Genomic DNA, 115,343 nt, shown 5'->3' on the forward strand with positions numbered 1-115,343 from the left:
ATCCTATGTGCCTATATCGGAATAAGGAGATGATTTCCAATCTCCTACCGCGACGCGTCAATCTCACTCCCTTTCTTTTCTAAAATTAGAAAAGGTAAGAAGAGTATTGGATCACCACCTCAATAAATAATTTTTTTAAAAGAACTAGAAGGGATCTTAACCCCTGGTACATCAACTTTTCCCGAGGGAGTCTCGAACATTCCGGCTACATCCTCTTTTACATTCTTATTTGAGTGCTTTTAAACATGAAGCAGCTTACAGGTTTCTATATGCTGGTAGAGGCTGGGACAGAAGTGTTTTAATCAACGAGAATCCGAACAAATAACATGCTGTGCAAATAAATCGCTCCTGAAATATACTCCGCTTTCCGCGGAAAGCGGGTGAGCCTCCTCGTGCTGCGCACTGCGGGGTCTCACCTTTGCTTTTCATTCCGCAGGAGTCTACGTATATTTCATCCGCTATGTTCGCGTATTGTTCGGATTCTCAGCTAAACACTTTCTTTATGTCCCAGCCTCATTTTTATGGGGATAACGAAACGCGAAGAAACGAAATAAGTACTCCAACGCCCCTTCCCTTAATGTTCTCTTAACCGTATTGCCAAAGAGAACAAGTTCATTGTAAGGAAGAGGAACCTGGAGGCATTACCTTTTCTACTGCTCTGTGTAAGCAGCCGGGTTTCTGTGGGGAACGGTACGCTTCATGACTTATTTAGAAAGTTATCGAAAGAAGGTGTCCGTATATCACCTCATGGTCTAAATGAGCAGTTTAATAAGCAAGCAGTAAGCTTTTGGAGTGTATCTTAGAATTTTGGTAAGAAAACAAAGAAGCCGCCAAGCCTTCTAAACTTGACGGCTATGGGGTCTCCCCCCGAACTCGCTTTTCCCGCAGGAGCGTCGCTCATTCGCTCCAAAATCAACTCTTTTTTAAGACAACAATATCCTTTAATACAGCAACTTATAAAAGCCATTGTACAACTGACTTCAAAAGTACAGGGGAAACATAGGCTTCATAAACACTCATCAGAGTAACGACTGCCCCTGTGAACAATAAAAAAAGTGAATAAGCTGTAAAGTGCTGAAATATAGGTTCGTACCCTTTTCTTATAATCTGTCTGCAAATCTTCAGGCTGAATGAAATTGATACCGTCGCTGTGATAATAAAAACAGGCACGAGAATCAGGTTTTGAGGGAAGATAGCCGCAAATGCCAGAATAAATCCGTCAAAGCCCATCTGGCTTACAAGAAAACCAACTGTAAAACCGATAACAAGTCCCTTTAGAAAAAGGAGAATAAGAATAATCGGCAAACCGATAACAGACAGTCCTAAAAACCACATTAAGCCCAGGTATTTGCTGTAATGGGCAAACGTCTGGGTAAATGCTTCCTCAGATGATGCCAGCTCTCCCTTTTCAACCTGTCCGAAAAACTGGCTCAAATACGTAAACAGGTCATTTTTCTGTCCAGCCGTTAAATTGTTTACAATTACAGCTCCAAAAATCACACCCATCATAAGCAGTACGATGGAGAATACATAAATGGAACGATTCTCTTCGATATGGATCAGAATTGCTCTTCTAAAACCGCCTTTCATCCGGTTCATCTGATTCGCCCCTTCATAATGTGTCATCGGCTCAGTGACTCATTGTTACTCTATGAATCTACTTTGCACTCTATGACATGAAATAAGGGACACTTACATCAGGAATCAGGCTCGTTTTGAACATCGCAGGAGGATGTGTATGTTGATTTCCGCTCCAGCCCTTCAGGAGACTCTCTGGATCACGCTCTTGGAATACAGCAAACCTGCGTCAATCAACACAGGTGTTAACCCTGCTTTTTCAAAAGCCAGTGCTGAATGGCCAGAATTGTCTTCGCATCATGAACAGCCTCTGTTTTTATCATCTCAAGTGCCTCATCCAATGTAACTTCAATCTTTTCAACGAACTCATCCTCATCCGTTTTTACTTCTCCAGGCTCTAACTCTCCGGCTTCATATAAATAAACGATTTCATCAGCAAATCCAGGGGAAGTATAAAATGAAGCAATCTTTTCCATTGACGCCGCAGCATACCCCGTTTCTTCTTCAAGCTCCCGAAAAGCGCACTGCTTTGGATCTTCACCTGCTTCAAGCTTGCCCGCAGGGATCTCCGCAATTGTTTTTTCAAGGGCTTTGCGGAACTGGTTTACAAGAACAAGTTTATTCTCTTTTGTTACAGCAAGCACCGCAACAGCCCCCGGATGATTTATAATCTCGCGTTTACTCTCTTTCCCGTTTGGTAAAGCTACATCATGAACACTTAGTTCAATGATACGGCCTTCAAATATCTTTTCTTTGTTTAATGTCTTTTCCTGCAGATGATCTCCCACTATACCCACTCCCTCTTTTACAGTTCTCTTTTTTAAGAGCGATTCATAGTGTTAAGCATACCAAACTAAAGTGCCCATAAAAAGGAGAGATAAACGATGCATGTATACTTGAAAGAAAATGGTTTTGTCGTGGCCGGTAAAGTATGGCAGGTAAAAGCCTACCTGAAGAAGCTTTCTTCTCAGCATGATACAGTAGAACAATGGATTACAAAAGGAATTCCTGATCGTGATCGTTCTCAAGGATCCAATATAGTGCCGTTCCCACGCCGGTAAAAAACAACCTGTCTTCTTCATATGACCGGCCCATTGAACGAATCGGCGACACACCTGCCAGCGCTTTTTCCACCATTGCTTTCACTTTTCTCTCACAGATACTCTCAACTTCTATATGAGGCTCGCTGCTCAGCTCCCGGCAATCTTCCTTTATGTACCGGTCAGCCAATTCTCCGGCCGGTACCGGCAGCACGCTTGTTGCATAAGTGAATTCCAAAAGTGCCGTCTTTGTGTGATGTGACAGGCCAAGGTGTCTTTCTCTCCTGTCACTTTCTGAAAGCCTTGGTGTCCAGACAGGAACACCTTTACATTTCCCTATCAGATTGGCCCACTCAGCCATTCTGATTCCGCTGAATCCGTACCGGGTACCCGAGCCAACAACCCCTGGCCCTACTGTGACAACAATGAGCGCTTTTGGGTAATGATATATGGCAAACTGAAGTGCCGTTAATAGATTAATGGCCTCGAAATCCCCGCCAAATGCCTGGCCGATTGATATTGTCGTTACATTTTGATCCTCTTTTATCTTTTGCAGATGTCCGCTTACAGGTAAAGCAAGAGCTGCTGAATCGTCAATTACCGCTACCAGCTTCCCTTCCTGTTTTTCATGATGATACATTGCCTGCACAACCGGAAGCATACTGTGAAGTTCACAAAGTAAAATTGGCTTACAGTGCAGGTTCAGTCTCTCATAAAAGATAAACTGATCTTTCTGCTCAGGAGATTCCACAGTAAGCATACTGTGCTGAGAAGGCAGGTATCTCCCTTTAATAATGTGCCCCCTTGTATCACCTGCTGAAAAGGACACTTTTTCTTCAATACTTGCTACAATATCAAGACCACCTGTACCAAGCTTCAGGTCACTCGCTGTGACGTTTATTTTCACCTTGTCACCTTTTGATACATAAGGAAAGAATGATGCGTATAAAATGGCATAGCCGCACCCTCCGTCAACGGCCAGTTTCTGCGTATCTGCCGTCTCTTCAATCACATCAAGAACGGTAACTGTCTCAATCCGAAGCATCCTGTTTCCCCCTCCTTACACCAGCGTATTCATTCTGTTTTCTGTTCATACCAAGGTTAGTGCCTGATGTTTTAAAGGGGGTTTTGTGTGGTATTCTATACCAGAAAGATAGAGAACAGAAAGATCGCAGAAGGAGGATGAACTGTGAAAACGAACAGAATCGGCTCGTCTGATTTATATGTGACAGAAATCGGATTTGGGTGTATGTCCCTTTCAGGTAAAGATAAAGAAAACGAAAGAATCATCCACGAAGCGATTGATAAGGGTGTCAATTACTTTGACACAGCAGATCTCTATGAATTCGGAGCAAACGAGGAGTCAGTTGGGAAAGCACTAAGAGGTAAACGCGAGAACGTTATCCTCGCTTCCAAAGGCGGGAACGAATGGGGGGAAGGAATTGACGGCTGGAGATGGAATCCGTCCAAAGAACACTTGAAAAAAGCTGTCAAGAAAAGTCTCCAGCGGCTGGGAACGGATTATCTTGACCTGTATCAATTACACGGAGGAACGATTGAGGACCCTATTGATGAGACAATAGAAGCTTTTGAGGAATTAGTCCAAGAAGGAACCATCCGGTACTACGGAATTTCATCCATCAGGCCCAATGTCATTAAAGAATACCTCAGCCGCTCAAACATAGTTAGCGTAATGATGCAGTACAGTCTCCTCGACCGGCGTCCTGAAGAATGGTTTTCTCTTCTTAAGGAAAACGATGTTTCTGTTATTGCCAGGGGGCCTGTGGCCAAAGGACTCTTAACTTCACGATACAACGATAAGGTATCGGAAAAAGGCTATTTATCCTATGAAAGGGACGAGCTTATCAAAACCATAAGGAAGCTTGAACAAATCGCAGAGGAGAAAGATATGCCATTAAATGAGGTGGCCCTGCGCTACGTTCTTTCTGCGGAAACAGTAGCCTGTACCGTACCCGGTGCGTCTGACAGCAGCCAGCTGAAAAAGAATCTGCTCGCTTCAAAACAAGCTGATTTAACAGGACGAACAATTGAAGAACTTCAGGAAGTAACCAAATTGAGTTATTACGAAAACCACAGAAAATAAAAAGAGGGCGCTCATAAGGAGGAATTAATACCTTAAGAGCCGCCCTCAACTATTTTTGCATAGAAAGCAACACCTGTTTACTCTAGTCAGATGCTTCCCCGTTCTCTTCATATCTCTCTTTTGCTTCGTCCAGAAACTCTTCCAAAACCCCGTAATCAAGATAGCCTGTATGCCGAATAATAATTCTTCCATCCGGATCGAGAATATACGTAAGAGGCATGGCAATTACCTGATAATCGAGAGTCACTTCATTATTCCTCGCCATCAGGGTAGGAAATGAAATATTAAATTCATCAATAAACCTGCCTACCGTTTCTTCATTTGGTTCCTGAGTTGTATTGTTTATACCCACAACCTGAACCCCGGCATCTCCGTAATCTTCCTGAAATTGAATGAGTTCAGGCATTTCTTCACGACATGGGGGACACCACGTTGCCCAGATATTCAATACAACATAGTCTCCTCTGAAGTCTGAGATGCTCATTTCCTCTTCCTCATCCCAAACCGGCAGTGAGATATCTTTAAGAAGCATTCCCGGTCTTACACCTGTTTCATCAACTTCTTCATAATCAGGTACTTCACCTTCATCTGCAACGTCAATACCTTCATTCTCCAGATATACGTCTAAAGGATCATTGCCTTGTGTATCTGAACGGTGATCATATACCACATAGGCAGCAACGAGCAGCGCAGCTGTTAGAATCAGCACGCTTGAAAGATGCTTTCCTTTCATTGCTCAATCCCCCTTTTCTTTCCTTGTTTTAGTATAGCGTTTATTGTCAATTAACGAAATATCCCTGACTTTTTTCACACAAAATTCAATGATTTACCCCTTCCTCTGTACTACAAATAAAGCGCTTTGTAAAAAATGTTGCTAAAACCGGTGTTGGTTACCTTCAAGTGTCTGCTGCATGTTCGAAATTTTCATGTTGTTTTCCTAATATGCCTTTTCCTTGCCAGGTCGTTTCCGTTTTTGCTGTACGTCTCTTACATCATAGTAAGATGAAGGTATTAAATAATACTTCCACATGAAAAACTTACTCAACACCTCAGGTTTCTGCTAGAATAAATAACAGTGTTTCTATAATCATGGAGGGAAGTCTTGTATGTCTATTATTGAAGCTATTATTTTTGGTATTGTTCAAGGAATTACTGAATTCCTGCCGGTTTCCAGCACCGCACACATTGTCATTACCCAGCTTGTGTTCGGATACACATTCCCGGGGCTGGCATTTGAGATCTACCTGCACATTGCTTCTGTGCTGGCTGTTATTCTTTTTTTCAGAAAAGACCTTTGGCATGTGATTACAGGGTTTTTCGGCTATCTGAGTAACCGCTCTGAAGAGAACCGCGTTTCGTTTTTCTTCGGTCTTTATATTATCATTGCCACATTTATTACAGGGGGTCTTGGATATCTCCTTTCTGATTTTGTGGCCGATTCCATTAAAACACCTGCCTTTATTGCTGGCGCTTTGACTGTAACGGGCTTTGCACTGATCTTTATTGAACGGTTTCATAAATATGGAAACCGATCTGAGAAGGATATGACATTCTTCGATTCTGTCATTGTCGGTCTTGGACAAACCCTCGCCGTTATCCCGGGTATATCGAGATCAGGATCAACTTTAGTAGTCTCTTTGTTTCTTGGTTTAAAACGGGAAACAGCCGTCCGTTACTCCTTTTTATTGGCGATACCTGTCATTCTCGGTTCAAGTGTTCTCGCCCTTGATGAACTTTCATCGGGCTTCATTAATCAGATTGGGGTCATGCCCCTTATCATATCCTTTGTAATAACGTTCATTTTTTCCTGGATCGGTATTGTATGGCTCATCGAATTTATTAAACGAAGCAAGCTGGTTTACTTTGCCGTCTATTGTTTCGTAGTAGCAGCACTTGTCTTTTTCCTGTTGGATCCGGGAACGGTTATGGATGTAGAATAAAAATTATACGTATTCTGAGGGTGAATCCTGAGGTAGAATGTATACCTTATGAGTCATCCTCTCTTTGTTTCTTTTCTATTAAAATTAAATAGAGCCATTTACCTTCATGCAGGGCTTTGGTAGAATAATTCCCAGTGTTTGTTTTACTATTTTCATAATTTCTTTTACTAATCATATAATCGAACAGGAGAGTCGGATATGGAACCAAGACAGGTAAGGTCCTGGGGAAAAGATTTAATTGGAATGGGGCTTTTGCTTCTATTTTTATTCCTCTTTCTCTTTAGTGACCGCCTCAGTAATACACAGTATATGCAAGATCTGCCGGCTGCGTGGATCAATGTAAATACCATCTTTCTCAGTATTGTTTTAGAAGCTATCCCGTTTATCCTGCTCGGTGTATTCGTTTCAGCCCTTATACAGATTTATGTATCAGAAGAAACCATTAAACGCTACCTTCCTAAAAATGCTCTGGGAGCTTTATTTCCGGCAGCTGTTCTTGGCGCCATCTTCCCTCTATGTGAATGTGCAATCGTTCCGGTTGTGGCAAGACTGGTTAAAAAAGGAATGCCTCTTCACGTAGGCGTCGTTTTCCTTGTTGCTGCACCGATTTTGAATCCAATCGTTTTTGCTTCAACCTTTTTTGCATTCGGATCAGACTGGACACATCCGGTACTTCTTTCTAGAATGTCCCTGGCATTTGTTCTATCCATTATTATCGGTGCGATTCTTTACATGCTGTTTCGTAACAGTTACCAGCTTCGCGCAAAGAGACAGGAAGACCCCACTCCCCATGAGGTACATACGCACCATCCGGATAAACCGGGTTTCATCAACAGAGTGAAAGAAACCGTTTATCATGCGGTGGATGAATTTTTCCTGATGGGAAAATATTTAATTCTCGGAGCACTCATCGCAGCATTATTCCAGACCTTTCTTGACCGCCAGGTTCTGCAGACAATCGGTGCAGACGAGTATTCTTCAGTACTTGTTATGATGGGATTTGCCTATCTTTTATCCTTGTGTTCAGAAGCTGACGCATTTGTGGCTGCTTCATTCGGTCAGAGCTTTACGACAGCCTCTCTAATCGGATTCCTTGTTTACGGTCCGATGCTTGATTTAAAAAATACTTTTATGCTGTTTGCTTATTTCCGGGTGAAGTTCGTTATTGCCTTTATGATCATTGTGACGATCGTAGTATTTGCTGCCATTATTCTTCTAAATCAATTTATTCTGCCAAACTGGTATCAATGGTTTTAATATGTAAAGTGGAGGTTCAGATTTAATGAAACAATATGATGCTTCATTTCATGCTTTCATCCAGGGTATTATTTTAATCGGCTTTGCGCTGCTTATGCTCTGGCTTACAATAAGCGGCAACATCATTTATTATATTGCACCCAAGATGATGCCCTTTGTTTATTTTGCCCTTGTGACGTTCTTTCTCCTTGGTACAATACAAATTTTCCGAAGTACCCGTAAAGAGCACGATCACGAGCATGGGGCTTCCTGCAGTTGCGGGCACGACCATAAAATTCCAGGTCCGCCTTTTGTAAAACTGGCTATTTACAGTGTCTTTATCCTTCCTGTTCTCCTTGGTTTTGTTCTTCCGGACAGAAGCTTGGACAGCTCTGCTGCTCAAAACCGCGGTATGACTCTGGGAAGCGGGAATTCACCTGCCGTTTCAGCTGCTCCCCCCCCTTCTGATCAAGCAGAAGAATCAGGTGAGCCGAGCCGGGCCGAAGCTTATCTTGAAGATCCTGATGCCTATATGGAAGAGTTGGAGGAAGGCAGTCAGGATGATGGTGAAAACACCGATAAACTTGACGAACATTATACTATAGAAGATTTTTATGATCAGGAGGGCTTCGATCAGTATTATGTGGAGCTGGCAGAGCGTCTTGAACATGAAGATGTGATCACGGTGACAGAAGAGAACTACCTGGATATTATGACAGTTATGGACGTTCATTTAGAGAAATTCATCGGCAAGGAAATTGAAATGATCGGCTTTGCTTACCGTGAGCCTGACTTTGATGACAATCAGCTGGTGGCAGCCCGTTTTTCCATGACCTGCTGTACAGCCGACGCCGGAGTTTATGGAACACTCATTGACTCGGATGAAGCGAAAGACATCGAAGAAGACACCTGGATTCATGCATACGGGACAATTGAAGCTGGTGAGTACAACGGATACCGTCTTCCGGTCATTTCAAATGCCGAGCTGACTGAAGTTGATGAGCCGGATTCTCCTTATGTTTATCCGAGTTTCCGGTAGTTACTCCAATAAAATGCCGGGACAAAAACCAGTTAAAAAGAATGGCCCTCACCGTTGATGAGAGCCATTCAGGCTGTCGGGAAAGTCTCTTCTCGACAGTCTTTTTTGTATTGCCTGTGTTGAAATCAGGTGCTGATTTACGCTCATTGCGCTCCCTTTCCGCTGGCGCGCCGGTGAGCCTCCAAGGTGTTTATTCCTGCTTCTTCCTATGCCAGTAAAAGAGCGCAAATAACCTCACAGTCAGCTGAGAAGAAGCATTTTACTGCATTTCAGGATAGAATGTTCACCATCCGCTGTTATTTTTGCATGAAGAAACCCACGCATTAGAAAACGTGGGTCTCTCAACAACCTGACACCCTTATACAGAGTGTTTTTTATTTTGTCTACTTAACAGTAATGGTAAGGATCGATGTTTCACCTTTTGTTACATCAATGTTCTCTTCTTTTTGCAGGTCACTGACAGCATCGCCGTTTGTAATGATGATCGGTGTAATCGTGCTTTCGGCCTTTTCGTTTACAAGGTCCATATCAAACGTAATAAGCTTATCTCCGGCTGCTACTTTATCCCCTTCTTTTACGAAAGCTTCAAAACCTTCCCCCTGCATATTTACTGTTTCAATTCCGATGTGAATGAGAATTTCAACACCGTTTACTGTACGAAGTCCTACGGCATGCTTAGTAGGGAATAACTGAACAATTTCACCGTGAACCGGGGAAACTACCGTACCTTCACTTGGCTGGATGGCAATTCCGTCACCCATCATTTTTTCTGCAAATGTCGGGTCAGGTACTTCGGACAGAGATACGGCTTTTCCTGTAATCGGAGAGACTACAACATCCTTCCCGTCAGCTTCAGGCATTTGAACCTCAGGTTTTTTCTCCTCTTTCTTATCAAGACCAAATAATTTCTTCAGCATTTGAATCACCTTTCTTTCATGATTTTTCATTTGTATGTACATGTTCCACGCAATGATATAGTTTAAACGATAAGTACCCGTGTTGTAAAATATTTTTTCTCGGTTCCTATCGCATCCACCTCTTACCATCACAGCAAAACACGAACAAACAAAAGATAAGTGATAATTAAGTTCGGAAATAAAGGTTTTTTTCTCGAAAAAGCTGTGCTATAATCAGGTCATTCGTTAAAAAAATACTCGTATAACGGTGAGAATATGGCTCACAAGTCTCTACCAAACAACCGTAAATTGTTTGACTACGAGTGAAAAGGTCAGCTTGGATAATGGACTACCTTACTATACCCGGAATTCCGTGTAGCTATGTGTCTATTTTGAAGCAGCTAAAACGCCCCAGCCCGGTGCGCCTTTCACTTGTACAAACAAGTAAGGCATGCACCGGGCTTTTTTGTCTTTGCTGTGTTAAAGATCATTGTTGATTTAATAACAATGTTGATTGCAGCGAATGCGCGGCACCTCGTAGAAAGAGAGTGCAACGAGCTGAAATCAACACCTGAGTTTAACAAAGCCTTTGTCTTTATAACCCACTAATGAGGAGGAATCATAATGAAACTGTTAAAACAAGTCATCGAAGATCAAGGGGTCGTCCTGTCTGATGGAGTACTTAAGGTGGATGCGTTTTTAAACCACGGGATTGATCCGGAACTCATGAGTGAAATCGGCCGGGAGTTTGCTGCCCGCTTTGAAGAAGCAGGCATTACAAAAATACTTACTATAGAATCATCGGGCATCGCCCCTTCTCTGATGACAGCCCTTGAGTTAAAATGTCCTCTGGTTTTTGCACGAAAACAAAAATCACTCACCATGCAGGATAACCTTTATTCTGCTGATGTTTACTCCTTTACAAAAGAGAAATACCAGACAATCAGTGTCTCAAAAGACAAAATGACGAAAAACGATAACGTACTCATTATCGATGATTTCCTTGCAAACGGTCAGGCAGCCCTCGGCCTTGCCTCGATCGTTCAGGATGCAGGTGCCTCCATTGCCGGAGTCGGCATTGTAATTGAAAAATCTTTTCAGCCGGGAAGAACGCTCCTTACCGGTGCGGGACTGCGCGTCGAATCCCTCGCACGTATTGCTTCCTTATCAGAAAATAAAGTAACTTTTGTGAAAAATGAGGAGGCTGAGTCCCATGAAGCAGCAAACTGTTAATTATCCATGGTTCAAAAAAGAAGATACTGACGCTTTCTTTGCCTTATTTCAGAATAACCTGGCTAACTTCGTCATTATCTCTGTGACCATGCTCGGCATGGGTTTTCCTGCTTCACTCGTTTTTGGAAAAGTGATTCCCGGTGCTGCTGTAGCCGTAATCTTCGGTAATCTCTATTATGCTTATATGGCCAACCGCCTGGCACAGAAAGAAGGCAGGACGAATGTTACAGCCCTCTCATATGGAATCAGTACACCTGTCATGTTTGTGTTTTTGTTTGGCGTTTTACTTCCAGCCAACGCCTTTACCGGGGATCCGGAGCTGGCATGGAAAATTGCACTTGCTGCCTGTTTTATCAGCGGTCTGATTGAGGTTCTCGCCAGCTTTACCGGCAGATGGCTTCAGCGGACACTGCCAAGAGCCGCCATGCTCGGCGCCCTTGCCGGTGTGGCTCTTACGTTTATTGCCGGTGAAATGCTGTTTAACACGTTGGAAATGCCGGTAGTCGGACTGTTTGTTCTTGCGGTCATTCTGCTGGGAATTGTGGGTAAGGTAAGTCTGCCATTTAAGATTCCCGCCTCCCTTTTTGCTGTTGTCGTCGGTACCGGTCTGGCCTTTTCATTAGGCTACGCTGAATGGGGTGTTGTAGCTGAAGGGGCATCTCATCTCGGTTTTTATCCGATTCTTCCGTCTCTTGCTGTATTTGAAGGATTCACTTACTTATTTGGCGGCATGATTGCACTACTGGCTGTGTTACTTCCTATCACCATTTATAATGCCATTGAAACCATGAATAACGTAGAAGCGATGAAGGCTGAAGGAGATTCCTATAATGTAGCGGAGTGTCAGGCTGTTGATGGAGCAGGTACAATGCTTGGTGCTTTGTTTGGCGGCTTGTTTCCTACAACGGTCTATATTGCCACCGTAGGCGCCAAGTGGATGAACGCAGGAAGAGGATACAGTATTCTAAACGCAGCTGTGTTCTTTATCGCCGCTTCATTTGGTATCATTGCCGCTTTATCTGCTATCATTCCTGTCGCTGTAGTAGCACCAATTCTTGTATTCGTAGGTATTTCCATGGTGTCGACTGCATTTGGGAAAAACAAACAGAAGTATTATCCTGCCGTTGCGATTGCCATGCTACCCTACTTTGCCAATTACTTAATGACCCGTTTTAATAATGAAGCCGGAACTGTTTTAAATGAGTTGTCCCCAGGAATTGTTCCACTGGGTGAAGGAGCTATGTTTACCGGTATTTTACTCGGTTCCATAACCGTATGTATCATCGACCACCGATTCAAAGGGGCTGCTTTATTTTCCTTCGTTGCTGCAGTGCTCAGCTTCTTCGGTCTTATGCATGCCCCTGAGATCGGGATTGGGGCGGCTGTTGACTTTGCTCTCGGTTATGTCCTTGTCGGTGCTTTTCTCGGTTCCTATCACCTGAAAGACTTGCGGGTGGTAAAGAACGCAAAAAGCGTTTCCAAAGCAGAAGCTGCCTGACTCAAAACCCCCGGATGCTCATTTGAGCCTCCGGGGGTTTTATATAGAACGTTTATTTTCCGAGCACCCGGTAAATAGCCTCTGCCACACCGTTCTCTGTATTTTGTAACGTGACGAAATGGCTAATCTCCTTTACTTCCTCTTCTCCGTTTTCCATAGCCACAGCAGTACCTGCCATTTCGAGCATGGAGAGGTCGTTAAGGTTATCACCGATAGCCATCGTGTTCTCCATTGAAACCTCAAGCCGTTCGGCAAGGTTTTTAAGAGCAAACCCCTTGGTTGCATTTCTGTGGGTAATCTCAAGGTTTTCAGATGCAGAAGCACTGACAGTAATGTCCCCTAGATTCAAAAGCCGTTCCTTTGCTCTTAACCGGTTCTCATTGTTCTCTGAAAAAGCCAGAAGTTTATACAGTTTCACGTCATCAGTCAGAATTTCTTCGTAATTTCTGACGACATTGACTGCTCCTTCCTGAAAGCGCTCTTCGGCAACCCGCATCACTTCATCGTAGGATGAGAATTCTCCTGTACTCATCATGATATTCACAACAATGTCGAGTCCTTTTTGCGGATCTGCTGTAAATGACCCTTTAGTTGTATAAACCTCGTAATAGACATCCTCTTCCTTCAGTATAGGAGCCATCTTGTTATAAAGCTTATAGCCGAGAGGAACCTGTGATAAGATATCCCCGTTTGTGTTTCTCATTTCCGCACCATTTACGCAAATGAGGGGCAGGCGGAGCCCTGCTTCTTTTAATGGTTCCACCGCTTCTGTGAAGTCCCTTCCCGTAGCTACGGCTACTGTCACTCCTTGTGATTCGGCATAGCGGATGGCCTCAATGTTTGCCTGCGGAATTTTTCGTTCACTGTTTAATAATGTTCCGTCCATATCTGTAGCTATTAATCGAATTTTATTCATTATGATCTCCTTTATTTTCAATGTATACCTGTATCATCGTAACTGAAACCCTGTATATACATCAAGGCAGACGCTGATTGATACGTTTTTTGTATTTATTATTTCTTTGTGCATTTTCCTGCTTAAGATGTCTGCTTGCCTTCCTTTACTGACGCAGTGCCGCAAACCTCCTCGTGCCGGTACAACCTGAGCCCCGCTACTGCAAGTCTCGTCATTTTAAACAATGACAAGATTGTCGTTATACAAAAACTATCAAATTATTGTACACCTTTTTCCTTTTCCGATATACTTTTTCTTACAGGCTCTCTGTTAGCGTTTATGGGTTTCTCCTGAACGTATACAAGCCGAGCTTTTAAAAGGGGGGTGCACGATGCGCTTTGACACGTATTTATTCCGCTTTTTTATTATCTGGTACATTTGTGGCGTATTTTTACTGAGTTTTGACTTGGTCCCTCCATGGTTAGAATGGGCAAATGTCGTATTTTTAATTACGAGCGGCCTTTTGGCAGCGGTGTTTTTTTACCGTACATATAACAAGGTCCTGGGACTCATTTTTATCGGCGTCGTTTTCTCACTGTCCATGATTATGGAGTCGTTTGGAGTAGCGACAGGACTGTTCTTTGGTGACTACGTTTATAAAACAGACTTCGGTCCGAAATTAATCGGGGTTCCTGTTACGATCGGCTTTGCCTGGCTGATGGTCATAGGTACTTCCCACGTCCTTGCAAAGCCTCTGGGGGAAGTTGCAGGCAGATTCGCCTTTGCTGTCTATACTTTGTACGCATCCCTTATTGCAGTAGGTATAGATTTGATTATTGACCCTGTTGCTTACGATGTAAAAGAATACTGGGTATGGCTTGATGACGGTTTCTATTACGGGATTCCTTTTTCTAATTACCTGGGATGGTTTGTACTGTCTTTTGTTCTCCATACTGTTATTTTCCTTTTAGGACGCAAGAATGGAGTCTGGCGGACAACAGCCCGGTCCGACTGGTCCCGGAACATGCGCTGGCTGTATCTTCTCATGACGCTCATGTTCATAATCGTAGCTCTTGTGAACGGACTTTTCCTTGCTTCAGCCGTTTCATCGGTGTGTTTGCTCGTTATTTATTCAATCGATTTTTCCCTTCGCAAAAGCCGGAACGGAGGCATTCCACGTGAAGAAAAAACCATTATTTGAAGCGCTCTTTTCTTTATACAATAAAAGACTTCTGTCAAAGCACTTTCACACCATAAAAGTAAAAAATGACTGGGTGCCCTCCTCTCATAAAAGGGGGGTTCTCTTTTATATTAACCACAGCTCATGGTGGGACAGTCTTGTGTTATTCCAGCTGAACAGGTACCTGTTAAAACAGGACGGCTATGCTCTTATGAGTGAAGATGGGCTTAAGAAGTTTCCGTTCTTCATGAAACTGGGGGCTTTTCCTGTCAATTCATCATCTTATACTTCCGTACTCCGATCTCTTACACGTGCATCTTCACTTCTGGATGAAGGAAAAGCCCTGTTCGTTTTCCCTCAGGGGGAAGAACGCCACGTAGATGAACGTCCCTTTACCTTTCAGCACGGGACGAGTTACTTAATTCAGAAAGCACGAAACTGCGAAGTGGTTCCTATTACGTTTTACCACACCCTTTTCCACGAGCAGCATCCTGAGTTTTTTATCCATATCGGAAAGTCAGTATCAATCGGAGATGACAAAAACCGCCAGGCAGCCACACGTCAGCTCGAGAAAGCCATGACCATACAGCTCGACGCAGTAAAGAGACAGGTAGTGAACGGGAAAACGGAGCACTTCGACGTATTTGTGGATGGAAGCATCACCATCGGAGAGAAGTGGTACCGTTTCAAGAAAAAAGCTGTGCGTCTAACGGGAAGGGAAGAAAACTAATGCTTACGTTTGTCATAACGATACTGGTATTGAGTCTGGCTTTCACATTGCTTAATACCCTCTCTCTTCCAAAGATAAAAAGCATCCAACCCGGTTCGAAACAAAGTACTCCCTGGTCTTCAGTGAATATTTATGTTCCGCTCAGAAACGAAGAAAGAAACGTACCAGTCCTCATCAGCAACCTGAAGAAGCTATCGTACCCTGAATTAACGATTTACCTTCTTGATGATGGGTCTACTGATAAAACCGGCACTCTTATTGAAGAACTCACATCAGGAGACACCCGCTTTCATCTCCTTAATGGAGGGCATCTCCCTGAAGGGTGGGTAGGTAAGGTCCATGCCTGTTATCAGCTTTCGAGACACGGTAATTCTGAATATGCTTTATTTATGGACGCTGATGTAACGCTTGCTCCCATGACCATTGAATCTATGGTCATGTCTTTTGAACCAGGAACAGGGCTTATTACTGGATTTCCCCGCTGCCCGGTGAAAGGAATCCTCGGTCATTTACTCGTACCCATGCAGCATTTTGTTGTACACTTTCATCTGCCTGTTCTTCTTGCAAACCTCACTGTATACCCTCCTGCTACAGCTGCTCACGGGGCATTTATGATGTTCAGGCGAGAGTCTTATGACCACATCGGAGGCCACCGTTCCGTCAAGGATTCCCTTGTGGAGGACGTTCATATCTCCCGGGAGCTGAAGAAGTCGGGATACCGGGTGAAACTTGCAAATATTACTTCTCTCGTGACCTGCGACATGTATAATTCAGACCAAGAAGTATGGGAAGGCTTCTCTAAAAATATGTTTCCCGGTCTGGGACGTTCCCTCTTACTCGTGCTTTTACTGACAATTCTCTATACCGCTGTTTATATCGTTCCATTGTATTGGGCAGTCCTTGGGATTACAGGCACACTTCCTGCAGTATATTTTATTCCCTTCCTCCTTGGAGTTCTGCAAAAAGCCGTTGTGGATTTTGCAACCGGCCAAAAAAAATGGATTGCCCTTCTAATGCCCGCATCTGCTTTTGTGACCGTAATACTGCTCTGGTATTCTGCCTATCTTGGGCTGTTTAAAAAAGGGTTCAGCTGGAAAGGAAGGGTTTATAAATGAGTAAGAAGAAAACAATTGCCGTTATCGGGGGAGGCCTAGGAGGGCTTGCAGCATCAATCCGTCTGCAGAGCAGGGGGCACCAGGTACTGCTTTTTGAGAAAAACGACCACACAGGCGGGAAACTTCACGACGTGCGTCTCGGTACCTATACTTTTGACTTCGGTCCCAACACGATTACCATGCCTCATGTTTTTCAAAACGTGCTGCAAGAAGCAGGAGAAAGCCCTGACGATTACTTTACCTTTGAGCGCCTTACTACCCACACTAAAAATGCTTTTCCCGATGGATCATCATTCTGCTTTTCATCAGACCCTGAACGAATGGAAGAAGAACTCGCGGGTCTTGATCTAAAAAGCGCCAAAGGATATCGTTCCTATTTAAAAGAAGTGTCACACCTGTATGAACTGGCTGACACTCATTTTCTGAAAAGGACTTTTTCATCCTGGAAAGACTATATGTCCCTCCCTCTTGCAAAGGCCCTGATGAGCGTTAAGCCACTCAGAAGCCTTGATGCCTTTCATCGTCAGTTTTTTTCAGATGGCAGAATTGTTCAGGCCTTCAACCGGTATGCCACTTATATTGGTTCTTCTCCTTATCGTTCTCCTGCTACCTTTGCTCTGATCGGCCACCTTGAATTGAATGATGGGGTCTATTATACAAAAGGGGGCAATGTGGAGATCGCAAAAGGACTCACAAAAGCAGCCAGGAAGCTTGGGGTAACGATCCTGACAGGAACTGAAATTGAGAGAATTGAAACGAGCAGTCACCGTGTTACCGGTGTTGTGACGAAAGAAGATCACTTCTATAAAGCAGACGGGGCTGTTATGAACGGGGATTTACTTACCCAGGTTCCCTCTCTTCTGGATGAACGGGTAAGGCCGGGCCTTTCAAATAAAAAAATGGAACGATTCTCACCATCTGTTTCCGCCTTTGTCATGATGGTCGCAGTCAGAAAGCGATTCGACCTCCACCATCATCACGTTTTCTTCAATGATGATTACAAAGGCGAATTCGAATCCATCTTTACACACCAGTCATTTGCGAAGGATCCGACTATTTACATCTGCACCTCTTCAAAAACAGACCCCATGCGGTCTCCTGACGGGGACAACCTGTTCATTCTTGTAAATGCGCCACCTCTCACAAAAGAAGGACTCATGACTAGTGATACAAAAGAGTATGAGACATTGATTTTTGACCGTTTGAAGGGACGGGGAATTGACATCCAGCCTTTTTTAGAGTCGAAAAAAACAGTCACACCAAAAGACATTGCTAACCGTTTTTATGCATACCGGGGGTCACTTTACGGTATAGCGTCCAACCGCAGATCAGATACCTTCCTGCGTCCGTATAACCAGAGTGCCGATCTGTCCAACCTGTTCTTTGCAGGGGGAAGCACGCACCCCGGAGGCGGGTCTCCTATGGTTATACTGAGCGGAATGAACGCTGCTGACTCACTTATAAGAGAGCTGGGTAAATAATAAAGAAGGTGTCCCAAATGTGATTTTGGTGACACCCTTTTAATTATGATCATTTCCTTTTTGAAAATTTGATCTGTTAATGGTTTATGTTGATTTGTGCTCATTGCAGGTTCGAGAGCCTCCTCACTATGCTCCTTCTTCCTCTGCCAGTGCCGTGGCGGAAATCTACTTATTTGTTATCCCTTAACCATGGTGTCAAGAATCTTCTCTTTTTCTTCCTGGGAGACAAATGCTTTTTCGTGAAAAACTTCATATTTATTGTTGCGTACCGAAGTGAGAATCTCCCTGTAAAAAAGAGCCGCTGCCTTTACGGGCAGGCGCGCATCCAGGGGGTAGTCCTTTAACGATGCAAGTCCTTTTTTATAGAAGTGCTCAGCCTCAGAAGCCATAGATTCCCATGCATTAATAAATGCCTGGTTCACCTCACCCCGTTGGAGCATGTTCGTATCATAACCATTATCGGACATTACCTGTTCAGGCAGGTAGATTCGCCCTCTCTCAAGGTCCTCACCGATATCCCGGAGAATATTCGTAAGCTGCATCGCAATACCAAGTGATATCGCCCCTTCTCTTAAACGGTCTTTCTTCTCAGGTGCAAGGATCGGGAGAAGCATCAGTCCGACCGTACTCGCTACGTGATAAGAATAATGTTTGACCTCATCAAGGCTCTGATACGTCTTTTTCACAAGGTCCATATGCTGCCCTTCAATCATGTCGTAAAAGGGCTGAAGATCCATGTCAAAAGTGGTAAACGTATGACTAAGAGCGATCCACAAATAATTATCTTCCGGAAGTTTTCCCTCAGCAAACGAGTGCAGCTGATCTTTAAATACTGTTAGTTCCTGAGCCGGGCGTGTACCTTCATCAACAATATCATCTGCTGTTCTGCAAAAAGCATAAACAGCCCATACAGCATTCCTCTTTTTTAACGGCAGATGACCAAACGCCTTAGAGAAGGTTTTCGAATGATACTTAATCACAGTATGGCACTGTTCGTAAGCTTCATTTACTGAGAGCATAATCCTCCTCCATTCTTTGTCAGTTTCCTATTTTCATTTAATAGTAGCACGAAAAAAGTAAAGAATTTCTTCATACGCCTTTTATGCGAGTGTGCTTGCTCTGCTTTCTTTTTCGCGTATCGCTTCTGCAAGCAGCTTTGCTCCCTGCATGACAATCGGAACGCCTCCTCCCGGGTGAATAGAAGCTCCTACGGCATACACATTTTCATATGAAAACGGCTGAAGCTGGGGCCTGAATACACCCGATTGGAAAAGAGACGGGGCAAGACCGAAGGATCCTCCATCAAACAGCCCTTCCTGCATGGCATCGTTAGGCGTTCTTATTTCTTTCCAGACCACCTTCTCTTTTAATTCGGGATCCATGCGGCTTTCTATTAACCCCGTAATTTTATCAGCGTAAGCCTCGTAATCTTTTTGCGTAATATGATCTCCGCTTGGAACAGGCACAAGAACGTAAGCACTGCTGTGACCCTCAGGTGCAAGAGTCGGATCAATTTTTGAGGGAGAGAAAACGTAAAAAGAAGGGTCTTCCGGAAGAGTACGTCTCTCAAATATCTCTTTCATATTTTGATCAAGTTCTTTCCCCATAAAAAACTGGTGAACATGGTCGGTACGCAGCTCTCCTTTCAGTCCGAAATAAAGAAGCAGACATCCGGAAGAAGGAGCAAATGAACGGCGTTTCTTTTCTTTTACGAGAGTCCTTGCCACCGGAAAATCACCGTTGATAATAAAAGAATCAAACGCTTCACGTTTTCCGTTCACCTTCACGGCTGAAGCCTGTTTCTGAGTAGTTTCTATTTCTGACACAAGAGCATTTGTTTCGACCTTAACTCCCCGCTTTATAAGTTCTTTCGTAATTACATTAATAAGGGACGCATATCCTCCCTTTACATACCAGATACCGTGATAGTGTTCACTGAAAGGAACAAGAGAGTAAATGGCCGGTGTCTCCTCAGGGGACCCTCCGATATACAGTGTTTGAAGGGAAAAAGCTTCCTGCATTTTTTTATTGGAAAAGTACTGTTTTGACTGGGCCTTCACTGACTGATAGGCTTTCAGTTTAATCAGTGTTTTCATGTTTGTTCTGGAAAAAAAGGATTTCCGGTCTCTGAAGTCCCTGTCCATGAAAGCAGGTTTTCCTTTTTCAAAGCGCTCCTTCATATCTTTCATGTATTGCAAAAATCCTTCTTCCTCACCGGGGAATACCGACCTGATTTCTTTTAACTGCTCTGTTGTATCACTCCATTTTGTAAATGTCGTTCCATCAGAAAAATGAATCGGATACAAAGGATCGATGCGTTCCATCTGTACAATTTCGGGATTAACACCTGTCTCGGCCAAAATCGTCCGGATCATATCCGGCAGAAGTACAATAGTAGGCCCTTTATCCACTTTGAAGCCGTCTCTCTCAACAAAAGCAAGACGCCCGCCTGCTTGATGTTCTTTTTCATAGATGGTGACATCATGTCCATCTTTTGAAAGATACAAAGCCGTAACGAGTCCGCCAATTCCGCCGCCGATAATTGCTGTTTTCATACGTGCATCCCCGCCTTATGGTATTTCTTTGTTATTGCATTGGACGTAATTCTCGCTGATTCAAATATCGTTGGAAGTCCGCTTCCCGGATGGGTCCCCCCTCCTACAAGCCAAAGCCTGTCAACTTCTTCAAACTGATTATGCGGTCTGAAATACATCATCTGACCCAGGTTGTGAGCCAGGTTGAATGTTGCCCCTTTATAAACTTGCTTATCGTGTTCCCAGTCAAAGGGTGTAAGAATTTTTTCAACCTCAACAGAGTCTCTAAGCTTTTGTCCGGTCTTTTCTTCTACTAGATTCCAGATGAGGTCCCGGAATTTGTCCTTTTCTTTCTCCCAGTCAATGCCGCTGAAATTGTTCGGGACCGGCGCAAGAATATAAAGGGCTGATTTCCCCTCCGGTGCCAGAGTCGGATCTGTTTGTGATGCGTGCTGCACATAAATGGAAGGATCCTGTGAGAGCTTCTTTGTTTTTGTAATTTCTTCTACATTGTTTTTATAGTCATTTGAAAAAAGAATCGTGTGGTGACCGAGGTTCACTGTTTTTTTTACTCCTGCATAAATCATAAATGTAGAACACGAGTACTTTTTCTTTTCTATAACTTTTTTTGAGTATTTTTTTACCTGTCTTTCTTCAAACAGGGTGGTCATTCCTCTTGCAAAGTCCGCATTCATGACTACGTCATCCGCTTCAATAACCTCTCCGTTATCGAGCCTCAGCCCCGTTACCTGCTTCTTATCAACAATAAGCTTTTTTACACCCAGTCCTGTGTGAATTCTCCCCCCATTCTCCTTTACAACCTCTGCCATTGCCTGAGTAAGACGATTCAGTCCGCCGACAGGGTGAAAAACCCCCCACTCATGCTCCATATAGGAGAGAATACTGAAGGCGCCGGGACACTCCCATGGTGACATCCCCAGATATTTTGACTGAAACGTAAAAGAAAGCTTCAGCCTTTCATCGTCAAAATAACGGCCCAGTACGTCATAAAGAGAACGACCTGCCTCAAGCTCAGGGAGTGCCTTCAGGCTTCTAAGTCTCACATAATCCAGCAGGCTTCCATGCTGATTCTGCAGCATAGGCATAAGCTTGTTCATTTTCTTTTTCGTATCAATCATGAACTGCTCATAGCGTCCGCCGCACCCCGGAAACAAATCCTCAATATGTTTTTTCATTTTTTCCCGGTTTCTTGTGGCATGAATGGTCAGATCGTCAAACATCAGTTCATACATTGTTTCCAGCTCTTTAAGTTCAACGTAATCGTGTAAATTACGTCCTGAAGCTTCAAAAACTTCTTCAAGAATATGAGGCATACTGAAAAACGTGGGCCCTAGGTCAAAGTGGTAATCCCCCTCTGTAACCCTTGACGTTCTCCCGCCTATGTATGGTTGTTTTTCGTATACGTCTACAGAAAAACCTCTATAAGACAACATCATGGCAGCAGCCAGTCCACCTGGCCCTGCACCGATAATGGCCACCTTTTGTTTTTGCATGGTCTCCCCCCGCTCGATTATTACTGTAAACTTCTGTTCCCTTATTAAATAATGGTTAAACAAAACTTATACATTATGTATACCACCACAGAGGAAAAACAGCAAAGATAATGATTCTTGTAATAACTATATGGTTTTCCAATTACTTCTACGCCAATGAAAAAACGCCTGCAAAACAGGCGTTAAAGAATTTTGACCTTTGATGAGATCAGCCAGTGATGAAATTGCCATAAATGAGCAATCAGCTGCGGCCCGCTCATAAGCTGACCGAAATAAGGCGTCCTGAAGGAAGACCCTTTACTGTCCACCAGTTCCCGTATGGTCCTTTTCTCGAAGAGATCAAACAGTGGTGAGTCCCCCTGAGTTAATACTCCCTGCAGGGCACTGGTCACTTTTTCAGTGTAGACGGGATGATGGGTCTTAGGGTATGGACTTTTCTTACGGTAAAGGATGTCGTGAGGAAGGACGTCTTCCAATGCTTTTCGAAGGATTCCTTTTTCCCTTCCGCCGTACATCTTCATATCCCACGGAATGTTCCACACATACTCCACCAGCCGGTGATCGGCAAACGGGACCCGTACTTCCAGACTCGCAGCCATACTCATCCTGTCTTTCCGGTCCAAAAGCGTCGTCATAAACCAAGTCATGTTCAAATAAAACAATGCCCTCCGCTTCTGCTCCAGTTCTGTTTCCCCATCGAGCAGCGGTGTTTCTATTACAGTATCTGTGTAGCGTTTATCTGCATACTCGTTTAAATGGAGCTTATCCTTCCATGCAGGCCTTAAAAGCTGCTGTCTCTCCTGAACAGACCGCATCCAGGGAAAGCTCTCCCTTTTGATCGTCTCTTCATCATGAAACCATGGATAGCCCCCGAAAATTTCATCGGCGCACTCGCCGGACAGCCCGACCGTCACATCTTGTTTTATCTGCTCACTAAACCACAAAAGCGATGAATCAATGTCCGCCATTCCCGGGAAATCCCGGGCTTCTGCTGCAGGTGTGAGGTAATCAAACAAAACATCATTATTAATCACGCACCCGTGATGATTTGATCCAAGGAAATCAGACATCACTTTAATCCACGGCGCATCCGGATTGGGCTGAAATTTACTCGATTTAAAGTATTTATCATTTTCCTCATAGTCGATGGAGTAGGTACTTAACGTACCACGCCCTTTTTCTTTAAAGTAATTGGCAGCAAGGGCAGTAAGGGCGCTGGAGTCCACTCCTCCCGAGAGAAATGTACACACCGGCACGTCCGCCACAAGCTGACGCTCCACCGTATCCTTTAAGAGCCAGCGGATGTGGTCTGCTGTTTCATCTGCTGACTGAGTATGTTTTTCACTCTTAACCTGCCAGTACCTGTTTACTCTCCGGCCTTCGCGGTCGATTTTTAAAAAATGAGCAGGCCGCAACTCCTTCATCCCTTTATATACACCATGTCCCGGTGTTCTTGAAGGACACAGAGCCAGAAGTTCCTGCAAACCATCTTCATCAATTACAGCTTCGATTTCAGGATGGGCCAGAATGGCTTTTGGTTCGGAACCGAAAACAATGCCTGTTTGATGCTCCATATAAAAAAGGGGCTTTACACCAAGGCGGTCACGGCCAAGAAACAGACGTTCTTCTTTCTGGTTCCATATAGCAAATGCAAAGATTCCATTAAATTTTTCAACACACTTTTCTCCCCATGCAATAAAAGCAGTCAGTAGAACTTCCGTATCGGAGTGGGACAAAAAAGTATACCCTTCCTTAATTAATTCTTTACGGATATCTTCGGTGTTGTAAAGTTCACCGTTATAGCAGACGGTGTACGTATTATTGTTTTTCGTCCGGCTCATAGGCTGAAGACCGCCTGCAGGATCGACAACGATTAATCTTGTATGGCCGAAACCCGCATGACCTTCTGCCCAAACCTGTGAAGCATCGGGACCACGTCTGGACAGGGTGTCAGCCATTGTTTTCAGTGTTTCTTTTTCATTCTCAATCGGGCGCCTGAAATCCACCCAGCCTGTAATTCCACACATTTCGCTCCCTCTCTTTCGTTCAGCGGATTATGACAACGTCTAACACATCGTATTCATCACAAGGAAAGAGGGTGCCCATTTTCATCTCACTTCCGGTATGTGATTAGTGAGTTTACATGAATTGGTCTAGTCAGCTCAAAAAAGAAGAGAGTGACTCACAAGGTGGCATTATACCTTGTGAGTCACTCTCTGGAAAAATTATATGAGAGGCTTTCACTTTATGCTGGTTTATGGGACAGCCTATTTTTTCTGAAGGCCGAGGAGGTACCATCCGCCCTCTTTAATAATCGGCTTACTCATCTTCACTTTAAGACCGGCAGCTTTCCCATGGGATTCAATTTCCTTTTCAGTCGGAAGAGGAAAGAGATTTTCATGTGCTGACATAAAGGTATTAAAAGCGGCAGCAAATGTCTGACCATGTTTTGCATCTGTTAACGGAGAAATTACGGTAACGGTTCCTCCTTTGTTCAGTAAGGAGGAGACCTTTTTAAAAAGTTCTTCTCTCTCTTTGGGTTCATAATAGTATAAAAGATTATGGATCATAACCATGTCGACTTTTTCACCTTTGTTTATATAGTCTTCAAGATCTTCGTTGAGGATTGTAATATTATCGTTTCTCAAATTTTCTTCTGCTTCTTCAGCTACCTCAGAGCTGATTTCCACTCCGGTAAGGCTGACTTTCTCATCTGTTTCCCTGATTTTTTTCAAATACCCGCCATAACCGCACCCGAGGTCAACAATATGTCCTGGTTTATATTTACCTACCCATTTCATCATAGGCGGGACTGACGCTTTTTCCAGAAGCGCTGACGTTTCCGCTACGACATTGGCGAACTTGTCCTCAAGATATGAAATCTGTTCATTGTTTTGCATCAGGTCGGGATACTGCATAAGTGTTGGAATGTGAAGCTCCATCATTTCTCTTAGCAGGATGCCGACTGAATCCTTACTTTTGGCAGAAACGTATTTAAGCATTTTTTTCTTTGGTTTAATCTTTCCCGTTATCGTTTTTTTCAGATGGCCCACTTCAAGCCCTACCTCAACCCATCTGAGAAGCAGTTGGCCGTTGAGTTCTTCTCTTGCTGCTACTTCCTCAACTTTTTCTCCCTCTGCAAAGCTGTCGAATAAATCTAATTTATACCCCACATGAGCGTGCCATGTGGTAAGAAAGCTTTCATTACTTTTCATCCAGTTTCTTGCCTGCCAGAATTTTTGTATGTCCTTCATCATCGCTCACTCCATTTCTCTTCCAATACATGTAATCGTTTTTCCCTGTTTAAAACGGAGTTAAACAACGGGGCGGACGGGAGGCCCCCAAAAAAAGAACAGCTCATAAGGTGGCAATACACCTTATGAGCCGTCCTCTGAAGCACTGGATGATGCCTGACCCGGCATACCCCAGCAGACCTTTTTATCGCTCTAAGCCCTCTTTTTCGCAGATGTGAGACAAAAGACGTTCACATCCTTTTTCTACGAGTTCGTATACATAATCAAAGTTGCCTGTAAAATAAGGGTCTGGAACGTCATCTTCCCCGTCTTCTGTGAAGTCGAGGAGCCTTGCAATCTCACCACTGTCCTTAAAACCTTTCATCCTGGTGAGATTACCGATATTCTCTGCATCCATGCAGATGATGTAATCATATTCCGTTAAATCATTTTCCTTGACCTGCCGTGCCTTCAGGCCCTCACTGCCAATGTTGTTTTTCCTGAGAATGTCCTGTGTTCCCTCATGAGGAGGATTACCCACGTGCCACTCCCCTGTTCCTGCGGAATCCATTTTTATCCTGTCTTCCAGCCCCGCCTTTTTAACCTTTTCGCTGAAAACGGCTTCTGCCATAGGAGATCTGCAAATGTTTCCAAGACACACAAATAACACTTTTACCATCATTCAACTGCTCCTTTCTTTCATATCTGTTTTGTCCATTATAACGTGAAATCTGCCTTTTAATCCTGAGCTCTTCAACCAAAATGAAAAAACTGCAAATAATAAAAGCCCCCAGATTTGCCTGGAGGCATAAATGCATTCAGCTTATAAGAGCCGCTTTGGATGACTTAAGCAGTTCAGGGTGTTCCGAACGGATTTGAACAAGCACCGGCTCTATGGAGTCTGTTACAGAGTAAGAATAGAGGTGCTTAAGAGAACCCCCGTTCATCTCTTCCATAATTTCAACTCTCTCTTCCGGCTCACAATCTTTTTGTGTGAACAAACGGCCGTTGGATTCACATTCATTATTTTCATAACGCTCATAAATAACAAAGATACCGTCCTTTGTTTCCTCTTCCATTAATTCTGCTGACACCACCAGATCTCGTACGATCATTGAGACTGTCCCTTCTTTCTTTACGTGTATTTCCAACTTTTTATTTGTGAATGTAATCACAAATAAAAAGTTCTCAGCCCCTACTATACACCTTTTTGCCTCACTTTTCTTCCCTTTTAACAAAAAAATTTTACAAATTTTCTCCACTTGTTTTTCAGGTTCACCTTACCCAAAACAGGAACATACGTTCTAATAAAAAAGGGGGGATAGGTATGCTGCACGACCGGGGAGTATTAAAATGGACATCCATGATTCTTCCAGAGCACGTAAAGAAGTTAAAAGAATTAAAAGCCAGCTATGAAAAAGAGCAAAAACCCGAACCCGACCCCCAGCTGCTGGAGGAATGGAACGGTATTCTTTCAAAGGCTTCCTTTAAGGGAGTTTCTGTCATCATAACGACGGTCATACAAGGAAATGAAGCAATCTTAACGGGAACAGTCGAAAGATTGGATTCCGTAAATGGACATTTCTCCTCCGCAACGAAGAAAAACACAGCATTTCCATTTCTCTATGCGACATTGCCGGTATTACAGGTGAAACAGACTGGGAGTAAAACGAAAAGAGAGCGGCTCACAAGGTCTGATGCCACCTTGTGAGCCGCTCTTTTATGCTCTATGACCGCCTACCAGTGTGTTCCGGTGTCTTGCTGTTCCCCCTTCTGTATAGGAAACAGCCCTCAGCACAGCATTCGCTCCGTATTTACTGCGAATTTCATCCATAGCATAACCGAGAGCCCGCTTTTTCGGACGGTCCGCCTCAAACAGGCTGAGCTGAACGGAATCATCGGAGTAAACATTTGAGAGTGATACGGAAAGCTTCCGTACCGTACTGCCGTCATGAAAACGGTCCATAAGCTTTACACAGGCTTCATACACTTCCATCGTGATGTTGGTCGGCTCCGGAAGGGTCGTCTGCCGGTGAAAGCCTCCTCCGGCTTCATCCTTACTGTACCCCATTCCCAGACTGATCGTCTGCCCGACACGCTTTTCTCTTCTAGCCCTTGCCGCTACTTCTTCACACATTTCAAGAAGCACCCTCTTGATCTCTACTGGATCGTTATAATCCCTGAGCAGAATCTGCCCTTTTGCATAACTGATCTGACCGGTTAATATCGGGGCACCGAGTTCTGACAGATCAACACCGTTTGCATGGTAATAAAGCTGGTTCCCCATTACACCGAATGCCTTCTCGAGTTTGTCCAGGGAATAATTAGCAAGCTGTCCCACTGTAAAGATCCCCATGCGGTGGAGCCTTTTTTCCACTCTGCTTCCGATTCCCCACATCTTTGAGAGGGGAGATACGGGCCACAATTTTGTTTCAACATCCTGATAACTCCACTTGGCGACCCCTCGTTTTTTCGCTTCAAGATCAAGGCAGAGTTTTGATAGCAGCATATTGTCACCGATTCCGATGGCACAGGTCAGACCGAAGCGCCTGTACAAATCATTCCGGACCGCCTCTGCCAGCTCCCATTCACCCCCCCACAGCTTTGACGTCCCCCCTGCGTCGATGAAGCTTTCATCCACACTGTATGTGTGGATCGCCTCCACTGGTACATAACGGTGAAACAGATCGGTTACCTGAACGGAGATATGCAGGTAGGCAGCCATCGTTGCATTCACAATGTGAATCCTTGGATCGTCCGGGATTTCAAAAAGCCGGTTGCCGGTTTTAATGCCAAAATCTCTTTTTAACGGCGGGGTAGCAGCCAGCACGACACTCCCGCCCCGGTTTGTATCCCCGACAACCGCCAGATGGGCAGAAAGAGGATCAAGACCGAGAGCCACCGCTGCACAGCTTGCATAAAAACTTTTCATATCAATACAAAAGATCGTCCGCTTTGGTAATGAATCATATTCTATATCCATCTCGCGCCCCCTCAAGAACACACGTTCGTTATAATGTATGTTCATTATAGGGGAATATACGTTCTTGTTTCAACAGTAAAATTCACCCAGAAGTGTTTTACCTCCGGGTGAAAGACCATTACTTTTTACGGAACTGACTGGCTGCTGCCTTTTCCATAAGAGCCGGGAACACCTGGTATACCCTCGTTCCTACATCCATCCACCGGGGCAGATTGAGCTCCCTTTTCGGTTTATCTATCAGCTTTAACGTCTTCCCGGCCACTGTCTTTGCATCAAGCATGTACTTCTCTACATTTTTTTCATATTCTCCCGTTTCATCAGCCCGGGAAAAGAAATCCGTTTTTACCGGTCCGGGGTTAACAGTTCCGGATTCCTGTACCTTCAAGCTCCATCCTCAGGCTGTTGGCAAAAGCGAGGACGGCATGCTTTGTAGCAGCGTACCCACTCGATTTGGGTGTGGATATTTTTCCCGCCTGGGAAGCAATATGAATAATGTGACCTGACCGAGCCTCTTTCATATATGGTAATACGGCCTGTGTACAGGCAACAAGACCATACACATTTACTTCAAACATTTCTTTTATATCACTCATTCTGGCGTTTTCAAACAGATCAAACTTTCCGAAGCCTGCATTGTTAATCAAAACATCAACAGCCCCTACAGAAGCATAGATACTATGAAATGTCTCTTTGACTGCCGCTTCATTACTTACATCCAGTTCATAAACATAAGGGGCAATGCCCGATTGCTCTTTAATTTCCGATGCCGCACGCAGGAGCCTGCCGTAGGAGCGGGCAAGCATCACAGGCATCCCTCCATGTTCTGCGACCTGCCTGGCCATTTCAAGTCCGAGCCCTCCGGAAGCTCCGGTAATTACAACTACACGTTCATTCCACGGTTTCATAGCTTTCACCACTTTCTGTTTCATTCCCATCAATAGTATAGCGATCTTTTCTGTATCCGTCTAAAACAATTCATGATAAATCAGAGGAAAGCTTTCATCTTGGATGTTATTTTAGTAGAATAATAGAGGATTATTTCGTTAGCGATTTTTTTCGAGGAGAGAATTGAATGTCAAAACCAATGCCCCAGTGGAAACAAAAACTTGACACACTCGTGGAACATAAATATTTCACTGCCGTTGTCATTACGTTTATTTTATTTAATGCCGTTGTCGTGGGTCTTGAAACATACCCGCACCTTTATTCCGAATACCGCTCTGCCTTTCTGACGATTGACCGTATTCTTCTGTATATTTTTACAGTGGAAATCCTTCTGCGTCTCTTTGCCGCCAGAACGATGGGAACCTTCTTTAAAAGCGGGTGGAACTGGTTTGACTTCATTATTGTACTAAGCGGTTATTTACTTGCCGGTGCGTACTTTGTTACGGTTCTGCGAATCCTCAGGGTACTCCGGGTCTTTCGTGCCATCTCAGTCATTCCTTCCTTACGGAGACTCGTGGATGCACTGCTCCTGACCATTCCGGCTCTGGGTAACATTCTGCTTTTAATGAGTATTATCTTCTATATATTCGCAGTAACAGGAACAATGTTGTTTCAGAACGTATCACCGGAATATTTCGGCTCGTTACAGCTGTCCCTTTTAACATTGTTCCAAGTTGTAACTCTCGAATCATGGGCAAGCCAGGTAATGAGACCGATCTTTGAGGAACTTCCATGGTCATGGGTTTACTTCGTTTCCTTCGTTCTCGTAGGTACGTTTGTTGTCTTCAACCTCTTTATTGGTGTTATCGTCAACAACGTTGAAAAGGCTGAGGCTGCTGAAACAGAAGAAATCGACGAAACAAAAGAAGAAGTAAAGGAACTTCGAAAAGAAGTCAGAGAACTGAAAGACCTGTTAAAAGAAAATTTAAACCGCAGTGACAACAATAACAGCGGATGATACTGATGCAGGCAAGGGCAGCCGCCTTTGCCTTTTCTATTTCCCCTCCCCTGAAAGGTCTGAGCGCAGGTTTCTGACTTTCCATCCCGCTGTTTTCCCAAAAACTGCTGCATTTAGTCAACGAGGTAATAAAAGCGCAGCCCAGTGCCCGAGAGATTGATTTCTCCGGTGTGCGCAGGCAGGGAAAAGCGCCTTACCTGCTCATACACCGGCTCCGCTCAGCGCTTCGGGGAGTTCGTGAAAGGCAGGTTCGGCCTTTCCTTTTGTAAAGGCGCTGGCTCACTCCGGTGTGCGCAGGCAAGGAATTGCGCCTTACCTGCTCATACACCGGCTCCGCTCAGTGCTTCGGGGAGTTCGTGAAAGGCAGGTTCGGCCTTTCCTTTTGTAAAGGCGCTGGCTCACTCCGGTGTGCGCAGGCAAGGAAAAGCGCCTTACCTGCTCATACACCGGCTCCGCTCAGCGCTTCGGGGAGTTCGTGAAAGGCAGGTTCGGCCTTTCCTTTTGTAAAGGCGCTGGCTCACTCCGGTGTGCGCAGGCAGGGAATTGCGCCTTACCTGCTCATACACCGGCTCCGCTCAGCGCTTCGGGGAGTTCGTGAAAGGCAGGTTCGGCCTTTCTTTTTGTAAAGGCGCTGGCTCACTCCGGTGTGCGCAGGCAAGGAAAAGCGCCTTACCTGCTTCAGGACATACACCGGCTCCGCTCAGCGCTTCGGGGAGTTCGTGAAAGGCAGGTTCGGCCTTTCCTTTTGTAAAGGCGCTGGCTCACTCCGGTGTGCGCAGGCAAGGAAAAGCGCCTTACCTGCTTCAGGACATACACCGGCTCCGCTCAGCGCTTCGGGGAGTTCGTGAAAGGCAGGTTCGGCCTTTCACGAACTCCCCTGTCAGATAATCTTACATAACCCAGTCATTTTTGTTCTTTCCTGCTATAATAATCACATAGAAGCATGCCGGCAAAGGGAAGGGATACGATGAACTCTTATAAAGAAAAGAAAGTCATCAGCATCGGGGTTGTAAGTGAGCTCACGGGATTGTCTGAGAGACAGATCCGTTACTATGAACAGCGGAAGCTCATCAGTCCGGAACGCTCAAAGGGCGGAACGAGAAAATACTCGTTTATGGACGTAGAACGCCTTGTTGATATCGCAAACAAAATGGAAGACGGCATGCAGACGTTTGAAATACGCAAACAGGAAAAACAGGGGGAGAACAGAGAACAGCTCAGAAAAAAAATGCTGCGCGGTCAGTTAAATACAGCTTTTCCAAATCAAAAGTAAAACGCCGGTCCGGCGTTTTTTTCGTTTGGCAGATAAGTATATCTTCCTGTCTCGGCTATACTAGTGTACAAATACGTTTTACATTATGTCAGGCAAGGAGAGTACACAATGAACCGAACCCCTTTACAGCTCAAATACTTTCTTGTTATGATTTTTTCGCTCGCGGTCCTTTTTACTGCTCTGGCTCCTTCAGCTTCAGGCGGTAATTCCTCTGATCAGGAGGCAAAGGTGGCTATTATTATTGATGATTTCGGTGGCAATACAGGTGGTGTGTATCGGTTTTTGAAGGCTGATATCCCAATCACTGTTGCTGTGATGCCGTTCTTGGATGAATCGACTGAACAAGCTGTAAAAGCCCACGAGTCCGGTTTTGAGGTAATTGTTCATATGCCACTGGAACCTAAAAGAGGGAAAGCTTCATGGCTCGGTCCAATGCCGATCACGTCAAGTCTTTCCACCGAAGAAGTTAAAAAACGTGTGCAAATGGCTATTGATGACGTTCCTTACGCCAAGGGCCTGAACAATCATATGGGTTCAAATATCGTAGGTAATGAGCGGATTATGAAGGCTATACTTGAAGTTGCAAAGGAAAATGACCTTTACATTATTGACAGTGGCACAAGCAGTGAGTCCGTTATCCCTGAACTGGCAGAAGAAATGCAGCTGCGGTACGGTGTCAGAGATACGTTTCTGGACGACAGCCGGTCTTCCAGAAATCACGTGTACAATCAGATGGTCAAGCTCTGTGCTCAAGCACAGAAGCATGGGGAGGCCATCGGCATCGGCCATGTTGGAATCAAGGGTACAGATACATTCAACGGCATATCAGATGCTCTTAATTATCTGCAGGAGAAGAACGTTGTTATTGTACCTGTTTCTGAACTGATCCCCACCGAACTGGAACTGGACCCGGGTAAGTTTTGGCAGCATGGAGGAGATAAAAATGACACAAAACAACAATAGCCCGATTGAAGTAACCTTTAAGGCTAAAGACGGTTCAACTGTGACGCTCCGTCCCGCAAAAAAAGAAGATGCTTTTGACATCATCACAAACGTGGAAAAGATTATTCAGAAGGGACGTTACATACAAAAGGAACGCGTCCGTACTATAGAAGAAGAGCAAGCATTTATTCAGGAAATGGCTGTTAACAATAATATGTATACGGTTGTTGAAATTGATGGTCACGTGTACGGAATTGCCCGCCTCATTCGGGGAGAGCTGAAAATGAAACGCCACACGGCTGTTTTCCGTACGTGGCTAACAGAAGAAGCCCAGGGAAAAGGGCTCGGGAAAAAAATCATGGAATATACACTCCAGTGGGCTGAACAAAACGGATTGTATAAAGTGTGCCTGACTGTTTTTGCACAAAACACAGTAGCAAAAAAGCTGTACGAAAAATACGGATTTATTACAGAAGGTGTACAGAAATACCAGGTACTTATTGACGGTGAATATGATGATGAAGTATTTATGGCCTGCTTTATTGAAAAAAACATGTGAAGCATAAGGAGAATGCTGTCTTAAATGTTCACTAAGGACTCTGTATCAATCATGAAGGCAGATCCGCTTCTCCTTCACTTTTATTAAAAACAGCAGCACAGACCGCGGCAGTGGTCTATGCTGCTGTTTTTATTATGATTATAACTTTCAGTCCATTTGAGCAAACACTTCTTTAATTCCTTTTTCCATTACTTTCGGGAGATGATCAAAGGAATATGTCACCTGCAGTCGTTCTGTCCAGCTGTGGGCACCGCGTCCCAAAGGTCCGAAATTCATAACAGGAAGATTGAGCTTCTCCATTGCTTCAAGGGGAAGATCATAGGTTACTTCCCACAGGGGCATATTCTTAAGCATGCTTCCCAGAGAGTCCCGGCGGTCAGGAAGCTGCAGGTAGCTTAAGTCAGAAAGCCCTGGAAAGTATGGGAGATCGGTAACGGTAATATCCTGCACCTGTTCTGCCTCCTGTTTCACTTTTCGGGCTACCCGGTCCACAAGACTGTGCTCCACCGATTCAACAGCAGGATAAAAAGGCGGTGCATAAAACAGCACAATCATTGGAGCGAGGTCTTTACAGAAACCTGCAATGTGATGAACGGTATGAATGGTAACATCCCTGTCATCAAGCTGACTTTCATTCGCCTGAATAAAAGAGATTTGCCGCTTTACCTCTTCTTCCCCGACCTGATTTACCGCATGCTGCCACAACTCTTCGTACGTTAAAATACGGATCTGTTTTTTTTCAGGTTCATAGTCGTGGCTTTTTGCAAAAACCCGCTCTCTTTCATCATAAGCCTGAATAATTCGTTTCGATGCTTTCTCTGCCACTTCCAGAAGTTCCTCCGTTACATCCTTCATTTTCTTTTTCATAAATAATAAGTTAAACAAAACAACGGCAGTATGAGGAATCTGTGTAGAATAATCGCTCTTTAAGTCCTTTTGCAGAAGACTCGTAGGAGGAGGCGTCTTCTGACTTCCAGTTTGTTCTGTGAGTTCAGGATTCAGTTCAAAAGCATCACTTAAATAAGAAGTCATAAAATTCCCATTTATGCCGGAAAACGGTTCAGCTACGTGAGCTTCCTCACCGTAGCAGTAAAATCCCGGCAGTACTTTTCCAAGAGAGCCCCGGTAAACATAAAGGCTTTCGTCTCCCGGAAACCCTGAAAAAACAGGCTCTGTATTCCAGGCCATCTCGTACTTCAGATCATGTTCGTCACTGATTTCGAGTAACTTCCCAACTGCCGCTCTCATCCCGGTAGAGTTCACCTCTTCATCAGGAACGGCAAGCATCAGGAGGTTGCCTTCAAATGCTCCTTCCGCTGCCTTTTCAATCATGCTCATACAAAGTGCGATACCTGCCTTCATATCCATCACACCTCTGCCAAAAAGCCACTCCTCCCCTTTCTCCAAGTCGTTCTGCACATCAGCAGGAAGGTTGTCTTTTTGGGCAAGCATCTGTTCAGTGAGCTCTCTCGGCCTGAAAGCCAGATGCTTCCACTCTCCGTAGTCCTCTACATCAACGACATCCAGGTGACCCATAATAATAAGTGTCTTTTTTGTTTTCTTTCTGCTTTTTACAAGAGCAGAAACAAATTTTCTTCCGTCATCTGTATAATGTGTTTGCAGGTGACTCTCATGCTCTTTAAAGTACTCAAGCCTCTTTAACTGGTAATCCACAAACTCCATAATTCCGATTTCTTCTTCACTGCCCGATACGCTTGCATATTCGCAAAGAGAAATTGTTAGATCTTTTAACTGCTCTTTTGTCTGCCAGTTCCCCATATGTTTCCCTCCACTAAATATCTCTGTATGCCCTATTGATTTCGACCCTTTCTACCGCCTATCCTCTTTTTGCGACAAATTTGCCGCCGGGAAATAAAAGAGTTTTCCTTTTGGTTTTCTGACCTCGGTCGTGATCACTCTGTATCCTTCTTTTTTTCTCTTTTCAACCGTGGCTTTTGAAACAGGTCTGCGTCTCCCCCATTCGAGTGAATCGAGATTATCCCATGTATCATGTGTAATGATCTCTTCTTTATAGAAATATTCATTCCCTGATGGATATTTCTGACATAAATATCTGACAGTCTGTTTGCTGTGCATCATTTTCACCTCAGTAAGAATGTCCAGACCCTCTTTAGGGTGCCTGTTTCTAGTATGGAACTTCCATAAGGAGATTAAACCAGAGACAAGCACGGTTCCCGGATTTTCTCATAACCTAAAATGTAAACGCTTACATCACACATTGACTTTTCCTCCCTGTTTCACTAACATAGTAGAGGGAAGATTAATAAAGATGTTTACCGTTATCCTTTATCTGGGTATTTAATACATGGTAGAAATAAAATAAAGAAAGTGTGCTGCGAAAATGCAAAACCTGCAAGAATATCACATTCTTCAACAACCGATCGAATCCTTTATTATTTCGGCAGAAGAAGTGGCCCACGTTCAACCGGATAATTCACTGGAACATGCACTTCTAGTGCTCGTCAAATCAGGCTATACAGCTATTCCGGTACTCGATACCGCATTTAAATTGCGCGGATTAATCAGTAAAGCACAAATCCTCGACTCCATAATCGGTATTGAAAAGATTGAACCGGACCGCCTTCATAATACTACTGTCACTGAAGTCATGAGTACGACATTTGCCTGTGTGAAGAAGAATTCACCGTTTGAAAAAGCCCTGTCCTTTTCCATAAACAATCCCTTTATTTGTGTGGAAGATGAAAAAGGAGCCTTTTTAGGAATTATTACAAGAAGCAAGCTTCTCGCTTACCTGAACGGTTATCTCCACGATCAGAAAAAAAGAAGCTGACGGCCATGACAGTATTACCGTGTTAAAGGACAATATTGTTTAAAAAAGCGCATTGATTTTAGCCAATGCGCGACACTCCTGAGGAAAAAGTGAGTTCCGGGGAGACGCCATACGTAAAAGAAGCCGGTCCTTAAGAAATTCTCTTATGGACCGGCTTCTTTTGTGGGTCTACTATTTCACTCTCACCGCGCCGAAAATAAAAACAAGCCTTCTCAATTCCCCTCGTTCTGAAAGATATGATAAAGTATCTTTAGTAACACGAAACAATAACAGGAGGTCATTATGACAACAGCATTGTTTTCCCCTTTCACAATAAAAAATGTCACGTTAAAAAACCGGATTGTTATGTCACCTATGTGTATGTATTCATGCGATCAGGAAGATGGAATGGTTAACGACTGGCACATAGTCCACTACACCAGCCGTGCAATCGGCCAAGCTGGTCTTATAATGACGGAAGCCACTCCCGTCACACGCCAGGGGCAAATTTCCCCTCAGGATCTGGCCATCTGGAGTGACGATCACATTCCAGGGTTGAAAAGGCTAACCGATGCCATCAAAGTCCACGGTGCTAAAACAGCTGTTCAGCTTGGTCATGCCGGCAGAAAAGCAATCTATGACGATGAAACCATTGCTCCTTCAGCTGTAGGTTTTGATGAAAAGTCAAAGATTCCAAAAGAAATGACTGAAACAGAAATAAAAGAAACGATTTATGGTTTTAAGACAGCTGCAGAAAGAGCCAAAAAAGCAGGATTTGATATTATCGAGCTTCACGCAGCTCATGGGTACCTGATCAGCCAGTTTCTTTCTCCTCTTTCAAATAAACGTACAGATGAATACGGTGGAAACCGGGAAAACCGCTTCCGTTTTCTTAAAGAAACAATTGATCAAGTAAAAACAGTGTGGGAAGGACCATTGTTCGTGCGGATTTCAGCTGATGAGTATCACCAGGACGGCAACAGTATGGACGATATCACTGCTTTCTCAAAAAGGATGTCCGAACTCGGGGTTGATCTGATTGACTGCAGCACCGGAGGAATTGTCCGGACCCCGATTGAGGTCTATCCCGGCTACCAGATTCGTCATGCAGAGACTATAAAAAAAGAAGCCGGCATTGCTACCGGGGCTGTGGGTCTCATAACCACCGGGCTCCAGGCAGAGGAAATCCTTCAAAACAAGCGTGCAGATCTCATCTTTATCGGCCGCGCTTTCCTCAGAGATCCTTACTGGCCAAGAACAGCCGCAAATGAGCTCGGTGTGGAACTGGAGCCTCCCCGGCAATATATACGATCATGGTAGGGTAAAAGTAAAAAACACGAACCTCATAAAGGCTCGTGTTTTTTTATCTGTTTTTTCCGATCGAAGAACATTCCGTACAGCATCAGTTTTATAATAGGAGCCGGAATCCAGGAGCTGAATTCCACTTCATCAACCATTTTCGTTTTACTTCCTTCAGAAACAAAGCGGTGTGTATGAGTCCATATTCTGAAGGGAAAAGGGGCTTTTTCTGCAACATCAGTAAAAAAGGCTCCCTCTTTTACATCAATGATCCTAGCCTTCCATGTAAGGGTCAGTACAACAAAATTCAGTTCCAGGTTCACCCTGGCACCTTTAGACACTTCTTGATCCCCCGTTACCTTTACTTTTGGAAAGCCTGTAATCTCTGCCAGGTTTGTATTTTTTGAAAAAAAAGCCCAAACTTCATTCAAAGGCTGGTTTATGGTGGTTTCGAAGCAGAATTTCCCTTTAAACATGAGCTCACCCCATTTTTGTTTCTATTTATTTACTATACCCTGGAAATACAATTTGGGAGGTTTTCTGCCCCCATAATAATGTCAGCTTCGTTAAACGGAATACACTCCCTTTCGCGGACTCGCGGCAAGCCTCCGCAAGGAAGTGCCTCTTCCTCTCACAAGACTCCACAGAGCTGGTCTGACCCCTCTTGCCGGAGGAACCCCCGGCCTTTCTGCTTCAGCACTCTTAACTCAAAAGACCACCGTTCTTACGAAAACAGCCTTTAATATAAAATGAAGAGCAGCGGATGTGCAAAGAAAAGGAGTATCTATATAGTTTTACGTGCCTGCCTTATGCATAAATGCTCACAAGCAGTCCTTTAATTTCCCCTATGGCACTTAATACACTCAGACCTTTTTTCTGCTCATTCAATACGGTGTCGGTTAAATCGAGAAGCTGACTGTCCACTTCACGGACAATTTTATACACTTTCGTACGGCCCCTCCTGTTGAATCCTTTTCTTTCTTCAAGGCTGAGACCGAGTTTTACTGCATCGTCCATAAACGCCTTTACCAGCTGTTTGTATTTCCTGAGCTCATCAACTGTACGGGACTCGGCGAGGGTTTTTCCCTGGTCATCAATTTTTTCGAGGAGGTGATGGAGTTTTTCATACGCCTGATTATCACGGCCTTTTTGCATCATTTCCTGAAATGTGACCTTCGCTTCGGTACCTGTTTTTTTAATATCTGCTTTTCCGGTTATGTTTGTTCTGGCTACTCTTTGAATATCCACTGCCATTCCTCCAGGTTTCCTGTCTGTTTTGATTATAAAGAAAACCCGGCTTCCCGCCAATAGGCAGCCAGGTTCCACTAAGATTATTGCAGTAATTGAAGAACTCCCTGAGGGAGCTGATTTGCCTGTGCCAGCATGGCAGTTGCTGATTGATTCAAAATGTTATTCCGGGTAAACTCCGTCATTTCCAAAGCCATATCAGCATCACGAATCCTCGATTCGGAGGAAGTGAGATTTTCGTGTGTCACCTGGAGATTATTAATGGTATGTTCGAGCCGGTTTTGAACCGCACCAAGTTCAGAACGCAAATCTGAAATTTTGTTGATTGCTGCATCCAGAAGAGTAATTGCCTCCTCTGCCCCTTCTTCTACATCGATTTGATTTATACCCAGTTTTTCTGTGTTCATTTCATCAATATTTATCGTTACGGTCTGGTCCGCATTGGGTCCAATCTGAAAAACAAAGTTCTCTGTCGTTCCATCCAGCAGTGTCTGGGTATTAAATTCGGTTTTTTCAGAGATACTGTCTATCTCTTCTACCAATTGCGTAATTTCTTTTTGAATCTGTTCTCTGTCCTCAGGCGTATTTGTGTCGTTGGCCCCCTGTACCGCAAGTTCTCTCATTCGCTGCAGCATCGAATGTACTTCTGTAAGTGCACCTTCAGCAGTCTGGATCAATGAGATGCCGTCAAGAGCATTACGTTCTGCTTGTTTTAATCCTCGGATCTGGGATCGCATTTTTTCAGAGATGGCAAGTCCTGCTGCATCATCTGCAGCCCGGTTGATACGAAGACCTGATGAAAGTTTCTCAAGGTTCTTCGATGTCTTGGTCTGGTTTTCAAACAAGTTACGATAGGCATTCAATGCCTGAATGTTGTTATTGATTTTCATATTTTATCTTCTCCCTGAAATTGATAGATTGCTCATAGGCAAGTGACTGTTTTTTCATTGTTGCAGACCTGGTGTCCTTATTATTTTCGATCGCCTGACTCCATGCGTCAGTAACTGCTTCTATGATAGACAGTGCATGATCAATTTTCACGGTATCTTTCTTCAGATTCGCTTCAAGGACGAGAGTGGATATGTACTGGTATAAGGACTCAAGCTGGTCTGCAACAATGCCGGCTTCATAGTTCAGTCCGGCCCCGAGCCTTTGCAAGATGTCAACTGATTTTTGCAGATGAAGGTTGGCTTTCAAGTAGTCAGCACATTCGATATTTCCTTTTCCTTCTTCTAGGTTATTTATCAGCGCCTCGTACAACAGAGCTGTTATTTCCTGGGACGTTTTTTTATATAAGGCTTCATTACTAATCATGGAGGGTTCTCCCTTCAGAACGTTTCTCTTTCTTATATCGGTTACACCTCCGATGAGATTAATAGCTGTGATCGATTTCTTCGATCAGCAGAAGGATTTCAGCCATGACAGAATATAGTTGTGGAGGGACCTGATCCCCCAGGTCCAGATCCAGAAGATTCGCCAGGAGGCTGGCATCCTCCTCCAGAGGAATACCATGTTCCTTTGCGAGTGCAATAATCTGACCGGCTACTTCACCCTTCCCCTGAGCAACTACCAGAGGAGCGTCTCCGGCCGATTCATCGTACTGCACCACTGCGGCTGAAGGTCCATTCGTCCTCTTTCGTTTAATTTGATTAAAGTGCTGGCTGACGATCATATTTTATAATCAAACCCTTTCTGAGTAGCCTGAGGCGTAATTTTTTTAGATGGAACAGCAGGTGTATCTTTATCGTGAAGGGGTTTAAAGTGAATATCCCCGGCTGTATACCCTACTTGTTCAAGTCGTTTTAAGCAGGCTTTTGTAAATGGTTCAAGCTTGTGTTTGAAACCAGGCAGATCATTTTTAAGCGTAATGTTAAGCGTTCTGTTAGTCACCTGAAGGGATATCCCTATTTCCCCCAATTTCTTCGTTTCCATCAGGAAATAAAGGTTGCAGTTTTCCCAGTCCAGCTGATCATTGTATTTATTTCTGCCATTAATAAACACCTGCAGATTTTCAGTCTGACCCTCCAGCAGCACGGGTAACTGCAGAAGCAGGGACTGAAGGTTCGAGTGCTGTGAGTCACTTCTGGCAAGAAGCTGCTGGCCTGTTGAAGTCATCAATACCTGTTGCGCCTGATTACGCCCACTCTCTTCATCACTTTTAATCATCTGCAGAAGAAGCCCTCTTACGTTTTTCTGGTTTGCCTCTTCTATATTTCCTTTACCTGCTGCCAGAATTCTTGCAATTTCTGATTCACGGGAATACCCCAGCTGCCTTATTCCTTCAAACACCTGCCGGCCGGAATGATCATTTTGAACAAGAGATCTTGCCGCATCCTTTACATAGGAATTCAGCCTGTCTTGAACTGGACGTTTCTCATGCCACTCAGCCTGCTGTGAAGCAAAATGCTTCACTTTTGTATCCGCAGGTTTAAAGTTCAGAGTGTTAACTGTCTGTTGAACCTCTTTGATGAGCTGTCTGGCCGAATGATGTTCCCCTCTTGCAATAAGCTCCTTTGCCCGGGTAAGCTGACTGCTCGCTTCCAGCATCCGCCGTTCAGTCTTCATATCTGCGAAAAGAAGCCAGTCACTTTTCATTAATGCTTTATCAAGCTGATGGATAACGGTTTCCAGCATCGGTTTTGCCTGTGCAGCAGTGCGAACGTGCATCATAATATGTGCGATCCGGTCCAATTGTCTCGAAACATCTCTCTGCATCAGTTTGAAATCGTCGGTGGCAAGAGCCATCCGTTCTGATACAGTAGTAACGACATAGTCTTTTGAAGTTACCGGAAGGGTGGATAAAAAATCATTGTCAAGATAACGGCCAGGATCAGGACGCGTACTGCCGGCTCCGGAAGACTCTGCCGGGAGGGATGTGCTGCTGAGCGCCTCCAGGGCGCCTGCTACAACCTGTCTTGCCTTGAGTTCACGCCCTTTTGCCGTAAACGTTTCTGCCTGAATGATCTGACCTTCCAAAAAAGTCCTCTGTTCTGTTGTTAAAGAGCTATGTGCCAACTCCCGGATCTTTGATACTGCTTCTTTTAAGCTAGGTTCATTAACCAGTGCGTTCTGCATATGCCCGACTGCTGTAACTGGAAATACGTTGTTGCTCTTATTTAGAACGTTCGCCAGGTTATCCACAAGATTTAACGCATCAAGCCCCTTTCCGCTCTGAATCAGACTGGTTATTCGTTGAGTCAGCTCCGAAATACTGCGTTGGTGATTTCCATGCAGATTTTGTTCCAGGAGTGCTCTTTTTAAGTTCTGGATTGTACCTTCCACTGCCTGACTGTTCCGGATTTTGGAACGGAGATTTTCAATGATTTCGCCGAATGAGCCAATACGGGACGTGGTGCTTTTAGCATCCTTCATCTCCTGTATTTGTGTATTAAGAGCCTTTTCGTGGAGAGATTGATGTAAAGCCAGTAAATGTGACCGGACAGGCTCAAGCTGTCGCCTTGCAGCCTGATCGATCGTTTCCATCCGCTGATTTACCGTCCCCTGCCCACGCTCCACGTATTGCTGCAGCTCTCTAACATTCTCTTTTGTCAATTCCGCTCCGGCAGTTAAAAAACGCTCTGCAGCAGCTCTGAATTCCGGGCTCGGATCCTTTATGCCTAGTTTTGACAGTGTTTTTTCAACCGATGGTCCACCGGAATAAGAAGAGGAAGAAGCAGCCTCTGTAATTACTCTGACACGGATGCCTTCTTCTGTTTTCCCGGTTATTTCTATTGATGCACGGGAGGCCGCAGGTACACCGTTGTCAAAAGAAGCGGTCATCTTCTGCCCTCTGATTGATACAACTGCTTCCCTGTCAGATTTTCTATCCGTAATTTTTGCTTCAACTATATCTCCACGGCTGAGTTGTACATGCCTTTCATTTCTGCCGGACTGGCCGTTTACCGCCTGTGTATGTATATTCATACTATCGTTCACCTCTTTATTGTCAGCCATTATATCGGCAGTTCCGCTTTCGTTCTGAAGAAAACAAAATAAAAAAGAGGTTGACTCAAAAGGTTGGCTTATACCTTTTGAATCAACCTCAAAGCAATGAGCAACATCAGTTACGGGATTTTTTTACATCGCCCTAGTCATTATCAAACAAATTATCTCTTAAAAAGTCTTTTTCAAGGCTTGTTCCTCTCCTTTTCTGATCCCTTAATTGGTCACTTCTGTCTTTAGACAGCTGGGCACCTTTTAAAAGAATGCTTTCTCCAAACTTATCCCGAATCGAATCAACAGCACTTGAAAGCTGATGATCTTTAATATCTTTTTTGTACGAGAACAAATCAAGCTGTTTGTAGGCATAATCTTTCTCTACAAGATCCATAGCTGTGATACCGAGTAATCTTACAGGTTCATGGGTCCAGTATTTCTCGAAAAGAAGCCATGATGCATCAAACAGCTCCTGGTGTGACCGGACAGGATATTGCAGTTTCCTGCTTCGTGTAATCGTTTTTCGATCATGATAACGAATGGTTATCTGAACATTCCAGGCGTACACTTCTTTTTTTCTCATCCGTCTGGCTACTGAATCTGCAAGATTCATCAGAACTTTCCTCACCTTTGCAGAGTCCGTGATATCTTCCGGCATTGTCGTTGAATTGCCAATACTTTTAAATTCATTTACAGCATCAGGGTCAACGGGCCGAAGATCAATACCGTTTGCTTTTTCATGTAACCTGAGCCCGCCAATACCGAGCCTTTCTTTCAACTGATCAGGATCTGATTGTGCAAGGTCGCCAATTGTAAAAATACCGTACTTCTCTAATTTCTCTGCCGTCTTTTCCCCGATACCGTGCATATCTTTGGTTTTCATAGGCCAGAGGATATTTTTAATTTCACGTTTTCTTAAAACGGTTATTCCCATCGGCTTTTTCATATCACTGGCCATTTTTGCAAGGAATTTATTCGGTGCGATCCCGATACTCGAAGGGAGATTTAATTCTTTCACCAGTCTTTCCTGAATCAACTTTGCAAGGGAGAGTGCGTTATTTGTCGCTGCTTCGGTAACATCCATGTACCCCTCGTCTATGGAAACCGGTTCAACCAGAGGAGTGTATTCATACAATATCCGAAACATTTCCTGAGAAGCTTTCCTGTATTTTTCAAAATCCGGCTTACGGACAACAAGTTCAGGACACTGTTTTTTTGCTTCCCATAAAGGCATTGGAGGTTTTACTCCTTGTGCCCTTGCCTGATAGCTTGCCGTAACGACAATTCCTTTTCTTTCTTTTGCATTTCCGGCAATTGCAAGGGGTTTCCCTTTGAGCCCAGGGTCATATGCCGCTTCAACAGAGGCATAGAAGCTGTTCATATCAACATGAAAGATAATGCGGCCTTTCCTCCGGTTGTGGTTCATGGTGATTCCCTCCTCCCTCCATCATGCGTCTCCCTGCGGAAAAAATCAAATGATGGAAGTTCCCGGACATAAAAAAACACCCCTGCATTTAATGAAAGAATGTCTTGAATCCTATGAATAACAGCTTCGGGCTTTCATGAATGGTAAAGTATGTTATGATAGATAAAACCCACATGAAAGGTGGTCATCGAAAATGACGGAAATTGTCCGAAACCAGACCATCTATGATTCTGTTCTTTACCTTATTGTGGAAACTGTGACCCACTACGCGGAAAACGAATGGCCTTCACCCTCTATAGAGCAACTATCAGATAAGATAGGTTATTCTGAGGAGTTAATCCTTGAGTCTCTTGAATACGGAGAACTGATAGAGCCAGTCGGACTGCTTCAATAAGCAGCCGCCGGCTCTTTTTTTGTTTCATCCAGAATAAACGCCTAATGATAATATTTCTGTCACTGAGCACTCATATTGTACAAGTGAGCCTGGGACTTCCCTCTGGCAGCATCAATCAGAACTTGAACAGGTTCAGCACTAAGAGTCCGTTTTTCTGAATATAGGCATCTTCGATAATTAAAAAATCAGGCTTTTCCGGAGGCTGATGTTTTAATGTCATACTCCTTCGTTGTTGTTTCTACCCAGTCTACAAATTCATCACCATGAAAATGGCGGTTCGCTTCCCGGTGGAATGATACCAGCTGCTCCATAAATCCAGGGTTTTTCTTTTGGTATTCCTCTATGAAATCAAACAGCTCAAAGGATTCTTTTTGTGTCTGCTGACGTTTGACTTTGCCTTCCTCAGTCAGAATGACATAAGAGACCCGTAAATCTCTGTCGTCTTTTAACACCTTAACGTACCCTTTACCCACCAGCCGTTTAATAACCTGCATTACTGTGGAACGGTCCCACAGTCCTACCTTGGCTATTCTTGAAATTGATGCTTTTTCTTCTAAGTATACGATCCACATAATATGTTGTTCAGCTAATGTGAGACCTAGATCCCGCGCACTGGTCTGCCATTCTTCTTCCAGTGTTTTTGCCATGCCTCTGATATAATTCATTAAAAGATGATTATTCCGACTCACTGTCATGGGGTCACTTCTCCTTAGCCTAAAAGTTTATATAGAAAAGATTCTTAAATATAATACCATATTTCGCCAAATGGCGTGTCGAATACCACAAAATGTCACACTTTTTCACAAATGCACAACTCCACACGAGGTGTTCTCTACTGTTTACCCGATATAGTAAAAAGATAACAAAAAGAGGTTGACTCAAAAGGTAAATTTTACCTTTCGAGTCAACCTCGAAGCAATTAGTGGAGCCCCTGCTCTATTTAAAAAGCTGCTTTCGTATAGTTTGTTGCTATTGATCTAAACACATAAGGCCTACGTGTCCTCCGATTTCTGCGGTGGTGCTGGCAAGCCCCCTCATGCTTCGCGAGGCCACTGAAAAAGTACTTTTTTTTAAATAGACTCAGAAAAGTCAGGTGTTGATTTCCGCTCATTGCACTTTCCGCGGGCGGCTCGATCCTCAGCGCTGCGCGCTTGCGGGGTTTCCCCGGAACTGGCTTTTCCCGAAGTAGTGTTGCGCATTCGCTCCAATCAATACTTTTTTATAACGACAATGACTTTTAGCACATCAAAAAATCAAAACCCACTTTATGTTGCAATCAGAGCCCTAAAGTGGTGACCTTATTATCGGACTTTGACTTTTTCAGTGGCCTCCTAAAGCTTTGCGGGGCCTTTCCTGGCCCCTACTACCCCAGGAGTCTCGGGCACTGAGGCTTTATTATCCCGTTCACGAAAGGAGCATTTTTTCCAAAAACAGCCATTTAAAAAGCTCGGCAGGAATGGGTTTTCTCCTGCAGTGACCTTTTAAGACAACTTCTTTCTTCTTGCCTTTTAACTGAATCCACACTCTTAACCTTGTTTTATCTGGCTGCTTCTTCAATAAGAGCAACAACAAGTTCGGCCGTTTTAACTAATTCCTCAATCGGCATACGTTCATTGGTAGTATGAATTTCCTCATACCCTACGCCAAGGTTAATGGTTGGAACGCCGTGACCTGCAATAATGTTGGCATCACTGCCGCCGCCGCTTTGAAGCAATTTAGGTTCTCTCCCCACAGCTTTTGCAGCACGCTTCGCCGTTTCAACAATGGCGTCGCCGTCTTCGTGTTTAAAACCTGCATACATCACATCGATGTCTACTTCTGCCTTGCCGCCCATTTCATTTGCAGCTTCTTCAAAAGCCGCTTTCATTTTGGCTGCTTGTTCTTCCATTTTATGACCCACAAGAGAACGTGCTTCTGCAAGGATATCAACACGATCACAGACAATATTTGTCTGGCTTCCACCTTCAAAACGCCCAATGTTTGCTGTCGTTTCTTCGTCAATACGTCCAAGAGGCATCCGGGCAATCGCTTTGGATGCAATTGTGATGGCTGAAACCCCCTTTTCAGGAGCTACACCGGCGTGAGCTGTTTTTCCGTAAACGGTCGCTTTAACTTTTGCCTGTGTGGGCGCTGCAATAATAATGTTTCCGACTTCTCCGTCACTGTCGAGTGCAAACCCATATTTTGCAATGATATCCGTTGGATCAAGAGCTTTTGCCCCTACAAGACCGGATTCTTCTCCTACGGTAATAATAAATTGGATTGTCCCGTGCTCAATGTTATTTTCCTCAAGAACGCGGATTGCTTCAAACATCGCAGCCAGTCCCGCTTTGTCATCAGCACCAAGAATAGTAGTTCCGTCAGATTTTATGTAGCCATCTTCCTCAACGGGAGTCACACCTTTCCCCGGTACAACCGTATCCATATGTGAGGTAAAGTAAATCGGATCTGTATCACTTTTTCCTTCAAGTGTGCAGATGAGGTTTCCAGCTCCATGTCCTGTGACAGAAATAGTATCATCTTCTTTCACGTGTACATCGAGAGCCTCGAATTTTTCCTTAAGTACTTTTGCAATTGCTGTTTCATATTTTGTTTCGGAATCAATTTGAACCAGCTCTTTAAACTCATCAACTAAACGCTGTTTGTTAATCATGTAAAAGCCTCCAATATGCCTTATTTCATTTTTAGTATATCAAAGGAACCATCAAATGTCCTACAACGGGATATTCCCGTGCTTCTTTTTAGGACGGTCCTCTGATTTTCTTTCAAGCATTTCGAGACTCTGAATAAGTTTCTGCCTTGTTTCACGGGGATCGATGACATCGTCCACCATTCCATTAGCTGCTGCAACGTATGGGTTGGCAAATTTCTCCCTGTACTCCTCAATCTTATTTTGTCTTGTTTCCTCCGGTTGTTCACTTTCGTTAATCTCTTTTGCAAAGATAATATTTGCCGCACCGTGAGGCCCCATAACAGCAATTTCAGCATTCGGCCAGGCAAATACCAGATCTGCACCGATGGCTTTACTGTTCAAGGCAACATAAGCACCTCCGTACGCTTTTCTCGTTATGACCGTAATTTTTGGTACAGTTGCCTCCGAGTAAGCATAAAGAATTTTTGCACCGTGACGGATTATACCGCCATGCTCCTGTTTTACCCCTGGGAAAAATCCTGTAACATCTTCAAACGTGATCAGAGGAACGTTATAACAGTCGCACATCCTGATGAATCTGGAAATCTTGTCAGAAGAGTCAATGTCCAGTCCCCCGGCCATTACTTTTGGCTGGTTTGCAACGAGACCGACTGAGCGGCCGTCGATTCTTGCGAAACCAACCACTGCATTTTTGGCAAATGATTTTTGAACCTCCATAAAAGACCCTTCATCCACAACCATTTCAAGAACCTTCCTGACATCATAAGGCCTTGCAGGATCAAAAGGTACCACATCCGGCAGATCGTAGAGAAAATCGTCCTCATTACCATTATGCTCCTGCCGTGGAGGCTTCTCTTCATTATGCTGCGGCAAGTAACCGAGTAAGTCTCTCACCTGACTCAGGGCAGCTTGTTCCGACTCGCAGGAAAAATGAGCGTTTCCGCTGATCGAGCCGTGAACAGAGGCGCCGCCTAATTCCTCTGCACTGATCTGCTCTCCTGTTACTGTCTGGATGACTTTCGGTCCTGTAATAAACATCTGGCTTGTTTTTTCAACCATAAAGACAAAATCTGTTATGGCAGGAGAGTACACAGCTCCTCCTGCACAAGGCCCCAGGATGACACTGATCTGAGGGATTACACCTGAATAAATAGAGTTACGGTAAAAAACATGTCCGTAACCATCAAGGGAAAGTACCCCTTCTTGAATTCTGGCGCCTCCTGAATCATTCAGGCCGACAAAAGGTGCTTTGTTTTTTACTGCAAGGTCCATGGCACTGGCAATTTTTTTAGCATGCATTTCTCCAAGGGCTCCTCCATAGACAGTAAAGTCCTGGGCAAAAAGAAAAATAAGCCGGCCGTTAACTTTCCCGTATCCGGTAACAACACCTTCTCCGGGAGCCGATCCTTTCTCCATGCCAAAATCCAGGCACCGGTGCTCAATGTAGGGGTTTAATTCAACGAATGTGCCTTCGTCCAGAAGGAGATCGATTCTTTCTCTGGCAGTCAGCTTTCCTTTTTCATGCTGTTTCTCAATACGTTCATCCCCACCGCCGAGCTCAATTGCACGCCGTTTATCATAAAGTTCGTTAATCTTATCATACATGTCCATTACGACTTCACACCTTCTCCCTTTCTCGTCGGATCACAAAGTTCAACAAGTACACCGTTGGCCGCTTTAGGATGTAAAAAGGCAATAGGGTACCCGCCTGCTCCTGTTTTGGGTATTTCATTTAATACAGGAAGCCCCTCTTTTTTAAGCTGCACAAGGCGTTCCTCCAGAGACCCTGTAGAAAAGGCCACATGATGAATCCCTTCCCCTCGCTTTTTCAGGAAAGCTGCTACCGGACTTTTTTCATCCAAAGGTTCCAAAAGCTCCAGTTTCGTATTCCCAACCGGAATAAACGCGACTCTTACTCCTTCTGACGGAACTTCCACTACTGCCTCGGCTTTAAGATGAAGGTGATCAGCATAAAACGTCATCGCTTCATCAATATCTTTTACTGCAATACCGATGTGATCAACTCCTGACGGCGGTGCAAGAAGTTCTTTTGATAACCCCTGCTTTTCCCGGACCGCCTGTTCAATATAAGCGGCTACAGCTTTCGTTGACGTGCCAGGTGTAAAGATCTTTTTGATCCCGTTTTCTTCCAGTTTCTTTGCATCCTGATGAGGGATAACCCCTCCTCCGAACACAATAATATCCTCAGCCTGTTCTTCTTTTAAAAGTTTCAGCACCTCGGGGAATAACACGTTATGAGCTCCGGATAAACATGAAAGACCAATGGCATCCACATCTTCCTGCAAGGCTGCTCTGACAATCTGTTTTGGTGACTGGCGAAGCCCTGTATAGATAACCTCCATCCCTGCATCCCTTAATGCCTGTGCAATGACCAGCGCTCCTCTGTCATGACCGTCCAGTCCCGGTTTTGCAATTAATACTCTTATTTTTTTTCTCATATGAATTACCTCCTCTGCCCCTATCCTTGATACTCTCCAAATACCTCTCGCAACGTGTTGCAGATTTCACCGACCGTTGCGTACTCTCTAACGGCTTCTTTAATATAAGGCATAAGATTTGCGCTGCCTTCTGCATGAAATTTAAGCTCTTCCAGTGCCTTTTTCACTTTTGTATTATCACGGGTTTCCCTGAGCTCATTCAGCCGGTTATGCTGATCGCTTACAAAGCTCTCGTCCACTTCAAGTAATTCAGGCTCCGGTTCTTCATCGAGCTGGTATTTATTTACCCCGACCACTATTTCCTGTTCGTTCTCAATCTTTTTCTGGGTTTCATAAGCCGTTCTGCGGATTTCACGCTGCATATACTGCTGGTCAACAGCCGCAACGGCTCCTCCCCTGTTTTCAATTTCCTTAATATATTCCTGCGCTCTTTTTTCCATCTCATCGGTTAGGGATTCAACGTAATAAGAGCCTCCCAATGGGTCAATCGTATCGGCCACGCCGGTTTCGCTTGCAATAATCTGCTGTGTACGAAGGGCAATTCTGGCTGAGTCTTCAGTCGGCAGAGCGAGAGCTTCATCTTTGGCATTTGTGTGAAGGCTCTGAGTACCGCCCATTACAGCTGCAAGTGCCTGAAGAGCTACACGGACAATATTATTATCCGGCTGCTGGGCAGTGAGGGTTGATCCTGCCACTTGTGTATGAAATCTCAGCTGCCAGCTTTTTTCGTTCTTTGCTCCATACTCTTCTTTCATAATCTTCGCCCACATCCGTCTGGCAGCTCTGAATTTCGCCACTTCTTCAAAGAAATGGTTGTGCCCGTTAAAGAAAAAGGCAAGTCTCGGTGCAAATGTATCTACATCAAGCCCGGACTCCAATGCTGCATCAACATAGGCTTTCGCATTGGCAATAGTAAAGGCCAGTTCCTGTACGGCGTTCGATCCCGCTTCCCGGATGTGATAACCGCTGATTGAAATTGTGTTAAATTTAGGCGCATGTTCCGCACAGTATGAAAAGATATCAGTTATGAGTCTCATGGAAGGTTTCGGTGGGAAAATATACGTCCCCCGTGCGATATATTCTTTTAAAATGTCATTTTGTATGGTCCCTTGTATTTTTCCAGCCGGCACTCCCTGCTTTTCTGCTACAACCATGTACATAGCCAGAAGGACAGCTGCCGGGGCATTAATGGTCATCGACGTACTTACTTTATCGAGGGAAATCCCCTCAAGAAGCTGCTCCATATCCTCCAGTGAGTCAATGGCAACACCGACCTTCCCAACTTCTCCAAGGGCCATTGCATCGTCGGAATCGTACCCGATCTGAGTAGGAAGGTCAAAAGCAACACTCAGACCTGTCTGACCTTGTTCAAGAAGATACCTGAAGCGGCGGTTCGTTTCTTTTGCGGACCCGAACCCTGCATATTGTCGCATCGTCCAGTGACGCCCCCTGTACATCGTACGGCGGATTCCCCGCGTATATGGAAATTCACCGGGAAGGCCAAGTTCCGTTTCATAAGAACCGGTCAGTTCATCAGGTGTATACACCCGGTCTACCGGTATAGCGGATGATGTCTCAAAACGCTCAGAACGTTCCGGTCTTTTCGCTGTTTCATTTTCAGTCTTTTCCTGCCACTGCTTAAAATATGACGACTCTTTTGTTTTCATAAGTGGGTGACCTCCTTAGATCAATAACCGCATTAAAGAAAGCGCTAACATACTATACTTCGATTTCGACACCGTTAATTCCTTCTCGTCAAAAAATTCAATGTGTTCCTATCATAACCAGTACCTTTGGATGACCCCTTGTATAAACCGGAAATTTTTATTAAAATATGATATATGACTTCTTGTAAGGAGGTATTCACCTATGCCCCGAAAAGCACGCAAAGCCATTATTTATATGATGATTGCAATTATGTTCCTTGGTACAGTAATGATGGGAGCAACAATGTGGTAAAAATAATAAACCGGGAATAAAATGAGGCTGCATCCAAAGAGTTCTTCTTTGGATGCAGCCTCTCTTTCGTTCCTATTCAATTGCCCCGTAATCAATACCAATTTCCTCAAACGTCCTGGAATCGTTTATCACCAGAATTTTCATTCCCACAGGCACTTCCTGAAACAAGAACTCAACATCTTCGTTATTCATCCTGATGCATCCTGCAGTAACCGCGCGGCCGATGGACTCAGGGTTGTTCGTACCGTGAATACCATAAATCCTTCCGTCCGTATTCAACGCATCAAAACCGAGCCACCTTGTTCCCAGAGGATTGTTTTCACTTCCGCCCGGAATGTCTTTTTTCCGGTAGTATGGATTCTCTGCTTTTACAAGCAGGTTGAATTCACCCTCAGGAGTATCATCGCCTTCCTTTCCAATGGCAACAGGAAAAATATTTTTTATTTCCCCTTCGGATATATAAGCCAGTTCATGACGTTCTTTATTCACAACCACGTACGGATCACCCGGAAGCGGGTTTTCTCCCAGCGGCCAGACCGGCGAGACAATCAGAAGACACGCTAACACCACATTTATCACATTACCAGCCCCCGGTCCGATTTTTTATTACTATTCATCTAAAACCGGTTTCGTATTCACTTAAACATGGCGTAGGCTTTTTTGGGTTTGAACTGTCTTTTAATAATCAGGTATTGCTCAATTTCTTTAATCAGCTGATGAAGAGCCGACCTGGTCTCAAATTCATCTCTTGTCTCCGGGAGAGCCATGTCTTTAAAAGACTCCTGCAGCTCTTCAAGCCTCTCAATAAACAAGTGAGCTGTATTCTCAGGATGGACGCCTTTACTCAGTTCTTCAAGAAAATCCGCAATCATTTCCCCCTGTTTTACTTTAATGTCAATAGAAGTTAACAATGGCATCATCCGTTCAATGATATCAAGCTGCTTTTCCCTCATTTTAAAATAATGATAGTAAAGGTCTTCGTATCTCAAAACGTGATTTTCCAGGTTATCAAGGGATATGCTTTTCGCCCGGTGGACAATATCTGCCGCTTCAGTCAATTCTTTACCTGACCAAGCGTTATCGCCTTCTTTTACGTAAACCGAAAACTCATGAAGAATCCTTCTGATCTTATCCTCCAGTTCACTCTGGAGTCTGAGAAGTTCCGTTTCCACACTGGGCATGTATATATTCATAAGCAATGCACAGCCGATTCCGATCAAAATCAGAGCGAGTTCGTTTACTACTATCGGACCGCTGATTTCCTTAAGCGTATAGATATGTAAGATAATTACGGTACTTGTTACAATACCAGCCTGTACTTTTAACATGAGGGTGGTCGGAATAAAGAGTAAGAGCAACAGCCCCACACTGAGTGGATGATATCCCATTACTTCAAATACAACACCTGCATAGACGAGGCCGATCACGCACGCCAGCAGACGGGCCCAGGACATCTGAAAAGACTTTTTCTTAGTCTTTTGTATACAGAGGACGGTGATGATGCCTGCAGACGCATAGAAGTCTAATTGAAACCACTGGGCAGCCGCAATAGCCAGAGCAGCTCCAAGTGCGGTTTTCAGCGTTCTGTACCCGATTCGAAACACACAATCCCCTCTTTTCTGATTTATCGTTTAGTATAGGAATCTATACCCTTTTTAAACGATGCAAAAATTAAATTATTTGTCTGTTTACTATTTCACAATAATAATACAGAAAAACCTCCGTATATACGGAGGTTTATGTATTGTTCAGTTGGCGCGCCCACCAGGATTCGAACCCAGAACGCGAGAGCCGAAATCTCGTGTGATATCCATTTCACCATGGGCGCCTGCAAAAACGGAAGCACGTTCCGTTTGCACTATTGAAGTATAGCAATAAACTAGAAAGGAATCAAGATTTATTTTTACACTTCAAAGAAAAATTTTACACTTCTTCATCAAACATGTTTTCAAACCGTTCGTTCATCTGCTCATCGCTGTATCCCATTTGACGAAGTCTTCCGGCGAAGTTCTGAGCCCACAGCTTAAGACGCTGTGCCATCTTTTTATACTTTTTGGTGCGTGTCCCTTTTTCTTCTTTCGCACGTCCATCAGCATTTGACATAATGTTCTCGGAGATGAACAATCCTCTCCACACATCTTCTTCGTCAAATTTATCAGCATTTGCATTAAAGTTATCAATTACTCTTTTATAAAAGTCATCAAACTGATCAAATGGAATCTCTTCATCCATGTTTAAGTATGTATGAATTTCTTTGTAAAGCTCCTGCATGACTGACACTCCTTTTCTTTTTCGTTGGCTCTGTTAAACTGAGTTGTTCATTTACGCTCATTGCAGAGGAGACGCAGGTGAGCTCGTTGCAGAGGAGACGCAGGTGAGCTCGTTGCACGCATATGAATTACCCCTGCTTCTTTTTCTGCAAGTTATGCTTCGCAGCTTTCTGCGTCGACGCAATTCGCAGCTGATACTTGACGCTCATCGCTAACGTGAGAATTATAGCATAAATAAAAGGAGGCTTCCACCTCCTTTTACCTTCGTATTACCCTTTGAAGTAAGTATCAAAAGCCTGCTCAAGCTTCTGAACAACTTCAATCGGTTCATGTCCTTCAATCTCGTGACGCTCAAGCATCGTTTGTATCTTCCCATCCTTCATGAGTGCGAAAGAAGGTGAAGACGGCTCATATCCCTGAAAATAGTCACGTGCACGGGCTGTAGCTTCACGGTCCTGGCCCGCAAAAACAGTTACATAGTGATCTGCCTGAACTTCATAATTCTTCATATAATGAGCTGAAGGGCGGGCAATTCCACCTGCACATCCGCAAACTGAATTTATCAATACCAATGCTGTGCCACCCTTGCCGAATACCTCATCTACCTGCTCGGGGGTTGTAAGTTCTTCGTAGCCTGCCTCAACCATATCTTTACGTGCTGTCTGAACCACATCATTCATAAATAGCTGAAAGTCCATATGTGAACACTCCTTTATAATAGCCTGAATTTAATTTTACACTGTATAGGATGATTTACCAAGTGTCTGCGTTTATTTTCCTAAAAAAAGAAGACCCGCAACAAATGCGGGTCGTGTATTATTAGTCGTGAAGAGCTGTTTCCAGCACCTCGATGTTTCGTCTCATCAGACTGAAGTAATCTTCTTCATTTTCCACATCTTCTTCTGTCAGTGCTTCCAGGTTATGAAGCCAGAGATCTTCTGCTCCGATTTGTTCCCTGACCGTTTCAGCGATGTTTGTTGGAATGTTCTGTTCAAACATGATGTAATTAATGCCTCTGTCTTCAGCAAATGTAATTGTTTCCTGTACCTGCTGAATTGAAGGCTCATTGTTAGGGGACAATCCTGAGATCCCAACCTGGTGAATGCCGTACCGGTCATCCCAGTAGCCGTACCCGGCGTGAGACACAATAATTGTCTCCTTGGTTTTGTTGTCACTCATTTCCTGAAACTCTTCATCAAGCTCAAGGAGATCTCTTTCCAGTTCCTCAAAGTTTTCTGTGAAATACTCTTCAGACTCCGGACGAAGTTCAATGAGTGCCTCTTTAATATTCTCAGCAAGGTCTACCGCACGGACAGGGTCGAGCCAGATGTGAGGGTCCTGATCACCATGACCGTGATCATGCCCATCCTCGTGGCCATGCTCATCTTCCTCATGACCGTGATCGTCTTCTTCGTGACCGTGTCCATCTTCCTCATGGCCGTGATCGTGATCATCCTCGTGGCCGTGTTCATCTTCTTCATGGCCGTGATCGTGATCATCCTCGTGGCCGTGTTCATCTTCTTCATGGCCGTGATTGTGGTCATGGTCGTAATCAATAAGATCCACTCCGGCTGAGGCCTCAATGACTTTTACATTTTCACCATCAAGAACATCTTTAATTGAACTTGCAAAACCTTCGAATCCTGCACCGTTATAAACAAAAAGATCTCCATCTGCAACACTGATCATTTGTTGTGCTGTTGGTTCAAAGGTATGAGCATCGGCGCCGACAGGTACAATATTTTCAACCTCTACCTGCTCACCTCCAACTTTCTTTGCAAAGTCCTCCAAAGGATAAAGTGTTGTATAAATGAGCAGAGGATCTTCCGCTTCCTCTGCAGTGTCCTCTCCGTCCGTTTGTTGTTCCTCTGTAGCATCCTCCTCAGCGCCGCAAGCTGCTAAAAACGCTGATGCAGCGAGCATTGTTGATAATAATCCAGCCTTAACCCTTTTCAATTTAAGATTCCCCTTTCGTAACGATTCCGTTTTATTAACCAAGTGTATTGTATCGGATTTGTTACGATTTGTAAACAGTAATAATTATGATTTGTAATATTATCTCTGTTATCCTTGGGGGCTATGGAATTTATTTCATCTTTACCGGTGGTAAATGTAGGTTTATCGACTTTATTATTTTTTTATACGTTTTAACAGCTCCTTCACCTCCAGAGCGCTCTTCCACAATCACTCCAAGCAAAAAGAGGGAAGACTCCTCCTCCTCCCTCTTCATCCACTACTGTTCTGTTTTCACATGGTTCTTTAAATAGTCGTTCATTTCTTTTTGTAAGGCGAGGAGATCTGGAAGAACGTCTTTAATTGCTTCATCATTCCGTTCCTTTACCGCTTTTAGAAAGCTCTCCTGCACCATTTCGTGTTTCTCTTTCCACGCTTCACCCTTTTGTACGTGATCTTTCAGTTTTCCTTCTTTCTTCAGTTCTTTGTATTTTTTTATCAGAGACTCGCGCTCATTTACGATCAGACGCCATTCTTCTTTCAATTCAGGCTGATACCTGTCAATAAGCAGATCATAGTAGAAATTAAAGTGTGGTCTGAGAGCGTCGTGCCGAAGGTAATACTGATGGTAAACGTTATTTTCATGGTTGTCCCTCTTTACTGCAGGGGACGGCTCCTCTGCGCTTGTATTCATGGGACTGATAAGTGAAAATGCGATTACAATTATCATCATAAGAGAAACCACTCTGTTCATCGTTAACACCTTCCTTGCAAATTGGATATGGATAGTTTTCCAATCAAATTCAAGATTATGCTATTCCATACAGTGCAACATTGTTTGAAAACACAAAAAAGCTGCCAAGAGGTTTTCCTCTTAACAGCTTTTCTATTACTTAATATAAGCTGATATTCTCTTCGTTCATTGTTTCGAGCGTTTGTTTTACGTCTGCCATGAAATTTCCGCAGATAAGACCATCTAGTACACGATGGTCAAGGCTCATACAGAGATTCACCATATGTCTTACTGCGATCGCATCATTATCCAGTACAACCGGTTTTTTCACGATTGATTCCACACTCAGGATTGCTGCCTGAGGGTGGTTAATAATTGGCTGGCTCATTACCGAACCAAAAGAGCCTGTATTGTTAACGGTAAATGTACCGCCCTGCATGTCAGCCTGGCTCAGGCTGCCGGACCGTACTTTGCTTGCAAGAGTATCAATCTGTCTTGCCAGCCCTTTTATGGATTGTTCATCTGCATGCTTAATGACAGGAACAAACAATGAATCTTCCGTAGCTACTGCCAGAGAAATGTGTACATCTTTGTGGCGTAGAATTTTATCCCCCTGCCAGCTTGAATTTATCTGCGGGTATTTCTTAAGTCCATCTACAACCGCTTTTACGAAGAATGGCAAAAATGTAAGCTTCATGTCTTCCTGCTCTGCAAATTGGTTTTTCACTTTATTTCGGTACTTCACAAGGTTTGTGACATCCACTTCCACCATCATCCAAGCATGAGGTGCTTCGTGCTTGGATTTAACCATGTTTTGGGCAATCGCTTTACGAACACCCGAAACAGGAATTTCTTCAACACGGCCGCTTACGACCGGCTCAGGTGCTTTCGATGCCTTTGGCGCTTGCGGCGCATCTGAAACGGTTTCAGTTTGCTGCGTCTGATGCTTCGGTTCTGCTGACTTCGGTGCCGTATCTTTAGAAGGAACAGAGCCGCTGTCAATTAACGTCTGAAGGTCTTTTCGGGTAATTCTGCCCCCGCGGCCTCTTCCAGTAACCTGTTCAAGGTCAATGCCATGCTCCTGAGCAAGGCGTAATACAGCAGGAGAATAACGTTTTTTATTAGAAGTATCTCCTTCTTCTTCAGCCTCAGGCTCCCCGCCCGCTTCAGAAGCAGGTGCATCATTTGTTTCTTCCTCCGGTGCTTCCTCACCTTCGACACTGATGGTACAGATAACACCGCCAACCTCAATTGTTTCATCTTCGTCTGCGACAAGTTCTGCAATTGTACCTGTAAATGAAGACGGTACTTCTGCATTCACTTTATCTGTCATTACTTCCGCAATCGGATCGTATTTATTAACGTGATCGCCCGGCTGGACCAGCCATTTTGATATTGTTCCTTCTGTAACACTCTCCCCAAGCTGGGGCATTGTGATTTTCGTTGCCACGGTTTGGTACCTCCAGTTCAATTAAAATTCGGCTAAATCCCTCATTGCCGCTTCTACTTTATCAGGGTTGACCATAAATTCTTTTTCCATCGTCGGTGCATAAGGCATTGACGGTACATCAGGTCCGCAAAGACGGCGGACAGGTGCATCAAGATCAAAGAGACATTCTTCTGAAATAATGGCAGATACTTCACTCATGATGCTGCCTTCTTTGTTGTCTTCTGTAACAAGCAGGACTTTCCCTGTTTTCTTCGCAACTTCCACAATTGCTTCACGATCAAGCGGGTACACAGTCCGTAAATCAAGAATGTGTGCACTGTATCCGTCTTTTTCCAGTTTTTCAGCAGCCTGCATGGCAAAGTGAACACAAAGGCCATAAGTTATTACGGTAATGTCTTCCCCTTCGCGCTTCACCTCGGCTTTTCCAATCGGCAGTGTGTAGTCATCTTCAGGTACTTCCCCTTTAATAAGACGGTACGCACGCTTGTGCTCAAAAAACAGAACCGGGTCATCGTCACGAATCGCAGCTTTTAAAAGACCTTTTGCATCATAAGGAGTTGAAGGCATTACAATTTTCAATCCCGGAACATTTGCAAACAACGCTTCAACTGACTGTGAATGATAAAGAGCTCCGTGAACACCGCCGCCATATGGTGCGCGGATCGTAATCGGGCAGTGCCAGTCATTGTTTGATCGGTAGCGGATTTTGGCAGCCTCTGAAACAATCTGGTTTACAGCAGGCATGATGAAGTCAGCAAACTGCATTTCGGCAATGGGACGCATGCCGTACATAGCGGCTCCGATTCCTACTCCGGCAATGGCAGATTCAGCAAGCGGAGTATCAAGTACACGATACTCGCCAAATTGTTCATAAAGTCCGTTTGTAGCTCGGAAAACACCTCCGCGCCTTCCTACGTCTTCTCCCAGTACAAAGACGTTTTCATCTCTTTCCATTTCTTCTTTTATAGCCAATGTAATTGCTTCGATGTAAGATTTAACCGCCATCGTGTCACTCCCCTCCATAAACGTGATCGTATGCCGTCTTTGCATCAGCGTATGGCGCTTTTTCAGCATAGTCTGTTGCTTCGTCGATCACTTTTCTCAGTCTGTCTTTAAGTTCTTTCTCTTTCTCTTCAGTAAGGATACCGGCATCACGTAAGTAATCGCCAAATGTGAAGATGGCATCCAGTTTTTTTGCTTCTTCCACTTCAGACCGCTCACGGTACACACTGTCATCATCATCACTTGAGTGTGGTGTCAAACGGTAGGAAATAGTTTCAATTAAAGAAGGTCCGTCCCCGCGAACTGCTCTTTCACGGGCATTTTTCACTGCTTCATACACTGCAAGAGGATCATTACCGTCCACTGTTTCTCCGTGAATCCCGTATCCGATAGCACGGTCCGATACTTTTTCACATCTCAGCTGCTTGTCATAAGGAACAGAAATGGCATACTTATTGTTTTCACACATGAAAATACAAGGGAGATCGTGAACACTTGCAAAGTTAATTCCTTCGTGGAAGTCCCCCTGGTTGGAAGACCCTTCCCCAAAAGTGGTAAAACTTACGAAATCCTGGTTTTTCACTTTTGCAGCCAGGCCGAAACCTACTGCATGAGGAACCTGGGTTGTAACCGGAGAAGATCCTGTTACGATCCGGTTCTTCTTCTGCCCGAAGTGACCAGGCATCTGGCGTCCGCCGGAGTTTGGATCCTCTGCTTTCGCGAATCCGGAAAGCATGAGTTCTTTTGCCGTCATACCGAATGTAAGGACAACACCCATATCACGGTAATAAGGCAGCACGTAATCTTTCTCTCTGTTCAAAGCCATGGCAGCTCCAACCTGGGCCGCTTCCTGTCCTTGACAGGAAATAACAAACGGGATCTTACCTGCCCGGTTAAGTAACCACATTCGTTCGTCAATCATTCGTGCAAGGAGCATCTGCTCATACATTTCAAATACATCTTCGTTGGACAATCCTAATTGTTCATGGCGCTGTTCTGCCATTGTAGTCCCTCCTTCTATTCGTTCGTTCATTTGCTTATCCATGGATGGCCTTCCCATCAACTGCAAGAGCGGCTTCACCAATTGCTTCAGACAGGCTCGGGTGGGGGTGGATGGTTTCTGCCACTTCCCAGTGTGCTGCATCAAGTACTTTAGCAAGGGCTGCTTCAGATATCATGTCTGTTACATGAGGACCGATCATATGAACACCAAGTAAATCGTCTGTTTTTGCGTCGGACACAAATTTTACAAAACCTGTTGTGTCACCATACACAAGGGCTTTTCCGATAGCTTTAAAAGGAAATGTCCCTGTTTTTACTTCATATCCTTTTTCTTTTGCTGCTTTCTCCGTAAGGCCTACGTTCGCTACCTCTGGAGAAGAATAGGTGCATTTTGCAACCATGTCAGCATCGATAGGATGGGCATCCTGGCCATTCATATGCTCAACAGCTGCTATTCCTTCATGTGAAGCTACATGTGCGAGCTGCAGACCACCAATTACATCACCGATGGCATAAATGTGAGATTCTTTTGTCTGATAGTGTTCGTTAACAGCAATGTAACCGTTCTCAACCTGGATATCCGTATTTTGAAGACCGATATCATCAACGTTGGCAGCCCGACCGACAGATACAAGCACTTTCTCGCTCGTCACTGCCTTCGTCTCTCCTTTATGCTCATAAGGGACAGTCACTTGTCCATCCTGCTCTTCAACCTCACCGGAAAGAACCTTGGCATCCGTGATAACCGTAATTTTTTTCTTTTTTAAGGCTCGCTTCATTTCTTTTGAAATATCTTCATCTTCAAGAGGCAGAACGTGCGAAGCATACTCAAGAACCGTAACTTCTACTCCGAAATCAGACAGCATGGATGCCCACTCTATCCCGATTACTCCGCCTCCGATAATGGTGATTGACTGGGGAAGTGATTCCAGTTTTAATGCATCATCGGATGACATGATGGTTGTTCCGTTTAACTCAAGACCCGGAAGCGTTTTCGGGTGGCTTCCGGTAGCTATCAGAACATTCTTCGGAACAAGCATTTCATTGTCCGTTCCATCAAGGTTTTCTACACTAATCGTTCCGGGTGACGGAGAAAAGATCGAAGGACCAAGAATCCGGCCGTGACCTTTAAAAACATCGATTTTTCCTTTTTTCATTAAATGCTGAACACCTTTATAGAGCTGTTCAACAATTCCCTCTTTGCGCTTTTGAACCTGACTGAAATCAAGAACCGGCTCACCGGCGGTCACACCAAAATCTGCACTTTTTTTAACAGTCTGAAAAACCTCGGCACTGCGAAGTAATGCCTTACTTGGTATACACCCGTTATGTAAGCATGTCCCGCCCAGTTTCCCTTTTTCAACAATTGCCACTTTTATACCGAGCTGGGCTGCGCGGATGGCGGCTACATAGCCGCCGGTCCCGGCCCCTAAAATGACTAAATCATAATCTTTTGACATAATATACTTTTCCTCCTCTTCAGCTGAAATCTGCCGTGTTTTTCACTTTCGTTTCAGCATATACTTTTGCTGTTTCTTCTTCTCTGAGCACCCGGAGAGCTCCTTCTGCCAATGCTTCAAGCTCGTTCTCCCCAGGCTTTACAATAACATCCGAAATCCAGTGAATTCGTTCAATAATCCGGTGGATAAAATCTTTTCCATAAGCAAGACCGCCTGTAAGAATGATGGCATCTACTTCACCTTTTAAAACTGCTGCCGAACCTGCAATTTCCTTGGCAATCTGATAGGCCATTGCATGATACACAAGCTCCGCCTTGTCATCCCCGGAAGCAATCCGCTTCTCCACTTCAACGGCGTCATTTGTCCCGAGGTAACCGACCAGGCCGCCTTGTCCGACAATTTTTTTCATTACTTCATCGGAATAATATTCTCCGCTAAAGCACATAGCAACTAAATCGCCTGCCGGAACTGTCCCCGCTCTTTCAGGAGAAAACGGTCCTTCCCCGTGAAGCCCGTTGTTTACATCAATGACTCGTCCACCTTTATGGGCACCTACAGTGATGCCTCCGCCCATATGGACGACAATGAGATTCATCTCTTCATATTTACACCCTTTTTCTTTTGCTGCTTTTCTGGCCACGGCCTTTTGGTTGAGTGCATGAAAGATGCTTTTCCTTTCAAAGTCAGCAAATCCGGACACTTTTGCCAGTTCATCCATTTCGTCAACCACAACAGGGTCGACAATATAAGAAGGAATGTTCAGCTGTCTTGCAATTTCATTTGCCACAATTCCTCCGAGGTTGGATGCATGCTGTCCGGAGTATCCTTCACGCAAATCCTTCAGCATGAGGTCATTCACTTCGTAGGTTCCACCTTCTATAGGCCTGAGAAGCCCCCCTCTGCCTACGACGGCAGATAATTTGGATAAATTGATTCCCTGATTATCGAGAGTCTCCAAAATCATCTGTTTACGAAATGGATATTGATCGATGATGGAATCATAGTTTGCCAATGAATCACGATCATGACGAATCGTTTCCTCCATGATTGCTCTTTCATTGTCAAAGATGCCAATTTTCGTAGATGTTGAACCTGGATTGATCGCTAAAATTCGGTATTCTCTATTCTCCACTTCGCTTACCTCCATCAAGTTAAAACCAAGCTTTCCGCCAAAATGGCGGAACCTTTTCTTTATTCAGTGAGTCACGTCCCGGTAATTATTTTCTTCCCCGGCTGATGATGCTCATACTATTTTGCAGGAACTGCTTTCTTGACTTACGCATCGTTTCAATACGCTCTTCTGCCATTCTGTCAGCTGCAACATAAGTTGGAATGTTATCACGTTTTGCAATTTCAAAGATCTTGGAAATGTTATCGTAAATAGTCTCCACCTTCTTCATTGCCCGCTCACGGTTATAGCCATTCAGTTCATCCGCTACATTAATAACGCCACCGGAGTTAATGACATAATCGGGAGCATAAATCATCCCTTTTTCTTCAAGAGCATCACCATGCCGTGTCTCTTTTAGCTGGTTGTTTGCTGCACCGGCAATGACTTTTGCTTTAAGCTGTGAAAGGGTTCCATCATTAATTGTTGCTCCAAGGGCACAAGGTGCATAAATGTCACAGTCCACACTGTAAATATCGTTGATGCCTACACTCTCTGCTCCAAACTCCTCAACCACTCTTGCTACAGCCTCTTCATTAATATCTGTAACAATCAGTTGTGCTCCTTCTTTATGGAGGTGACGGCAAAGGTTATAGGCAACATTACCAACACCCTGGACTGCCACTCTTTTTCCTTCAAGGGAGTCTGTACCGAAGGCTTCTTTTGCGGCAGCTTTCATACCCACATATACACCATAAGCCGTTACCGGGGATGGATTGCCCGAAGAACCGAATGCCGGGGAGATACCTGTGACAAACGGTGTTTCCTGGTAGACTAAATCCATATCTTCTACGGTCGTACCAACGTCCTCTGCTGTAATATAGCGGCCGTTCAGCCCTTGAATATACCGTCCGAAAGCACGGAACATGGCTTCGTTTTTATCTTTACGAGGGTCGCCGATAATTACTGTCTTACCGCCTCCAAGATTTAAGCCCGCTGCTGCGTTTTTATACGTCATCCCTCTTGCAAGTCTGAGAGCATCTTCAAAAGCATGCTCTTCTGATTCATACGTCCACATCCGTGTTCCGCCAAGTGCAGGTCCGAGCGTTGTGTCGTGGATGGCAATAATCGCCTTCAGCCCTGACTGCTTATCCTGACAGACCACAACCTGCTCATAATCATACGTTTCCATATCTTTAAATAGTTCCATTTTTTCTTCCTCCTCATATTCCCGGTCACTTTCTCCCCGGATTCCAATATTTATTATTGATCATTCCATTAAAGGCTGGACATTTTAACCCCTTTAAGGCTCAACCTGCCGAGCCGACAGCAACAGCAATGGAAAGAAGCTTGCTTTCCGTTGAATCTGCCCTTGAAGTTAAGACAATGGGTGCCTTGGCACCGGTAATGATTCCTCCTACTTCTGCATTTCCAAAGATGGTTAGGGACTTATAGAGAGCATTACCTGTTTCTATAGCAGGCACCACCAGAATGTCAGCATACCCCGCTACGTCAGAGTGAACCTTTTTCTGGCGGGCTGCTTCTGGTGATACTGCGATATCAAAGGCAAGAGGTCCGTCAATCGTACAACCGGCAATCTGGCCTCTTTTATTCATCTGGGTAAGTACTGCAGCATCAAGTGTAGCCTGCATTGCAGGATTTACTGTTTCGACAGCCGCCAACGCAGCTACTTTCGGTGTTTTGATACCGATACTCTTTGCCACGTCCACCGCATTTTGTGTAATCGCAATTTTTTCTTTTAAATCAGGTGCAATATTCATAGCAGCATCTGTCACGAACAACAGTCCGGTCCGTGCCGGGAGATCAAACGCAGCTACATGAGATAGAACATTCCCTGTGCGCAGCCCATTCTCTTTATTCAAAACAGCTTTTAGGAGCGTAGAAGTTCCAACCATGCCTTTCATAAGTACATCAGCGTCACCTTTACCCACAAGTCCGGCTGCAATCATTGCCGATTCCTGCTCGGTTTCACTGTCAATAAACTCACATCGTTCAATTGCGGATAAACCTGTTTGTTCTGAGAGATCTTTCATAAGCTCTAATGGACCGACAAAAATAAACGAAGCAATCCCGTATTCCACAGCCTGTTTTGCAGCAAAAAACAACCCTTTATCTGTTGCGTGTGCTACTGCTACTTTTCTTTCACTTCTGACAGATGACTGTATTTCTTTAAGTAAGTCTTCAAAAGTCAACGTAAACCCGCCTTTCATATATGACGATGATCCACCTGAATTATAATGCAAAAACCATGCCAACTAACCAGAGACGGAAACCGCTTACAGTTCGCGGGGTTTATTCGACAAATCAATTGTGGGTATACGCAAATTTTTTCATACCACGCAAGTAATTGCACGCAATTTGGTGTGAAAATCATCTTTTGATGGATAGTTTGTCCATCTTATAATATAAATTACGGATGGATAACCCGAGGGCCTGAGCCGTTTTTGTTTTGTTGCCGTTGCATACAGACAAAGCTTCTGCAATAATCTGTTTTTCCTTCTCTTTCATTTGATCTGCCAGGCTTAGGATTTCTCCATTTTCAAAAATCGATTCCGTTTGATTTTCCTGGGGGATAAGGTCACTGAACCTGGGCAGGTGTTCTTTATCAATGTAATGGACTGAGAAGTGTGTATGAATCATTGCACGCCCCAGAACGTTTTCCAGTTCCCGGACATTCCCTGGCCATTGATACGTCTGAAGATGGGCAACCGCTTCTTCAGTAAGTCCTTCTACATTTCTTCCATAGTCCTGGTTTAATTTAGTTAAGAGATGCCTGCACAGCTTTTCTAGGTCTTCTTTTCTAGCCCTTAACGGAGGAATCTGAATTGGCATCCGGTTTAAACGGTAATAGAGGTCACTTCTGAATTCCTGGGTGTTCATCATTTTCTCAAGATTGACATTTGTAGCTGCCACTACCCTGACATCAATATCAAGGGTTTTCGTACTCCCTACTCTCACAACTTCCTTTTCCTGAAGGACCCGGAGCAGTTTTGCCTGAGTCTGGCTCTTTAATTCACCAATCTCATCAAGAAAAATTGTCCCGCCATGTGCTTCTTCAAACAACCCTTTTTTCCCGCCCCGTTTGGCTCCTGAAAAAGCCCCTTCCTCGTAGCCGAATAACTCGCTTTCAAGCAGGCTTTCAGAAATCGCAGCACAGTTTACTCTTACAAACTTGTTGTATTTCCTGTCACTTGCATTATGTATCGCATGAGCAAAAAGCTCTTTTCCCGTCCCCGATTCCCCTCTCAGGAGAATGGTAACAGGCGTTTTGGCAGCCATTTTTGCCTGTTCGATGGCAAAGGTAAATTCCTCAGACTGGCCAATAATATCTTCAAATGTATATTTAGCCTCAAGAGTACGGATAATCTGCTTTGCTCTCTCAAGCTCAGTGTTAAGGGTTTCCAGTTCAGATAAGTCATGGATAACACCTACACTGCCTTTTAATGTGCCATCTACAATTACAGGGGCTACGTTTACAAGGACATCCTTTTTCTTCGGACCCACTTTCATTCTCGCACCGCGGACCGGCTTTCTTGTTTTTAATACCTGAAGGTGCATACTCTCTCCTTCAGAAATGTCCGTAGTTGCGGGTTTATGAAGCACTTCCTCTTTTGTAAGACCTGTGAGGCGTGTATAGGCAGGGTTTATCATAAGTCCCTTTCCTTCTTCATTCACCACACTTATGGCATCATCTGAAGAGTGAATAATCGCTTCAAGCATTGTCTGGACACTTTTAAGATTTGTAACTTCTTCTGCCATTTCTTCTATTTCCGTAATATCTTTAAATACCCCCAGAGCACCAATAATCTTGTTTCCATCTTTTATCGGCATTCTCGTTGTAACAATCGATCTGTTTTTCTGAATGACCTGGCGGCGGTTTTGTTCGGTTTTCCCTGTATGGAGTACCCTCGGGAGTTCACTTGTGGGGAGAACTTTACTTATTTCCGTGCCCATAATATCTTCTTTGTTTAATCCTGACATCTCTTCTGCACGCTTATTAATCAAAGTGATCTTTTCATTCTGGTCGATAGCGATCATTCCATCGTGTGTAGAATCCAGGATTAGTTCGAGCTTTGAAAAGTGCTGTGTTTTTTCATATAATAACTCTTCTTTTTCTTCAATAAGGTAAAATAAGATCGAGGCTACTGAGCTCGGTATAATGGAGACCGGCCTGCCCGCAAGCTTCCTTTTTACCTGTTCGTAAAGAGCATAATCATCGGTTACTTCAATGACGGCATCTAAATGAGCAAGGTCCTGAAGTGCCTGTTCCCACTCTGTAAAAACCGGTATATTGCAGTTTCTTGCCTTTCTGCATCCGGGACTGTCTGGATTTATATCTACAACTCCTGCAACTTTTGTGTAAGCAGTATTGTAGAGTACATCAAATAATGAAGCACCTCCCCTTCCACCTCCGATAAGCAGAATTCGTTTCATACAGGCAACACCTCCATTTACAGTCTTCTACCCATTAGTTTACCCTTTATGCAATTTTTTTCATAGTAAAAGCAAGAAACAATACCGCAACCCGGGCTGGCGGATGAACCTTTTGTCAGGTTTGCGGACATGCCAATATTCGTTTAAAATAAGACTATAGTTAATGTTTTACCGAAAAACAGAAAGGAATTATCTTATGACTATACAGCGTTTTTTGGCCCTGATTGTACTCGTTATTCCCGGGTTAATCGCAGGTTACGGAATTAAATTAATGAGAGACACTGTTTTTACTATATTAAACCCTCCTTTTCCTTTTTTATTGTTGCAGTTTTTCGCAGGACTCCTTGCACTTATTCTGGGGGTATGGTTTATTGGAGGATTTATACTGCATCGGGACCGTAAGAACAACAAAGTAGCACCACGGTTTCAAAAACAGTCTTAACCTGATGCTCTTTTCGTAAATATTTTTCCTCTCAAATGGCTTCTTCAATGATTAAAGCCCTCTTAGCAGGGATCAAAGCCTTTTACTTTATTTTTTATGTTAAAAAGCAACAATTTATCCGAAACTTTGTTTTCGCATAAATTGTTGCTTTTTTCACGTCCTTAAAGGTGCAGCCTGCGTGCCTTTCGCTTTCCGTGGCGGTGCCGGAAAGCCTCCTCGTATTGCGTCCTGTGGGGTCTTGCCCGGCCCCCACAGCCACAGGAGTCTCAGGCACTGCGCCTTCATTATCTTTTACAGCAAAAACATGATATTAGGCTTGACTGATCGTAGGAAATGAGGCTGGGACATAACGAACGTGTTTAGCTGAGAACCCGAACAATGTACTAACTTAACGGATGAAATATACGTAGAGTCCTGCGGGATGAAAAGCAAAGGTGAGACCTCGGAGTGCGAAAGCACGAGGAGACTCACCAGCTTCCCGCGGAAAGCGAAGTATATTTCGGGAGCGGTTTATCAGCGCCGCTATGATTCGTTCGGATCATATAGAAACCTGTAAGCAGCTTCATGTTTAAAAGCACTCAAATAAGAATGTAAAAGAGGATGTAGCCGGAATGTTCGAGACTCCTGCGGGAGCAATGAGCGTTTACATCACGAATAAGCTGCGAGTTGCTTCGACGCAGAAAGCTGCGAAGCATAACTGGCAGAGGAAGAAGCAGTGGTGCTTCCTCACCGGCGTCCCCGCGGAAAGCGAAGGGCATTCGGGCTACATCCTGACTTCTTCTGCTTCAAATTTTTAAATCCCTTAACTTGATGGCTATGGGGGAGACCCCCGGAAGCGCAGCGCGCTGAGGATCGAGCCGCCCGTGGAAAGTGCAATGTGTGGAATTTAACACGTAACGTTTTTGAGTCTATTTTAAAAAAACGCAGGACTCACAAGGGATCAATGCCACTTCATGAGCCGCCGTCTTTATTACGAAGTGGATCTTTTTTGCCCGAAAAGATCGATAACACTTAACATTCTGGTATTCATGATCAGCTTGCTTATGGAGTACTTCTCAGCAATTAATGTAAGGAATCCGCACACCATCGTTGAGATAAAAACAAATCCGTCACTGCCTGTATGCATAATGGCAATAGTCAGGTAGGCACCGACGAGCATTGCACCGTTATCGCCGAGCATCGTCTTCTCTCCAGCTTCTTCCCTGGCCCATAACAGGAGGAGAATACCCAGTCCGCTTATTTGCGGAAACCCTGCCGAAACAACGATAACTGCCATTATCATCAGTGTGGCTGCTTTCATCACTCTTAAAGGACGGGTGTCAAGGAGGTTTACGACATGGGGAAGCAAGGTTACGAGTGGAAGATAAAAAAGGGCCTCGAGCTGGGTAATGCTCTCCCCTCTGTACAGCATTGATAAATAAAGGCCGGCAATTACAGCTCCTCCGCCTGCTTTTATAAGACCCGTCGTCACTGTACGATTCATGAAACAGTATTGAACATGCCCCTTAATTCCTTTTGGGTATGCCTTGCCGAAACGGTCATCGACCCAGCCGATCATCCAGGTGGCGAAGAGAAAACAGTAGTCAAGCATATTTATGGAAGTAAGCCCGGGCTGAACAATCTCCAATGTTACCCAGAGTAAAAATACCATGCCGAAATTGTAGGGCACATTCTTTTGACGGACATTTGGTACAGTCCATTTATTATTTATGAACATGCGCCTCGTTACACTGTAGAAGATAAGGATTAATATAGGTTTCCAGAGGTACGATGCCATAAAATACGCTCCATTTCATACCATTGTCTTGCCCTGTGAATCATTCCCCGCATGGTTTTACCGTAGGCATGATGTTCCATTTTTACAGGTACTTCTTTGATGACAGCTCCGTTTTTAAGAAGATCAAGATTGCATGCCATTTCAAAGCCGTATCTGCTGTGTCTCACATCTTCAGAAAGACTCTTCAGCCACCTTCTGTGAAAAGCCCTCTGTCCTGATAAAGGGCTTGTCATGTGTACTTGAAATCGCCGTTCAAGGACTCTTTGTGCCCGTCTCTTCATCAACCCGAAACCTTTGTTTGCTGAATCAGGAGGTAACATCGCCACCGTTACATCAGCCTCGTTCATTTTTAAGGGACGTAAAAGATTGAATGCATGTTTTGCAGTGCTTTTTAAATCAGCATCCAACAGCATTACATAATCACTCTTCGTTTGTTTTAACCCTGTTATTGCAGCCTGCGCTTTTCCTTGATTAATATGGAAACGGTACACATAATCCGTGTAGTCGAATGCAATTCTGGAAGTTTTATCAGTACTTCCATCATCAATGACCAGTATCCTGCTGACCCAATCCTCATTGCGAAGGGCACTGAGGGTTTCTCCGATATTTTTTTCTTCGTTATAAGCAGGAATTACTACATCAACTTTCATCTACGCCCTCCCCCCCCTCACCTTCCCACTCAAGCTCTTCTTCAAGAAGCCGGTGTATGCTTTTTCTTTTACCTCCCGAGTAGAAAGGACCTACAGAAGTAAGAAACTTATGAGATGCTTTAATATCACTTACTTTATCACCAAGAAAAGACCTTGTCAGAAGGGTGGAACCCATACCAGGCCGGTTTTTTTCAAGCATTTCCAGATAGCCCGTTCTACAGCCTATTGTATAGATATGCTCAGCACCTGATTTACCTGCAAGAACAATAGCCAGGTCTTCACTGACACCGGGAAACCTGCAGGTACTTGAAGTTTTACCAGCCTTTTTAAGACGGAGGTAGCCAGGACTTTCACCACTCATATAAGCATGAGCAATAAACGTGGATGAAAGAGTAAGAATGTCGTCAGGAACGGAATCCATATCCCCGATTACAAAATCCGGCACTGCTCCGGCACCCAAAACCCCTTCAGCCGCTCCATCCACTGCAAGAATGACTGTTTTCGGAGTTCTTATCATATCCTGCCAGTAAAGAAGGTCTTTCATATAACCCGGACCTCTTGCCACCACGATAACAAGCTTCCCCTCCAGCTCAGGAATTGCCTCAAGGGATTCCACACTTTTGATAAACAGTGGTAGTTCATTTTGGGCAAAGGTTAAACTGTTTTCCATAAATGCAGTAAAAGTGTGCATCTGTCTGTCATAACTTTCAGCTATACGCACCATAAGCTTTGTGGAATCCCACTTCGAGATTTCACCTGCCCTGGTCCACTGACCTTTTATTTTCCTGAAAATCTCTCTGTCTGTAATCATGATTTCAATCCCGGAATATTCGAGATCCCTCGAAGACGTTTTAAGGTCATAGACGGGAATGTGGTGTTCCAATAACAGCTTCACACCCTCATGATAAAAAGTGCCGGACATGGATTCTCCAGCATTGACAATTGCTTTAACTTCTTTTTTTATAAGAGATTCGGCTGCAACAAGGTCAATATCCTTATGATTGATAAGGGCAATGGAACGATCAGGCATATTCCTTACCAGATCTTTCGTTTTTTCACCGTAGTATCCGGCCCCAACGATGACAGGTCCATTCATGGCCATGTCCTCCTGTAAATGAGAATTACGGTTAGTATGTACGTAAGTACTTCTTTTCACTCAAACCTTGATTTTGGAAAATAAAAAAAGAACGATCCGGAGGTGTGGCCCCTTGATCGTTCTTTCAGCCATTTCTGCATGATGTCTATCAGCTGACTTTGTGTTCGATTCGGAGTTTATCAGCAACCATTGCGATAAATTCAGAATTTGTTGGTTTTGCCTTGCTTACGCTGACTGTGTAACCGAACATTTTGGAGATTGATTCAATATTACCCCGGCTCCATGCTACTTCAATTGCATGGCGGATGGCACGTTCTACACGGCTTGCTGTCGTATTGAATTTTTTTGCAATGTCGGGATAAAGTACTTTCGTAATGGAACCGAGAAGTTCGATGTCATTGTATACCATCGTAATTGCTTCCCTAAGATACATATACCCTTTAATATGGGCAGGAACACCGATTTCATGAATAATGCTGGTAATACTGGCATCCAGATTCATGGGCTTGTTTTCCTTCCTCATCCCTTGCATACTGCCTGAAGACTTCTTCACGTAGCTGGAAGCATTTCCACTCACATCACGGATTTTACCAATAAGTGTATCCATGTCAAACGGCTTAAGTATATAATATGATGCCCCTAATTCCACAGCTTTTTTAGTAACGTCTTCCTGTCCGAAAGCGGTAAGCATAATGATGTTCGGTCTTTTGGAAAGCTTTAGATTGTTCATCTTATCGAGAACTGCCAGTCCATCCAAATGAGGCATGATAATATCTAAAATAAGAACGTCCGGCTCAGCTTCCTCGACCAGATCCAAACATTCCTGTCCATTATAAGCCTTCCCGATTACTTCCATGTCTTCCTGAGAGTCAATATATTCTTCTAGTAACATGACCAGTTCACGATTGTCATCCGCTACACACACTTTTACATTTTGCACGATGTTTTTCCTCCCCATTACAATTTCGGTTCATTTGAATATAGATTCGACAAACAGAACCCAAATCCTTTTGATTTCTTATTTTTTCTAAAAAAACTTATCTTTTCTCTCGTTTTTAAGCTTATACTCTTGTTTTCGACTATATTCGATTAAAACACTGTTTATTCTTGAATGTTTGTCGAAAAATCTCTATTCATTGTAACATATTTCGCTTTAAGGTATTCCCACCGAAAAATTGTTAATTACTCTTTACATTAAGTTAAACATAGTATACACTGGAAACAATTAGAAAATGATGGAAGGGATGCCGGATGGAAGAAAAACTCTACAACCGTGTTAAAGAGCTTCGCGCAAGGAAAAGACTGACCCAGCAAGCTCTTGCTGACGATGCCGGAGTAACAAGGCAAACAATTGCAGCTATTGAAAAAGGAGATTACCTGCCTTCAGTACTCCTTGCACTAAAGATCAGTGATGTATTCTGCATGAACCTGGAGGAGGTATTTTCAATTAAGAAAGGATGGGATGAAGGATGAAAATTGCACGCGTATCCTACTTGTTTAATTTAGTCCTGTTAGCGCTGTTTGGCTGGGGAATGTTTGAGTTGTTAAATGCGAGTCAGCAGCTTGCGGGTATCGCCGAGAGTCCTGAGCCCCCCTGGGTTATGAAAATGAATCTAATGCCTATGATTGCTTTATTAGCCCTGGGTTTCATTGTTCCCTTCGTGTTTTCAAAACTTTTACCAAAAGGTAAACGGTCACTGAAACACTTACTTATTCCAGGAGAACTGTTTTCTGCTGATGAAAGAGAGGAACAGGTCATACGAATAGCATGTAAAAATGTATATATTGCTATGTGGCTGACCGTATCAATAGTTGCAGCAGTGATGACCGCCTATCCGCTTATGATATCGGTTTTTCCCCAGCTCCCGGTTCTTCTTGTGCTGTTGATCCCACTTGTTTTAATCACTACATTTCAGGTGACGGTTGAAAAGAAAATGAAGTAAAAAAAAGGCGGGCTGATTAATCAGCTCGCCTTAGCTTCGTTTTGATATATATCTACGCCGGCTTCCTGCAGCATCCACTCAATATGGCATGCATAACCGGAAGTCGGATCATTTACAAATACATGTGTGACAGCTCCGATTATTTTGTTGTCCTGTATGATCGGGCTTCCACTCATCCCTTGAACAATCCCACCAGTTGTTTCAAGGAGTTCTGGATCCGTTACTTTAATAACCATTCCTTTAGTTGCCGGAAATTTCTGCTCAGTACTGCTTACAACTTCAATTCCAAATTTCTTAACTTCTTCCCCGTTTACTACAGTCAGAATCTCCGCTGGTCCTTCTTTTACCTGATGTGATAACGCTATTTCCATTGGCTCATCCCAACCGCCATTCGCAATTGGCTCTTTAAGCGTTCCGAATATACCGAAAGCACTGTTTTTATTTATATCCCCCAGCACTTTACGTTCACTCGAAAAACGGGCTAACTTCTCACCAGGCTCGCCATTGAGCCCTTTTTCAATGGATGTTACCCTCGAGGATAGAATTTCCCCGTCATTCACATGAATAGGTTCTTTTGTATCCATGTCTGATATCACGTGACCAAGCGCTCCGTACTTTTTGGAATCCGGATCGTAAAAGGTCAGTGTACCTACACCTGCTGCTGAATCCCGGATATAAAGTCCGAGACGGTATGAATGCTCACCTTTCGCTTTTAAAGGCATGAGCTCCCGCTTAAGGGTTTCTTCTCCACGCTTCACCTCAAGCTGAATTGGTTTGTCTTCCTTACCGGACGCTTGAACAATTCCGGTAATTTCACTCATATCTTTAATTTCTTTACCGTTCATCCGGGTTATCATATCTCCAACTTCAACCCCGGCTTTTTCACCGGGTGATTTCGCTCCATTTTCCGTATCAATCAGATGATGTCCAACAACGAGAACGCCTTGCGTGTGAACACGGACCCCGATGGACTGGCCACCTGGGATAATTTTCTTCTCAGGCAAGACAGTTACATCCATCGCTTTTAAAGGAAAACCGGCCACCCCCAAATGAACTTTTCCGTTACCCGGTTTTACACCTGTTAATGTGGTTTGATCGTCTTCAGAAAATACGTCAATCGAGTCATCTGACGCAAGTACATCTAATGAAGTGTCTACGGCAAATTCCTGTGATTCAAATAATAAGACATTTGCCGGCGTGTCAACATATTGTTGAAGAGGAGGATAAAACGCAGCGCTGAACAGCAAAACAAGGAGAAATGCCCCAACGGCTTTTTTTATCATTCCATTTTTCAAATCGCTTTCACTCTCCTCGCTCCCGACCTGCACCTCCATCATGGCTGTATCTATAATGTAGCCTTGAAAAAGATCATTTATAACAGGAAGATATAGAAAATCACCTATGAACCCTGTATTTACGGGATTCCCGGAGTTATGGCCAAAAAATGTTAGTTTATCTTCTTCCACCACCGGTTTCGTTAATTAACTGAGATCATTTAAGCGCCTGGGCAAATGGAAACAACACTGAGTAAAAAACGGTGAAGTAAAAGGTATGTTCCTTTCACTTCACCGCTTATATGAGTATAATTGATAATTCCTTTAAGAAACCTGCTTCTTTTTTGTTTGTTCAGCCTGATCGAGCAGCTCTTCTGCATGCTGCCTGGTGAGCTCTGTAATTTCAACACCCGAAATCATCCGGCCGATTTCCTCTACTTTTTCATTTTCCGCAAGTGGTGTAACTTCTGTAGTTACCCGGCCTTCTTTTTCACCCTTAGCAATGAACAGATGAGTATCCGCCATGGCTGCCACTTGTGGAAGGTGAGTGATACAAAGCACCTGCGATCCGGTTGATATATGGTGAATCTTTTCTGCGATTGCCTGCGCAACTCTGCCGCTGACGCCTGTATCCACCTCGTCAAAAATCAATGCCGTCACACCCTCGTGACTGGCCAGAATCGTTTTCAAGGCAAGAATAATACGTGATATCTCACCACCAGAAGCTACTTTAACAAGAGGTTTAAGCGGCTCCCCCTGGTTAGTGGCAACCATAAACTCTACATAGTCGGCTCCGTCCTTCGTAAATGCCTTGTCTTTCTCTTCATGAAACATCACTTCGAACTTCGTTTTCTCCATATACAGAGCTTTCAGCTCTTTTTGAATATCCTTTGTTAATTTAACCGACTGCTGCTTTCTTATTTCCGTTAAATGCTTTGCTTCTACAGCAAGGTCTTTTTGCAGTGCTTCAAGTTCATTTGCCCATTTTTGAAGGTGTTCATCTTTATTTTCAAGGGTTTCAACTTCTTCCTCTATTTTTGATGCGTATTCAAGAATTGTATTGACACTCTCACCGTACTTACGCTTGAGTGTGTTAACCTCACTAAGTCTTGCTTCGATTTCATTTAAGCGTTCCGGATTAAATTCAATGTTTTCAACGTAATCACGGAGAGAAAAAGAAGACTCCTCCAAAAGATAATAGCAGCTTGCTATCGTCTCCTGAAGGTTTTTCAGTTCTGGATCAAGCTCTTTAGCATCATCCATCTGATTCAGAGCAACCATTACCCATTCCAAACCTTTATTTTCACCATAAAGGGCCTGGTGGCTGTCATGAACACGCTGGTACAGCTGCTCACTGTTTCCAAGCTTTTGTTTTTCTGCCTGCAGTTCATCATCTTCATTTGGTATGAGCCCTGCATTTTCAATTTCCTGCAACTGATATCTTATAAGATCAAGCCGCTGGGCCTGCTGCTGTTCATTAGCCGAAAGTTTGGTGTAATTTTTCTTTGTGTCAGTAAAGCGGTCATAAATGGTTTTATACTCTTCCTTCGCATCCTTGATCTTACTCTCAGCATAGCGGTCCAGTAAAAATAAATGCTTGTCCACCTGCAAAAGCTGCTGGTGTTCATGCTGACCGTGAATATCAACAAGCATCTGTCCAATCTGACGCAAACTCGCCAGTGTGACAAGCTTCCCATTAATACGGCAAATGCTCTTCCCCTGACTCGTAATTTCTCTTCTGAGAACAACCATATCGTCTTCAGAAACTTCAATTCCCAAATCCTGCATTAATGGATTAATGTCATGAGAGGAAGAAACAGAAAAGAGACCTTCAATCTCAGCACGTTTACTGCCGTGTCTTACAAACTCGACAGAACCTCTGCCTCCGATTAAAAGACCGATTGCATCTATAATGATGGATTTGCCTGCTCCTGTTTCACCAGTCAGCACCGTCAGCCCTTCTTCAAAAGGAACTGTAACATGATCAATAATAGCGAAATTTTTTATGGATAGTTCCACTAACAACGACAATCACGTCCTTTTAGGAAATTCTACAGCATGTCTAAAAATCTTTCGCTCACAGGCTCTGTATCTGTCTCCAGTCTGCAGATGATCAGAATTGTATCGTCACCGCATATCGTTCCTAGTACTTCGTTCCAATCAAGATTATCGATAAGTGCTCCTACCGCATTGGCATTACCGGGCATGGTTTTCATTACAATCAGATTGTTCGTGTGCTCAATCGAGACAAAGCTGTCCATAAGGGCACGCTTGAGTTTTTGAAGAGGGTTAAACCTCTGATCAGCAGGAAGACTGTACTTATAGCGCCCATCCATCATCGGTACTTTAACAAGATGAAGCTCTTTAATATCACGGCTTACTGTTGCCTGTGTTACATTAAATCCCGCATTACGCAGAAAAGCAACCAGGTCATCCTGTGTTTCCACTTCATTATTAGTAATAATCTCACGAATTTTAATATGTCGCTGTCCTTTATTCATACGTTCTCCTCCGTCACTTCGGTCCATCGTTTTTACTGTTGAATGAATATACTTAACGGCTAATAGTTATAACCTTCTATATGTATCTTATCTGAAATGAGCACTTTGCACAACTGGTGGCGGGTCCACACAGAAAAAGGAGACAACAGGGTCGATGTCTCCGGTGTTTATTAACGTTTTGCTTTTTCCTGGTGAGCTGTATCTACAATATTTTTTATGTCTCCATAAAAAGAGGAACGCTCATCCGTTTTCCTAAAATGCATGAGGAACTCAATGTTTCCTTCCCCTCCTCGGATAGGAGATGGAATGACATTCCGAACTTCCAAGCCGAGACTTTCAGTATATGTCACAATTTCCTGTATAACTTTCTCATGAACTTTTGAATCACGGATAATGCCGTTTTTCCCTACTTCTTCACGGCCTGCTTCAAACTGAGGCTTAATCAGGGCAGATCCTTCTCCTCCACTGGCAAGAATCTCTTTTAACGGTGGAAGAATCAGGCGCAGGGAGATAAAAGAGACATCAATGGTTGCAAATTGGGGCAGTCCTTCCTGGAAATCTTCAGGCTTTGCATAACGGAAATTGGTTCTTTCCATAACTATTACCCGTTCATCCTGTCTTAGTTTCCAGGCCAGTTGATTGTAGCCTACATCAACAGCATAAACCCTGACGGCACCATTTTGGAGAGCGCAATCAGTGAATCCTCCAGTAGAAGATCCAATATCAATGACTGTCTTTCCTTCAAGATCAAGGTCAAAAGCCTTAATGGCTCCTTCAAGTTTCAGCCCTCCCCGGCTGACGTAGGGAAGGGTCTGACCTTTCACTTCCAGTTTACAATCCGGTTTTATTTTTGTACCGGGCTTGTCAATCCGTTCATCATCCGCAAACACAAGCCCGGCCATAATTGTCCTCTTTGCTTTTTCACGTGTCTCGATCAGCCCTTTTTCAACCAGTAGGATATCGAGTCGTTGCTTTTTTTCCATAGTTGTTCATTCTCTCCGATACTATGCTCTTTGTCTTTTTCTGGGTACCAGGTTAATTACCCTCTCTGCTACATTTGCCGGCGTTAACCCGATTTCCTCCCAAAGTTGTGAGACGCTGCCGTGCTCGATATAGTGATCCGGAATACCAATACGGTCAACGGTTATGTTATGGAAGTGCTGGTCATGGAAATATTCAAGAACTGCACTGCCAAACCCGCCCATGAGAGCATGTTCTTCAAGTGTCACAACCGGCATGTTTTTCATAGCCAGTTCTCTTAGCATTTCCTCATCGAGTGGTTTGATCGAGCGGGCGTTTACAATTTCAGCCTGTATACCTTCTGCTTCAAGACGCTCTGCTGCATCCATTGCCACTGGAATCATAGTACCGAATGTAAGGATGGTCACATCTTTTCCTTCTTTCAGCACTTCCCATTTGCCAATCGGTATCTGTTTCAGGTCCTGATCCATTTTAACGCCATATCCATTTCCTCTTGGATAGCGGATAGCGATAGGACCATCATCATAAGTGACAGCTGTATAGATGAGGTGCTGTAATTCATTTTCATCCTTTGGCATCATAATGGTCATGTTAGGCAGGTGCCGAAGATAGGAAATGTCAAAAACTCCTTGGTGAGTTTCACCGTCTGCACCAACCAGACCGGAACGGTCAATCGCAAAGAATACATTTAAGTTTTGTCTGCATACGTCGTGGACAAGCTGGTCATAACCCCGTTGCAAAAACGTGGAATAAACTGCAAAAACCGGCTTCAGTCCCTGCGTGGCAAGTCCTGCACTCATTGTAGTAGCATGTTGCTCGGCAATCCCCACGTCAAACATCCTGTCGGGAAATTCCTTTGCAAAATCATCAAGTTTCGTTCCCCCCGGCATAGCGGCAGTAATTCCTACAACACGTTTATCCTGGCGGGCAACCTTTTTGAGTGTATTCGCAAATACAGCACTGTAACCGGGAGGTCCCGGTTTCTTAACAACTTCTCCTGATTCCATTTTATACGGTCCAAGACCATGCCAGGTTCCTTTTGCATCAAGTTCTGCCGGTTCGTAGCCTTTTCCTTTTTTCGTTATTACGTGGACCAGAACAGGCCCCTTCGTCTTTTTTGCATACTTCATATTTTCATGAAGGTCTTCAAGGTCGTGACCGTCCACCGGTCCTAAATAGGTAAAACCCATTTCTTCAAAAAACATTCCGGATACCAGCAGGTATTTCAGACTGTCTTTGACACGTTCAGCAGTTGCAGCAAGGCGGCCGCCAAATGCAGGGATCCGTTTGATAAGCATCTCAAGCTCTTCCTTCGCCTTTTGATACTTACCTGCTGTACGCATTCTCCCCAGCATATTATGAAGAGCTCCTACGTTGGGGGCAATGGACATTTCATTATCGTTGAGAACCACAATCAGGTCCGTTTGTTCATGACCGATATGATTGAGTGCTTCAAGAGCCATACCGCCTGTGAGGGCGCCGTCGCCGATAATGGCAACTACATTTTCATCAGTGCCTTTCAGATCTCTCGCCACTGCCATCCCCATTGCCCCGGACAAGGAGGTGGAACTGTGACCTGTTTCCCATACATCATGCATACTTTCAGAACGCTTTGGAAAACCGCACAGACCTTTATACTGCCGGAGCGTATCGAACTGATCAGCTCTGCCGGTCAGAATCTTATGGACATACGCCTGATGTCCCACATCCCAGAGGAACTTATCTTTCGGACTTTCAAAGAGCTGGTGCAACTTGAGGCTAAGTTCAACAACCCCAAGGTTCGGGCCGAGATGTCCGCCTGTAACAGACAATTTACTGATCAGGAATTCCCGGATATCTTTTGCAAGGTCCTCTAAATCTTCATTACTGTAATTTTTCAGGAATTCAGGGTCTTTAATTTTAGTTAGATCCAAGAAAAACCCTCACTTTCGTTTGTTTTTCTTCTTGCCCTTTTTCTTTCTTTTTTTCGGATTGAAAATAGTTATATTCAATTTTACCTCTAAAAAATAAAATAATCTACCCACTTGGTATATGATCGGAGTGGAGTATTCAATTGCCAGCGTTTTGCCTACTGATTTTCCGCCTACAGTCAATGCTGCAACAACACTTGTAAAAATAACATTCGTAATAAACTGGACGTTCGTTCCCTCTCCGTATCCTAATTGAAAAGATAGCTGAAGAACCACATAGGCAGAGGCTGTTCCACTGATTACTCCGGCGATATCCCCGATGACATCATTACAGAAGTTCGCAAACTTGTCTGCATTTCTCGTAATATGTACAGCCTGTTTTGCACCTGCCAGTCTCTCGGCAGCCATGGCATGAAACGGCTTTTCATTGGCAGCGGTTGCAGCTACACCTATCGTATCAAATATTACCCCAATCAGAACAATGATAAACACCATCATCATACCGACAGCCCAGACAACTCCACTGAGAACCAAGGTGGATATAATCGCAAAAATTGCCGCTAACACCAAAGTGATAACGGCAATCATCCAACTCCATTGTAAAGATTGTTTCACAGATTCCTTCATTGGTTTATCATCGGTCCTATCTTTAAGTATCTGAGTGATGCAGGTGTTTAAATCTGCATCATTTCCCCGTTCGCAGGATAAGCTGCGGCTCTTTAGTGAGCATACTTAGGAGATACTTTATTACTTTACCTGTTAAACATATAAATTATGTATCCGAGTGGTCACTTAAAGAGTAAAAACTGCGTCTTAGGTCCAGTAGGTTTTCCCAAACGGATACCGAAGCGTCGCCGCTAAGGCGGTTTCCCTTTAAATCCGTCTTGACGCTGTCACCAAACGTCAGACTGGATTACCACTTAGTACGCACTATAATCCCCTTTAAATGTCCAGTGGAACAGTCTAGGAGTTTTCCTCAGCAGTTCTTAGCCATCCTCTATCCTCTTTTGCAGACGCGATTTCATATGATAATACCAGTATACAATCTTAGTATTCATAATCCCCTCGCCGTCCACTCAAGGCAGGCTACGCTGCTCACAAGTTCCCGAAACTTGCCAAGCAGGTTCATACCTTCTGTCACCACTGTCCCCGGGCAGGGAAGCAATAACAAAAGGCCTCCGCGGCTGCAGGGTCCTCGCCCACATGCCATTGTGGATCGCCCTACAACCTTTACTCCCAGTATTGACCCAAAGCTGGGCGCCTCAAGCCAAAACTAGGAACTTCATCGATGTGCCCTTTAGCGGATTTTTAGGCCCGCTTTCGAAAATGGAGAACCGACTAGAATACTGCACCACCCGGTTATCTATAGTATACCATGATACGTTTTTCAGCTGCAATGAGCAACCCTTTCAAGAAAAAACAGGCATTTCCATAAGAGGAAAGAAGCTTTTATCCATTCCATGGAGTGTTTTAATGGGTCCTTTTCGCAATGTAATCCGTCAGTTCATGAAGCAGAGGATGTTTTTGTTCTATTTTAGATAAATATTCTTTAGACTGCTGAATATGCCAATCCAGTTTCTCCTTCGCACCGGCAAGGCCGAGAAGTTTAGGATACGTACTTTTCTGATTTGCTTCATCACTCCCAAGCGGTTTGCCCATCTTTTCACCGTCACCTTCAATATCAAGAATGTCATCCTTGATCTGAAAAGCAAGTCCCAGGTTTTTCGCAAACATTCTGAGGTGTATTTGATCTGTTTCAGGTGCGTTTGCCAGAATTGCGGCTGCTTCGATAGAAAAAGCAAGTAAGTCACCTGTTTTATGATGGTGAATATATTCAAGTTCTTCAACTGTGAGTCCGTGTTTATCTTCCGCATCTATATCAGCCACCTGACCGCCTACCATTCCGGCAGGCCCTGCGGAAGAAGAGAGAAGCTGAATAACCCTTACTTTTTCATGGTCCTCAAGATTTTCTGACTTACTGATCACTTCAAAGCTTAAGGTAAGAAGGGCATCACCGGCAAGGATAGCCATAGCTTCACCAAATACTTTATGGCTTGTCGGCTTCCCTCTTCTTGTATCGTCATCATCCATCGCAGGAAGGTCGTCATGAATGAGTGAGTATGTATGTATCATTTCTACAGCACAGGCAACGTCATAACCTTTTTCCAAAGTAACACCGTAGCCCTGAAGGGAAGCCAGTAGCAGTGCCGGCCGCAGGCGTTTCCCACCAGCTTCCAGGGAGTATGCCATAGCATCAAGAAGGACTTTCGGTGCTTCAATACCCGAAATGTATTGCGGGAGTCGTCGTTTAAGCTCTTGTCTTTGCTCTTTCAGAAAAAGATCTAAAGATAATACGCTCACTCGCTTTTCTCCCCCTCAATAGTCAGGACTTCAATTTCTCCGTCTTCATTCAGGATCTGATCCATTTGCGCTTCAACTTTCTGCAGACGTTCATGACAGTATTTTGACAGTTCCATGCCATCCTTAAACATCTCAATTGCTTCTTCCAAAGGTACATTTCCTTCTTCAAGCTTTTCTACAACATTCTGCAGCTCTTCCATTGCTCCTTCAAATGTCTTATGTTCTCTTTCTTCACTCATTTCTTTCACCTCTCTTATCCATGGTTACTCCCTTTTTGTCTTTTCCGGTCACTTCAGCAAAGACTCTGCCGTCTTCCAGCTGGATATGCAGTGCATCTCCTTCATTCACCTGACCGGTACTTTTCACCAGACCGGTTTCGGAATAGGCAAGACTGTAGCCACGCTCCATCATTTTCAAAGGACTCAGTACATCGAGTTTATACATTACTTTCTTTAGAGACTCGTGTTTTTCCTGCTGGTAGTCACGGGTGGATTTCATGAAACGATCGTACAGCATACGGTAATGATCCTTTTCTCTTGTAATCCGGTGTTTAGGGTGGACGTTTTGCAGTGCTTTCAAAGTGTAGTTGTGTTTTTCACCTTTTGATTTTATCAGTCTTGCTGTCTCTCTTTGAAGTGCTTCCATCATTCTGTCCAGCTCTTGTTCTTTTTGCTCGATCAATTTACCGGGATAACGGAAGGCATAAGACTGATTGTATCGTTCCAGCTGTTTTTTCTGACCTTCCACCTGCTCTGTTAATGAGCGGATAAGCCTTGTACGGTATTGTGCTGTCTTTTCTTTCAGTTCCCTCTGATCCGGAACCGCAAGTTCGGCTGCGGCAGTAGGAGTCGGGGCTCTCAGATCAGCCACAAAATCACTGATGGTCACGTCCGTTTCGTGACCTACCGCTGATATGACAGGCACCTTACTGTTATAAATTGCATCAGCCACCAGCTCTTCATTAAATGCCCATAACTCCTCTATCGAGCCGCCTCCGCGGCCGACAATGATAACATCAAAACGCCCTGCTTCACCTGCCTGCTGGATTGCTCTTGCCACAGACGGGGCAGCTCCCGGACCTTGTACCAGAACAGGGAGGAGGGTAATCTGAACGTAGGGAAATCTTCTCTTCAAGGTTGTAAGTATATCCCGTACCGCAGCCCCCGTACGGGAAGTAATAACTGCAATTGATGACGGTACAGAAGGAATAGGACGTTTCCGGTCTTCCTGAAAATAGCCTTTCATTTCAAGCTTTTTCTTCAATTCCTCATAAGCAAGGTACAAATTCCCGATACCATCAGGCTGCATTTCCTTTACATAGAACTGGTATTGTCCATGAGGCTCGTAAACACTCACATCTCCACGGACAAGAACATTCATTCCATTTTCAGGTAAAAACTTTAAATAGCGGTTATGACCTGCAAACATGACACTCTGAATGCGCGACTGGTCATCCTTTAACGTAAAGTACATATGGCCTCGGCTGTGTTTTTTAAAGTTCGATATTTCTGCACGAATCCACACATTCTGCAGGTACGGTTCATCGTCTATAACACGCTTAATGTGCCTTGTGAGGCCTGATACTGATAAAAAATCGTTATTCATCCCAGGACTCCTTATTCAAGCCCGCGTGAAGCAGACAGAATGGTATTATGCAGCAGCATTGTAATGGTCATTGGTCCTACACCACCGGGAACCGGGGTAATGTATGAGGCAATTTTTTTTGCTTCATCAAACTTCACGTCTCCTACGAGATTACCCTCTTCAGTTCTGTTAACACCGACATCAATAACAACAGCACCGGGTTTAATATAATCGCTGCCCACCATTCCCTCACGGCCGACTGCAACGATAAGAATATCTGCCTGCCTGGTCAATTCACGCATATTTTTTGTCCGTGAATGACAATAAGTAACAGTAGCATTTTCTTTAAGAAGAAGCTGTCCTACAGGCTTGCCGACAATGTTGCTACGTCCAATCACAACCGTGTGTTTTCCTTCTATTTTAATCCCTTTTGATTTTATCATCTCTACAATGCCAAAAGGGGTGCATGGCAAAAAGCCCTCTTGTCCGATCATCATTCTGCCGATATTTACCGGATGAAAACCGTCTACATCTTTTTCCGGTGCGATCGTATTAATCACCGCATCTTCAGAAATATGATCCGGTAATGGCAGCTGGACGAGTATACCGTGAATGTGATCTGCATGATTTAATTCCTTCACCTTTGCAAGAAGCTCTTCTTCTGTCGTTTCATAAGGGAGTTCATCAAGTTCCGAGTAGATCCCAATCTCATTACATGCCCGCTGCTTACCGCGGACATAGGATTGGGATGCCGGGTCTTCCCCCACCAGGATTACCGCAAGCCCCGGTGTAATGCCTTTGGATGTTAACTCTTCAGTGACCTTTTTCATTTTCTCACGTTTGTTTTTTGCCAGCTCTTTTCCTGAGATTAATTCAGCAGTCATGATGATCTCTCCCTTATCCCCGTTATTCTGATCAGTATACTTTTCTTTATTAAACAGCCGTCTGCCCTGATGCAGGCGGCACTTATCCTGTTTTACTCCTTCAACTCTCCTGCAATTTTAGAAAGGACACCGTTTACGAACTTTCCGGATTCATCGTCTGAACTGAATCCTTTTGCCAGATCAATTGCTTCATTTAAACTGACGCTTACAGGTATCTCTTCTTCCCATTTCATTTCATAAACAGCCATTCTGAGGATGGCACGGTTCACATTAGCCACACGGTTGATAGTCCAGTGATCCATTGCTCCGTTTAACGTACTGTCGATTTCTTCAAGATGGTTGAGGGTTCCTTCTACAAGTTGGTGAAGAAAAGAAGATGGTTCTTCTCCTTCTTCCAGCACAGCTTCTATCGCCTCATCCGGCCCGATCTTTGTCATATCTATCTGGTATAGTGACTGAACGGCTTTAATCCGCGCTACTCTTCTGTTCATGTTGATACGTCTCCTTTATCTTCCATCGTACGGGTTGTATTCTCTTTTCAAATATAGCATATCTTCGCCTGACGATACAGTCTCCCGCCAAATTGAGGATATTCTGATAATAGCGTCCTGCCAGTGACTGACTCTTTTTTAAAACGCTGTTTTCACTTCCTTTAAAGTAGAGATAGTGCAGGTGCAGCCAACGTGCCCCGTCACTTCCCTGGACGGCGCCGGCAAGAGGGGGTCTCAAAAGTACATAAGCAGGTTTGCAACGGCCCTGCTTATTGCTTCAAAGTTGATCCAAAAGGTAAAAACTGGCCTTTATGGTAAATCTCTTCCAATAAATAAAAACCAAAGGGAGTTTACCCTCTGGTTTTTAAATTACTGATCCTTTTTAGGCTCTTCTTTTTTTTCAATCTCAAGCTGAACACCCACAACGTGGACATTTACTCCGATCAGCTCAATAGCCGTCATATTTTTCAGTGTCTGGAATATGTTCTCCTGCACTTTTTTACAAACATCAGGGATGGATACACCGTAATTTGTAATGACAAAAACATCGACAGTAATACCGTCTTCCTGAAGATCAACCTTTACGCCTTTACCGTGATTGTTCTTACGTCCGAGACGCTCTGCAACTCCAGAGGCAAAATTCCCTCTCATCGTTGCCACACCTTCAATTTCAGATCCAGCAAGTCCGGCAATAACTTCAATTACTTCAGGAGATATCTCTACTTTTCCCAGGTCCGCTTTGTCATCAGTCATGTCAATCAGGTGATTATCTTTCATTTATGCGTCCTCCTAGCTATTACTCCTCGTCACTTTCAGGCTTTATTGAATAGTGTTCCAAAAATTTTGTGTTAAAGTCTCCGCTTTTAAATACTTCATGACTCATTAACCGCAAATGAAACGGAATTGTCGTATCCACGCCTTCAATCACAAATTCGCTCAGTGCACGTTTCATTTTTGTAACGGCTTCTTCCCGCGTCTCGCCATAGGTAATAACTTTGGCGATCATAGAATCATAAAACGGCGTAATTGTATATCCCGGAAATGCAGCACTGTCTACTCTCACTCCGAATCCTCCCGGCGGCAGATACATCTCTATTTTGCCCGGGGAAGGCATGAAGTTTTTATACGGATTCTCCGCATTAATACGGCATTCAATAGAATGTCCGCGGAAAGTGACTTCCTCTTGAGTATAGGAGAGCTTCCTGCCTGACGCAACTAAAATTTGTTCTTTAATCAGGTCAATCCCGGTTACCATTTCTGTAACAGGGTGTTCAACCTGAATACGTGTATTCATTTCCATGAAATAGAAATCACCTGTGTTGTGATCAAAAATAAATTCAACGGTTCCGGCCCCAACATAATCAACAGCTTCAGCAGCCTTAACGGCGGCTTCACCCATTTCAGCTCGTTTTTCCACACTCAGGGCAGGTGAAGGCGTTTCTTCAACAAGCTTCTGCAGGCGCCGTTGAATGGAACAGTCACGTTCTCCAAGGTGAATTGTGTTTCCAAATGTGTCGGCGAGTACCTGAATTTCTACATGACGAAAGTCTTCTATGTATTTTTCAAGGTATACGCCCGGGTTTCCGAAGTTCGCTCTCGCTTCATTTTGAGTAACGGTAATACCTTTACGAAGCTCCCCTTCGTTTTTGGCAACACGGATCCCCTTCCCGCCGCCACCGGCAGTCGCTTTAATAATGACAGGGTAGCCGATTTCTTCAGCGGTCTTAACGCCTTCTTCCACTGTTTCAATGATTCCCTTTGAACCCGGAACGACCGGTACGCCGGCCTTTTTCATCGTTTCTCTCGCTACATCTTTTGTTCCCATCTGGTTAATCGCATCCGGGCTCGGGCCGATAAATGTAATGTTACAAGCTGAACAGATCTCAGCAAAATCTGCATTCTCTGCAAGGAATCCGTAGCCGGGATGAATACCATCCACCTGAGTAAGTGTAGCGACACTCATAATATTTGTGAAGTTAAGATAACTTGCGGCTGAAGAGGTCGGTCCTATACAATAAGCTTCATCCGCCATTCTGACATGAAGGGCATCCCGGTCTGCTTCTGAAAACACAGCAACGGTCTCTATCCCCAGCTCCTGACACGCTCGTATAATTCGAACTGCTATTTCTCCTCTGTTTGCAATTAATACTTTTTTTATCATCCGTCTCATCCCCTACTCAGGTTTCACTAGGAAGAGTTCTTGTCCATACTCCACCAGCTGTCCGTTTTCTACAAGGACCTCAACGATTTCACCTTTCACTTCAGCTTCAATTTCATTCATCAGTTTCATCGCTTCAATGATACAAACAACAGAATCCGGCTTCACTTTATCCCCAGCACTTACGTACGGACCGGAGTCAGGCGACGGTGCCTCATAAAAAGTCCCCACCATTGGAGATGTAATCGTATGTAGTCCTTCTCTCGAGGATTCTTTTTTCTCAGGTTCTTCCGCTTTAGGCTGGGATGGAGCCGGCTCTTTTTGAGGTTCACTTTGAACAGCAGGTGCCGGCTGGGCCTGTGGTGCTGCCACTTCTCTGACAACTGTCTCAGTCCCTGTTCCTGCGCCTTTGACTTGCTTTCTCATCGTGATTTTTTCTCCATTTTGCTCGTACTTGAATTCATCGATGCTCGACTGGTCAATCAGTTTAATTAATTCACGGATTTCTTGAATTTTTAACATGAATTGTCACTCCTTGTTCCTGTCTTTTCATCTGTTGCATGTTTAAAGGTTGTGTTTTCTTGTCGCTCTTTTCGTAAAGTTTGTTGATATTAAACTTTCTTTTTATAGGATGTATTATGAGCAAGTCCTAATTTTTATGCTACCTTACTTTTTTACAATTGAAAAGTATTTTCTAAGAGATACAGCAAATGTCCGGTCCCTCTTACTGCAGCCGGTTATTAAATTACCAGCCCGCCACCTTAGCGGAAGCGCTGTCATTCTTGTGGAAGAAAAACCTTCTTCAGTTGAAGAAGGTTACTGTTCAATTTTATATTCTCTGAAAACCGGGATATCAGACAGGTTGTCCGGAATCTTACCTTTTTCAAGAAGAATGATTTTAACTGTATTTTTGTTTCGTGCCATATGATATTTTTCACCATATTCATTCTGCTGGGTATACTGCTTCAGGCTATGGTAATCATCTTCCTGAATCGAAATCGGATCCTCCAGACCTTCTTCAGGATCAGCTTCCTGCACAAATCCTACATCAAACTCAACAATCTGAATTTTATCGTTCTTAATGTTTCTCGTTTGTTCCAGGACGGCTTTGGCACCTTCTGTTAAATCAGACCATTCCATTTGGATCTCTCCCTTAAATTGCGGTTATGTATTAACGCTTCATCTCCATGTTAGCATTTCCAAGAGCTAATTATACCACTTCACGAAAAGAAAATCATTATTTCCATAAGGAAAAACAGGCATTTCTCTGCATGTTGCTAAAAAGAGGACCACTCATAAGGTAAATTGCGCCTTATGTGTGGTCCTCCCATCAATGAGCGAATCCGCTTCCCTCTTTATAAAATGCCGTCTGGAGTGTTCGTGGGAAAATTGATTAGTTCGACTGGTATCCTACGCGGATGTTTGATACACCCAGTTCTTCATATGCCATATTGTTTATCTGAACAGCTTCTTCTTTGGAAAGGTCTTCAGCTTTCACGTAAATTCGCACCTGGTCTTCTTCTGTGATTACAAGAGCATCTTCATACCCTTTTGCTTTAATTAACGTCTCAAGTACTTCTTCTTTCTGTGCCATTACCTCTAGTGCCTCAATTCCGTCGAAGGCCTGACTCTGTACTTCAGCACCTGCATCAGCTGAAGCAACCACCGCTACATAATCTTCTTTCATTTTCCCTCTGGCATCCTGCCTTTGAAGGCGGATCGTATCGAACATCTCTTCTGTACTCATTGATCCGTAGAGCGTGCTTTCTGTGTTTACATTTTCTGCTTCTTCAATTTCAACAAAGGTTACATTTTCATCATCAAGAAGCTGCTCTTCAAGATCTCCTTCACTGTCTGCATTTACTGCCTGATCTTCATTGTTTTCAGGGACACCTGCGAAATCCTGATTGTTAATGTTAATGTAGTAAACCGATAAAACAATAATCAGACTTAGCATTGTGAGTAACCACACTGTTTGACGTTTTAATACCATTTACAATTCCCCCTCATTTTTTTTCGGCATAACGGAAACCCGGTGAGATGGTACATCCAGTGCACGGCTGACTGCTTCGACAACCGAGGTTTTGACTTGAATGTTATCCACCCCCTTTGCAACAATCAGAACACCTTTCACGTCGGGCTTTTCCACCCGCTGGATCAGCGGCTCTTCTTTATCGCCGCTTCGTATAATAACCACTTGCTCATCTTTCGTAACATCCTGGACCTGTCTTTTTCCTCCTTCACGATCCGTTTCATCTGTTGTCTGTTCTTTTGAATTTATGTTGGTCTGGTAGACTTGTCTTTCTGTCTCTGCCAGATTGACAAATACGGTAACCTCCGAGACACCCATCATCTGTTCCAAAGCTTTTTTAAGCTGGGCTTCATAAAGAGCTTCATAGTCTCCCATAGAAAGCGGTCCATCCGAACCGGACGATTTGAAAACCGGTTCTGCTTCCGGCTCTTGTTTTTCACTTTTGTTCTCCGTCTCCAGCCCTGATACAGGAAGCATGGATTCATCATCCCCGCTTTCGGTAAACACATTGCTTACAATCATAAAGAAGATTCCAAGGAAAAGGAGCAAAAGTAAATATTTGACATTTACTTTTTTCCATTTACCAACATCTTTATATCGGTCCAACCAAGTAGAATTCGTCTTTTTATCAGTCATCTTCCCCTCCTCCTTTCAACTCCAGTAGAATATTTTCACTTGGGATCTGCCACTGAACCGACAGGAAGGCTGTAATCTCATCAACTTCATGAACATCTGCCAGTACCGCTGCATCTTCTTTTTCGTCACTAGATCCATCTCCCACAGGGTGGATTACAACCGTTTCTACAGGTGTAATCCCGTCTGCCTGACCTGCGTTTACTTCCTCTTCCGCCTCTTCACCAGCAGGTGCAAGCACTGCCCGTACCACTTTCAGTCCAGCAAGAATGTTTTCATTTTCCTGAAATTCCTCCAGTTCGATCGTCACTTCTTGTGGCACGAGCCCGAATTGCTGCTTCAAAGGCTCTTTTGCTTCATTCCTCATTTGGACAGCCACTTGTTCAGAAATATATGCAAGTCTTCCCTTTTCTATTTCCACTTTTTTTCTCTCTATTGAAGTTTCTTCATCAGGCAGATCTCCATCCACCCATTCCGATACAGAGCTTAACCAGTCTTCAGGGTCGGTTTTAAATACAGTCAGGATCGGCTGAATCATAACCATGAGAACCATTAAACCTACAACGAGTTTTACATACCGCTGCAGACTCGAATTTGGCAAAAGCAGCTCCAAAATGGCTGCAAATAAAATCAGCAGTATAATATTGGTGATCCATTGCGTGATATAAGCCATATGGAGCCTCCTTCACCTGGGTTTTAACGCATCATTAATGACAAATTTCCAGAGATAATGATGATGGTAATTGACAGAAAGAACATGAGACATACTGCTGATAGGGCTGCAAACACATATATGACAGATTTACCGATGATTGATAAAGAGGCGATGATCGGTCCTCCGCCCAGAGGCTGGAGAACCGCTGATGCAAATGAATAGATCAATGCCAGGCTCAGCACCTTCAATGCCGGAAAGATACAGATCAGTAAAAGGATAGCAAGTCCTGCCACTCCAACTGTGTTTTTCACCAGGACAGAAGCCCCCATTACAGTATCAGCTGCATCTGTAAACATCCTCCCTACCACCGGCACAAAATTTCCTGTAACAAACTTTGCAGTTCTGATCGCAATCCCATCTGCGACGGCGGCAGTTGCCCCCTGGACGGAAATGACACCCAGAAAGATGGTCAGGAAAATCCCGAGGCCCCCAACTGCTACATTACGAAGGAGGTTGGCAAGATTGGTTACCTTGTAATGTTCAGTCATGGTACTTACAATACTCAGAAGGGCTGACAGAAAAAGCAGCGGAAGTACAAAGTATTGAACAAAGAGGCCGCTGGTATGAACCAGAAAAAGGATCATCGGATGAAACAAAGCCACCGATGTCACACTTCCTGTGCTGGCCATAAGAACCAGCAGAAGCGGCAGTAACGAGACCATAAAATTGGACATAGCTTCTATTGTCTGCTGAGTAAACTGAATTGCAATGTGAAAACTGTTTAAGGCGATAATAAGAAGGACCATGTAAGTAATGGCGTAGGCAACTTTGCTGATCGAGTGCTTTTCAAAAGCCTGTTGGAGCTGTGCTAAAATCATACTGAATATGGCCAGAAGAATAAGTGTTCCAAGGAGTTTTCCGTTCACAATAATTTCATGAAATAAAAATTTTATAAATCCCCATAACCATTCCTTAATCGAGAAGGGCTTGTCTGACTGTAGAAAATCAAGGAGTGACCCTTTATGGCTTTCCGGGAGAAATCCACCATATTCTTCAAGAACCTCATCCCAATAAGCTCTGATGTCATCAATCCCCAGTTTTTCAAGCTGATGTTCAACGAACTCCTCCTGGTTCATCATTTCCTCTGTTTCTTCCTCAGCCATCACAGTGCCTGGAAGAAGGAAAGAGAAACATATAATAAACAGAAGAATCTTCAGCATATTTCCTTTGCAGCGAAACATCCCTTTCCCTCCTCTCTATGAAGGCAGCAGCCCAATGACGGTTTCAATAATGACAGAGATGATCGGGATCGCCATTATCATAATAAGCACTTTCCCGGCCAGTTCAATTTTCGACGCAACAGCACCCTGGCCTGCATCTTTGGCAATCTGGGCACCGAACTCAGCAATATAGGCAATTCCAATGATTTTCAAAATCGTTTGAACGTAGACGAGGTTGATGTTTGCATTGTCTGCAAGTTCTTCAAGCATCCCTATAATCGTGCTGATTTTACCCACAAGGAAGATGAAGATGACAACTCCGGCAAATACGGTAAGCAAAAAGGCAAATACCGGTTTCTGTTCTTTAACCACAAGAGCAAGAAATGTCGCAATTAACCCGAGGCCTACAATTTGAATGATCTCAATGGCAACCGCCCCCTAACCTTGGAAGAGGAATACACTGCGGATCGTCTGGAACAAATCATCTACTACCGAAGCGACCATGTACAAAACAACTACGAAGGCGACCAAGGTAACCCACTGTGCCATATCATCCTTGCCCATCTGTTTTAACACCGTGTGCATCATGGCTACGACAATTCCCACCCCTGCAATCTGAAAAATCAAGCTGATATCATAATTCATTATTAAGCTCCTCCCCAGGCTAAATCATAATAAGGGCAATCAGGATCCCGCATAAAAAGCCGAGGCTTTTATACATGGATTCATGTTTCTTCTGGTTTTCTCTTGCGTCTGATTCCTGTTGTTCCAAATATTTTAAAGCGAGGCGCAAATGCTTACGCTGATTTTCCATGTCCTGCAGACCGAGTGTCTGCCCAAACTGAAGCAGTACGTCCCATTCCCCCTGTTTAAACTCAAGTATCCGGCTCATCTTTTTTATCGTTTCTCCCCAGACTTCAGACGCGAGCTTTTCTTCTTTATCAAGGTTATCTGCAAACGTTCGAAACAGCAGGCCAACCGGATCTCTCACTTGCTTTGCCACCCGGTAACATGCTTCTTGTAAAGGGGTTAATCCGTATACCATTTCTGTTTCCAGTGCTTCAAGAGCCACTCTTACATCCTTTAACTGCCTTGTGCGGAGCCTGAGCCTTCTTGACCATTCCCAACCAATGGCAGTTGTTGCCGCAATAACCAGCAAAATTCCCGCCAGCTTCATTTCACCCTCACCTTCAATTCCTTTTGCTCCCGTAAAACAGGAGGATTCGGATTCTGCTTCCTTGTCATGGCTGTAAGTTCAATGACAGTCTCAAATGCCCTGTGATCAAATAATGTCTTTAAAGCAGGTCTTTTTCTCACATCTTCAAGATTTTGACCATGAACAGAGGCAATGACAGTTACACCGGAATGTATGGCTTCCAAAATGGCTTCTGTATCTTCAGCCCGTCCTATTTCGTCAACAATGATAATGTCCGGGCTCATAGAACGAATAAGCATCATCATCCCCTCCGCTTTAGGGCACCGGTCAAGTATGTCCACACGTGTTCCAAAATCATGCTGGGGAACTCCCATTACACAACCGGCAATCTCTGATCGTTCATCAACAATGCCGACTGTTTTAGGTTTCAGGCGTAATCCTTCCCCTTCACTTGCGATGCGGGCAATATCCCTTAGCAGTGTGGTTTTCCCAGTCTTGGGAGGACCAACAATAAGCGTGTGCAGCCATTTGTCTGACTCGGTCATTTTTTTTAGATACGGAATTGCCGCTCCTTTCGTCTGTCTGGCGATTCGTATATTAAACGAGCCAATATCCCGAATACCTTTTACAAACCCTCTTTCTGTGACAACCCTCCCTGCCAGACCGACACGGTGACCTCCGCTTATCGTGATGTAGCCCCTCTTTAATTCTTCTTCGAGCCTGTATACGGAGTGCCCGCTTAAATAGCTGAGAACAAAAGCACCATCTTCCTCAGTTACGATGTAAGGCCTCCCGGAACCCCACGGAAGAAGAAACGCATTGTCCGCTGTCAGGATCTCCAGTGGTCTTTGAACCCTAATTCTGATTTCTTCTATCGAATGACGAACCTTAAGGGGTACGCTTTCTATTTGTTCTCTGATTGAACCCGGGAGAACTGTAAGAACTTGCTCCACATTTTCACCTCACCATCTGCATATAAGAGGTTGTACTAGTTTGAATTTATGCTTGAAACAAGTGAATATTCATAACAGTCAGCTTTTCACACCAATAAGAATGAGTAAAACCCCTCCGAAGATAAGGGCGATCTTTGTAAACGAAAGATCATCTGCCATGGCGTAGACACCAACAGCAACTGATAAAATCAGCACCGACGGTCCGATTACTGCCAGAGCAGCATTGAGTACGAGCGCTTTTTCCACACTGTTAAATTTAAAAATCAGTCCTGCAACGGTGAGTTCCGCCAGGCCGGAAAAAATACGCAGACAAACCATGATTAAAACAGCTGCTTCAATGCCTGTAATCCAACTTTTCATCCACTCACCTCGTCAAAGTCCACTTGGTCTATGCTATGAGCCTTGTCCCTAAAAGAGAACCTCCCGGCCCGTGGGGTCGACCTTGGGGTCTGTCCCCCGAACAATTATGTAAATTTGCAATATGAGGAGGAATGTTAAAAAGAGGGTATTTCATAAGAGCTGCCTTATGAAATACCCTCTCAGATTAGAGCAAATGGATGACACTGCTTCGGGAATTGCGTTTTCCGGATGATTTCACCAGAGGACGTATAATACCCCTTCGGAAAAATGGAATGATCAGCTATACAAAAAACTATAAATATAAAAAACGCCCGCACTAAAATGTGCGGACGCGCTTTTGAGTTTATGCTCTTGAAACGTATTTACCTTCACGAGTATCAATGATAAGAATGTCTCCTTCGTTTACGAAGAAAGGAACCTGAACAGTAAGACCCGTTTCAAGTGTCGCAGGCTTCGTACCACCTGAAGCTGTATCACCTTTAATACCCGGTTCTGTTTCTGTAACTTCCAGCTGAACAGATAAAGGTACGTCAACTCCGATCGTCTCACTCTGGTAAGTAAGAACGGCTACTTCCATGTTTTCCTTAAGGTATTTAAGCTGCTCCTTGATTTGGTCTGTTTGGAGTTCCAGCTGCTCATAAGACTGGTTGTCCATGAAAGTGTGTGTATCACCACTGGAGTACAGGTACTGCATTTTGCGGTTTTCCATGTGGGCTTTGGCTACTTTTTCACCGGCACGGAACGTTTTTTCCTGGATGCTTCCGTTACGGAGGTTACGAAGTTTTGAGCGAACAAACGCCGCTCCTTTCCCTGGCTTTACGTGCTGGAAATCAATTACTGTCCAAATACCGTTATCAACTTCAATCGTCAAACCTGTTTTAAAATCGTTAACTGAAATCATTCTTAGTTCCTCCTGAATCGAACGTGTTTTTAGTTTTTACTCACCTAAAATCAGCAGCTCTTTTGTGGATTTTGACAAGCATTCATTGCCATCCTCTGTTACGATTGTATCATCTTCAATACGGGTTCCACCAACACCAGCTACATAAATACCCGGCTCGACGGTAACAACCATTCCCGGTTCCAGCACGGTGTCGGATTTGAATGACAGGCCTGGTCCTTCGTGTACTTCAAGGCCTAACCCATGTCCGGTCGAATGCCCGAAGTACTCACCATACCCTTTTTCTTTAATGTAATCTCTTGTAAGAGCATCGGCCTGAATACCTGTAATCCCCGCTTTAATACCTTCCATCCCTTTAAGCTGAGCTTCCAGAACCGTGTTGTAAATCTTTTTTAGTTCATCACTCGGCTGCCCTACAGCGACAGTTCTTGTGATATCTGAACAATAGCCTTTATAATAGGCACCAAAATCCAGTGTTACAAGCTCGCCTCGTTCGATCGTCTTGTCACTGGCGACACCGTGAGGTAAAGCGGACCGGTATCCTGACGCCACAATAATATCAAAGGATGAAGATACAGCCCCTCTTTTTCTCATGAAAAATTCAAGCTCATTGGAGACATCAATTTCCTTAACACCAGGCCGGATGTAACTTTGGATGTGAGAGAAAGCAGCATCTGCGATTTCAACTGCTTCACGGATAATTTGTAGTTCCTCTTCATCTTTAATCATCCGAAGCTTTTCGATTACCCCGCTGACAGGTATAAGTCTGGTGTCCACAGCGGCGTTGTAAGTTTCATATGTACCAAAGGTCATATGGTCTTTTTCGAATCCAAGTGCAGAAATTCCCATCGCTTTTGCCTGTTTTCCAACCTCTTCATGGATCGGCCCGGTGTGCTGAACGATCTCATATCCGACTGCCTGCTCGTTTGCCTGTTCCACATAGCGGAAATCTGTAATAAATTTCGCCTCTTTTTCAGATACAAGAGCAACGCCTGCTGATCCTGTAAACCCTGTCATATAACGTCTGTTGCTTGCACTCGTAATTAACATTCCTTCAATTGACTGTTCTGAAAATCTTGCTCTTAAGCTTTCAAGTCTGGTCATGATTTGTTCCCCCTCTGAAAATAATCAAGCGCCATTTTGTAGCCTTCGAAGCCAAAACCACTTATTTGTCCTGCACATACTGCTGCAGTAACGGAAACCTGCCTGAAGCTCTCTCTTGCATGGACGTTTGAGATATGAACTTCAACAACCGGCTTTTCAATTGAAGCGATCGCGTCACGAATTGCGTAACTGTAATGCGTAAAAGCTCCCGGGTTGATAATGATGCCGTCAAACTCACCGGCCGCCTCATGGATCCATTCAATGAGCTCACCTTCGTGGTTGGACTGTTTTGCTTCTACTGATATATTGTTTCCCTTACCATATGTAATCAATTGCTCTTGGAGGTCTGATAACGTTTTAGAGCCATAAACGTCAGGTTCACGCAAACCTAGACGATTTAAATTTGGTCCATTAAGAACGAGAATTTTCATCAGCCTGTCACACCTCCCATGCTTCGATAAAAAATAGAATGTTCCACGGAACATTCTACCATAGGTCTTCAGCTTTGAATAGATTCACCTTCATGCACAGTCCGTTCATGATACTCATATGCCACAGAGTATCCTATAAAAGCTCCATATAAAATGTACAGACACAAAGAGGTAATGATGGTGTTGATATCCAGCTGTGTGAGAGGCTTCAGTCCTGGAAACATCGGGTTAAACAGTCCGAACACCAGCGCCCATAAAACAAAGCCAAAAACAGCTCCCGGCCAGAGTTTATTAATTTTAGCAAGAATCAGCCGGTAAATAAACGCAACCCCGATTGAAACGACACCAATGGCAATAATCCCGACAAGCTGTCCAAGCCAGCCGTTCTTCCAGTCCGGAAGTGCCCACGGCATCAGGATAAGGGCAGGTCCGACCCGGATAAAGTTCAAAGTAAACGAAAGATACCCTATGATACTCCAGAAAACCCCTCCAAAAAAGCCAATCATGGCAACCATTCCATGAAAAGAATTCGATTGTTCTTTTTGTTCCTGTTCCTTTTGATTATTTTTGTCTTCTGACATACTGATCACCTCAAGCGCTAGTATGTCCGTTTTCATTACTTTTAACGGTTTGTTTTCTTTAAGGAGTGTATGCTCTCAGGTACAGGGGAATAATACAAGTAGGATTTATCAGGATTAATAAGGTGTTTTTTAAACGTAATCATTTGATCATTGGAGGTATTCCGCTGTTTCATGTAGAATAGTAAGGTATAGCTTTACAAAGAATAGAAATTGTTAAGATAGGCTGGTGACATCATTGAGTAAACAAAACCAACCACCTGCATACGGCGGCCAGGCTGTTATGGAAGGGGTTATGTTTGGCGGAAAACATACAACTGTAACTGCCATTCGCCGGAAAGACAATACCCTTGATTTTTTTGAAGTAAAAAAGAAAAAGCGGCCATGGGTCGAAAAGCTAAAGAAAATTCCGTTCCTGCGAGGTGTTGCAGCGATTGTTGAAGCAAGCGCCAACGGAACAAAACACCTGAATTTTTCCACAGAACGGTATGACGTCGACCCGGAAGATGACGATAAAATCGAAACGGTTGAACAATCTTCAAAGATGACGATGATCTTAGGCGTTGCGGCGGTAGGTGTTCTTTCTTTCGTATTCGGAAAGCTCATTTTCACTGCTCTCCCTGCAACCCTTGCAGAATTGTTCAGACCGGTGGCACCAGGTCACGTGGCACAAAACCTGATTGAAGGGTTTATTAAACTCATCTTCCTTCTGACTTATATTTACTTAATCAGCCTCACTCCGATGATACGAAGAGTGTTTCAGTATCACGGAGCTGAACATAAAGTCATTAATGCTTTTGAAAATAAGAAGCCGCTGACCGTTGAGAATGTCCAGGCTCAGTCCAGACTTCACTACCGATGCGGCAGCAGCTTTATTCTTTTCACAGTAATTGTCGGTGTGTTTATTTATCTGGCTGTTCCCTCTGAACCTTTATGGGAACGCCTTACGTACCGGATCGCCTTAATCCCTGTTGTGCTCGGAGCTTCCTATGAAGTACTTCAGCTTACAAACAAGGTGCGTCATATTCCGGCCCTTAAGTGGCTGGGTTATTCGGGCCTCTGGCTGCAGCTCCTTACTACCAAGGAGCCCAAGGACGCTCAGGTCGAAGTTGCCATTGCATCGTTTGAGGAAATGCGAAAACGGGACGACGCTTTCCCTGAGGATAATCTGGAAGATCGCATCGTATGATAACAGTAAAATGACAAAAGCTCTTGGAGGTGGATTTATGCTTCGCCAATCTTTTCATCCCTTGTTACTTGTCATGTTCGGTCTTGCAATACTCGGCATTGGCAGCAGGCTCGTTACGGACCCTGCCGGTTTCTTTGTCGGGATTTTTGTAACCATCGGTATTGTCACGCTTCTGTTCCTCCTGTTCAGACATGTAATTATGCCGAGACTTTCAGGTTCCGGCTATGGCAGGCAGTACGCTGCAACTGCCCACAAAGCCCAGCCGAGACCTGGAACGTCGTCATTAAAAGCCGCAAAAAGCAGAAAAGTAAAGCAGGAAAAAAAGCGGAGCCAGAGACCGCTTATTAAGCGGCAATCTGACGTTCAGCTTCGTGTAATTGAGGGAAAGAAAAATAAGAGTAAGAAAAAGAACCGAGCATTATTCTAAACGCTTGGTTCTTTTTCTTCTTAAATTTCCATATCAGGAGGAAAATCGATGACACCTTTTAACGAATCTCTCCCCTACCTTACTTCTGAATTCATCTTAGTTACAGAACTTGATATCATTTTTCTTGTTTTAATCGGACTTATTTTCTGGGCTGTAAACAAAACGATCGGATTTCAGCTCTTTTTTCTTCTCGCTTTTTCTGTAACCATAAGTAACATCATTCAGCTCTTCTTTCCAGGCGTTATCATCGGCAGCACCTGGGTGCCGCTTACACATCTGCCAGTGCAGGCAGTAATGACTTTTTTTGCTTTTTTTATACCGCTTACAAGGAACAAACTCGAACTTTCAGCATCAGTCGCCCCTATACTCGCGTTTTCAATTACGTTTCTCTTTTTTACAAATGCATCAGTGTTTTCAATCGTAGGTGCCATTATCATTGGCGGGTTTATTGTTTATGCATTTTACAGAAGCTTTGACTGGATCGGCTCTATGCCTGACAGGTATGTGATGGTCTTTTCCATTATCCTCCCAGTTTTTCTTGCGGCCGTCATTTATCCAAACACCCAGGCTCTTCTGCATACCGGTTACCTCCTCGGTGCAGGAGTGGGTATTTCTCTGGAATTTATTAAAGTCCGAATGAGTATTCCTTCCGCTACTCTAAGAAAACGGCTCACGGCAAGTGCATTCGGTCTTTTCGGTATCGCCCTTTTTAAAATATTTGCTCCGTTTTTTTTCTCGTGGCTCCCACTCCCTCTGTTTACAATGGGCGTCATTATCGGGCTGTGGATTACATTCATTGTCCCTCTCCTGCTTGTTGTAACAAAGTTCTATAAACAAGAAGGGGTTACCCAGATTCTTGAATCACGTTAGTTGCTCCAGCGTTTCAGAAAATCAAAAGTACTGGTCTCCCCTAACTGAATCAGGGATTGTTTCTGCTCATCCGTAAGGGCAAAATCTGTTGTTTTTACATCCTTTACAGGTATGAATACGATATCCTTTGCCAGATCTCTTGAGATATAACGCTGATCATGAGCCGTTCGCATCGTTTCAACCATGGCATAGGTAAACTGCATGGCGTTTTTAATCTTTCTTGGGTTCGCACTCTCCTCCTCGAGAGTCGGGCTCAGGCGAAAGCCAAGAACCGGTCTTGTAAGCCTTTTTTGATTTCTTTTCTTAAAAACCCACATGGGGAAGTTGCTGAGTACACCGCCATCTACAACATAAGAAGGCTTTGCTGTACCATCATAGATTTTAACCGGCTCAAAGAAGAAGGGTATACTGCAGCTCATCCGAATAGCCCGTGCGACAGAGAACTTTTCAGGGATTCTCCCGTATAGAGGAAGGTCGTCAGGGAGAACGACAAAACGCCCGTTTGTAATATCTGATGCCACCATCCTCAGCGAGCCCGCAGGCAGATCCTCGAAAGTAGATACCCCCTTGGACTTCAACGTTTCTACCATCCACTTTTCAAATTCATTTCCTTTGTAAAGTCCAATTTTTTTATACATTGTCAGCCATCTTAAAAAAGGAAACGGAAACATCGACCTTCGTGGATCGAGAAGCTGGCGAAGGTCCATTTCTTCAAAAAGGTCAAATATTTCCCCACTGGTAAAACCAGCTTTAATAAAAGCTGCTGTAATCGCTCCTGCGCTTGTTCCGGCAACCCTTTCAAATTCAATCCCCTTTTTTTCAATGGCGTTGAGGGCCCCAACAAACGCAAGAGCTCGCACACCTCCGCCAGCAAAAACGCCATCTATCTTCACAGGCCACTCCCCCTTTATTCCATTGTAAGGGTGACATAACAAAAAAATGCTCGCTTTTTGGTAATACAGCTCGTCTAAATCTTGAAGTCTCGGGCACTCCTGTTTTATTTCTTTTTTAGCACAAGCAGCAATCTTTACGAATAGATCCTTCACAAAAACCACAATCATTGTGAACACAGACGTTGGGAGCAATATATTCCCACTATGGCGTATGGGCGTATAGTATGCGGTCTTTTTTCGGCTGAGTTATCCTGTTCCTCTTATTTTCACAACGCACCGTGCGAAGTTATATTTGAATGAAGGGATATAACACCGTTTCTAATTCTTTTTCAAGGCAGCCGTGAGTCCAACCAAAAAAAGCAACCATAACCAGCGTTATGATTGCTCCTGTTCTTCACTTTTCTTTTGTACAAGCCGGAGATCGTCCACACGTTTAGGTTCTTCATCAAAATATTGAACAAGGTCTCCAATCCGGTCAATCGCATCCCAACTGAGGTGATGCTCAATCCCCTCTACGTCCTGATAGATGGTTTCACCATCCACACCAATGATTTTCATAAATTCTTCCAATAATTCATGTCGGTATACAAGGCGCTTGCCGATCTTCTTACCCTTGGGCGTCAGTACTAACCCACGGTACTTTTCATATATAAGATAGTCTTTTTTATCAAGCTTTTGAACCATTTTTGTAACCGATGACGGGTGCACCTCAAGTGACTCGGCAATATCAGACACACGTGCATAGCCTTTCTCTTCGATTAACAGGTATATTCGTTCCAAGTAATCTTCCATACTCGGTGTTGGCATACTGTCCCCTCCAAACTTCCCCCGCTTAAAACACCCTGCATCCTGAACACCAAGGGTAACAGTGCGCTTGAAAGCAAAAACAGTCTTTTCTCTGTTTCTTAGTATACTACAAATAAAACCGCCGGACTACCTCGCTCATGTACAGAACAAAAGAGGCTGTTCAAAAGGGAGGGGTCCCCCCTTTTAAAACAGCCTCTTATTTTATTCCATTATAGTCCGCACTTCAACTGTGCATTACAGTTTGTACATGTGTTGCATCCGCCAAGGTCTTCTACTGTTCCTTTACGGCAGACAGGACACTTGTCGCCTACTTCATTTCCGTACTTTACTGATGTAGAGCGTAAGTCGGAAATGGTATTTAGGAGAACCACTTTCCCTTTTTCCTGAGCATGATCGGAAAGCTTTTCTGCTGGTTCGTTCATGTCATTTTCTTCAGCTTTAAGGGTAAGAACCTGTGAGTCACGGCTTCCGTCAACATAAACCGTTCCACCTTTCGCTCCTCCCTTATAAAGGCGCTCATAAACTGATTTTACCTGATCAACCGTATATCCCCGCGGGGCGTTTACTGTCTTACTGAGTGAACTGTCTACCCAGCGCTGAATCACACATTGTACGTCCGCGTGAGCTTCCGGTGAAAGTTCCATACTTGAAACAAACCATTCCGGCAGCTCATTGGGATCCACACGCGGGTTCGCATCCAGGTATTTCTGAAGAATTTCCGCTTTTACTTCAATAAATTTACCGAGGCGTCCGCTTCGGAAATACGAAAAGGAAAAATATGGTTCAAGGCCGGTGCTGACACCGACCATGGTTCCGGTAGATCCGGTGGGAGCCACAGTCAGAAGGTGAGAGTTTCTAATCCCGTAATTCTTAATACCTTCCCTGATATCTTCCGGCATCCCCTGCATGTAGCCAGTTTCAGTGTAGGCGTTACGGAGTGTTTTTGTTTCCCAGTCTGATTCACCGGTAAGGAATGGGAAGCTTCCTTTTTCTTCTGCAAGCTCAATGCTTGTACGGTACGCGGTTGTTGCAATCGTTTCAAAGATTTCATCCACGAGCTTGTTCCCTTTTTCCGATCCGTAAACCGTCTCTGTCAGAATGAGCAGGTCATGAAGACCCATCACACCAAGACCGACACGACGCTCACCCTTAGCCTGCTTAGTGTTTTGTTCCAGGAAATAAGGTGTTGCATCGATAACGTTATCCTGCATTCTGACACCGGTGGCTACCGTTTGTTTTAACTTTTCAAAGTTCACCGTTTTTGTTTCCCTGTCTGCCATTTCCGCCAGGTTAACAGCAGCAAGGTTACACACACTGTATGGCGCGAGAGGTTGTTCCCCACACGGGTTTGTTGCAACCACTTTTTGTCCGTACGCACTTGCATTTGTTTTCTCATTGGCGTTGTCAATAAAGAAGATGCCAGGCTCGGCTGAGTAGGTTGCACAGACGTTAATCAGATTCCATAGCTCTTTCGCTTTGATTGTACGGTATGTTCTGACACCAAACCCGATAGCTTCCCACTCACGAACGTCCCCATACTCATGCCAGTCACGGTTGTATGCTTCCATCTCTTCTTTTGAATAATTCTCTACATCAGGAAAGCGAAGGGCGTACTCACTGTCATTTTCAACAGCCTCCATGAATTCTTTTGTAATGCAGACGCTGATGTTGGCCCCGGTAAGGAATTCGGAGTTGTTCACCGTGTAGGTGCCGCCGGTGCGGAGTTTTTCTTCTGCTTCAGCGATGACCTTTACGTCGAACCCGCCCTGGCCCTCTATCGTTTTATAGTTAACAATGCTCTGATACATTGCCTCTTCCACTTCAGTGAGCGGCGTGAATTTAAGCTTGTCTTTTACAAGACTCCGGATCTGCTCATCTTGGGTATTTTCAAGTAAGTATCGTAAAATACGGGGATTCTGCATTTTCGATATGATAAATTCCAGAATGTCAGGGTGCCAGTCAGATAACATAATCATTTGAGCACCACGTCTTGAACCGCCCTGTTCGACAAGGTGAGTAAGCTTGGCGATGTCATCAAGCCAGGAAACAGACCCTGATGATTTCCCGTTTACTCCTCTGGCCAGGGTGTTTCTCGGTCTGAGTGTTGAACCGTTCGTTCCCACACCACCGCCCCGGCTCATAATCTCCATGACCTGTTTGCGGTGTTCAGAGATCCCTTCACGGGAATCGGCTACAAACGGCATCACATAGCAGTTAAAGTACGTAACATCCGTACCTGCCCCTGCTCCGTAAAGTACACGCCCTGCAGGTACGAAGTTCATATTCACCAGTTCGTGATAAAACTTCTGAAAGCTTTCTTCCCTTTTAACCGGGTCAGTTTCTACTTCTGCCAGGCCCTTCGCATTACGCTTGGCAATCTGTTCGTAGTAAATTTCAAGAGGCTTATCAATCGTATCAAGAGAACGGGTTACAACTCCTGTTTCTTTTTCTTCTGCATTATCCAGTACGCCATGGAACTCCTGGTCAACCTGGATTCTCGCTTTACTTTGGATCCAGTCGACCTCAAGAACATGGCCGTATCCTCTTGCAGGAAACTTCGGATCTGCCTTCACAGTCAGCACGACAAAGTCTCCTTCTTTCAGTGTCTTCTTTTCTGTATCTTTAAACGTATAGCGGTCCAGCATAACCAATCGTGATACTCCGCTTTGCATTTTGTTCATCTCAGGAGTGATTGGAAACACTTGCGGGAACTGTTCAATATCCCGGTTCAGTTCCTCAACATTAATCGACATAGCAGACATAAACGTTGTCACATGCATTCTCCCCTTTGCTTTCTTTATAAAACTCTTATGCGTATATCTGGTTGTCAAAGATCAAACGCCACCTATATATAGGTGACGGATGGTAATCTTTGGTGTAATTAATCTTGTTTCAGCTTACCATAGTTTTCTGTACCCATCAATATATTGTGTTAAACATTTTATCAAAAACACTATATATTGCGTTTTGTGTAAAGAAAAACATTTTTGTCAACTTTAAAATTCCTCATTCGGCAGAGGATAAATGAGTAAATCAGACATCTTTTGCGGAAAAACGCTGATTTCGACTAAATTTGTTGATTGCATTTTTCTTCAATGACTTTAATTCTTCTCATCTTAAATAACAGCGCAAGATGAAATGTTACCACATTTTTTCCCTGTTGAAAATATAAATGAAGGGGTCCAAATTAAGTTAATAAATTGAAAAAACCTCACACCATAGGTGCAAGGTTCAAAACATTAAGATTTATAGTTCCAATCATCTGTTCCGTACTTTCTGTAAGCAAGTACCTGAACTTCTTTTTCCTGTTCATCAGAAAGTACAATATGCTCAAGACGAACGTTCAACCCTTTTTCAAAGCCTTCTTTAAAAACTTTCTTTGCCTTTTCCACAGGAACTTTTTTACCTAACAGTTCCTCTATGGCTACCGCCTTGTTCTTAAAGCTTCGCTGCATCCGTTCCCTCACCCGGTCATTTGGGTAGTTGAACACATCAAACAGCTTGTCTTCATTCAATGACAAGATGATTGAGCCGTGCTGAAGAATAACCCCTTTCTGACGGGTCTGGGCACTGCCGGCAATTTTTCTTCCCTCCACAACGAGCTCGTACCATGATGACGCATCAAAGCATACAGCCGACCGTGGATTTTTCAGGTTGTTTCGCTCCTCTTCCGTCCGAGGAATGGAGAATCCTGCATCAAGTCCAAGTTCAAGAAACCCTTCAAGAAGTCCCTGGGATATCACCCGGTATGCTTCCGTTACCGTATCCGGCATTTGTGGATGATCTTCACTGACAATGACGCTGTATGTAAGCTCATCTTCATGCAAAACCGCTCTTCCCCCTGTGGGTCTTCTTACAAAACCAAGCCCGTGCCGATTTACCGCATCCATATCAATCTCTTTTTTTGCTTTTTGGAAGTAGCCTACTGACAATGTCGCCGGATTCCACCCATAGAAACGAACAGCAGGCGGAATCTTCCCTTCCCGATGCCAGTCCATCAGCTTTTCGTCCAGCGCCATATTATAATAAGGATTTTTATCCCCTGAATCGATAAAATACCATTTTTCTTTCATATCAGTTCCTCACTTTGCTGATGACGTCCCGTCTATCATAACGAATTTTCCCTCTTATGACAAAAGGTTCGTTTAATACGATTGCAGTTTAAGCTGTTTCCATATATCATTACTAGAGGAGTGCTCAACAGAGACAATTTAGAAGGAGTGGAATACGTACGATGACACCATGGATTCTTGCTATTACTACTGTAATTCTTATATTCTTTATCGTTTCCCGTGTGATCAAGCCGAAATACCTGAGATCACTGGAGACGGAAGAATTTAAGAAAGACTATCGAAAAGCCCAGCTTATTGACATCAGGGAAGAAAAAGAGTTTAACACTGGACACATTCTGGGGGCCCGGAACATTCCATTGTCACAGTTGCGGCAGAGACAGACGGAAATCCGCCCGGATAAGCCGGTTTATATTTACTGCCAATCTGGGGCCCGTTGCATTCAGGCTGCAAAAGTTCTTAAAAAGAAACGCGGTGCCGAAGATATTGTCCAGCTCAAAGGCGGATTCCGCAAATGGACAGGGAAAATTAAAAAATAACGGCAGGGAGATCGTTCACTATGAACGGTCTCTTTTTCTTGTGGCTTTTGTCAGGTGTTGATTTACACTCCCTGCACTCCCTTTCCGCAGGGAACCGGTGAACCTCGTTGCAAGCCTCTGGAGTACCCCTGCTTCTTTTCCTGACAATAATGCTTCGTAGCTTTTTACACCGAAGCAACTCGAAGTTCATTCGTAAAGTAAGAGCTCATTGTTCCCGAAATAATGTCCTCCATTCACTGGAATCAGCCTCTTCAAAGGCTATCTTCGTATTAATTGTTGCTATTTACACTTCCTTTAGAGTAGTGGAAAAGCATATGAAGCCTACGTGCCCTTCGCTTTCCGTGGCGGTGCCGGCAAGCCTCCTTCAGCTAAAAGGATGCCACTAAAAAAGTAAAAAACAACTTTTTCAGTGCCTTTTATTTAAGTGGCAATGGCTCCATTCGGTTGCTCGCCTGTTACGAGAAACCACTCATAACAGGCTTTTTAAAACATGCAACCGTTCCGCTCATTGCAGGCACTTCGGATTCATTACCTTTTTCAGCTAAAGCAACAACCTTTACGAAAAAAACCTTTTAATAATTCAACTACGATCTTTAAGTCAGAGACCCATGATAATTAAATTCGCACCATAGGAGACCAAAATATAAAAGCGGTCTTTTTTCGGCAGAGTTATCCTAGTTCACACCGCATCGTAATTGAACGGAAAACGTGAGACTTGTGAGAAAGTGCAAGACTGACGCAACCACGCAAGAGCAAAGCCGGGAACAGCCTTATTAGTTACTGTTAATCCCCTTTGCCTCCATAAAAATTATCAGACGTCTGATACCTCATTACACAAGATGAGTATACCTCTTAGTCAGTGAATCTTTTTTTAAATGAGAAGAGCTGGTTCCTTTTTTGTCAAGCGCAGCTGAACGCCAGGAACGAGACTCCAGCGGCAATGGGGGCCAGGAGAGACCCCGCAGGGCAGTGCCCGAGGAGGCTCGCCGGCACCGCCGCGGAAAGCGAGTGGATGGCGTTCAGCGGAGCTTTATGAACTGACGTAAGGTTATACTCATTTACACAAAAAAACGCCCCGTATAAGAGGCGCTTCCCTGTTCTATTCCTTGGTATATCTTAATACCGGCTTTCTCGCTGCTGTTGTTTCATCCATACGGCCGATAACGGTTGTATGAGGAGCTTCCTGAACGATCTCAGGGTTTTCTTCTGCTTCTTTTGCAATTTGAATCATTGCATCAATAAACTCATCGAGTGTTTCCTTCGATTCTGTTTCAGTAGGCTCAATCATGAGGCATTCTTCCACATTAAGAGGGAAGTAGATTGTAGGCGGATGATACCCGAAATCAAGAAGACGTTTTGCCATATCAAGGGTACGAACACCAAGTTTCTTCTGGCGGCGCCCGGATAATACGAATTCATGCTTACAATGTTGCTGATAAGGAGCGTCGAAGTATGGCTCAAGCTTTCTGAACATATAATTCGCATTCAGTACCGCATACTCAGATACATTGCGAAGTCCGACTGGTCCCATTGTACGAATGTACGTATAAGCACGTACGTTAATGCCAAAATTTCCATAATAAGGCTTCACCCGTCCGATTGATTCCGGAACATTATACTCAAAACGATATTTATCTCCGTCTTTAACAATAAGTGGTGTCGGAAGGTAAGGAACAAGGTCACTTTTCACACCAACCGGACCTGAACCGGGTCCACCGCCTCCGTGAGGCGTTGTAAAGGTTTTATGCAAGTTTAGATGAACAACGTCAAATCCCATATCTCCCGGTCGTGTAATTCCTAAAATTGCATTGGAGTTGGCACCATCATAGTAGAGTTTTCCTCCAGCTTCGTGAACGATGGTGGCCATTTCCACGATTTCTTCTTCAAATAATCCGAGGGTGTTCGGATTAGTAAGCATTAATGCCGCTGTATCTTCACCCACTACTTCACGGAGGTGATCCAGATCCACAAGACCCCGCTCGTTCGAACGGACGGTCACAGCATCAAAACCTGCAACCACTGCAGAGGCAGGGTTTGTTCCATGAGCGGAGTCAGGAACAATCACCTTTGTACGGTTAAAGTCTCCGTTTGCTTCATGGTAGGCACGGATCAGCATGAGGCCGGTCCATTCCCCGTGTGCTCCTGCAGCAGGCTGAAGAGTAACCTGGTCCATTCCTGTAATTTCCTCAAGAGAGGTTTGCAGCTTATGCATAAGTTCCAGTGCACCTTGAATGGTTTTCTCTTGCTGGTACGGGTGAATATGAGCAAACCCGGGGTACCGGGCTACATCTTCGTTAATTTTCGGATTATATTTCATCGTACACGAACCCAATGGATAGAAACCTGAGTCAACACCGTGATTCCTTTTAGACAACGCTGTGTAGTGGCGCATAATCTGAAGTTCGGACACTTCCGGCAGCTCCGCTTCTTCTTTGCGCTGATAGGCTTGCGGGAGTAATTCATCCAGGCTTTTCTCGGGAATATCCATCTCCGGCAGACTGTGTCCGATTCTGCCTTCCTGGCTTAGTTCGAAAATTAATGCTTGGTTTTCGCTGCTCATTTTGCTCCCCCCAATACAGTTGCTAAATGATCGATCTCTTCTTTTGTTCGAAGCTCGGTAAATGCAAGTAGCATTTGATTCTCTTTTTCAGGATAATGACGTGACAGATCAAATCCGCCGATCATCCCTGCATTTAGTAATTCATCGTTTACTTCACTCACAGGCTTCAGAAGTTTCACTGAAAACTCATTGAAAAATGGGGTACCGTTGACGACTTCCACACCTGCTTCAATAAGCTTTTCCTTGGCATAATGAGCTTTTTGGATGTTCTGATAAGCCATCTCTTTTACACCGTTCTTTCCAAGTGCTGTCATGGCCACACTCGCACCCAGGGCATTCAGAGCCTGATTGGAACAGATGTTACTTGTGGCTTTGTCACGACGGATATGCTGCTCACGTGCCTGCAGGGTCAATACAAATCCTCGCTGTCCTTTATCGTCTGTCGTCTGTCCTACAAGACGTCCAGGGACTTTTCTCATTAACTTTTTTGTGGTTGCAAAGTACCCGCAGTGAGGTCCCCCAAGCTGTGCCGGAATACCAAATGGCTGAGCGTCTCCTACCACCACATCGGCATTAAAAGCTCCCGGCGGCTCAAGAACACCAAGGCTCACCGGGTTTGATGAGACGACAAACAGCGCTTTTTCTTCATGTGCAACCTCTTCAATTGCTTTTAAATCTTCTACATTACCTAAAAAGTTCGGATACTGAACAATGACACTTGCCACTTCTTTATTGTAAAGTTCTTTCAGGTGGGACAGGTCGGTCACACCGTCTTTTTCACGAACTTCAATGACCTCAATTCCCTGCCCCTTCGCGTTTGAAATCAGGACTTCACGGGCTTCCGGATGTACAGTTTCAGATACGAGGATCTTTTTCTTCTTTGTGTGAGCAGCACTCATCATACCTGCTTCAGCAAGAGCTGTAGGGCCGTCATACATGGATGAGTTAGCAAGGTCCATACCTGTAAGTTCTGCGATCATTGTCTGAAATTCAAAAATTGCCTGAAGCTCACCCTGGGAAATCTCCGGCTGGTAAGGTGTATATGCCGTGTAGAATTCAGAGCGGCCGATTACGTGGTTGACGATGGATGGAATGTAGTGTTCATACACGCCTGCTCCTAAAAAGGACGGGTAGTCCTTTGAATTATAGTTACGGTTTGCAAGACGCTGCATTTCTTTAACAATGGCGGTTTCATCCAGGGCCTTCTCAATTTTCAGATCCCCGTTGTAGCGGACCTCTTTAGGGATATCATTAAACAGCTCTTCAACTGAATTGACTCCGATTGTTCCCATCATTTCCTGTAAATCTTTTTCAGTCATCGGTAAATAACGAAATGTCATCCTTTTTCTCCCCTTCCTGTTTGTTTGATCTAGTTGGATTTTTTATAAAATGGTGTTGCTGCAACTACTGCTTTCAATCTACGTTTTCTAACCTGAACTTCCACTTCTGTTCCGATAGCAGTGAAGTCTTTATCTATGATGGCAAGCCCGACATTTTTTTTCAGTGTCGGAGATTGTGTCCCTGTCGTTACAAAGCCAATTTTTTCTCCGTCACTGTTGAATACTTCATAATCTGTACGCGGGATGCCTTTGTCGATCATTTCAAGACCAACGAGTTTTCGTGAAGGCCCGTTGTCCTTTTGTTCCTTCAGGACTTCTTTCCCGAAAAAGTCAGCTTCTTTGTCGGTTTTGACAGCAAAACCGATCCCTGCTTCAACTGGTGTGATATCCTTTGTCAGTTCCTGTCCGTAAAGAGCAAGGCGCGCTTCAAACCGCAGTGTGTCGCGTGAACCCAGTCCACATGGTTGGATGCCTTCTTCTTTCCCTGCTTCTAACAGGAGGTTCCAAAGAGTGGCTGCTTCTTCAGGCTTACAGTAAATTTCAAAGCCGTCTTCCCCGGTATATCCCGTTCTGGATACAAGGGCTTCAACACCGCCGATACTTACGCCATCACGGAATTTAAAAAATGTAATGTCAGAAAGAGTTGTATTTGTTTCTTTTTGAAGAACTTTCTCTGCAAGAGGACCTTGAATAGCAATCTGTGCATAGTTTTCACTGACATTAACTATATTTACATTCTCAAAACCTTCTGCACGGGAGACAAGCCAGTTGTAGTCCTTTTCAATATTGGATGCATTCACAACGAGGAGGTAATCTCCTTCTCCACGTTTATAGTAAACGAGATCGTCAACAGTTCCGCCGTTTTCATAGCACATAGCTGAATACTGGCAGCCCCCTGTTTTCAGCTTTTCAACGTCATTTGTAAAGACACTCTGAAGAAAAGCTTCAGCTCCGTTTCCCTGCACATCGATCTCTCCCATGTGAGAGACATCAAAAAGGCCAGCTTTCGTCCGGACAGCTTCATGCTCATCTTTAATGCTTGAAAATTGAACCGGTAAATCCCAGCCGCCAAAGTCGATTGTCTTCGCCTGATCTTTGTACACATCGTATAACGGTGTTTTATTTCCCATGCTTCACGCACCTCCGGTTAGTAGACAGCGCTTCCACCGCTGCTTTTATGCTCTTCTTATCTTCCCTTTTCCCATCAAAAAAGACAGAGACCTCCCTTTTAATATGGTGAGGTCTCTGTCTGATGTACCTGAGAGTTTCCTTTCCCTGAATAAAGAAAGTGTCCCCATGGGTGTCCCGTCTGTTACGGGCCCTTTCCAGAGTTGCGTCTAACAAGAGTCTGTTTGCCTGAGAGATTCACAGATCCCTGCTTGCTCCTTCGGCGTCGCTTATATACGAGCTCTCCCCTTGCTTTCATTCGCCTGATATGTAATTGACCAAACTTGAAAAGGAACAGTACTCTCTTTCATAGAAATTATGGAATTGGAAAAGATATAAACTGATGAAAACTTTTGCACCTCTATGGTATCACTTTCTTAATTTGATTGGCAATAACATCGTTAGACAATTTCAAATTGGAGCACTACTTTTTAAGTAAGGCTCTTTTAAAATCGGATGTTGATTTCCGCTCCTTTGCGCTCTCTTTCCATGGAAGCGCCGGTGAGCCTCCTTGTACTCCGCGAGGCCACTGTAAAAATCAAAGTCCGATTATGATGTCACCACTTTAGGGCTCTGATTGCAACATAAAGTGAGTTTTGATCTTTTGATGTGCTAAAGGTCATTGTCGTTATAAAAATGTGTTGATTGGAGCGAATGTGCGACACTTCTTCGGGATGTGCGAGTTCCGGGGAGACCCCGTAAGCGCAAAGCGCTGAGGATCGAGCCGCCCGTGGAAAGTGCAATGAGCGTGGATCAACACCTACCTTCTCTGAGCCTATCTAAAAAAAAATAGACTTTTTCCGTGGCTTCCTCCGCACTCCTGCGCATTAGACCAGCGATGAGCGGTTGAGAGTTCCCAAAAAGTGTGTTTTGGGGCAGCCTTTTTAATTCACAATGAACCTAAACTATGTCAATAAGTGTAATGAAAGGAGCTTTATATATGAACACTCCGGAACTGATTTTTGATGAAGAATGGACATCCTCATTTCTTGAACGGGTTGAACAAAACGGACCATGGGCGAACTGGCAGATGTATAAGATGGCAATTGAAGCTGAAAAGGAGCTGATTATAGATAACTTTGACGGACTCCGTGCACCATCACACCTGCCGCACCTGACCATCTTTCCCCACCAGATGGAAGCAGCAGAGCGGGTACTGACAGAAATGAACGGAAAAGCCATCCTTGCTGATGAAGTAGGGCTTGGTAAAACCATTGAAGCAGGGCTGATTCTAAAAGAATATATGATTCGCGGCCTTGTGAAAAAAGTACTCATCCTTGTTCCTGCATCCCTGGTCACTCAATGGTGCCGTGAACTTAATGAGAAATTTTTTATTCCCGCCGTGGAGCAGCGCAAACATTATGTCTGGGACAGGTGTGACGTGATCGTAAGCTCCATTGATACAGCAAAGCGGGATCCACATCGTTCTACTATTTTTGAACAGAAATATGACATGATCATTATCGATGAGGCCCATAAACTTAAAAACAAGAATACAAAAAACTATCAATTTGTCCGCCAGTTAAAAAAGAAGTTTTGTCTGCTGCTTACAGCTACACCAGTACAAAACAAACTCAGTGAAGTATTCCACCTCATCTCAATTTTAAAGCCGGGACACCTGGGAAATGAAGAAGCCTTTACGAAAGAATTTAAAGATGCCGATCAGCATGAGGAATTACGACAGATTGTACAGAAGGTAATGATCAGAAACCGCCGCTCTGACTCTGATATGGACTGGCCGAAGCGGATCGTAAAAACGGTGGAAATTGATTTCTCAGACGAAGAAAAGCAGCTTTATGATCACGTTTCAGCTCTTAAAAACCGCTGGGGAAATCAATATCAGTGGAGCCTGTTTCCCTTTACTGTTCTTACGTTACAGCGGGAGTGCTGTTCAAGCCGGGAGGCTGTTTATATGACACTGAAAGGTCTTTTAAGCCAGGAAGAAATGGCACCTTCCCTCAAAGCAGAGCTGGAGAGAATCATGGGGATTGTAGAGAAAATTACACGTCATGCGAAAGCAGAAAAAGCGCTTGAATTAATTCAGTCCATTGACGATAAAGTGATTATCTTTACAGAATACCGTGCAACCCAGCTTTACCTTCAGTGGTACTTTGCCCAGCACGGCATTAAGGCCGTTCCTTTCCGCGGTGGCTTTAAGCGCAGCAAAAAGGACTGGATGAAACAGCTCTTTAAAGACAGAGCGCAGGTGCTTATTGCAACGGAAGCAGGAGGAGAAGGAATCAACCTTCAGTTCTGCCATCACATGATCAACTATGACCTTCCCTGGAATCCGATGCGTATTGAGCAGCGGATCGGACGGATTCACCGGCTCGGCCAGGAGCATGACGTGCACATTTATAACTTTGCCGTACTGAATACCGTAGAAGATCATATACTGAAAACCTTGTACAAAAAAATCGGGCTGTTTGAAGAAGTCATCGGAAAGCTTGACGATATCCTGGAAAAGATGAGAGAAGAAGAGCTTGAAGCTCATATATCAAACATTCTGAACCACTCGGAATCAGATGGTGAAATCAGAATTAAGCTCGACAATCTCACTGCTTGTATTGATTCCGGAGAGGAGGATGAACAGTATGCTGCAAACGGACGTGCATAATTACCTTAAGACATTTTTCAAGGAAAATGACAGTCCTGTCATTGAACAAAGCGACGGCCACCTTCATATACAGCTGAGTATTGACATGGATAAGAATTTGATGAACCGCCCCTTTTACTGGCATTATCTTGAGAAAATCGGCGGTGTACCAAATCCTATGAAGCTCACACTCATTACGGATGAGACGAAAGCACCCGAAGACCTCAAAGGGGAACGGATTCACTTCGGTGCACCCAGACTTCACCAGGTTTTCCGGCTGGCAAAAGAACTGGGCTCCCATGTTAAAATGTATGAAAAAGTTGCCCGGACAAGTCTTACCGGCGGCTCGCTCTCTCTTTTACCCTGGCTGAATGTAAATGTAAAAATCTCTTATGAGGCCGAAAAAAAGAAAGACCGGTTGGTTTCCCTGGGCCTTAATTTAGTGAATGGAGAAATGGTAGATGGTTTTTGTGATCAAATGCTCGACTGTCCTTTAGAGCCTGTTATTCCCGATTACTGTTTTACCGTCTCCCCTCTGATTAAGCCTGCCAGCGGGATGAACAGAATCCGTCAGTACCTTGAGGATGAACTTAAAACAGAAGATCATGCATGGGCACATGATGCTGTTAACAAAATGGAGGCAGACCTACGTTTACTGGACACCTTTTATGAGCAGTCAGAAACAGTGCCTGAAACGTATGAAAATGAAAAAGAAGCTATCAGAAATCAGTATGAGCCGAAAATCAACATGTCGATTATAAATGGAGGTCTGTTTTATTTACACCAGCACCCACTTAACATCAGGAGGGTCATTCTTCCTTACAGAAGATAATAAAAGCCTGATCATAGAAGTAAAAAATACCCCGGTGCGTAAGATTGGCACCGGGGGTTGATTATTTTTGTTTCAGCAGTCTGTTTCTATTCTTTTTATAAACGAGCAAAAAAGCAAATGGTACAAGTCCGAACCAGCGATGCATAGCGGGAGGACGAGCTTCCTTTTTCTCCTGCCGTTTCTTTATTCTTTCACTTTTAGGCTGATCCGCATACTCAACAACCTGCTGGGTTACAAATTTCACATAGTCATTTGTTTTCATTTTGTCACCTTCTCAGATTACTCTTCTCCATTGTAACCTGAATCGTGATGAACTATTCATCAAAGTGCTGAAGGGCCTTTTGAACGACTTCATAGGGTGAACACCCTTTTGTATCAAGAGTGAGTGCAGCCCACTCATAACCAGGTCTTCTATTTTCATACCGTTCCCTTAACACCTCTTTTTCCCCTCTGGCTAAAGGGCGGTTTTTGTCGTCTCTTATCCGTTCGTATAACACATAAAAAGGGGCATCAAGAAAGAAGACTGTACCGGTTCTTTTCATCAACTTGCGGTTTTCTTCCTTCTCTGTCACCCCTCCCCCGGTAGAGATCACGGCCGTTTTAACAGAAACCTCCCGGAGAGCCTCTGACTCGAGATTTCTGAAGCATGCCTCTCCAGAGTCTGTAAATATTTCAGGTATGGTTTTGCCACTTTTTTCTTCGATATAGTCATCAAGATCAATAAAGCCAAGTCCAAGCTTCTGAGCAAGCAGCTTTCCCACCGTCGATTTCCCCGCACCCATAAAGCCGGTCAGATAAATCGTCTTTTTACTTGTTTTCATTATCCAAGCACTCCTCCTTCTTCCCAATCCGTCACTGCGCCGGTTGTAACATTCAGATAGAACGTTCCTTCCCGCATTGCCCCTGAATGTGTTTCCACCTTCAATCGAATGAAATGGATGTCATCAGAAATCAAAGTCACCTCATAGCGTATGATCCCGTCACCGGTAGCTTTTGTTCCTAATTGTAACTTATCACCATCATCTTCTAGAATCAACGCAGACACAAACTCTTTGCCCGTAAGCAGCAGATTATCCATTTGAATCAATTCCCAATGCATAGCTGTAAAGGACTGTTCTGACTTGAGAATGGTGACTTGATGCAGTATTAAGCCACTGAAGACAAGGAGAATAAAAACAGCTGTAAGCATGACAAACCCCTTGTCATTCTTCATCATCATCACCTGTTCCTGTGATAGAACCGAGCCTTCTTTCATACTCACGGCCGTCCGTTCGTCTAACGGAAATGACGACGCCTTGATTTACGATCGTAAAAGACGCAGAGGTAACCTCTTCCAGGTATACATCATACCCTCTTCCTTCCACCTGCCTTACAATCCTGTTGTTATGAACAATAAACGTTTCAGTCTGAACCGTGCCATCGACTGCCATTTCCATCACCAGTCTCCTGCCGTCACTGTCCGTCCAGTATTGTT

113 protein-coding genes, 1 tRNA gene, 1 pseudogene and 2 riboswitches (1 of these 117 running past the window's edge) are annotated in these 115,343 nt (G+C 44.1%); of the genes and pseudogenes, 29 read left to right on the plus strand and 86 right to left on the minus strand.

Annotation, left to right across the window (positions count from 1 at the left end; genetic code table 11):
- Positions 1 to 954 precede the first annotated feature (954 nt).
- Entirely contained in the window at positions 955 to 1,626 is a 672-nt protein-coding gene (gene spoIIM, locus JSY36_RS15825) for a stage II sporulation protein M (RefSeq protein WP_419466048.1), read from the minus strand.
- 197 nt (positions 1,627 to 1,823) lie between these two features.
- Positions 1,824 to 2,366 carry an NUDIX domain-containing protein gene (locus JSY36_RS15830; RefSeq protein WP_205167099.1) on the minus strand — a complete coding sequence of 181 codons (543 nt, stop codon included), beginning with the start codon at positions 2,364 to 2,366 and terminating at the stop codon, positions 1,824 to 1,826.
- A gap of 96 nt (positions 2,367 to 2,462) precedes the next feature.
- On the opposite strand from JSY36_RS15830, the gene mciZ reads away from it, so the two are divergent.
- Positions 2,463 to 2,639: a Z-ring formation inhibitor MciZ gene (gene mciZ / locus JSY36_RS20940; protein WP_205167100.1), complete on the plus strand. Its 177-nt coding sequence runs from the start codon at positions 2,463 to 2,465 to the stop codon at positions 2,637 to 2,639.
- On the opposite strand, the gene JSY36_RS15840 is transcribed toward mciZ, so the two are convergent.
- Positions 2,572 to 3,663 carry a DUF3866 family protein gene (locus JSY36_RS15840; RefSeq protein ID WP_205167101.1) on the minus strand — a complete coding sequence of 364 codons (1,092 nt, stop codon included), beginning with the start codon at positions 3,661 to 3,663 and terminating at the stop codon, positions 2,572 to 2,574. The genes mciZ and JSY36_RS15840 overlap by 68 nt on opposite strands.
- A 144-nt stretch (positions 3,664 to 3,807) precedes the next feature.
- Between JSY36_RS15840 and JSY36_RS15845 the strand changes: the two genes are divergently transcribed.
- Positions 3,808 to 4,722 (plus strand): aldo/keto reductase, encoded by a 915-nt coding sequence (locus tag JSY36_RS15845; protein ID WP_205167102.1) that lies wholly within the window; start codon positions 3,808 to 3,810, stop codon positions 4,720 to 4,722.
- Between the two features lie 82 nt (positions 4,723 to 4,804).
- Here JSY36_RS15845 and JSY36_RS15850 read toward each other — a convergent pair whose 3' ends face one another.
- Complete coding sequence (locus JSY36_RS15850) at positions 4,805 to 5,455, minus strand: TlpA disulfide reductase family protein (RefSeq protein ID WP_205167103.1); 651 nt, start codon at positions 5,453 to 5,455, stop codon at positions 4,805 to 4,807.
- 373 nt (positions 5,456 to 5,828) lie between these two features.
- Between JSY36_RS15850 and JSY36_RS15855 the strand changes: the two genes are divergently transcribed.
- The 3 genes from JSY36_RS15855 (at position 5,829) to JSY36_RS15865 (ending at position 8,937) form a co-directional block, all read left to right on the plus strand.
- Positions 5,829 to 6,662, plus strand: coding sequence for an undecaprenyl-diphosphate phosphatase (locus JSY36_RS15855; RefSeq protein WP_205167104.1), 834 nt, complete (start codon positions 5,829 to 5,831; stop codon positions 6,660 to 6,662).
- Between the two features lie 198 nt (positions 6,663 to 6,860).
- Positions 6,861 to 7,919 carry a permease gene (locus JSY36_RS15860; RefSeq protein ID WP_205167105.1) on the plus strand — a complete coding sequence of 353 codons (1,059 nt, stop codon included), beginning with the start codon at positions 6,861 to 6,863 and terminating at the stop codon, positions 7,917 to 7,919.
- A gap of 25 nt (positions 7,920 to 7,944) precedes the next feature.
- Positions 7,945 to 8,937 carry a TIGR03943 family putative permease subunit gene (locus JSY36_RS15865; protein WP_205167106.1) on the plus strand — a complete coding sequence of 331 codons (993 nt, stop codon included), beginning with the start codon at positions 7,945 to 7,947 and terminating at the stop codon, positions 8,935 to 8,937.
- A 383-nt stretch (positions 8,938 to 9,320) separates the two neighbouring features.
- Here JSY36_RS15865 and JSY36_RS15870 read toward each other — a convergent pair whose 3' ends face one another.
- Positions 9,321 to 9,854, minus strand: coding sequence for a PTS sugar transporter subunit IIA (locus JSY36_RS15870; protein ID WP_205167107.1), 534 nt, complete (start codon positions 9,852 to 9,854; stop codon positions 9,321 to 9,323).
- Positions 9,855 to 10,071: 217 nt separating this feature from the next.
- Positions 10,072 to 10,173: riboswitch (purine riboswitch) on the plus strand.
- Positions 10,174 to 10,457: 284 nt separating this feature from the next.
- On the opposite strand from JSY36_RS15870, the gene JSY36_RS15875 reads away from it, so the two are divergent.
- A complete protein-coding gene (locus JSY36_RS15875; RefSeq protein WP_205167108.1) occupies positions 10,458 to 11,066 on the plus strand; it encodes a xanthine phosphoribosyltransferase in 609 nt (202 codons plus the stop codon).
- On the plus strand, positions 11,047 to 12,564 hold the full coding sequence (locus JSY36_RS15880) for an NCS2 family permease (RefSeq protein ID WP_205167109.1): 1,518 nt from the start codon (positions 11,047 to 11,049) through the stop codon (positions 12,562 to 12,564). The genes JSY36_RS15875 and JSY36_RS15880 overlap by 20 nt, the downstream gene beginning before the upstream one ends.
- A 52-nt stretch (positions 12,565 to 12,616) precedes the next feature.
- Here JSY36_RS15880 and JSY36_RS15885 read toward each other — a convergent pair whose 3' ends face one another.
- On the minus strand, positions 12,617 to 13,480 hold the full coding sequence (locus JSY36_RS15885) for a Cof-type HAD-IIB family hydrolase (RefSeq protein WP_236785009.1): 864 nt from the start codon (positions 13,478 to 13,480) through the stop codon (positions 12,617 to 12,619).
- A gap of 370 nt (positions 13,481 to 13,850) precedes the next feature.
- Between JSY36_RS15885 and JSY36_RS15890 the strand changes: the two genes are divergently transcribed.
- The 4 genes from JSY36_RS15890 to JSY36_RS15905 are packed head-to-tail and all read left to right on the plus strand — an operon-like array spanning position 13,851 to position 17,965.
- A complete protein-coding gene (locus JSY36_RS15890; RefSeq protein WP_122896564.1) occupies positions 13,851 to 14,660 on the plus strand; it encodes a carotenoid biosynthesis protein in 810 nt (269 codons plus the stop codon).
- Positions 14,638 to 15,369, plus strand: a complete 732-nt coding sequence (locus tag JSY36_RS15895) for a 1-acyl-sn-glycerol-3-phosphate acyltransferase (protein WP_205167110.1) — start codon at positions 14,638 to 14,640, stop codon at positions 15,367 to 15,369. The genes JSY36_RS15890 and JSY36_RS15895 overlap by 23 nt, the downstream gene beginning before the upstream one ends.
- The gene (locus JSY36_RS15900) at positions 15,369 to 16,484 is read left to right on the plus strand and encodes a glycosyltransferase family 2 protein (RefSeq protein WP_205167111.1); all 1,116 of its coding nucleotides are present in this window, start codon (positions 15,369 to 15,371) and stop codon (positions 16,482 to 16,484) included. Before JSY36_RS15895 ends, JSY36_RS15900 begins: the two co-directional genes overlap by 1 nt.
- Positions 16,481 to 17,965, plus strand: coding sequence for a phytoene desaturase family protein (locus tag JSY36_RS15905; protein WP_205167112.1), 1,485 nt, complete (start codon positions 16,481 to 16,483; stop codon positions 17,963 to 17,965). The genes JSY36_RS15900 and JSY36_RS15905 overlap by 4 nt, the downstream gene beginning before the upstream one ends.
- Positions 17,966 to 18,141: 176 nt before the next feature.
- Here JSY36_RS15905 and JSY36_RS15910 read toward each other — a convergent pair whose 3' ends face one another.
- The 7 genes from JSY36_RS15910 to JSY36_RS15940 form a co-directional block, all read right to left on the minus strand.
- Positions 18,142 to 18,984, minus strand: coding sequence for a phytoene/squalene synthase family protein (locus JSY36_RS15910; RefSeq protein WP_205167113.1), 843 nt, complete (start codon positions 18,982 to 18,984; stop codon positions 18,142 to 18,144).
- A gap of 81 nt (positions 18,985 to 19,065) precedes the next feature.
- Positions 19,066 to 20,520, minus strand: a complete 1,455-nt coding sequence (locus tag JSY36_RS15915; protein WP_205167114.1) for a phytoene desaturase family protein — start codon at positions 20,518 to 20,520, stop codon at positions 19,066 to 19,068.
- Positions 20,517 to 22,013: a phytoene desaturase family protein gene (locus tag JSY36_RS15920; RefSeq protein WP_205167115.1), complete on the minus strand. Its 1,497-nt coding sequence runs from the start codon at positions 22,011 to 22,013 to the stop codon at positions 20,517 to 20,519. The genes JSY36_RS15915 and JSY36_RS15920 overlap by 4 nt, the downstream gene beginning before the upstream one ends.
- Positions 22,014 to 22,195: 182 nt before the next feature.
- Positions 22,196 to 24,040 carry an asparagine synthase (glutamine-hydrolyzing) gene (gene asnB, locus JSY36_RS15925; RefSeq protein WP_122896557.1) on the minus strand — a complete coding sequence of 615 codons (1,845 nt, stop codon included), beginning with the start codon at positions 24,038 to 24,040 and terminating at the stop codon, positions 22,196 to 22,198.
- 240 nt (positions 24,041 to 24,280) lie between these two features.
- Positions 24,281 to 25,270 (minus strand): class I SAM-dependent methyltransferase, encoded by a 990-nt coding sequence (locus JSY36_RS15930; RefSeq protein WP_205167116.1) that lies wholly within the window; start codon positions 25,268 to 25,270, stop codon positions 24,281 to 24,283.
- Between the two features lie 181 nt (positions 25,271 to 25,451).
- Entirely contained in the window at positions 25,452 to 25,925 is a 474-nt protein-coding gene (locus JSY36_RS15935; RefSeq protein ID WP_205167188.1) for a low molecular weight protein-tyrosine-phosphatase, read from the minus strand.
- Positions 25,926 to 26,064: 139 nt separating this feature from the next.
- Complete coding sequence (locus JSY36_RS15940) at positions 26,065 to 26,361, minus strand: hypothetical protein (RefSeq protein ID WP_205167117.1); 297 nt, start codon at positions 26,359 to 26,361, stop codon at positions 26,065 to 26,067.
- Between the two features lie 212 nt (positions 26,362 to 26,573).
- On the opposite strand from JSY36_RS15940, the gene JSY36_RS15945 reads away from it, so the two are divergent.
- A complete protein-coding gene (locus JSY36_RS15945; RefSeq protein WP_205167118.1) occupies positions 26,574 to 26,957 on the plus strand; it encodes a YolD-like family protein in 384 nt (127 codons plus the stop codon).
- Between the two features lie 9 nt (positions 26,958 to 26,966).
- On the opposite strand, the gene JSY36_RS15950 is transcribed toward JSY36_RS15945, so the two are convergent.
- Complete coding sequence (locus tag JSY36_RS15950) at positions 26,967 to 28,229, minus strand: Y-family DNA polymerase (RefSeq protein WP_205167119.1); 1,263 nt, start codon at positions 28,227 to 28,229, stop codon at positions 26,967 to 26,969.
- Between the two features lie 118 nt (positions 28,230 to 28,347).
- Positions 28,348 to 29,134: pseudogene (locus tag JSY36_RS15955) on the minus strand (SDR family NAD(P)-dependent oxidoreductase).
- Between the two features lie 167 nt (positions 29,135 to 29,301).
- Here JSY36_RS15955 and JSY36_RS15960 point away from each other — a divergent pair.
- From JSY36_RS15960 to JSY36_RS15975, 4 genes are all read left to right on the plus strand, one after another.
- Positions 29,302 to 30,132, plus strand: a complete 831-nt coding sequence (locus JSY36_RS15960) for an ion transporter (protein ID WP_236785013.1) — start codon at positions 29,302 to 29,304, stop codon at positions 30,130 to 30,132.
- 967 nt (positions 30,133 to 31,099) lie between these two features.
- Positions 31,100 to 31,405 carry a MerR family transcriptional regulator gene (locus tag JSY36_RS15965; protein ID WP_205167120.1) on the plus strand — a complete coding sequence of 102 codons (306 nt, stop codon included), beginning with the start codon at positions 31,100 to 31,102 and terminating at the stop codon, positions 31,403 to 31,405.
- Positions 31,406 to 31,513: 108 nt separating this feature from the next.
- Positions 31,514 to 32,368, plus strand: a complete 855-nt coding sequence (locus JSY36_RS15970) for a divergent polysaccharide deacetylase family protein (RefSeq protein ID WP_236785015.1) — start codon at positions 31,514 to 31,516, stop codon at positions 32,366 to 32,368.
- A complete protein-coding gene (locus tag JSY36_RS15975) occupies positions 32,349 to 32,906 on the plus strand; it encodes a GNAT family N-acetyltransferase (RefSeq protein WP_205167121.1) in 558 nt (185 codons plus the stop codon). The genes JSY36_RS15970 and JSY36_RS15975 overlap by 20 nt, the downstream gene beginning before the upstream one ends.
- A gap of 147 nt (positions 32,907 to 33,053) precedes the next feature.
- Here the strand turns inward: JSY36_RS15975 and JSY36_RS15980 are convergent, their stop codons facing one another.
- Entirely contained in the window at positions 33,054 to 34,685 is a 1,632-nt protein-coding gene (locus tag JSY36_RS15980; RefSeq protein ID WP_205167122.1) for a M20/M25/M40 family metallo-hydrolase, read from the minus strand.
- Between the two features lie 583 nt (positions 34,686 to 35,268).
- Between JSY36_RS15980 and cbpB the strand changes: the two genes are divergently transcribed.
- Positions 35,269 to 35,718, plus strand: coding sequence for a cyclic-di-AMP-binding protein CbpB (cbpB, locus tag JSY36_RS15985; protein ID WP_122896546.1), 450 nt, complete (start codon positions 35,269 to 35,271; stop codon positions 35,716 to 35,718).
- A 282-nt stretch (positions 35,719 to 36,000) separates the two neighbouring features.
- The gene (gene namA / locus JSY36_RS15990; protein WP_205167123.1) at positions 36,001 to 37,017 is read left to right on the plus strand and encodes an NADPH dehydrogenase NamA; all 1,017 of its coding nucleotides are present in this window, start codon (positions 36,001 to 36,003) and stop codon (positions 37,015 to 37,017) included.
- 23 nt (positions 37,018 to 37,040) lie between these two features.
- Here namA and JSY36_RS15995 read toward each other — a convergent pair whose 3' ends face one another.
- From JSY36_RS15995 to JSY36_RS16025, 7 genes are all read right to left on the minus strand, one after another.
- Positions 37,041 to 37,472, minus strand: a complete 432-nt coding sequence (locus JSY36_RS15995) for an SRPBCC family protein (protein WP_205167124.1) — start codon at positions 37,470 to 37,472, stop codon at positions 37,041 to 37,043.
- Between the two features lie 331 nt (positions 37,473 to 37,803).
- Positions 37,804 to 38,244, minus strand: a complete 441-nt coding sequence (locus JSY36_RS16000) for a DUF327 family protein (protein ID WP_205167125.1) — start codon at positions 38,242 to 38,244, stop codon at positions 37,804 to 37,806.
- An 83-nt stretch (positions 38,245 to 38,327) separates the two neighbouring features.
- The gene (locus JSY36_RS16005) at positions 38,328 to 39,134 is read right to left on the minus strand and encodes a flagellin N-terminal helical domain-containing protein (RefSeq protein ID WP_122896542.1); all 807 of its coding nucleotides are present in this window, start codon (positions 39,132 to 39,134) and stop codon (positions 38,328 to 38,330) included.
- Positions 39,121 to 39,558, minus strand: coding sequence for a flagellar export chaperone FliS (gene fliS / locus JSY36_RS16010; protein ID WP_205167126.1), 438 nt, complete (start codon positions 39,556 to 39,558; stop codon positions 39,121 to 39,123). The genes JSY36_RS16005 and fliS overlap by 14 nt, the downstream gene beginning before the upstream one ends.
- 58 nt (positions 39,559 to 39,616) lie before the next feature.
- A complete protein-coding gene (locus tag JSY36_RS16015) occupies positions 39,617 to 39,916 on the minus strand; it encodes an EscU/YscU/HrcU family type III secretion system export apparatus switch protein (RefSeq protein ID WP_183163690.1) in 300 nt (99 codons plus the stop codon).
- Positions 39,913 to 42,168 carry a hypothetical protein gene (locus JSY36_RS16020; protein ID WP_205167127.1) on the minus strand — a complete coding sequence of 752 codons (2,256 nt, stop codon included), beginning with the start codon at positions 42,166 to 42,168 and terminating at the stop codon, positions 39,913 to 39,915. Before JSY36_RS16020 ends, JSY36_RS16015 begins: the two co-directional genes overlap by 4 nt.
- A gap of 163 nt (positions 42,169 to 42,331) precedes the next feature.
- Entirely contained in the window at positions 42,332 to 43,606 is a 1,275-nt protein-coding gene (locus JSY36_RS16025; RefSeq protein ID WP_205167128.1) for a DNA polymerase IV, read from the minus strand.
- Between the two features lie 193 nt (positions 43,607 to 43,799).
- Here JSY36_RS16025 and JSY36_RS16030 point away from each other — a divergent pair, with 193 nt between their 5' ends.
- A complete protein-coding gene (locus JSY36_RS16030) occupies positions 43,800 to 44,000 on the plus strand; it encodes a hypothetical protein (RefSeq protein ID WP_122896538.1) in 201 nt (66 codons plus the stop codon).
- 185 nt (positions 44,001 to 44,185) lie between these two features.
- On the opposite strand, the gene JSY36_RS16035 is transcribed toward JSY36_RS16030, so the two are convergent.
- From JSY36_RS16035 to JSY36_RS16055, 5 genes are all read right to left on the minus strand, one after another.
- The gene (locus JSY36_RS16035) at positions 44,186 to 44,695 is read right to left on the minus strand and encodes a MarR family transcriptional regulator (protein WP_122896537.1); all 510 of its coding nucleotides are present in this window, start codon (positions 44,693 to 44,695) and stop codon (positions 44,186 to 44,188) included.
- Positions 44,696 to 45,537: 842 nt separating this feature from the next.
- A complete protein-coding gene (locus JSY36_RS16040) occupies positions 45,538 to 46,653 on the minus strand; it encodes a M20/M25/M40 family metallo-hydrolase (protein WP_122896536.1) in 1,116 nt (371 codons plus the stop codon).
- A 60-nt stretch (positions 46,654 to 46,713) separates the two neighbouring features.
- Positions 46,714 to 48,264: an acyl-CoA carboxylase subunit beta gene (locus JSY36_RS16045; protein ID WP_205167129.1), complete on the minus strand. Its 1,551-nt coding sequence runs from the start codon at positions 48,262 to 48,264 to the stop codon at positions 46,714 to 46,716.
- Positions 48,264 to 49,112: a methylmalonyl-CoA epimerase gene (gene mce / locus JSY36_RS16050; RefSeq protein ID WP_205167130.1), complete on the minus strand. Its 849-nt coding sequence runs from the start codon at positions 49,110 to 49,112 to the stop codon at positions 48,264 to 48,266. The genes JSY36_RS16045 and mce overlap by 1 nt, the downstream gene beginning before the upstream one ends.
- A gap of 20 nt (positions 49,113 to 49,132) precedes the next feature.
- Positions 49,133 to 50,779, minus strand: a complete 1,647-nt coding sequence (locus JSY36_RS16055) for an acyl-CoA mutase large subunit family protein (RefSeq protein WP_205167131.1) — start codon at positions 50,777 to 50,779, stop codon at positions 49,133 to 49,135.
- Between the two features lie 202 nt (positions 50,780 to 50,981).
- On the opposite strand from JSY36_RS16055, the gene prli42 reads away from it, so the two are divergent.
- Positions 50,982 to 51,071 carry a stressosome-associated protein Prli42 gene (gene prli42 / locus JSY36_RS16060; RefSeq protein WP_156906528.1) on the plus strand — a complete coding sequence of 30 codons (90 nt, stop codon included), beginning with the start codon at positions 50,982 to 50,984 and terminating at the stop codon, positions 51,069 to 51,071.
- A gap of 72 nt (positions 51,072 to 51,143) precedes the next feature.
- Here the strand turns inward: prli42 and JSY36_RS16065 are convergent, their stop codons facing one another.
- From JSY36_RS16065 to JSY36_RS16135, 15 genes are all read right to left on the minus strand, one after another.
- The gene (locus JSY36_RS16065) at positions 51,144 to 51,650 is read right to left on the minus strand and encodes a L,D-transpeptidase family protein (RefSeq protein ID WP_205167132.1); all 507 of its coding nucleotides are present in this window, start codon (positions 51,648 to 51,650) and stop codon (positions 51,144 to 51,146) included.
- 56 nt (positions 51,651 to 51,706) lie between these two features.
- On the minus strand, positions 51,707 to 52,675 hold the full coding sequence (locus JSY36_RS16070) for an aromatic acid exporter family protein (RefSeq protein WP_205167133.1): 969 nt from the start codon (positions 52,673 to 52,675) through the stop codon (positions 51,707 to 51,709).
- 149 nt (positions 52,676 to 52,824) lie between these two features.
- Positions 52,825 to 52,899: transfer RNA gene (locus JSY36_RS16075), tRNA-Arg, on the minus strand.
- A 95-nt stretch (positions 52,900 to 52,994) separates the two neighbouring features.
- Positions 52,995 to 53,342, minus strand: coding sequence for a hypothetical protein (locus tag JSY36_RS16080; RefSeq protein ID WP_122896530.1), 348 nt, complete (start codon positions 53,340 to 53,342; stop codon positions 52,995 to 52,997).
- 268 nt (positions 53,343 to 53,610) lie between these two features.
- On the minus strand, positions 53,611 to 54,039 hold the full coding sequence (locus JSY36_RS16085) for a BrxA/BrxB family bacilliredoxin (protein ID WP_122896529.1): 429 nt from the start codon (positions 54,037 to 54,039) through the stop codon (positions 53,611 to 53,613).
- 121 nt (positions 54,040 to 54,160) lie between these two features.
- The gene (locus JSY36_RS16090; protein WP_236785016.1) at positions 54,161 to 55,297 is read right to left on the minus strand and encodes a metal ABC transporter solute-binding protein, Zn/Mn family; all 1,137 of its coding nucleotides are present in this window, start codon (positions 55,295 to 55,297) and stop codon (positions 54,161 to 54,163) included.
- Between the two features lie 277 nt (positions 55,298 to 55,574).
- The gene (locus JSY36_RS16095) at positions 55,575 to 56,048 is read right to left on the minus strand and encodes a hypothetical protein (protein ID WP_205167134.1); all 474 of its coding nucleotides are present in this window, start codon (positions 56,046 to 56,048) and stop codon (positions 55,575 to 55,577) included.
- Positions 56,049 to 56,187: 139 nt separating this feature from the next.
- Complete coding sequence (locus tag JSY36_RS16100) at positions 56,188 to 57,477, minus strand: dihydrolipoamide acetyltransferase family protein (RefSeq protein ID WP_336511506.1); 1,290 nt, start codon at positions 57,475 to 57,477, stop codon at positions 56,188 to 56,190.
- Between the two features lie 21 nt (positions 57,478 to 57,498).
- The gene (locus JSY36_RS16105) at positions 57,499 to 58,482 is read right to left on the minus strand and encodes an alpha-ketoacid dehydrogenase subunit beta (RefSeq protein WP_205167135.1); all 984 of its coding nucleotides are present in this window, start codon (positions 58,480 to 58,482) and stop codon (positions 57,499 to 57,501) included.
- A gap of 4 nt (positions 58,483 to 58,486) precedes the next feature.
- Complete coding sequence (locus JSY36_RS16110; protein WP_122896525.1) at positions 58,487 to 59,482, minus strand: thiamine pyrophosphate-dependent dehydrogenase E1 component subunit alpha; 996 nt, start codon at positions 59,480 to 59,482, stop codon at positions 58,487 to 58,489.
- Between the two features lie 34 nt (positions 59,483 to 59,516).
- On the minus strand, positions 59,517 to 60,941 hold the full coding sequence (lpdA, locus tag JSY36_RS16115) for a dihydrolipoyl dehydrogenase (protein WP_205167136.1): 1,425 nt from the start codon (positions 60,939 to 60,941) through the stop codon (positions 59,517 to 59,519).
- 19 nt (positions 60,942 to 60,960) lie between these two features.
- Entirely contained in the window at positions 60,961 to 62,088 is a 1,128-nt protein-coding gene (gene buk / locus JSY36_RS16120; RefSeq protein ID WP_236785039.1) for a butyrate kinase, read from the minus strand.
- 70 nt (positions 62,089 to 62,158) lie between these two features.
- A complete protein-coding gene (gene bcd, locus JSY36_RS16125; protein WP_205167138.1) occupies positions 62,159 to 63,259 on the minus strand; it encodes a branched-chain amino acid dehydrogenase in 1,101 nt (366 codons plus the stop codon).
- 100 nt (positions 63,260 to 63,359) lie between these two features.
- Positions 63,360 to 64,262 (minus strand): bifunctional enoyl-CoA hydratase/phosphate acetyltransferase, encoded by a 903-nt coding sequence (locus tag JSY36_RS16130; RefSeq protein WP_236785019.1) that lies wholly within the window; start codon positions 64,260 to 64,262, stop codon positions 63,360 to 63,362.
- A 178-nt stretch (positions 64,263 to 64,440) separates the two neighbouring features.
- Positions 64,441 to 66,504 carry a sigma-54 interaction domain-containing protein gene (locus tag JSY36_RS16135; protein WP_205167140.1) on the minus strand — a complete coding sequence of 688 codons (2,064 nt, stop codon included), beginning with the start codon at positions 66,502 to 66,504 and terminating at the stop codon, positions 64,441 to 64,443.
- 202 nt (positions 66,505 to 66,706) lie between these two features.
- Here JSY36_RS16135 and JSY36_RS16140 point away from each other — a divergent pair, with 202 nt between their 5' ends.
- Positions 66,707 to 66,946 (plus strand): DUF2627 domain-containing protein, encoded by a 240-nt coding sequence (locus tag JSY36_RS16140; protein ID WP_122898485.1) that lies wholly within the window; start codon positions 66,707 to 66,709, stop codon positions 66,944 to 66,946.
- A 970-nt stretch (positions 66,947 to 67,916) separates the two neighbouring features.
- Here JSY36_RS16140 and JSY36_RS16145 read toward each other — a convergent pair.
- The 4 genes from JSY36_RS16145 to spo0A all read right to left on the minus strand — a co-directional run bounded on the left by JSY36_RS16145 (position 67,917) and on the right by spo0A (position 71,409).
- Complete coding sequence (locus tag JSY36_RS16145) at positions 67,917 to 68,723, minus strand: hypothetical protein (RefSeq protein ID WP_205167141.1); 807 nt, start codon at positions 68,721 to 68,723, stop codon at positions 67,917 to 67,919.
- Positions 68,693 to 69,373 (minus strand): glycosyltransferase family 2 protein, encoded by a 681-nt coding sequence (locus JSY36_RS16150; protein WP_205167142.1) that lies wholly within the window; start codon positions 69,371 to 69,373, stop codon positions 68,693 to 68,695. Before JSY36_RS16150 ends, JSY36_RS16145 begins: the two co-directional genes overlap by 31 nt.
- Positions 69,363 to 70,469: a putative cytokinetic ring protein SteA gene (steA, locus tag JSY36_RS16155; RefSeq protein ID WP_205167143.1), complete on the minus strand. Its 1,107-nt coding sequence runs from the start codon at positions 70,467 to 70,469 to the stop codon at positions 69,363 to 69,365. The genes JSY36_RS16150 and steA overlap by 11 nt, the downstream gene beginning before the upstream one ends.
- Before the next feature lie 148 nt (positions 70,470 to 70,617).
- A complete protein-coding gene (gene spo0A / locus JSY36_RS16160; protein WP_122896516.1) occupies positions 70,618 to 71,409 on the minus strand; it encodes a sporulation transcription factor Spo0A in 792 nt (263 codons plus the stop codon).
- Positions 71,410 to 71,720: 311 nt separating this feature from the next.
- Here spo0A and JSY36_RS16165 point away from each other — a divergent pair, with 311 nt between their 5' ends.
- A complete protein-coding gene (locus tag JSY36_RS16165; protein ID WP_122896515.1) occupies positions 71,721 to 71,942 on the plus strand; it encodes a helix-turn-helix transcriptional regulator in 222 nt (73 codons plus the stop codon).
- Entirely contained in the window at positions 71,939 to 72,412 is a 474-nt protein-coding gene (locus tag JSY36_RS16170; RefSeq protein WP_205167144.1) for a hypothetical protein, read from the plus strand. The genes JSY36_RS16165 and JSY36_RS16170 overlap by 4 nt, the downstream gene beginning before the upstream one ends.
- A gap of 20 nt (positions 72,413 to 72,432) precedes the next feature.
- On the opposite strand, the gene spoIVB is transcribed toward JSY36_RS16170, so the two are convergent.
- From spoIVB to JSY36_RS16310, 28 genes are all read right to left on the minus strand, one after another.
- The gene (gene spoIVB, locus JSY36_RS16175) at positions 72,433 to 73,707 is read right to left on the minus strand and encodes a SpoIVB peptidase (protein WP_205167145.1); all 1,275 of its coding nucleotides are present in this window, start codon (positions 73,705 to 73,707) and stop codon (positions 72,433 to 72,435) included.
- A gap of 303 nt (positions 73,708 to 74,010) precedes the next feature.
- The gene (gene recN / locus JSY36_RS16180) at positions 74,011 to 75,711 is read right to left on the minus strand and encodes a DNA repair protein RecN (protein WP_122896513.1); all 1,701 of its coding nucleotides are present in this window, start codon (positions 75,709 to 75,711) and stop codon (positions 74,011 to 74,013) included.
- 26 nt (positions 75,712 to 75,737) lie between these two features.
- Complete coding sequence (gene ahrC / locus JSY36_RS16185; RefSeq protein WP_122896512.1) at positions 75,738 to 76,187, minus strand: transcriptional regulator AhrC/ArgR; 450 nt, start codon at positions 76,185 to 76,187, stop codon at positions 75,738 to 75,740.
- 170 nt (positions 76,188 to 76,357) lie between these two features.
- Positions 76,358 to 77,170 carry a TlyA family RNA methyltransferase gene (locus JSY36_RS16190; protein ID WP_205167146.1) on the minus strand — a complete coding sequence of 271 codons (813 nt, stop codon included), beginning with the start codon at positions 77,168 to 77,170 and terminating at the stop codon, positions 76,358 to 76,360.
- Positions 77,171 to 77,191: 21 nt separating this feature from the next.
- Positions 77,192 to 79,081, minus strand: coding sequence for a 1-deoxy-D-xylulose-5-phosphate synthase (dxs, locus tag JSY36_RS16195; RefSeq protein ID WP_205167147.1), 1,890 nt, complete (start codon positions 79,079 to 79,081; stop codon positions 77,192 to 77,194).
- A 9-nt stretch (positions 79,082 to 79,090) separates the two neighbouring features.
- Positions 79,091 to 79,705 carry a hypothetical protein gene (locus JSY36_RS16200; protein ID WP_205167148.1) on the minus strand — a complete coding sequence of 205 codons (615 nt, stop codon included), beginning with the start codon at positions 79,703 to 79,705 and terminating at the stop codon, positions 79,091 to 79,093.
- An 843-nt stretch (positions 79,706 to 80,548) separates the two neighbouring features.
- Positions 80,549 to 81,439 (minus strand): farnesyl diphosphate synthase, encoded by an 891-nt coding sequence (locus JSY36_RS16205; protein WP_205167149.1) that lies wholly within the window; start codon positions 81,437 to 81,439, stop codon positions 80,549 to 80,551.
- Complete coding sequence (xseB, locus tag JSY36_RS16210) at positions 81,436 to 81,678, minus strand: exodeoxyribonuclease VII small subunit (RefSeq protein WP_205167150.1); 243 nt, start codon at positions 81,676 to 81,678, stop codon at positions 81,436 to 81,438. Before xseB ends, JSY36_RS16205 begins: the two co-directional genes overlap by 4 nt.
- Positions 81,671 to 83,044: an exodeoxyribonuclease VII large subunit gene (gene xseA, locus JSY36_RS16215; protein ID WP_205167151.1), complete on the minus strand. Its 1,374-nt coding sequence runs from the start codon at positions 83,042 to 83,044 to the stop codon at positions 81,671 to 81,673. Before xseA ends, xseB begins: the two co-directional genes overlap by 8 nt.
- 11 nt (positions 83,045 to 83,055) lie before the next feature.
- On the minus strand, positions 83,056 to 83,907 hold the full coding sequence (gene folD, locus JSY36_RS16220) for a bifunctional methylenetetrahydrofolate dehydrogenase/methenyltetrahydrofolate cyclohydrolase FolD (protein WP_205167152.1): 852 nt from the start codon (positions 83,905 to 83,907) through the stop codon (positions 83,056 to 83,058).
- Between the two features lie 92 nt (positions 83,908 to 83,999).
- Entirely contained in the window at positions 84,000 to 84,398 is a 399-nt protein-coding gene (nusB, locus tag JSY36_RS16225) for a transcription antitermination factor NusB (RefSeq protein WP_205167153.1), read from the minus strand.
- A gap of 369 nt (positions 84,399 to 84,767) precedes the next feature.
- Positions 84,768 to 85,175: an Asp23/Gls24 family envelope stress response protein gene (locus tag JSY36_RS16230; RefSeq protein ID WP_122896503.1), complete on the minus strand. Its 408-nt coding sequence runs from the start codon at positions 85,173 to 85,175 to the stop codon at positions 84,768 to 84,770.
- A gap of 19 nt (positions 85,176 to 85,194) precedes the next feature.
- Entirely contained in the window at positions 85,195 to 86,559 is a 1,365-nt protein-coding gene (gene accC, locus JSY36_RS16235) for an acetyl-CoA carboxylase biotin carboxylase subunit (protein WP_122896502.1), read from the minus strand.
- A 12-nt stretch (positions 86,560 to 86,571) separates the two neighbouring features.
- Positions 86,572 to 87,078, minus strand: coding sequence for an acetyl-CoA carboxylase biotin carboxyl carrier protein (gene accB / locus JSY36_RS16240; protein ID WP_205167154.1), 507 nt, complete (start codon positions 87,076 to 87,078; stop codon positions 86,572 to 86,574).
- Between the two features lie 294 nt (positions 87,079 to 87,372).
- Positions 87,373 to 87,696 carry a hypothetical protein gene (locus JSY36_RS16245; protein ID WP_122896500.1) on the minus strand — a complete coding sequence of 108 codons (324 nt, stop codon included), beginning with the start codon at positions 87,694 to 87,696 and terminating at the stop codon, positions 87,373 to 87,375.
- A gap of 253 nt (positions 87,697 to 87,949) precedes the next feature.
- Complete coding sequence (locus JSY36_RS16250; RefSeq protein WP_122896499.1) at positions 87,950 to 88,549, minus strand: SpoIIIAH-like family protein; 600 nt, start codon at positions 88,547 to 88,549, stop codon at positions 87,950 to 87,952.
- Entirely contained in the window at positions 88,550 to 89,224 is a 675-nt protein-coding gene (gene spoIIIAG, locus JSY36_RS16255; RefSeq protein ID WP_122896498.1) for a stage III sporulation protein AG, read from the minus strand.
- Complete coding sequence (gene spoIIIAF / locus JSY36_RS16260) at positions 89,217 to 89,894, minus strand: stage III sporulation protein AF (RefSeq protein ID WP_205167155.1); 678 nt, start codon at positions 89,892 to 89,894, stop codon at positions 89,217 to 89,219. The genes spoIIIAG and spoIIIAF overlap by 8 nt, the downstream gene beginning before the upstream one ends.
- Before the next feature lie 23 nt (positions 89,895 to 89,917).
- Positions 89,918 to 91,117, minus strand: coding sequence for a stage III sporulation protein AE (gene spoIIIAE / locus JSY36_RS16265; RefSeq protein ID WP_236785026.1), 1,200 nt, complete (start codon positions 91,115 to 91,117; stop codon positions 89,918 to 89,920).
- A 15-nt stretch (positions 91,118 to 91,132) separates the two neighbouring features.
- Complete coding sequence (spoIIIAD, locus tag JSY36_RS16270; protein ID WP_122896496.1) at positions 91,133 to 91,522, minus strand: stage III sporulation protein AD; 390 nt, start codon at positions 91,520 to 91,522, stop codon at positions 91,133 to 91,135.
- Positions 91,523 to 91,534: 12 nt separating this feature from the next.
- Positions 91,535 to 91,741 carry a stage III sporulation protein AC gene (spoIIIAC, locus tag JSY36_RS16275; RefSeq protein WP_122896495.1) on the minus strand — a complete coding sequence of 69 codons (207 nt, stop codon included), beginning with the start codon at positions 91,739 to 91,741 and terminating at the stop codon, positions 91,535 to 91,537.
- A 19-nt stretch (positions 91,742 to 91,760) separates the two neighbouring features.
- A complete protein-coding gene (gene spoIIIAB, locus JSY36_RS16280; protein WP_205167156.1) occupies positions 91,761 to 92,273 on the minus strand; it encodes a stage III sporulation protein SpoIIIAB in 513 nt (170 codons plus the stop codon).
- Positions 92,270 to 93,205 carry a stage III sporulation protein AA gene (spoIIIAA, locus tag JSY36_RS16285; RefSeq protein WP_122896493.1) on the minus strand — a complete coding sequence of 312 codons (936 nt, stop codon included), beginning with the start codon at positions 93,203 to 93,205 and terminating at the stop codon, positions 92,270 to 92,272. Before spoIIIAA ends, spoIIIAB begins: the two co-directional genes overlap by 4 nt.
- 78 nt (positions 93,206 to 93,283) lie before the next feature.
- Positions 93,284 to 93,565, minus strand: a complete 282-nt coding sequence (locus JSY36_RS16290; protein ID WP_122896492.1) for a YqhV family protein — start codon at positions 93,563 to 93,565, stop codon at positions 93,284 to 93,286.
- Between the two features lie 343 nt (positions 93,566 to 93,908).
- Positions 93,909 to 94,466: an elongation factor P gene (gene efp, locus JSY36_RS16295; RefSeq protein WP_122896491.1), complete on the minus strand. Its 558-nt coding sequence runs from the start codon at positions 94,464 to 94,466 to the stop codon at positions 93,909 to 93,911.
- 36 nt (positions 94,467 to 94,502) lie between these two features.
- Positions 94,503 to 95,570 carry a M24 family metallopeptidase gene (locus JSY36_RS16300; RefSeq protein WP_205167157.1) on the minus strand — a complete coding sequence of 356 codons (1,068 nt, stop codon included), beginning with the start codon at positions 95,568 to 95,570 and terminating at the stop codon, positions 94,503 to 94,505.
- Entirely contained in the window at positions 95,567 to 96,004 is a 438-nt protein-coding gene (gene aroQ / locus JSY36_RS16305; RefSeq protein ID WP_122898479.1) for a type II 3-dehydroquinate dehydratase, read from the minus strand. Before aroQ ends, JSY36_RS16300 begins: the two co-directional genes overlap by 4 nt.
- 65 nt (positions 96,005 to 96,069) lie before the next feature.
- On the minus strand, positions 96,070 to 96,582 hold the full coding sequence (locus JSY36_RS16310) for a YqhR family membrane protein (protein ID WP_205167158.1): 513 nt from the start codon (positions 96,580 to 96,582) through the stop codon (positions 96,070 to 96,072).
- Between the two features lie 280 nt (positions 96,583 to 96,862).
- Here JSY36_RS16310 and JSY36_RS16315 point away from each other — a divergent pair, with 280 nt between their 5' ends.
- Genes JSY36_RS16315 through JSY36_RS16325 form a run of 3 tightly spaced genes read left to right on the plus strand, consistent with a single transcriptional unit; the run spans position 96,863 to position 99,065 of the window.
- The gene (locus JSY36_RS16315; protein WP_419466049.1) at positions 96,863 to 97,768 is read left to right on the plus strand and encodes a DUF1385 domain-containing protein; all 906 of its coding nucleotides are present in this window, start codon (positions 96,863 to 96,865) and stop codon (positions 97,766 to 97,768) included.
- A gap of 37 nt (positions 97,769 to 97,805) precedes the next feature.
- The gene (locus JSY36_RS16320) at positions 97,806 to 98,195 is read left to right on the plus strand and encodes an SA1362 family protein (protein ID WP_205167160.1); all 390 of its coding nucleotides are present in this window, start codon (positions 97,806 to 97,808) and stop codon (positions 98,193 to 98,195) included.
- Between the two features lie 48 nt (positions 98,196 to 98,243).
- Entirely contained in the window at positions 98,244 to 99,065 is an 822-nt protein-coding gene (locus tag JSY36_RS16325) for a hypothetical protein (RefSeq protein ID WP_205167161.1), read from the plus strand.
- Here JSY36_RS16325 and JSY36_RS16330 read toward each other — a convergent pair.
- The 4 genes from JSY36_RS16330 to JSY36_RS16345 form a co-directional block, all read right to left on the minus strand.
- Positions 99,062 to 99,958 (minus strand): patatin-like phospholipase family protein, encoded by an 897-nt coding sequence (locus JSY36_RS16330; protein ID WP_205167162.1) that lies wholly within the window; start codon positions 99,956 to 99,958, stop codon positions 99,062 to 99,064. The two genes, JSY36_RS16325 and JSY36_RS16330, sit on opposite strands and share 4 nt — an antisense overlap.
- 375 nt (positions 99,959 to 100,333) lie before the next feature.
- Entirely contained in the window at positions 100,334 to 100,765 is a 432-nt protein-coding gene (gene mntR / locus JSY36_RS16335; protein ID WP_122896484.1) for a transcriptional regulator MntR, read from the minus strand.
- 209 nt (positions 100,766 to 100,974) lie between these two features.
- Positions 100,975 to 103,527 carry a vitamin B12-dependent ribonucleotide reductase gene (locus tag JSY36_RS16340; RefSeq protein WP_205167194.1) on the minus strand — a complete coding sequence of 851 codons (2,553 nt, stop codon included), beginning with the start codon at positions 103,525 to 103,527 and terminating at the stop codon, positions 100,975 to 100,977.
- Positions 103,528 to 104,004: 477 nt separating this feature from the next.
- The gene (locus JSY36_RS16345; RefSeq protein WP_205167163.1) at positions 104,005 to 104,838 is read right to left on the minus strand and encodes a lipoate--protein ligase family protein; all 834 of its coding nucleotides are present in this window, start codon (positions 104,836 to 104,838) and stop codon (positions 104,005 to 104,007) included.
- Between the two features lie 161 nt (positions 104,839 to 104,999).
- Between JSY36_RS16345 and JSY36_RS16350 the strand changes: the two genes are divergently transcribed.
- Entirely contained in the window at positions 105,000 to 105,374 is a 375-nt protein-coding gene (locus JSY36_RS16350) for a rhodanese-like domain-containing protein (protein WP_122896482.1), read from the plus strand.
- 1,099 nt (positions 105,375 to 106,473) lie between these two features.
- Here the strand turns inward: JSY36_RS16350 and gcvPB are convergent.
- Genes gcvPB through gcvT form a run of 3 tightly spaced genes read right to left on the minus strand, consistent with a single transcriptional unit; the run spans position 106,474 to position 110,404 of the window.
- On the minus strand, positions 106,474 to 107,934 hold the full coding sequence (gene gcvPB / locus JSY36_RS16355; RefSeq protein ID WP_122896481.1) for an aminomethyl-transferring glycine dehydrogenase subunit GcvPB: 1,461 nt from the start codon (positions 107,932 to 107,934) through the stop codon (positions 106,474 to 106,476).
- A complete protein-coding gene (gene gcvPA, locus JSY36_RS16360) occupies positions 107,931 to 109,274 on the minus strand; it encodes an aminomethyl-transferring glycine dehydrogenase subunit GcvPA (protein ID WP_205167164.1) in 1,344 nt (447 codons plus the stop codon). The genes gcvPB and gcvPA overlap by 4 nt, the downstream gene beginning before the upstream one ends.
- A 29-nt stretch (positions 109,275 to 109,303) precedes the next feature.
- Positions 109,304 to 110,404 carry a glycine cleavage system aminomethyltransferase GcvT gene (gene gcvT / locus JSY36_RS16365; RefSeq protein WP_122896479.1) on the minus strand — a complete coding sequence of 367 codons (1,101 nt, stop codon included), beginning with the start codon at positions 110,402 to 110,404 and terminating at the stop codon, positions 109,304 to 109,306.
- Between the two features lie 204 nt (positions 110,405 to 110,608).
- Positions 110,609 to 110,700: riboswitch (glycine riboswitch) on the minus strand.
- A gap of 681 nt (positions 110,701 to 111,381) precedes the next feature.
- Between gcvT and JSY36_RS16370 the strand changes: the two genes are divergently transcribed.
- Together JSY36_RS16370 and JSY36_RS16375 are read left to right on the plus strand one after the other, a co-directional pair.
- Entirely contained in the window at positions 111,382 to 113,058 is a 1,677-nt protein-coding gene (locus JSY36_RS16370; protein WP_122896477.1) for a DEAD/DEAH box helicase, read from the plus strand.
- Positions 113,036 to 113,869, plus strand: a complete 834-nt coding sequence (locus JSY36_RS16375; protein ID WP_205167165.1) for a YqhG family protein — start codon at positions 113,036 to 113,038, stop codon at positions 113,867 to 113,869. Before JSY36_RS16370 ends, JSY36_RS16375 begins: the two co-directional genes overlap by 23 nt.
- 61 nt (positions 113,870 to 113,930) lie before the next feature.
- Here JSY36_RS16375 and JSY36_RS16380 read toward each other — a convergent pair whose 3' ends face one another.
- The 4 genes in view from JSY36_RS16380 to JSY36_RS16395 are tightly spaced (at most 52 nt apart) and all read right to left on the minus strand, a layout consistent with a single transcriptional unit that may run on beyond the window.
- A complete protein-coding gene (locus JSY36_RS16380) occupies positions 113,931 to 114,131 on the minus strand; it encodes a YqzE family protein (protein WP_205167166.1) in 201 nt (66 codons plus the stop codon).
- Positions 114,132 to 114,183: 52 nt separating this feature from the next.
- Positions 114,184 to 114,690 carry a shikimate kinase gene (locus JSY36_RS16385; RefSeq protein WP_205167167.1) on the minus strand — a complete coding sequence of 169 codons (507 nt, stop codon included), beginning with the start codon at positions 114,688 to 114,690 and terminating at the stop codon, positions 114,184 to 114,186.
- The gene (comGG, locus tag JSY36_RS16390) at positions 114,690 to 115,088 is read right to left on the minus strand and encodes a competence type IV pilus minor pilin ComGG (RefSeq protein ID WP_205167168.1); all 399 of its coding nucleotides are present in this window, start codon (positions 115,086 to 115,088) and stop codon (positions 114,690 to 114,692) included. Before comGG ends, JSY36_RS16385 begins: the two co-directional genes overlap by 1 nt.
- Positions 115,072 to 115,343: the 3' portion of a competence type IV pilus minor pilin ComGF gene (locus JSY36_RS16395; protein ID WP_336511508.1), read on the minus strand. It continues 244 nt past the right edge of the window; 272 of the gene's 516 nt are visible here — the last part of the coding sequence; its start codon lies off the right edge, out of view — the gene reads right to left on this strand; the stop codon is at positions 115,072 to 115,074. The genes comGG and JSY36_RS16395 overlap by 17 nt, the downstream gene beginning before the upstream one ends.

Source organism: Alteribacter salitolerans, assembly GCF_016901055.1.
Lineage (GTDB): Bacteria > Bacillota > Bacilli > Bacillales > Salisediminibacteriaceae > Alteribacter > Alteribacter keqinensis.

Excerpts from the sequence above, each read along its gene's own strand:
- JSY36_RS15885 (WP_236785009.1), bottom strand. The coding sequence starts at position 13,480 with ATGAATAAAATTCGATTAATAGCTACAGATATGGACGGAACATTATTA.
- JSY36_RS15935 (WP_205167188.1), bottom strand. The coding sequence starts at position 25,925 with ATGGTAAAAGTGTTATTTGTGTGTCTTGGAAACATTTGCAGATCTCCT.
- JSY36_RS16350 (WP_122896482.1), top strand. The coding sequence starts at position 105,000 with ATGACACCATGGATTCTTGCTATTACTACTGTAATTCTTATATTCTTT.
- mce (WP_205167130.1), bottom strand. The coding sequence starts at position 49,112 with ATGAGAAAAAAAATAAGAGTATTAATTGCAAAACCGGGACTGGACGGT.
- JSY36_RS15965 (WP_205167120.1), top strand. The coding sequence starts at position 31,100 with ATGAACTCTTATAAAGAAAAGAAAGTCATCAGCATCGGGGTTGTAAGT.
- xseB (WP_205167150.1), bottom strand. The coding sequence starts at position 81,678 with ATGAGTGAAGAAAGAGAACATAAGACATTTGAAGGAGCAATGGAAGAG.
- comGG (WP_205167168.1), bottom strand. The coding sequence starts at position 115,088 with ATGATGATGAAGAATGACAAGGGGTTTGTCATGCTTACAGCTGTTTTT.
- JSY36_RS16385 (WP_205167167.1), bottom strand. The coding sequence starts at position 114,690 with ATGAAAACAAGTAAAAAGACGATTTATCTGACCGGCTTTATGGGTGCG.
- fliS (WP_205167126.1), bottom strand. The coding sequence starts at position 39,558 with ATGATTAGTAATGAAGCCTTATATAAAAAAACGTCCCAGGAAATAACA.
- steA (WP_205167143.1), bottom strand. The coding sequence starts at position 70,469 with ATGAATGGACCTGTCATCGTTGGGGCCGGATACTACGGTGAAAAAACG.
- JSY36_RS16200 (WP_205167148.1), bottom strand. The coding sequence starts at position 79,705 with ATGAAGGAATCTGTGAAACAATCTTTACAATGGAGTTGGATGATTGCC.
- JSY36_RS15905 (WP_205167112.1), top strand. The coding sequence starts at position 16,481 with ATGAGTAAGAAGAAAACAATTGCCGTTATCGGGGGAGGCCTAGGAGGG.
- JSY36_RS16110 (WP_122896525.1), bottom strand. The coding sequence starts at position 59,482 with ATGGCAGAACAGCGCCATGAACAATTAGGATTGTCCAACGAAGATGTA.
- JSY36_RS15950 (WP_205167119.1), bottom strand. The coding sequence starts at position 28,229 with ATGGATATAGAATATGATTCATTACCAAAGCGGACGATCTTTTGTATT.
- JSY36_RS16300 (WP_205167157.1), bottom strand. The coding sequence starts at position 95,570 with ATGACCAGACTTGAAAGCTTAAGAGCAAGATTTTCAGAACAGTCAATT.
- JSY36_RS16020 (WP_205167127.1), bottom strand. The coding sequence starts at position 42,168 with ATGAATATACATACACAGGCGGTAAACGGCCAGTCCGGCAGAAATGAA.
- JSY36_RS16370 (WP_122896477.1), top strand. The coding sequence starts at position 111,382 with ATGAACACTCCGGAACTGATTTTTGATGAAGAATGGACATCCTCATTT.
- accB (WP_205167154.1), bottom strand. The coding sequence starts at position 87,078 with ATGTTAAAAATTCAAGAAATCCGTGAATTAATTAAACTGATTGACCAG.
- namA (WP_205167123.1), top strand. The coding sequence starts at position 36,001 with ATGACAACAGCATTGTTTTCCCCTTTCACAATAAAAAATGTCACGTTA.
- mntR (WP_122896484.1), bottom strand. The coding sequence starts at position 100,765 with ATGCCAACACCGAGTATGGAAGATTACTTGGAACGAATATACCTGTTA.
- JSY36_RS15970 (WP_236785015.1), top strand. The coding sequence starts at position 31,514 with ATGAACCGAACCCCTTTACAGCTCAAATACTTTCTTGTTATGATTTTT.
- JSY36_RS16095 (WP_205167134.1), bottom strand. The coding sequence starts at position 56,048 with ATGAACAGAGTGGTTTCTCTTATGATGATAATTGTAATCGCATTTTCA.
- JSY36_RS16250 (WP_122896499.1), bottom strand. The coding sequence starts at position 88,549 with ATGGTATTAAAACGTCAAACAGTGTGGTTACTCACAATGCTAAGTCTG.
- JSY36_RS15900 (WP_205167111.1), top strand. The coding sequence starts at position 15,369 with ATGCTTACGTTTGTCATAACGATACTGGTATTGAGTCTGGCTTTCACA.
- gcvT (WP_122896479.1), bottom strand. The coding sequence starts at position 110,404 with ATGGGAAATAAAACACCGTTATACGATGTGTACAAAGATCAGGCGAAG.
- JSY36_RS15980 (WP_205167122.1), bottom strand. The coding sequence starts at position 34,685 with ATGGGGAACTGGCAGACAAAAGAGCAGTTAAAAGATCTAACAATTTCT.
- JSY36_RS16340 (WP_205167194.1), bottom strand. The coding sequence starts at position 103,527 with ATGTCTGCTATGTCGATTAATGTTGAGGAACTGAACCGGGATATTGAA.
- JSY36_RS16290 (WP_122896492.1), bottom strand. The coding sequence starts at position 93,565 with ATGAAAAGTTGGATTACAGGCATTGAAGCAGCTGTTTTAATCATGGTT.
- gcvPB (WP_122896481.1), bottom strand. The coding sequence starts at position 107,934 with ATGAGCAGCGAAAACCAAGCATTAATTTTCGAACTAAGCCAGGAAGGC.
- spoIIM (WP_419466048.1), bottom strand. The coding sequence starts at position 1,626 with ATGACACATTATGAAGGGGCGAATCAGATGAACCGGATGAAAGGCGGT.
- JSY36_RS15920 (WP_205167115.1), bottom strand. The coding sequence starts at position 22,013 with ATGCAAAAACAAAAGGTGGCCATTATCGGTGCAGGGCCAGGTGGACTG.
- JSY36_RS15840 (WP_205167101.1), bottom strand. The coding sequence starts at position 3,663 with ATGCTTCGGATTGAGACAGTTACCGTTCTTGATGTGATTGAAGAGACG.
- JSY36_RS15850 (WP_205167103.1), bottom strand. The coding sequence starts at position 5,455 with ATGAAAGGAAAGCATCTTTCAAGCGTGCTGATTCTAACAGCTGCGCTG.
- JSY36_RS15870 (WP_205167107.1), bottom strand. The coding sequence starts at position 9,854 with ATGCTGAAGAAATTATTTGGTCTTGATAAGAAAGAGGAGAAAAAACCT.
- accC (WP_122896502.1), bottom strand. The coding sequence starts at position 86,559 with ATGATAAAAAAAGTATTAATTGCAAACAGAGGAGAAATAGCAGTTCGA.
- JSY36_RS16165 (WP_122896515.1), top strand. The coding sequence starts at position 71,721 with ATGGAAGAAAAACTCTACAACCGTGTTAAAGAGCTTCGCGCAAGGAAA.
- nusB (WP_205167153.1), bottom strand. The coding sequence starts at position 84,398 with ATGAACAGAAGAGTAGCGCGGATTAAAGCCGTTCAGTCACTATACCAG.
- JSY36_RS16310 (WP_205167158.1), bottom strand. The coding sequence starts at position 96,582 with ATGTCAGAAGACAAAAATAATCAAAAGGAACAGGAACAAAAAGAACAA.
- ahrC (WP_122896512.1), bottom strand. The coding sequence starts at position 76,187 with ATGAATAAAGGACAGCGACATATTAAAATTCGTGAGATTATTACTAAT.
- JSY36_RS16005 (WP_122896542.1), bottom strand. The coding sequence starts at position 39,134 with ATGAAAATCAATAACAACATTCAGGCATTGAATGCCTATCGTAACTTG.
- spoIIIAC (WP_122896495.1), bottom strand. The coding sequence starts at position 91,741 with ATGAATTATGATATCAGCTTGATTTTTCAGATTGCAGGGGTGGGAATT.
- JSY36_RS16190 (WP_205167146.1), bottom strand. The coding sequence starts at position 77,170 with ATGGAAAAAAAGCAACGACTCGATATCCTACTGGTTGAAAAAGGGCTG.
- JSY36_RS16025 (WP_205167128.1), bottom strand. The coding sequence starts at position 43,606 with ATGAACCACAACCGGAGGAAAGGCCGCATTATCTTTCATGTTGATATG.
- JSY36_RS15945 (WP_205167118.1), top strand. The coding sequence starts at position 26,574 with ATGCTGCACGACCGGGGAGTATTAAAATGGACATCCATGATTCTTCCA.
- cbpB (WP_122896546.1), top strand. The coding sequence starts at position 35,269 with ATGCAAAACCTGCAAGAATATCACATTCTTCAACAACCGATCGAATCC.
- JSY36_RS16045 (WP_205167129.1), bottom strand. The coding sequence starts at position 48,264 with ATGGACATGTATGATAAGATTAACGAACTTTATGATAAACGGCGTGCA.
- JSY36_RS16320 (WP_205167160.1), top strand. The coding sequence starts at position 97,806 with ATGCTTCGCCAATCTTTTCATCCCTTGTTACTTGTCATGTTCGGTCTT.
- lpdA (WP_205167136.1), bottom strand. The coding sequence starts at position 60,941 with ATGTCAAAAGATTATGATTTAGTCATTTTAGGGGCCGGGACCGGCGGC.
- xseA (WP_205167151.1), bottom strand. The coding sequence starts at position 83,044 with ATGAATAACGATTTTTTATCAGTATCAGGCCTCACAAGGCACATTAAG.
- JSY36_RS16170 (WP_205167144.1), top strand. The coding sequence starts at position 71,939 with ATGAAAATTGCACGCGTATCCTACTTGTTTAATTTAGTCCTGTTAGCG.
- mciZ (WP_205167100.1), top strand. The coding sequence starts at position 2,463 with ATGCATGTATACTTGAAAGAAAATGGTTTTGTCGTGGCCGGTAAAGTA.
- JSY36_RS16315 (WP_419466049.1), top strand. The coding sequence starts at position 96,863 with ATGGAAGGGGTTATGTTTGGCGGAAAACATACAACTGTAACTGCCATT.
- JSY36_RS16105 (WP_205167135.1), bottom strand. The coding sequence starts at position 58,482 with ATGGCGGTTAAATCTTACATCGAAGCAATTACATTGGCTATAAAAGAA.
- JSY36_RS15865 (WP_205167106.1), top strand. The coding sequence starts at position 7,945 with ATGAAACAATATGATGCTTCATTTCATGCTTTCATCCAGGGTATTATT.
- efp (WP_122896491.1), bottom strand. The coding sequence starts at position 94,466 with ATGATTTCAGTTAACGATTTTAAAACAGGTTTGACGATTGAAGTTGAT.
- JSY36_RS16080 (WP_122896530.1), bottom strand. The coding sequence starts at position 53,342 with ATGCAGGAGCTTTACAAAGAAATTCATACATACTTAAACATGGATGAA.
- gcvPA (WP_205167164.1), bottom strand. The coding sequence starts at position 109,274 with ATGACATTTCGTTATTTACCGATGACTGAAAAAGATTTACAGGAAATG.
- spoIIIAG (WP_122896498.1), bottom strand. The coding sequence starts at position 89,224 with ATGACTGATAAAAAGACGAATTCTACTTGGTTGGACCGATATAAAGAT.
- JSY36_RS16325 (WP_205167161.1), top strand. The coding sequence starts at position 98,244 with ATGACACCTTTTAACGAATCTCTCCCCTACCTTACTTCTGAATTCATC.
- JSY36_RS15915 (WP_205167114.1), bottom strand. The coding sequence starts at position 20,520 with ATGAAAACAGCAATTATCGGCGGCGGAATTGGCGGACTCGTTACGGCT.
- JSY36_RS16380 (WP_205167166.1), bottom strand. The coding sequence starts at position 114,131 with ATGAAAACAAATGACTATGTGAAATTTGTAACCCAGCAGGTTGTTGAG.
- JSY36_RS15975 (WP_205167121.1), top strand. The coding sequence starts at position 32,349 with ATGACACAAAACAACAATAGCCCGATTGAAGTAACCTTTAAGGCTAAA.
- JSY36_RS16040 (WP_122896536.1), bottom strand. The coding sequence starts at position 46,653 with ATGATTAACAAACAGCGTTTAGTTGATGAGTTTAAAGAGCTGGTTCAA.
- buk (WP_236785039.1), bottom strand. The coding sequence starts at position 62,088 with ATGGAGGTAAGCGAAGTGGAGAATAGAGAATACCGAATTTTAGCGATC.
- JSY36_RS16035 (WP_122896537.1), bottom strand. The coding sequence starts at position 44,695 with ATGACAGTGAGTCGGAATAATCATCTTTTAATGAATTATATCAGAGGC.
- JSY36_RS16375 (WP_205167165.1), top strand. The coding sequence starts at position 113,036 with ATGCTGCAAACGGACGTGCATAATTACCTTAAGACATTTTTCAAGGAA.
- JSY36_RS16055 (WP_205167131.1), bottom strand. The coding sequence starts at position 50,779 with ATGAAAACAAAAGAGTCGTCATATTTTAAGCAGTGGCAGGAAAAGACT.
- JSY36_RS15995 (WP_205167124.1), bottom strand. The coding sequence starts at position 37,472 with ATGTTTAAAGGGAAATTCTGCTTCGAAACCACCATAAACCAGCCTTTG.
- JSY36_RS16030 (WP_122896538.1), top strand. The coding sequence starts at position 43,800 with ATGACGGAAATTGTCCGAAACCAGACCATCTATGATTCTGTTCTTTAC.
- prli42 (WP_156906528.1), top strand. The coding sequence starts at position 50,982 with ATGCCCCGAAAAGCACGCAAAGCCATTATTTATATGATGATTGCAATT.
- spoIIIAE (WP_236785026.1), bottom strand. The coding sequence starts at position 91,117 with ATGTTTCGCTGCAAAGGAAATATGCTGAAGATTCTTCTGTTTATTATA.
- JSY36_RS15875 (WP_205167108.1), top strand. The coding sequence starts at position 10,458 with ATGAAACTGTTAAAACAAGTCATCGAAGATCAAGGGGTCGTCCTGTCT.
- JSY36_RS15855 (WP_205167104.1), top strand. The coding sequence starts at position 5,829 with ATGTCTATTATTGAAGCTATTATTTTTGGTATTGTTCAAGGAATTACT.
- JSY36_RS15880 (WP_205167109.1), top strand. The coding sequence starts at position 11,047 with ATGAAGCAGCAAACTGTTAATTATCCATGGTTCAAAAAAGAAGATACT.
- JSY36_RS16150 (WP_205167142.1), bottom strand. The coding sequence starts at position 69,373 with ATGAAAGTTGATGTAGTAATTCCTGCTTATAACGAAGAAAAAAATATC.
- JSY36_RS15910 (WP_205167113.1), bottom strand. The coding sequence starts at position 18,984 with ATGCTCTCAGTAAATGAAGCTTACGAACAGTGCCATACTGTGATTAAG.
- spoIIIAF (WP_205167155.1), bottom strand. The coding sequence starts at position 89,894 with ATGGCTTATATCACGCAATGGATCACCAATATTATACTGCTGATTTTA.
- asnB (WP_122896557.1), bottom strand. The coding sequence starts at position 24,040 with ATGTGTGGAATTACAGGCTGGGTGGATTTCAGGCGCCCGATTGAGAAT.
- JSY36_RS16230 (WP_122896503.1), bottom strand. The coding sequence starts at position 85,175 with ATGAAAGATAATCACCTGATTGACATGACTGATGACAAAGCGGACCTG.
- JSY36_RS15940 (WP_205167117.1), bottom strand. The coding sequence starts at position 26,361 with ATGATCGTACGAGATCTGGTGGTGTCAGCAGAATTAATGGAAGAGGAA.
- JSY36_RS15930 (WP_205167116.1), bottom strand. The coding sequence starts at position 25,270 with ATGATGAAGGACATACAAAAATTCTGGCAGGCAAGAAACTGGATGAAA.
- folD (WP_205167152.1), bottom strand. The coding sequence starts at position 83,907 with ATGACTGCTGAATTAATCTCAGGAAAAGAGCTGGCAAAAAACAAACGT.
- spoIIIAB (WP_205167156.1), bottom strand. The coding sequence starts at position 92,273 with ATGAAGCTGGCGGGAATTTTGCTGGTTATTGCGGCAACAACTGCCATT.
- JSY36_RS15890 (WP_122896564.1), top strand. The coding sequence starts at position 13,851 with ATGCGCTTTGACACGTATTTATTCCGCTTTTTTATTATCTGGTACATT.
- JSY36_RS16145 (WP_205167141.1), bottom strand. The coding sequence starts at position 68,723 with ATGGCATCGTACCTCTGGAAACCTATATTAATCCTTATCTTCTACAGT.
- JSY36_RS15860 (WP_205167105.1), top strand. The coding sequence starts at position 6,861 with ATGGAACCAAGACAGGTAAGGTCCTGGGGAAAAGATTTAATTGGAATG.
- JSY36_RS16085 (WP_122896529.1), bottom strand. The coding sequence starts at position 54,039 with ATGGACTTTCAGCTATTTATGAATGATGTGGTTCAGACAGCACGTAAA.
- JSY36_RS16135 (WP_205167140.1), bottom strand. The coding sequence starts at position 66,504 with ATGAAACGAATTCTGCTTATCGGAGGTGGAAGGGGAGGTGCTTCATTA.
- JSY36_RS16345 (WP_205167163.1), bottom strand. The coding sequence starts at position 104,838 with ATGAAAGAAAAATGGTATTTTATCGATTCAGGGGATAAAAATCCTTAT.
- JSY36_RS15960 (WP_236785013.1), top strand. The coding sequence starts at position 29,302 with ATGTCAAAACCAATGCCCCAGTGGAAACAAAAACTTGACACACTCGTG.
- JSY36_RS16245 (WP_122896500.1), bottom strand. The coding sequence starts at position 87,696 with ATGGAATGGTCTGATTTAACAGAAGGTGCCAAAGCCGTCCTGGAACAA.
- JSY36_RS16015 (WP_183163690.1), bottom strand. The coding sequence starts at position 39,916 with ATGATCGTCAGCCAGCACTTTAATCAAATTAAACGAAAGAGGACGAAT.
- bcd (WP_205167138.1), bottom strand. The coding sequence starts at position 63,259 with ATGGAACTATTTAAAGATATGGAAACGTATGATTATGAGCAGGTTGTG.